This is a genomic window from Nostoc sp. FACHB-280 (genome assembly GCF_014697615.1).
Taxonomy (GTDB): domain Bacteria; phylum Cyanobacteriota; class Cyanobacteriia; order Cyanobacteriales; family Nostocaceae; genus Nostoc_B.
Map to the genome: position 1 here is coordinate 1 of NZ_JACJSD010000028.1, position 86992 is coordinate 86992.

Sequence of the window (86992 nt, forward strand, 5' to 3'; positions counted from 1 at the left end):
GGCTGTGCTTATAAAACGCCCGTCAAAACTGCTAAAACCCAATCATGAACTTTTTTTTCTCAAACCCAGATTCCACAATACTTTCAGCCTATCTTGCCCCTAGTGACAGCTTCGCTATATCTACGCCTGGTAGTTAAAATTTATGACTATACGGACAGCGTTCCGTGTGACTTTAAAACTATGTATTTGTATTTTCTTGACTTACTTGACTTAATTGTTGCCCAAACTCAGATATTGAACCTGTAGTTACGGCTTTTTCTAACAATTGATTCAATAACTCAATGTCATATAATTCATTTAGTTTTTCTACTAATTCAGTAGGAACATCTTTAAATCGAATTGTTAGGATTTGAGCAATATATTTCTGGGTAGCTTTTGCTATACCTATGCGTTCTATGCTTGTCATGTATGTCATTTGCTGTTCAGCCTCAAAACGCTCTAATTCGGCTTGAAAATTTAAGTCTAACTCCGGTGGTAGAGTCATTAATCTATCTAGCAACCGGAAGATTTGCTGGATTTTATCTCTACTATAGCCTAACTCATACATTCGTTTAATTAAGCTCAACTTCCATTGCAATCGGCCTGCTAAATCTTGAGTTGTGGCTTGTGTCCGCAGGTGCGCCATCACCAGTACAGCAAAAGGACTATCACTTTGTTCTAATTCTGACCAACGAGATTCATAGTCCAGTAGCTTGACAATGGGAAACTGAAGACTTAAACGACATCCCCAACGACCATAACTATATTCTTGTGGTCGCCAGTTGGCTTGATTATCCCCCAGAATTGCCAAGCTAACCACTTCTTGGTTATAACGGTCAAAGATTCTGTAGTGATACGAAAACATCCTTTTAGGAAAGTTTGTATCTACTTGACTTTGGATTTCCAGGTGAATAAGCAACCAAGTTTCCTTTCCATCTTTTAGCCAAACTTTGATTAGCTTATCGACGAATTGTTTACCAATTTCAGATTCTTTTATCAATTGTTGCAATTCTTGATCGAGAAAATCATAGCCTCGTTCCCAATCAATTTCCGCTTGAATCTCTGGAAAGAAAAATGCAAGAAACGCTTCAAAATATTTTTCTACACCTTCTTTCCAAGCACCATCATAATCAGCTCGTACTTCACTCATAGATTATTTCCAATCAAAATATTATGATCCCCTTTTTGAAAGTCAAGTAACTTTAAACGACATAAAATTTATGACTAATTTACATAACAACAAATGTTGGTTTAATGTGGAGTTTTGTTGCTTGGCTTTTTGAGCTAGAGGTTGCATACTCAAAGTAGTTTATTCAAAATAAATTAGGAAAATTTTATTGAGTCATATATTTGATAATTTTTTATTTCATTAATTTAATTTCTTTTTTTATTTATGAAATTAAAAATTTACATTAATCTAATACGACAAAGTTTAGTGACTTTGTAAATAATATTATGACCAGAAAGAATAAAGAACAACCAGCCATGTCAAACAATACTTCCTCCAATACTAATGGTAAGCCTCAAAAGCGACTGATAATTATAACAGGTGATAAAGGTGGCGTGGGTAAAAGTACCTTTGCACGAGCAATATTTCAACTTTATATTAATAAACATTTACCCTGTGTTGCTTATGAAGCTGACTTAAGGAATCCTCAGATAGAAAGATATTTTCAAAAAGATTACCGCCCTATAATACGTTATATTGATATTTTTCATAGAGGTGGTGCTGACGATTTATTAATTAATTTAGATGAGAGCGATTGTCCTATTACATTATTAGACTTACCTGCACAATCTGGAGGTTTCTTTGAAAGTTATGTCAAAGAGCTTGCATTTTTTGAAGTTCTGAAAACTGAAATTAATTGTCGAGTGACAATGGTTTCAGTCATTAGTAGAGTTCTTGACTCTATAAATGTTTTAGAAAAACTTCGTGAACTTTGTAAAGACCAAGTAGATTATATTGTAGTCAAAAATCTATTTCATGGTGAAGAAGAAAAGTTTGAGCGATATAATGACTCTTCCCTACGTCAGAATATGCTTGCGAAAGGTCTAATAGAACTTGTAATGCCAGATTTATTCTACAAATCTTATGACTTTCTTGACCGTCATGCTTTAACCTTTAATGAAGGTCAGACTCATAAAGAAACAAATATTGTAATTAAGTCAAGAATTAAATCTTGGCTTGCTGAGTTTGAAGCGCAAATTAAGCCAGCATTTAATTTATTGGGTTTTGATATACAACCAGATGACTGTTACTACCCAGCAGTTGTAGAAAAGTCTAAAGAGATTAGAGAAAACGAAGAAAAAGAAAAAGCTAAAAACCAAGATGCAAATTTACCATCTCAAGATATAGCTGCTTAATTGAATAGTTTGCTTGGTTGATTATGTTTAAAAAGCGTTTTGTAATTACATCGGGTGATGCTCGTGTGGGTAAGTCCACAGTTTCTAGGCTCTTGCTGGAATTGTACTTTAAAAGTAAATGCAATGCGCGTGTTTTCTACCACGGTTATCGTAACAAGCTATCGATGTATAAAACAAAAGGTTTTGAAATAAACCATTTGGGATTGTCTAGGGGTGATTCGGATAGATTATTACTGGACTTAGAAATGTTTCCAAATATTGATGTAGTTTTGACAGATATGCCAGGTCAAAACCATCAGGAGTTCAAGTTTTTTGATAAAGATGTTTCACTGATAGGAAATCTTAACCATCTCGGATATCGTGTTACTTTCTTGCACCCGATATCACATCGTAAAGACTGTGTTGAAGATTATCTTCAGGATTTATACAACCATTTTGGTAGTCAAGTTGACTATGTTGTTATCAAAAATTATTACTTTGGCAAGCAATTTCGATACTATGAAGGTAGTAGATTCCAAGCTGATATTAAAAAATTAAATGGCTTGGAGCTAGTTTTGGGCGGGTTGCATAACGACTTTTACCAGTTGCTTGAGGATACTGGTTTAGCTTATGCTCAACTTATTGAAACTGACTCCCCTCTTAATACTATTCAGCGTTCGATAGTATTCAACTGGATGGAGAATTTCAAGAATTCTATTGTTTCTAGTGAGATTACTTCTAATTATTTAGGGCTAAGTAAGAACTGTACAGAGCTAGCTTCTGTAGGTACAAATCAACAACATCCTTCCAATTTTGAGGTAAATGAAGATATTGAATCTGAAGAATGGTAAGTATGAGCTTTACCAAATTGACAGTGAGGTTTTAAATTAACTGTTTAAACAACCTATGACCAATATTGCAAAAGTTGTTGAAAAAGTAATTGCAGAATATTCTGAAGAAAAGAAAGCAGAGGTCACTGATTGGATACTTAAATTGGGTGTTCGACCTGATGACCCCTTGTTTAATCTATATGCGGAACTAGGTACAACCCAATTTGCGTTGCAGCAGCTACCTGGTAGGCTTGACTCGCTTGTGGTGGGTTGGACTGACATGGTGGACGATAAGTTAAATAGTGCTTCTAAGGTGGCAATACAGCAACAAAAAAGTGCGATCGCCCAAGCCGCTAATGATTTAATTAAGATGACTAAGCAAGCTGGTGGGGCATTGCCTCTGTTGGGTGTAAGTAATTGGCGATTGGCACAAGTAGCGGGAGTGTTGGGTTTTGTACTGGCTTTGGGAGCTACAATTGGTGTTTTTACATACAAAACTATTGCTGAAAGTGTAACTTTTCAGCAGGCGGTTTCTGGAACTGCTATTTTACAACCCGAAGATAAAAAGCTTCTGGATTGGGCAAAATCTAATGAAGGTAAGGTAGCACGTAGTATTTATGTTAGAAACGCTGCCATCATTAAAACTTGCCGTCAGCAGAAGAAGTATTCAGGTGGCTGCATAATTGCAGTTGATTAATTTTCTAGGCAACCCAGCCTTTGTATCCCTTATTACTCGTTTTAGCTGTATCCTTTTGACTATTTTGGTTGGTTTTGACTCTTGTGTGGGTTTCTTGAGTAACTTCTTCTTCGATTTTCATGTCTGCAAAGCTGAGGATTCCCAGGCGGATAGCTTCGCGGATAGCGTTTAATCTATCTTTGACTCCTAGCTTGATAAATGAATTATGTAAATATGACCTGACTGTACCTTCGGAAACATACATGACATTAGCAATTTCATTATTTTTCATGCCTCCAGCCGCTAATTTGAGAACTGTAATTTCTTTATTAGAGAAATCGCTTAAAAAGTCTATTGCATTTCTCTTGGCTGTGTCATTTGACCTAAGATTATCAATCAGAATGCGATTAATAGTTGGATCAATCCATGATTCGTTATTGTATGCAGCCATTACTGCTTCAATGAATCTTTCTCCTACTTCTTCTCTGGCGTTATTTTTACAGTAGTAGCAGTCTGCGCCATTACTAATTGCTGCGTTAATGGTATCTCGACTGCTATTTGCAGTCATAACCACTATTTTAATTGACGTGTGTTTGCATTTAATCAAACTTATGACATCAGTGCCATTAATATCAGGTAAATCAATATTTATAACTACGATATCTGGCTTTTGTTGGTCAACAATTTCTATTCCTTCTTTTCCGGATTTTGCAAGGCCACATACCTGGATTTTACCAGTTTCAGATAATATCGCCGCCGCGCCAACCCTAGAGATGTTCTCATTTTCAATGATGACAACATTAATAGGTTTCATATTACATACTGTTTGGTTTAGTATTGTCCCTGATAATAATACTTATAGCACTTACTTTTTACTGTTTCTTAATCTTTACAGTTACTATAAATTAATCAGCTTATTTAAAAACTTTATTTTTAATTTTAAAAAATTTACAAAGTGATTGGATGGTTTGTGTAGTTTTCATTAAGCAATCTATTTACTAGGCAATTTTATTGATCGGTTTTAGTTTTAATAGTATTTATCAAGTTTAGGGAGTAATAAACGAGTTTTTATGAATTTAAATCAACTTTTAGGATGGATAGAAAATATTGTTGTTTGGTCTTTAATAGGAATGCTATGTTTGGTCGGGTTAGGTAGATTACCTGTTAACCCGACAAGTTTGTTTGACTTTACTGCGTCTTTTTACTATTTTTCTGTTGCGGTTGTTATTTGCCCCAAAACTCCCTTGAGCTTTAATAACAAGCTAATTTTGGGGTTTATAGCTTTTTCGTATGGTGTGTGCTTTGGGTTAATTTAATTAATCTATCTCTTTAACAGCATCCTGGCTTTTGAATTCTTGTTGGTTCTGTTCGCAGCGTGCTTGTTGCTCATCGAACAGAGCCTTAAAACGTTCAAATTCATTATGGGTAAGGTTATTGATGATGATAGAGTAATTCTCTGAGCTATTATTACGAGATGCTAGAAGTGCTTCTTGACTTGCTTCTGAATCAGGCGAATTTCTATCAAGGCTAAGAATTTGTGAATCTTCTTCTGATTTTAGACTTGCAGTATATGCCTCACTTTTATAAATGATACTTTCTGTCTCTTTGTCTGGTTTTCCAAATATATTTAAGCGGTCTAGAATTACAGGAATAACAAATTGTTGAATTTGTAAATTAGCGATAATAGATTGTACTTTATCGTGTTGACCATCTTCTATTAGATTGTCATTATTGTCGTCATTTTTATTTGTAAAGTTTTTTAGAACGTCTGGTTCAATTGTATTGTCTTTAGACTGGCTTACTTCGGGTTGTAAAGATGACTCTGGACTAACTGGATTAACAAAATTGATAGGTTCAATTTCTGTGGAGCTTAACTTTACTTCCTCTTGTGCTATTTCACTGATTCTATTCATTTCTGAATTTAACTTTAACACAGCCTCTTGTCGTTCCTCAGCAGTTGGAGGATTTTTTGCATATTCTTCAAATTTCTCATCAGGTATATTAAGCTGTGCGATTAATTCTCTGAGGAGACAAGCTTGCATTGCTGGAGTTAAAGCTTCTACTGGAAACTCGATTAGTTCTTTCATAGTAAGATTACCTTTCTACTAAATCTTTTTTGATATCTTTGAGTGCATTATTGATACGATCGCTCATAACTTGAAAATCTTGTAATGTTTCATCACTAATGTTACTGACTTGAGTTTTTCCTTGTTTGACATATAACAAGATATTATCCTTTTTATCTTTAACTAGATAAGTTTGGTTTTGAGTTTGAGTAGCAATCTGATATTTTTCTGTTTGAACTGTCATAATGCCATTAATATCTTCTTGCCCAATTGTCTTAACTACACGTTGAGCAAGACTGGTCATCTCATTAACTTTTTCTAATTCTTTAATGTCTTGTTCCATTGCCTTAAAAGCATTCTCAAGACTAATATTTTCTTGAATGTATAAATTAGTTACCTCCTGAATTCTATTGAGATATGTATCTGATTTACCGAGTTTTTCAGCTGCTATATACCAGTCTTGGAGATTTTGCACTGTATTAGCTTTCATCCGCTCGATAATACTATCCATCGCTCCAACCTGCTGCATTTTGGGTTGAGTAGGTGATGCGAGTGCTTGGTCAATATTTGGTTGTTGGCTTTGTTGTGATGAAAAAATGCTCTTGTCTTTAGCAATCAACGAATTATGTGATACTTGTGTATTGGTAGAAATAATATCGCTACTAACTTTGGTGTTTTCTACAGGATTAAATACTGCGTATCCTTGGGAAGTTTGTTCTACTTTGTACCCTTTTTCTTGAAGATAATTTTGAACTAATTGGTCAGTTCCTTGTGCATTTCCGACTAGAAAAGAGCTTTTCACTGCTATTGCCTTATCAAGTAAGGGTTTATAGTGATTTTCAAATGTTTGGGCAATTTGCTCGCTTGTTACTCCGCGCCACGGGCCAGATCCGGACACCATTATGGTGTCTTCTTTTGAGTAATTTCCTGTGTTGGCGCGTTCTTCCCATGCTTGCTCGTAATTTCGTGTGCTTGAAGGTGTACCGGGGGGTGCAGCTGATTTACCAATAAACTGGGTAGCTAATTGGGCCATCGCAATGTCTTTTTTCATGTGTTCAGCGACGGCGGCGTTTATAGGTTCGAGTTGGGAGAGTGGATTTGTGGGCCGCAGAGCAGTCTGTTGGGACTTGTCGTGCTGGGTTTGTACTGTAGTTTGTTGTGTTTTTGCAACTACATATATGTACGCTTCGCTAAGGGCTTGAATAAATGCAGATTCTTTACCCTTACCCTGCCACTGTTTATCCTGAGCATTAGTAATGCTTGTACAGTTCTCTAACCAATCGGCTCCCCCGCGTTTGGCGATCGCCTCAGTCAGCCGGGGGTGTTGTTCGAGTTTAGCCTGAAGCACTTCTACCATTAGCTGGTATTCATCAACTGATGGATGCAACTGCTTTTGGTGATTAAATGCGTGTTCGGCGGATGCGTATGCTACCCCTTGAGGTTTTTGGACATGGGTTTCTACTCCATACTGCCCGGCGGGGGCTTCTGGATTATTTTTGACTGAAACTTGGTAATCGTTTTGCAGCTTGCCTTGTTCTCTGGCGAGTGCAGTGGCAAGGCTGAGTGCTACTCCCAGCCCATCTTTAGAGTCTGGGCTGATATTTACTGGTGTTGCAGGTTGTTTTTGGATGGTTGGGAACGGAACAATTTTGCCATTGACATAATCTCCTAGTGGCTCCATGAATAAGCCATATACCTGACTCTTACTCGCTTGAGTTTGGGTAAGTTCTTTTGGTGAATGCTTCTCCCATCTCGCCCAGGCTTGCTGGTAACTTGGGTCTTGAATCATTTGGGTGGTAATTTTGTACTGCTTACCTACCCGAAAAGCAACTTGCTCGCCGTTTTTACCTTGGGCGATCGCAATATCTCCCTCATTGATACCATAAGTTTTTTGGTAGTCTACACCTCTGGTAGTGTGTATCCTACCGTGTCCGCGCATAGCATCGATGGTTGTGTTAACTGGTACTGTGGCAGCTTTGCCGTGCAGATGCAGCGAATAAACCATTGGAACTGGTTTTCCAGATATAGTCGCGTTGTCTGGAATCTGAGGATTAGCAGCGCGTGCCGCAGTGGAATTGCCGATGGCGATAATTTCTTCGACAGTTGGTTGGTTTGAAGGGTGTGAGGGTATGTTTTGGGCGACTTCTCTGAGGCTGGTATAACTGCGCTCTACTTTAATTTCTCCCCCTGGTGTCCACTCGTTAGCTTTAATGGTGAGGTCGTTGTTGCTTTGGACTACTGCACGAGGAGGTTGGTTTGAAGCGAGGAAGTTCTCAAATTTTTGGCGAACGCTGTTTTCTCTGCCCAGGTCATTTTTAATTGACCAGATGTTGATAGACCATCTGCCAGCCTCAGTATTCAGTGCAGCGTGTTCGTTCTTGCAGTTAAAGCGAGTTACTGTACCTGACTCAAGTTTAAACTCTTGGTATGGTGCGTCCTGATTCTCCTCCCTAGTCCATGCCATTCGTTCCTTAGCAGCACGATAGCCCCAGTCAGAATTTCCGATATTAATGCTGCGGGCTTCCGTCGCGGCGTAGGAGTCATCGCAGTGGTAGTTGATGCCAGCGCCGGGGTTCTCGGAATAAGTTACCAGCACAATATCAGCGTCAGGATATACTTGTTTGACAAGTTTCATCAAAGAGTCGTCCTGTATCCCTGGCTTGAAGTCTTTATCCTTCAAATCCCATTTTGCACCGACCCAGGCAACTTGTCTCAGTGGTGCATAGTTGGATTTGTCATTTTCCAGTATAGGTTTGAGGTGGGTTTCAAGATGCGATCGCAGCTGTTCTACTTTTTCCTCGCTTACCTTACCCAATATTTCGATAGCTTTAGTTGGATCGGCTTGACGCGAGTTGGGTAGTAATATTGGTTGATTCTTAGCTCCTGATTGTGTATTTTTTACTAGTTGTATCTCAACCGTGTTTTGATAGACTTGTGAAATTCCTGCAACTGTGGCGTTAGTATTCAATTGAATATTAGTTGTATTCTTTTCTGATAAAGCTTTAGCAGGAACAATTGGTACTGGAGAATCTTCTTGATTGAGTTCTTTTGGACGGTTAGTAAGTGCTTGTAAAGCTTTTTGGTACTCACTAGTTTCTGGAATTTGGTTTAATTGTAAACCGCTACCTTCAGTTGCAACTTTTTGATTTAACTCTGCACTAAGCTGTTCGTAGCGGTCAAAACCATCAACTTCACCAATATTAATAGCTTCTCCAAGTAAACTATTAAATTCTTTCTTTATTTCCTCACTAATCTCATTTTTATTAAAAATAAATGTAGCAGTGTTACTCTCAATAAAATAATCGTTTTCAGTAGACTTTGATTCTAACCAAGTGGCTACAGCGATCGCGTCTTGTGCGGGAACTACTAATCCCAAAGCTTCTTTAGTTTCTAAGAGCGATCCATCGGGGGAAGTATATTGTTGATTTGGATTATAAAAATATACAGTTTGTTGGGGAATGATTGGAGTGGGTTGTGACGGTGTATCTGCACTTTTGATATGACCACCAGCACGGTTAATAAAGGTTTGTCTTAATTCGTTGCTGATAGTAGTTTCATCAAGTACGAATACAGTCATTCCTTTTTTGGCTTCTAATCGAGCTTGTGATATAGGAAGCTGTTCGTATGATACTCCTACTTTTTCGAGATACTTTTTGGTTTTTTCGGCTATATTTTTATCAACTGCTAATCCTAAAAGCCCTACTAATTTTTGCTCTTTATCTTGGAACATGATTGTAGGGCGTTCGTTAATTTTACCGAGTATTTGGTTGCGTTTTTCCTGCTGCTCGTCTTTGACAGGCTTTTCATTACTTATAAGCTGACTGCGTTTAACCCATTTGTCGGGATATTGTACTGTTTCTGGATTAATAATTATTTTACAGGTACTTTCATTACTGGTAATCTGTACAGGGATAGTGGTTCGTTGTTGGTTTGGGCGAATAATACCCGTATCAATTAATTTTTGTACAGTGCTACTTTCTTTCCTTCGCCACTGTTTTTGTATATTTCCTTTATTTAAATCAGCTTCGAGACGTTCATTATGCTGACCAATAATACCGAGTGATTGGTCACCAATTTTAGCAATATAAACGTGCTTTTTATCAAATGCCCTAACTAAAGTTTCTTGAAATGCTTGGTTATTAATCTCCTGTTTCTTGTATATTGGATTCGTAATATTAATTCGTAACAGATTTTTCTGAGATGTTTCTGCTATAGCATAGGCATTTTGTCCAGTGATAATGGTTTGAATTTTAAGATGTAACTTTTGCCCATTGCCAGGCTTTTCTGCTAGCCAGCCTTGAGCAATACCTTCTTTGATTGATTCTTTATCAAGATTGCCTAGTTTTTCAGGTTTATTACCATTTTGAAGATAAATAGTATAGTCTTCCCGAATCAGGTCAACCTTTTCGATTGTTAACATTACAGGTTCATTATTAAACCTTTGGGAATTTCCAAACTTATTAACTTCGCCTACCTTGAAAGTGAGTTCTGGTAATCCGGGTACTTTGGTTGTAACAGAGGTGGTGTATACTTCACCTTTTTCAACACTGCCAATAGCAATAGTACCAATTGGTAGCCGAGCGTTACTTTGTTCAATATTTCCGAATGATTCGTAATTACCCTCTTGATTCTGGATTTCAATTACACTTTTTCCATCTTCAGCTAGATTAAATCGAATACTCTGAGGTTGATTTTCATTAAAAAACTCACTATTCCGGTCAAACCCAGTGATACTAAACTGGGTAAACTTGAGTGTATCTAACTGACTGATAATCTCTTGAGGAAAGGCAGCAAAGGGGAAATTAGAAACTTTATTTTGGCGATCGCTACTTTTATCATTACCAGTCTCACGAGTAGTTGATACTGCCCAGGTGGCAGATGCCATTGCTAGCTTTTGGTCTTCTGGAATCGAATTATAAAATTCCTCTGCTATCTGGTAAGCTTTTTGGTAAAGAAGTTTAATTTGACCTTCGCTTAGTTCAGGTTGGAATGATATTTTGTTAGATTTTACTTCTTGTCCAAGTGTAATTCCTATTTCTTCGAGTTTATTTTCTTGCTCCCTCGCTAGTGTTCCTAATTTTCTAAACTTGGGTTTACCATTCTCAGTTTCATCGTTAATTTGAGCATAAACTAAATATTTATGCAGACGGTTATTGTTGCGTTTATCTTCGGAGATTTCTGATACTTTTATTGTAATTGTGTTAGCTTTCCAGATAAATTCATTATCATACTGTAGAAGATTAGTTATACTTACTTGATTACCATTAGCAAGGGTAATATTTGCAGATGGCCCTTTTTCAGTTTCTTTTTGTTTAGATAGCTCACTCGCTCGGTTGAATGATTTGTCGAATTCTTTTTTGATGATGGTAGCTCTTAATCGCTGTTCATGAGAAAATTCAACCCCTTTAAATAAAGCGTGAAATTGCACAATTTCACGCGATTCTAGGCGAGCTTTTTCAAAATACTGATTGGTTTGAGCAATTAGTAACTCAACAGGTGAATATCCCGTCGGTTGAATTATATTGTCAATATAGACATCTTTTTTCTTATCCTTAATATAGTTGACTTCACGGTGAAGAATCCGACTGTTGTTGCGAATAATTTCAATTTCAGGTTTTTTGGCACTCTTAAAAAGGTCAACTGCAATTTGATTTTGAAATGCTGCCTCAGCAATCATTTCACGGTACATTTGGGTATTAATGTTCATAGCCACTACTGCATTAGCCTGGTTTAAGGGTTCTTGTCGAACAGTTTTGATGAACTCTTCCATGTAACTGCGATACTTGCTTGGAATCTCCTTCCCTTCAATACCCTTGGATTTTGCCCAGGCTTCTGTTTTGAATAAATCTTCGTAGTGTTTGGCTACCTGCTGTACGTACTCAATTTGGTCTTTTTCGCTACCAAAGTTTTTCAGAATCGTAATTTCTGACTCTAACGCCTCAATTGCGGTAAGGTGATTGTTGATAACACCCACACTAATGCCATCGCTCATGTGGATGGCGATTTCCTCAAATTCTTGCTGACTACCATCTTCTTGGTAAAAAGATTGTTTTTTAAGTTTGACAGTTGGAGCGTACGCGTTTTCAGGAAGGTTACGCTCCTTTGCCTCGGCGGTGAGGTTGGTATACTTGCTTGCCCGCTCGAAGCCGATACAATCACCATCGTAATCGCGTGCTTGACGCTCTTGTTCAGACTCTTGAGGAAGAATTTCTAATTCATAACCAGCTGATTTTAGTTCTAAAATATACTGATTAAATTCGTTAGTAAACTCGACTTTATCTTTAGTTTCGAGCTTACTGATACTTTGGTCTAAGTAATTTTCAATACCTTCTAACTGGATATTTTTTCCTTGAGCTTCTGGCAGGATAGATTTAATTTGCTCATTGAGGCGGTTGTAAATGCGATCGCTTGTTTCGTCCGAGACAGCGATCGCACCAGCGAGAGGTTGACCATCAGGCCCAAGGATATCTTCTACAATTTTGTTAGTTGAGACGCACAGACCATTTGAGTTGAGGAAAGGGGAGCGGAAGTTGAGAACTTCTTCACCGTCTTGATAATGCGGTATGGAAATTTCCCCATTTTGCAGGTCTTTGGAGGGAATGACCATTGCTCGCTCAAATGTTAACGTCTTGCCGATGGCGATTTCTTTCCACTCGTTTTGGACGAACCGGGCGAGTTCGCGCTGTACTTTCTCAGTTTCGAGAAGTTGCCCCTCTCCTTGCAGGTCAGCTTTGATGAGTTTGTAAATAAACGAGTCAGTAGCAATGCGCGAGCGCAAAGTTTCTAATTCTTCTGCTACGGTTGGATCTTCTGTTGCTTGTTCTTCTAGTGTGGTTGCTTGTTCTTCTAAAAAAGCTTTCCGTTTCTCGTACTTTTCGCAGTAAAGTTGTGCAAGCTGCCGAGGATCATCCTGTGCTTCTTTAAGCTTTTTGGCTTCAAGTTCTAGCTGTTCTGTAAAGTCTTTCAGTCCGTTAGGGAATGAAGCGAGTAACTGCGATATAGCTGTCTTGCCGAGTTCAGATTGTGATTTTTCACCTAGCCAGATACTTTGTCGGTATAATCCAGGTTGAATTTGAGGCTTAGTCGGGCCGTTAGGATTATCTTTATCAGTTCCTTTGAACGCAGATAAGGGAAGAATTAGGTCAATTTTAGTTGAGTTATTCGAGTTTTGATAATTGAGGATTTGCTCAAGGTTAGCAGGGCGTAGTGTACCTTTACCAAAGCGGTATTTCTGATCATCTCCGTCTCGATCAGTCCAACCGAAGCGGTGTTGAATTACTCGATATTTATCACCTTTTTGATGCTGGGTTAATTCGTGATACAGGTCTTTTGATATTTGTCCGTAACAGTCTCCTGTTAGCCGATATGCTTGGTCATTACTGATAATGCCACCATTTTCACCATTATTATCATCAACTATTAGGATGTTTAACTCTTTATTGACAGCATTTCTACATGAACCAAGAAAGATAGACCCGTAAGCACCTCTATCTTTGTTATCAGGGCATAATTGTCTAATTGTATCTAGACATTCTTCGGGGCCATATAACAACCGAGTTTTTGACGATAATAATAATTTATGACCTTCAGGATGATTAATTAATTGTTCCACAGTAGACTTTTCGTCCATATGCCCGAACGAAAAGTTTACCCCAGGAAAGAAATATTCTAATAGGGTATTATTAAGTTCTTCCTTTAACAGGGAATCTGGATTATTTGTATTACCATCCGTATGAATCCATTGATTTAATCTAGTGTCAAAATGTTTAGCTTGAATTGTCATATATGAACAATTAAACTTATAAAATTAAAGATAAATTTTCACTTTTTGGCACTAAAATACCCGTAGAGTTTAATTTTACTTTCTTTTGATCAGTAATTTATTCAACATATTTCTAATTTCTGTTGGCAATTTATAGGTAATTAAAAATACTGGATTGTCAAAGGTTTACTGAGCTTTTTCTTGCTCAAGACTGATTCAGTGTGATGTTCGAGCTTAAGTATGATAAAAAATATACAAAGCATTTGATGGTTGGCTGCTTAGTGATAAATCAGTAGTAACTTTTGTTATGTTTACGAAAGGATATTTTCAGCATCTAAACCCGATCGATTCAGAGGGCAATTAGTTGGTTTGAGGTTAACCACACAAGTACATCGCTTTTACAGCTGGAATTTCGTAATCACAGGCATCCGGTAAGACTAAACTTTGCCAATGGGAAACTGCGATCGCAAATGCAACCTGTACTAACAACATCAGAAAATGCAACCGTCGCTGCTGTACCCAAACCATCCAGCTATAGGGAAATAACACAAAAGCACTATGAGCATAGATTCCCAGCATTGGATTCCAGATTAATCGCGCCATCCCGACAATCCGCCCATGATTGTCCATTGGTAGCCCTGATGAAGCGTAAGGTTGCCCCAATGCTATGCCAAACAGCGATAGCAGTAAAATATTTACCCAAATAAGTGCCTTTGATTCCCACGGATGTAAAACATATGCAGAACGCGATCGATATAGTAAAAAGCAGTACCAAGGCAATAGTAAGCCAAAGAACCAAATGGAAATTTTCATAGAAATACATCAATTCAAGGTTGATAGACCAATAGTTGGAATTTATGACCAAATAAAAGCCCTCAGCAGCTATTCCAGACGGGTAGTTCACCGTATTTCTTTACCATTTCCGCTTCTTTTTCTTTCCGTATATGTATGAGTTGATATTCTGGGCTGCCTTCGCTCAGGTATTCTTCCATCAGAACTTTCCCATCCAGTCCCCATTGCAGATGCTCCGTACAAAGTCCGAACGACCACACTTTGCGCTCCTGGATCTGGCCATCCTCATACCACCAAGTTTCAACACCGTGCTTGAAGGCTTGGTAAGTCGCTGGAGATTCATAATCATAAATGAGCCTTCCTTCGTCAGTCCATAACTTTCGATAACCAGGTAAACAGGTCGTGCTGGGGTATGTCTCCTCAGAGATCATCTGCCCATTCTCCGCCCATTGCCGAATGATCGATTGACGTGCAACATGGTCGTAATCCCCGTGACGGCTCATGATCTGGCCATTTTCATAGAATATTTCCAACAAGCCAGTATGGTAGCCCCTTTCATAATGTATTCGAGTATAAAGTTGACCGTCTTCATAGTTTTCAAAGGCCCACCCGGTAAATGGCAAACCGTCCTGAAGCAGGCAGTCACCCGCCTCATCATAACTGGCGCGATCGCTGTCCAGGTCGAGCATTTCCAATCCATCTTCGTCGTAGCGCATTCAGTCAAGTGATGTTAATGGAGTTCTCCCAAAAAACACATCTTAGAAATTAATGTGACTTTCTCAAAACTTATTTATAGCTTTATAGTTCAACAAACAGCAAAGGATTATACAAATGAAAAAGCATAAACTTGTTAGTGATATTTCTCCCTCAACTTGCTTAAGGTTTCCGCAGCAGTACGGTGAATCATTTCATCCGCATAGTAGCTGTTGGGAATCGTCGTCGCCCTTTCCAGGGCATCTAGAACGGTTGAAGTCGGGTTATTTAATTGATTTAGGGCATCAATGACATTTAACGGGACACAGTATTCGGTACTGCAAATATGAGTTGCGATCGCATTTACCATTTCATCATCCCCAAAGCCCAACGCACCACTCGCCGTTAGTACCTCATTCAGCACCCGAAAATCTAATGGTGTTTCAATATAGCGCAAAAAAGCATTGCGGGTGTCACAGATGCGATCGCCCCAAGAACTGAGAATTTGAGGACACAAAGAACAAATCGAAGGTTCTGGATCGTGAAAGAGTGTATATCGAATAACTTCTGCATTCTCTGCTGTCCAAGGTTCATCCCACAAATCCGTGAGAAAAATATATCGATCGCTCGGATCGATGGGTAAAGCGTTTATGTTCATATACAAGCCAAAAAATGCGAGGCGATCTTCTATAATTTAGGACAAAAGCCTTACTCCTTCTGGAAAGTTTAACTCCCCTGCTTTAATCTGTTGAGTAACTTGAATCATTTTGTCAATGCTACTTTTCGGGATATAGTGACCGCACCCATTCCAACCCGCAAAGTTTAGAGTTACATACCAGAAAGGTTCAGTTGGTCGATGTCCTGTCCGTTGCTGATATCGATGGATTTCTTGGTGAAATTCTGAACCTGCGATCGCGAAGCGATTCCTTTGGAGTATCGCCACATCAGATGGCGGAATTGGCTGAAGGCAGAAATAAATATTTCCATAATCAACAAATTCCTGCCCACTTACAAACGCCTGATGTAATTGATTATGGATGCTCTCAATTTGCACCGAACCGGATTCGATGACAAAATCCTCACCTGGTTCTGCCAAGGGTAATAAAAATTCGATGATGTTTTGATAATATCCTTCAGAGATAAAGCGCAGCTCATTATCTTTTGCCAAGACGACGAGGGGGTAATCATCAATTAACAATCGCAGATAGATTTTCCAGCCTGGGTATTCCATCAGTTCGCTCTTTCTATCACGAGTTACCGCTGGTTTCTTTGTCGTTTTCTAAAGGGGTAATTGCTTGTTGACCCTGCCACTTTCTCTGCCACATTTTCTCCACTTCTCCTCCTGGGAATCTATCCCTTCCCCGCTCACCATCAAACATGGCTGTTACGTCAATGCTCACAAACTCAATTCGCCTTGCTGGCGAGTAATCCCGCAGGTATATTTCGTTACTAATGCGGTAAAGCAAATCATCTAACCAGGCTTCATCTTGAAAGACAGAGCGATTTACCATACCAGAAACGACCCACGCGCGATCGCCAACCTCTCGAAACCAAAGAAATCCCAAGTCCGGAAATGGCGCAAATGCATCGGATACAGATCCCTTTGGCTGAGTGAGGGGATCGGTTAATCGACAAACCCAGTCAGAATCTGCACCATAGCAGGCTATTTCAATTTCAGAATCACCCAAAAATTCTACCGTAATTTTTCTCATCATCCATTTAACCGTCTCAATTGAGCGAATAATATGTTTTTAGGCAATATTTGAGATATTCAGCAGTGGGCAATGAAGGATCGGTGCTGAGGGCTTCCAGTTCCTCTAGCAACCCCAGCGCACCCCAGTCTATTACTAGATCGCAATTCATCGGCAAACTGTCGCAAGATGCCATGGTCACTAACTCCAAGTAGGTTGGTGCATATTCATTTTTAGCCGTTCTTTCACGCATAAATGGATTGCGATCGACATTTAGTGGAACTGCTGTCATCAGCTTAATTTGCTCATTATCCCAATCGGTAATTAGACGGTATTGTTGTCCCTGTACTGTTGCAAGTAATGTCCGAGGTTGGTTTAGTTTTGCGGCTCTGACTATTTCTAGACAGCGTTCGCGAATTTCATCATCAATTAGCCCAAACAAACTAAACATCATCCAATCCAAACTCACATCGCTTTCCTGGATTGAAATCTCCGGATTGGTATACCACAAGCATTCAGCAGCATGAACACATTGACTCAGATGAGGATAGTTTTGGGAAATTTCTTCAAAAACAAGGCGATCGATCTCACAATTGAGTAAATGAAGGGCATCTAATCCTTTTAGCAATTCATCACGCGACCAAATCACCACCATTGGTTGATAGTATCTTGCTTGATATGTAAAGTAATGAATGTAATCCTTAGCGATATTTTCCAGTTTCTGTAACACGCATCGCCGCTCGATTGTCCAGTCAGGATATTCTATTTCTTCCATTATTCTGTTACTACTCCCCTATGAACCAGGTCAAATAATACGCCTCATATTTAACAATGCAAGTTAGCTACAAGTTGACTTCTAATATTTACGAGAATATACTGAGTTCAATTCAGAATCAACAAAGTCACTATATTTTTTATACTGGATTGCATATTACTTATGGAGTGAACCGTTCACAGGGCTGGCTATGAAAAAACGCTCAGTTTGGCAGTCAGGGATTGTCCGCTACATCATTGGCGTTAGCTTAGGACTGTGGTTAATACGATTATTGCACTTTGTTTGGTTAGATTGGCTGACATGGTTTTTCTTACCATTGCTCTGGATTGGAAGTGCGATCGCAGTATTGATTGGATTAATTTGGGCGATTTCCTTTTGGGTGCGTGCCATCCAGAAAGGCTCATTTCTAAATCAACGGTGGCGACGCTTTTTTCCGCTGTTACTACAGTTATTAGGATTGGTAATTGAGATTATCGTCCCGTTTGAACAGTTTTGGCTAACGGCGAATTTTTATCAAAATTTGGCAAGTCGGCAACAAGTAATTGCGTTGGTACAGTCAAATCAAATTCGTGGAGGTATGAACAATATTGCTGCTTTACCGCCAGCTTACCATCACACTTCAATCAGCAAAGAAATTCAAACACAACGGGGAGAGAATGGATTATACATTTTGTTCTTTACAGCTAGGGTCTTTGGGGGGGCACAGGGATTTGTGTATAGTGAACAGGCTAAAATTCCCGATCAAAATTTATTTTTAGGATATCGATTAAGGGTAGAACATACAATTGATTCCTATTGGTATTATGTCACGATTGGAGATTAAGCTCATACAATTTAAATGCCAGGGATAGTGGTTGAAGGCTACTGAGGATTGTTAATTATGGAAAATGATGAAATTTAAGATTGGGATATTTGCGAGCGCCATTTTATTTGCAACTCAGCTTGGTATGGAACCAAGCCAAGCTATCCCTGCGTCAGAAGCCAAGCCACAGACTCCTCTACCTTATCCAACCGTGATATTAGGATTTGCTGGGGTTTTGCAACCGGACTGTGTTCGACAGGTTGAAGCGGGTGAATATCGCTGTGCAAAGCGTTGGGCAGAAGTAACCCATTTGCTCAAATCATTGGTTTATCAAGATGTGGAGTCCCAACTTATTCCACCCCTTCAACATCAACTGGCGATCGCAGATCAATCCTGGCATCAGTTTCAAACACAACACTGTCAACAGTTAACTCAACGCTTACGCAATACGCCAGATTTTCCAATTGCAACATCTGTCTGTTTAGCGCGATTAAATAACGATCGCATTCTAGAATTACAGAGAGGTGGTCAGATTATTACCCTCCAATCCCGCGATCCTCGATTTGAATCCTTACTCGATCGACTCAAATTGAGAAATTCATCGGTGCAACGTCACTGGGAGCAATATCAAACTCAGTATTGCCAGATCGAAAAAGCTCTATTCGTTTTTAACCCCCTGAGATTGGCGGAATGTCATCAGCTTCTCAGAGAGGCTCGACTTCACCAACTAGAAGACCTTTTGGCAGCACCTACTCGTGGCTTGGATCTCTTCAATAGTTTTGTGCTACCTGGAATTCCAGAGCTAAATTGTGTGGATAAGACACAGTTTGGGTTAAATCAATGCGTGGTCTATTGGTCGAAAACAACTCAGCTTTTGCAATCAAGCATTTATGGCGATTGGGCAACAAGACTATCGAAGCAGTATCAGCAAACATTTATGATCGCACAGAAATACTGGCAAGACTATCGTGAAGCACATTGTACTGAGTTGGTTGAACCTTTTAAAGAAAATTCTATGGCACCGATGCTCTATCATCGCTGTTTAGCTCGGCTAAATAACGATCGCATTGCGGATCTAAAGGGGATAGCTGTATATGATTCAGAAGACGAGCAGCAGCAAGCCCCAGTTACATCTGGACAAGATAAAACTCAAGCTCTTTGGGAGCGTTATCAAACTCAGTATTGCAAGTTTGAGTCACGGTTTTTTGGTAGTCAAACCAGAAGTAAGCAATGCCTAAATCGTTTAAATCTGGGACGTTTACGCCATATCAAAGCAATGATGAATACTCGATAAAGAGGAAAATAATACTAGTTTATGACTTCCTAGAAAATTTTCGATGTCAAATAGCATTGCTCCCTCTTGCAATTCCAGTCAATCTATTAATAAACTTTCTTCAGATTGAGGATAATGATTATTTTCTTTCAATCTAATTGCAGTTTCATCAGAATTCCAAATTACTTGGAAATCATCCTCTGTTTTGCATCTTCTCGTGGAATTATTGGAAATTGAGCCGATTTTTTTTTCCAGTATCCAATAATGTCTAAAAACAGCATGATGACAGTCCATATAACATGTCTCGTCAATTGCGATAGATTTTTTCCCACTAGGAGAAACAAAGTCAGTTCTACATCCTGCTCCAAAAATAAAAATTACTACAAACAATTGAAAAATAAATAAAGTTAAGGGCATTATCCCCAAGAATTGAGGTATAGACAATACGAATTTTAACCACCGAGACAAATTTGATTTAAAAATTAGGATAACTGCTGTAATAGAAATAATTAGGACTAAAATCGTCAAGAAAAAACTACTAAATGCTCCTCCTCTGAGTGAATATTTAGTATTTCCCGATAACCAAATCAAGGATATCAAGGATATAAAACCGAATATAGATAGTATGTATATGTAGAAAGTGGGACGATTTATAGGAAAAATATTGATATTCTTTTGAGTATTCATATAGAAAATTTTCGTGAAAATATATAAAAAATCCAGAAAACCAAGTTGAAGATATTAGCTATCATCAAATATAATTCTGATAATAGTCACAGTTTTTTGGTAGTCAAACCAGAAGGAAGCAATGCCTAAATCGTTGAAATCTGGGGCGTTTACGCCATATTAAAGCAATGATGAATACTCGATAAAGAGGAAAATAGTAGTAGTTTATGACTTCAAACGATTCGCAGTGAGGAAAACGATCGCAATCCCCAGCGTATAAGCAACCAAATCTCGCCAGTCGAAAGTAGATCCAATTGTTAAATGAGCTAGATGAGAGTTTCGCCAGCCTAAAATATCAATGAGATTAAGAAACTGAAGAAACTCAATCAAGTAGGCAAAGATGAGAGTTCCAATAGCAACTTTCTGTAGTGGAACTGCAATAAAAGCATGAACAAAGTAAGCAATCACCATGACAATTAAAACGTCGCCCAGTAACGGTCTAATCCAATCATCTCGGAAGAAGAGTGCAATTATCACAACTATTGCAAATAGAATCGCAAACAGGGTGAAAGAGGTAGGATTAAATCTCAACCACTTGAGATTAGAAAATTGTTTAGGCACGATTGATTTCCTGGGTTTGATTCGCCAGGATTGTAACATTGTTCTTTAAAATTGGACTAAATTGATGAATCCAATTAGTAAGCGATTTGATTTGTAGTCTATTGCGATCGCAATTAGTGACAGTTGCGATTCCCTTTGATAAAAGCAGTTTTAGGGATTGCACTGCATTTAACCCCTGGAGAACCAAATCCACTATATTGATCGAAACTTCCTTGAACCTGCAAATCTGGGGGAAGCTTGGCAATGCTAGTTTTGTACAAGAAAAGGTTTCCGTCAACTACCATTGCATTGGGCAGTTCTTCAATGTACGTACCGCTAATAGTTAGGTTGCCTTTGACGGTTAGTTGATTGGGCAGTCGTTTGAGATTGCCTTCCAGGGTAACGTTACGATTTATGATGCAGCGTCCTTCTTGTTCGAGCGCGCCAAATTTTTTCAGGCTTCCACAAGGCGCAGGGGGAGCCGGTTGCAGCAGATAAATTCCAACCACCACCAAGGGAAATATGAAAAGCAGCAATCGCCATCTTAGTTTTGAGAACATTTGAGCTAATAAATCCTAATTTAGGTTAACTTAATATCTTGCACATTTACGTATATGTACAGCAAAATCGAAAATCTGGGCGGTATAGCTACAGTATTTTTGTTTGCTTTTAACGATAAATTAATACTTTTAGCTTTATGCTGAGTATTTAATCTCACCATTTTTTGGGTGGAAGATGTGAGGAGTATGTCACTGGAAAATCCAAGTCCTTTAGCGATCGCGCTTACCCTTTGGAATATTGGCATTGTTTCCGAGCAGAACCTAATCGCTTGGGCTGATGCTCAGATTCTGGCGATTGAAAAACCTGCTGATGATTTACTGGAAATTGCTACTAAAGGTGCTAAAGTGTGCCTCAAACAAGGGCTGATTAAAACGCTTCCAATTGCTCTTGGCTACTCAGAGGAATTTTTTATTCGAGCTTATTTGTTGGATATCAAATGCGATGGCTCAATAAAATCCTTCATCGCTTGGGTTTCTCACAACTGCTGTGGGAGTACGGAAATCCCCGAAGCTTCATTAGGATATCATCTAGAACATCTATACTGCGATTGTGAGGATGTTGAGGCGGCGATCGCACTGCTACGGGTTGAACTTCCAAAAATCATGCCTCGTTGTGAATCCTTTGCTACTATGTTTTTGGAGCAAGTCTCTGGGTTAGAGCTATGCATTTAACCGCCCATCAAACTGCAATGATTGAAGTTGCTAGGGAGATTCGTTTCGCATTGGATCGCTTGAAATACCTCGATCCAGATGGAATGTGTTTGGCAATAGACTTAAATCCACCGCTTGGTTCAATGGCGATTCTAAAAGCATTGGAAATTCAGCTACCATTCGCCTATGCTGCTTTTTTGCTAGAGGTGGGAAATGGAGGGTGTTGGGATTGTGCCGAGCGCGACTGCTGGATGACAATTGATGAAATCATGCAGCATAATTGTGCTGAGTTATGGCATCAGTCACCGCCTGATTTCGTTCGTCAATTTATGGCAACAGGAAAACAATCTGATGCAGTCGAGTTACCCTATCTCTTAAATCTTAACGCCCTCCCTGGACTATTGCGGATTGGGTTATATCCCCCAGAGGAAGAGACTTACGGGTTATTTCTGACGCAAGAAGGACATGAAGTGAAAATTCAAATCTGCTTACAACCGTTGTTGACCTATGTTGTGATGGAACGCTATACGCCGAAGCAATGGTTACAAATGCACCTAAATTATGTCATTAATAGTATTTCCGAGATTGAAAAATCGCTCTCAATTTTGAATTCTCAACAAAGTCCGTATCTTCTTTTCCAAGGATTTTTAATGGGTTTGGCAAATGATAGGTTGAAGCTGTTTATTGAAAATTGTCCCGCAATTCCTTTAGAAAGAAAACGAAATTTGCTAGATGATATATGGTGGACATAGTAAAACCATTTTTGATGCAAGAAAAATGAATTGTTAACTAATATTATAGATTGCTTGATAAGTGCATTTACCTATATTTAGGTTATAAAATAGTATTTTCTGTATAATATATCTAACAATTATTATTAGAAACAATTTGATTATATGAACCGCAAACAATTATACTGGGCAAAAGACTATACTTATGAAGCTAGACAAAAAAAGATTGGTTGGCTAAATGAAATAATTGAGTCACTACATGAGCAACCAGAATTAGGAAAATATAAAGACGATGAAGACTCACAAGAGCTATTTACCCAGGAAACTATCACAGTTGCTCAACGTTTAATGAAATTAGTTATCCAAGAGGAGCCGAATAAACAGGATATTCGTGAGTTATATATATTGCTGAAAATTTATAAACATATTCGTAACTCCGCTTGGGACGATATTTGTAAATATGTGGAAAATTTGCATTGGGTAGTAAATATTTGGGAAACATTTCAGAATGTAATTGAATTAGATATCTGGCATGGTTGTGAGTATCAACGTTATTCAATTAAAGAACCATTAATTACTGAGGGTAAATATATCAGAGGTAGCTCTTCTATTGACACGCACGGTCATATTGTATTCAAATTAGAACAGAATTTAGAAGACAATAAGATTAAAATTATTTGGCAAATCCCAAATGAGACCGTTATTCCTGACGAATATATTCCACCATCAATCGAAGGAATTATCGAGGGGCTGATTCAATATTCTCATCTAGAAAATAAAGCTTTTTCATCCCTTAAAATTACTGTCTTTAATGGCAGTTATCACGAATATCACTCTAGGGAGTCTGATTATCGTATAGCTGCTGTCATCGCTTGGATGAATGCTTTAAAAACTGCTGAATTCATACCTCTTTAATGGTTAAGGTTGGAGAAATTCAAGCATTTAATCATTATTACAGCATTTTTCACCTATTTGAACCAGTTGCTGGATGAGAGATAAGCATGGAAAAACGTTTGTTCTAATTGATGGATATACACTAGCGATCGCACAAAGCGATTCAGGTGTATTATTCTCTGGTTGCCACAGTCGCAAAGCCATAACCAGATATGACGATTCGCTCCTAATTCAGTTTTTGGCACGTCATGCCCATCATGATACTTTTTGGCAATGCTTTCAGGCGCGTGAAATGTACGAGAATGAGGATAATCGCTTCTTTGTCAGGAATTGCCAGCAGCTTATTGGCGATACTCCAAAGGAGTCGCTACGCGAACGCAGTTGGAAACTACCGCAAGGTTATCAAAATTGGGCAGTTTGGGAACTGATCAATCACCTGTTTCAAAAGCATGGCGAGTCTTTCAATGAACCGATTTGTTTATGGCATCCGGGGAGTTACTATCCGATGTACGGTATTCCCTATGGCACAGCATTGAAGGTGATACAGGTTGCGCGTAATTGGAGGAATCTGCAAGAAATCGAGGGAATTGAACTGCTCAATGAAACCCAGTGGAATTTACGCTTTGCGTCTGCTGCGAGTCCTACTCACTCTTTACTAATTCCCCAGATTTTATCTGAGATTGAGGAAGCTGCTAGTATATATCTACTATTTTTTGAAGAAAAAGCACGCTTATATACACCCAATCAGGTTGCTGCAATTAGATATGAACTGCTGCATCAGATGGCTATCGCCAACCTACTCAACCGTGAAATCTCAGCAGAAATTCTTGCTCGTCTAGTTGCTTATCCAAATCTGCAACGCTGCGTCATTCAAGCTGAAAAGCTATGGCGCTATTTAAATGCTGCTTCTGTGAGCCAAGAAAAAAATAGTTTGTGTTTAGATTGGATGTTTTTTGATGCACCACTACCTCAACCTGACTTTCATCAGCTTTGCTTACAGCATTTTCAAAAAGCAAAATTGCAGTACCCGTATACGATTCCCTTTGAAGGCGATGGGAAGCAGTATCGACTCGTGACAGGAAATGTGTATCCCAATGCGATCGCCTTGTTAACGGTTTTAGAAATTACAATGACGATAAATGCAAATGCCTTATTTACCAACGTGAATGAGCCGACGTACCTAGAGTTAGTTGTCTGGGCTTCGCTGGAATCCTGCTTACCTCCCGTCGAAGATTGGGAAATGTCTGTTGATTGGAGAGGAAGAGAAGATGAGTTGCTCACTTTAGGAACAGATCCTTCCTTGCCTAAAGCTGAGTTTTTCTTGAACTGTTTAGCATCTCACCTGGCAAGACTCTGGCAAAATGGGGAGCGAACGGCGTTGAAACAAGGATTGCTCCCTTTGCAAAGTTATTTCCCTAAAGAAACCTACTTTCTCTACTGTCGAGGTCAGATGCTACTATCCGGGGAACTCCGATTTCACTATGGGGAATGGTTTGATGGGGGATTCCTCCGGCTTTTTCGGGCAGAACAAGGGGAGTCTTAACAATTCAAAATTCAAAATTAATGGCGATGGCTAGGAGGGCAAGGTGTATGGATTGCAAAGCACTAATTTACGACGCGGTAAGGAAACAGGCGATCGCACCAATATACCCCCATTCTTTGGTGAAGTGGGATATTTCCCAACAACCCCGGATAATTGAACAAATCGAGTTACCCTATGATTTTGAATCAGTACCAAGTATTGTTTTGTTACCGGATGGGGAAAGGTTTGCTGTGGCTCCTTCTGAGGTTACGCCAGAATTTGGGATTGAGATTCTTCGCTGGGATGATTTGTCCGTTTTGCAACGAGTTGACTTACCCCATGCACCCTATGAGGAGAATTCCCAGGAGGATGAGTATTATGGACATGGTAAATGTACTCATATTTCCTGGTTAGGATTAACACCTTGCCAGGGCTATTTATTGGTTGGTGAGGGTTGGGGAGATATTTATCTAGTTAATTTAGAAAGCGGTGAGCAGATTCGTTGGTTGCGTCGTTGGCGAGATTATAATGCTGCTTTTGCCATCGATCCACAAATGCAGTTTCTCATTGTTAATTCTGTAGACATGGATGAGTCCCATCAGTTTTACAGAATTGACAGTATGCTTGAGGATAAATTAACCTATTTGGGGGAATATTCAGGTGGTGTGCGTTGTCATCGTGGCAACTTGAGTTTTAGCCCAGATGGTCAGCGTCTGGCTTATACTGCATATCGATATCAAGGTGTTGATTTATTAAGTTTTCAGCTTGAACGCTCGATATTAAGCACTTTATCCCCGCAAACGCAGGAACCACTCAATGAAATATGGAAAAAATGGGAAAAATCGTCACAATATCGGGAGAAAATGTGGGGTCAATTCTTTCGGTTGTACCATGACCATGATGGATTAAATCCTTGGCAAAGTAATATCGTTTGGCTGGGTAACAACAGGTTATTGTGTGGTGTAGGGCAAATTCTGGCAGTGCTGTCAGCTCAGACAGGGGAAATAATCAAAACCTATGACGTAGATGCAGTAGTTAATACTTTGGTGTTTGATTACACATCTTTCCAAGCTATTGTTGCCACCAAGCAAGGGATAAAGGTGGTTGCGATCGCCTAATCAATGTAGCGGGAAAACCCATGATAACAAGTGAAGACATAACTGGCGGTGATTGAGATGGGTGTTTTCGAGGTGAGTAAATGTGGGAAGTTCAATATCTGAATGCAGAGTTACTCGATCTCAAACTTTGGGGCGAAGGCTGTCGCCTGTATCAGATTCGCCAAATGGGTGATGATGAGATTTGCTTGATTCAAAGGGATGATAACTGGCAAGTCGTTTACACCGAGCGTGGTGCGGTTCAACAACTGCTGTTTGAATTTACCGATGAGGCGGAAGCTTGTGAGTTTATGTATCAGGAGATTAAGAGAATCAAGCATCCCCATCTTGTGGGATTATTTCCCACTGATGATGAGGCAGAGCAATTGTGTCAGGTGTTGACTCAGTTACAAATTCAATTCTCTCACGACCCGCAAGGAAGGGTGAGAGTATACGATCAAGACATTTTTACAGTGGAGCGTCACTTTGGTTGCCAATTACCCCTGCGAAAATGGTTGACTGTTCCCGAACGAATTCACGTTACCCTCGCTCGATTGCGAAAATTCGATCCATACAATCGCTATGCCCAAATCACGACTAATCCGCCAATTGCTTCTGAAGCAAAGTTGAGCGCGTTAGAAGCACAACATGGAATTAAACTGCCTGAAGTTTACAGAACATTTTTGCTAGAAGTCTGCAATGGTGGCAATTGGGAACGGCTAGGAAATTACTGGTCGGCTGAGGAAGTTATGGCAAACAATTCTGCCCAAGTATGGAATCAGCCTTTACCTGAGTTCCTCGCAAAGTTGAAAGCAGCAAAATCGAGGGATTGGCTCAAAAATCCAGGAAATCAGCAATATCCAGGGTTGTTACGAATTGTCGATGGGGATAATCCTGTGCGGGATTTGTTTCTCACCCAGGAAGGATACGAGGTGGAAATTCAGGGGGATTGGATTCGTTTTTGTGAGTTTTCCCCAGAACAATGGCTCAAGGATTTTCTAGATGATATTCAATATGGGTTATCTACAATTGAAGGATTACTAGATTTTCTTCGCTCTGGGGAATTAATTCGAGATTATCCATACTTTCATTCTGTGAATTTTGCCAGACTCCTTGCAGAAATCATCGGAATCGATATCTCTCCTGAACTCACAAATGAGCAAGTGAAGATGAGCAGTGAAATAGATTATAAAATCAACCAATGGCGAATTAAGAATATGGGTAAGATGCGGTACAACTTTGGGTTTAATGCAGAGCAAACTGAGATGCGAATTCAACGAATTTTAAAAAGGTTGGAGTACATATATAATATATTGTATCCCTAAATGACCCATCATCTGGATCTATTTTTCCAGTGTGAGTGTGCTAGACCTGGCGTTTGCTGATTTTTAATTTTTTAATCTGAAAATTTAATTAACCTTTACAGACTTACAACCTAATCTTCATCGGCTAATTTAAAAATGTGAAACTTGCGCGAAAATAATTATTTTTATGCAGTTATAGCCACAGTCATATAATTTACGTACAACTACCCATGTTATATTTATTTTTCTAGAGTAAGAAATAAATATACATAAAAATGTTGATGAAAATAGGTTTATAAAAGCTATGAAAAAAATACTTTTATTAGCGATGTTGTCTGCTATCCCAAGCATTATTTTTTCCAGTCCCTCTTGGGCTTCTGTTTATATCCAATATTCCAATAAGGACTCGGACAAACATGTAATGAAAGTCCAGATGGATGGTTCAACGAAAGAAGTTACATTCAATGGTCGTACGACTGGAGCCGCAACGATACAAGGTAGCGGTAAAGCTGCTGTTATTGAAACATCTTGTGGAAAAGTCGAAGTCAAAGATGGCTCTAAAATCGAAATCAAAGACGGCTGTATCAAAGTATTATAAGTAAATTAAACCCGATCTATGACGAAACCTGGAGCTTTTTTAACGATTGAAATGCGTCATTTCGACATCAGGTAGACGTTATTCTAATCAATCGTTAAAACTCCATTAATTATCCAAAATCATATTTATATGATGTCGTATCTGTTGTCTGAAATACATGGATTATACGTTCTATTCTCTCGCTCATAAAAGCTAAATCTTCTTGTTCTAAAGTATAAGAATGTAAACAAATCAATTCTTCTACAATTTTAGGAACATCTTCTGCTGAGACGACATTTAAATACCCGTCATGAAAATGACTGATTAATTGTAAACCAAGAGACTTACAAGCCGGCAACCAAAATTGATAAAATATTTCCCTAGTTGCAACAGGAATCACCTCATAATTCCCGGTATTAATTTGGAGAATTCCCATCTCTATTGTCATCTCATTATGTCGTAATATTTCAGACTCAAATCTATTGAAAATTATATAATTACTGCGTTGGTTGCCAAATACAGCAGATTTCGTGATTATGAGGTACAAATTATCATCATGAAACTCTTGTGGGGTGGCATATTGCCCGCCCAAAGTGTACATCATTACACCGGAAAGTGCTGTATATTCAAGAATTATGCAGGCTGGATTACATACATCATATTAAGAGCCATAATTACATTTACTATCGCTAAACTGAGCAAATTCACTCTGATATTTTTCAGGACTATATAACGGTGCTGCTTGCTGTGTTGTAATTTTTTTCAAGCAGATTAAGCGATAAATTTTTCAAGGGGCGACAAGCTCCCTAAAGTGCTTGCTGTATAAGCTCCATAGCCCTTAAACCTCGCTGATAATATGCTTGCTTATTGCGAATGGAAGCGACCAGTTCCTCGACCAATACTTGACACCCTTGCCAAGCAACTATCCAATTAAAACCATACAAACCTATCCAAAAATTGCTGTGCCTTTTTTCAGCTTTACTTTGCTCTTGAGAACGACAGACATAAGATTGTTGTCGCTGTAATTTAATTTTTTGACCTTGTAACCAAGCACTCGTCATTGCTAAAGCAATTAAGAATATTAAACGTACAAGTCTATCAGGGTTGGCTTGGGAAGTTTCTAAATTGTAACCGCCTGTTTTACAATCTTTGAACATCGCCTCAATCCCAAAACGTTGAGCATATATTTTGATGGCAGTGTTTAAATCAGGTAAATTAGTTAATAAATACCAAGCTTCCTTATCTTGCTTTCCCCGATACTTCCTTTTCCAATAAACAGCTAAATTGAACCAACCAAAACCTTGTTTTTGAGTAACTTTAACATCGGGATAAAAGGAGCGAATACCAGGATAAATTTCAATGCTACTTAAAGGCTGAAACTTCTGTCTTTTTTTCCGAAAAGTAGTATCTTTTTTTTGACGGAATACAAAACCTATGTTCTGCTTGTGCAGCCATTGTGCCAGTTCTACACTGTGAAATTCTCTATCCCCAATAATTACTAGTTTGTATTTTTTTAATAAGCGAATTACTGGGCGTAATACTTTTTGCTGTTCTTCTAAATTACTGCTACCGTCTTTCTCCAACAAGCACCAATATATTGGCCACGCTCTTTTTTGATAAATCACGCTCACCATCAACACATTATTTTCTTTCCACTGTGTTCTATCCATCGCAATGGTTAATTGTGACCCTATTTTAAAATGTTGGTTAATTATTGCTTCAATGATGGGAAACCATAATAAGACTATACTCAAAGCATTCGATGTTAAAAACCTTTGTATATGCCGTCTACGACTGTTTTGTTGTATTGGTAGAGGTAAGGTTGCTGCCAGTCTTTCTATCTTCACCTGTTTCTGATTTTGTAACAACCACACCAACATCTGTAGGGTGATTAACTGTGCTTTATTTAGGTATTTTTCTAAGAAGTTTTGGTAGAATGATGCCAGCATTTTGATGACGGTCTTGATCAAATTACGAGACCGTTCTTTTTTACCATTAAACTGTACCCTACAGGTAGCCGCTTAATAACTGTACAGTTCATTCTCAATAAGCACCCAATTTTTTCAAGGGTTATGTGCCTCCTAAACCTTTATCTGGCGGGGTTTAGAGGCGATTGTCGCCCCTTGAAGATAAATTTCCAATCTACCATATGTACTAATTGGATTGGCTCCATTTTCTTGAGCTTTACCTTCAATTGCTACTTTTTTGTACCAAAACAAAGCCTTTTCTATATCTATTGGAGTACCCAAACCTTGCTCGTACATCTGACCAATTTTTTGCCAAACAAAGGCATTATCACTATTAATGAGAACCGCTAAGGCTTCTGTGTAACGTTTGGCTTCGTAGAGCGCATCACCATATTTGTGTATTACCCAGTTATTATTAGGAGTTAATATATATATTTGGCGTAGAGATTCAAGATAATTCCCAGCATTTTTTGGGATTGTTCGCAAGTTGATGAATTTTACACTTGGGTCGCTAAAAGCAACAAATTCCATCAGGGTTTCGGACAATAATTTTCCAGAAGATGTTTCCTTGGCTTTATGCAGCCATTTGCTAGCTTCATTTTCATCTTTTTGTAAACCCATCAATCCAGAAAAATAGGCTCTGTAGAGAAAATATGCAGCAGGTGCATAATCAAGCTCGGCTGATTTGTGATACCATTTCAAAGCTGATTGGCGATCGCTCTGTTTTTTAATGCCAAATTCTTCCAAATTGTAGGTTTTTGCCAGCCAGTAACAAGCAACTGCATCATTTCGATCGGCTAAGGGTTGTAGCCGTTTGCGGAGAGCGATCGCTTTTTGGTGGTTAAATTTACCAAATTCAAAAATCTGATTAAATTCGGTAATTTCTGCTGGTGAAATTTGAGTTTTTAAGGGATATTTTTCTGATTGAAGTTCTACTTTATAAGTTGTTTTGGCATCAATATATCCAGATTTACCGTTAATTTTCACCTTCCATAACTGGGGTAATAAATTTTCCTTTGCAGACTTAACTGTGATAGAAGATATTGATTGATGAGTATCACTAGATATAGATGGAGTTGAAAACAATGTTATCCCAGTTATCGCTACTAGCAAAATCAAGGGATGGTGAATATGAGATTTCATATTTGTGACTTCATAAGTAGTAATGTCACTTATCCATAGCTCAAAACTAGCTCAATTGTCATCCCTAAAAATCATCGGATACACGAAACCAATACCAATCACCGTACAAGTAAAATACTTGGTAATTAGCAGTACCAAATGGACTTCCTTCACTATTCGGTTGATGGACAAAACCATAGGATATGGTATCAGGACTTAGACCATCACCACCCCAGAAGACACGAAAATATACACCACCACGAGAATCCATAGCGTATTCATCAACTTCATATAAACCGAGTTTGCGGTTTAATTTGATATTTCCTTTTGCAGAAATAGGAAGTTGTACCCGAACTTGTTCAAACGCCGATTGCGATATCATAAATGCTAAACGACGCGGTATATAGAACTTGAGCAGGACATAACAAACTAAAACTATCCCTGCAATGATAGCAACTTCTCTCCAGGGTACAAAAGTTTGCCTTCTAAGTCTAATACTTTTCAAATCCCGTCTTCCTAAAGTTCTCAATCCCCAGAAGAGAATTGCCAATACTGCAAATGGTACACAAACAATTGACACCAGCATAACTGGAAAAAAGAAACTATTTAATGCACCAGGGTAAATACTGATAATTAGAATTGCGACACCAATCAACAAGGTTATACATATTGCTATTTTGCCAAGTATTTTTATCTGAAGATTATCCATAGTTAATTGAAGATTTTCATCCTAACAAGCATTGCATTATTGCGATAATTTTCCTGAGTTGTGATGCGATTACTTTGGTTTGGGTTCCCAGTTAAAATCATGAGGACAATCGCATTCTTGAGCTTGGTTGCAGTTAATTACCATCATGCTAAAGCAAAAATTTAGGAGAGTCCCGTTATCAAATTTTACTTGTAAATTGCCTGGACTACGAAAACCAGCACCATGATAACCAACAATTTGATACTTAGAGCTTAAGTTTGAGCCATTAAAGAAATATGCTTTAGGGCTGAAGCTATTGTCACCCTTTAAATCATTTAAACAAAAAGCTTTTGTGATATATCTTTGGGCGATAATTTCTGCTTCTTTTGGAGATGGATCACCAATTGCACTGAGAAAGGTATCGGATATTTTGGCAATTTTATGAGCTTTATTACAGTCAACTATATGAGTTTTTAAAAAGTTTACTGGGAAGGCAAAACGTAATAAACAATAAATTAAACCTAGTGTTAGAATTCTAATAATCAAGATTGGAGTAAGTTTTTTCATTGATGCCAAGGGATAGTGCTGTCCTAACTTTGTGTTGCTGATAGATAAAGTTTGTTCACGAAGTGCTACAGATGATGGTAAGCAAGCTGAATTGTGTATATCGTTCCAAAGAAGACTCTAACAACATCTGAGGTGTATCGGCAACATTCCAACGTACCAATTTATAACGCTTTTGATCAACAGTTAAAGTAATCGCCTCTTGCTTACTCGGATCGTAAATTAAAGTTTTGCCGTTCATCTTGAGAGAAACTCGCCAGTTTTTAAGTTAATTTTAATCGCAGATTCTGTTGAATTTCGGTTTGCTTCCAAGGGAATCTTTACCCACTCACCAACGCGATCGGGTGAACCAAAAAGACAATCACAATTAAACTTTGTAATTACAAAAGGAGTAAAACCAAGTCTAAATTTTAATTCCCCGTGGTATGTGTCACATCCTGTAGAAGTATCTGGTGGAGAACATGTATAGTTGTATAAATATACTGTTGTAGGATAGTCTTTAGATGCCACAGTTTCAATGTTTGGCGCATCAAATCCAGACGATATCAAAATGATAAATGAGACAAACAAAAATAGCACACTCGATAATAATAAATATAGAAAAATAAAAGTTCGCTTTTTTCTAAATGGTAAATATTGAGATTTTTTAAATAATAAAAAACCAAAAATAAAACTTAGTAACCATATAATTATAGAGAATAGAAATTTAGCATCTTCCAAAGTTGGAATAGTTGGTAAAAATATAATTCCAATACCCAGAAATGGGGTAGTCAGAAAAACCAGAAGTTTGAAATTTCGATGATACATTTTCTTGCATTTACTAAAATTATTGGCATAACAGCCACCGCCCTCGTGTCCACTTTCAGGTATGGTTAGGTGCTAACTGCCATGTTTTTTCGACTGACTCACCATGAAAACTAAGCCAGAAGCAACAATTTGATAAGGAATGAGCAAAACCGCCCCAATGATAGCTTTAAAAGTCCACCCAATGCCCATAGTCGATCGATAAAGTTTTATTGCTTCGTCTCTGAATTCTGGAGCAATATTTCTGAGTCGGTCTTCGTCTGACCAGCCATTAAAATCAAAACCCAGATAATCAAGCCGCATCTGGGCATATAAATCTGGTAAATATGCCAACAAAGTAACTAGAAGTACGCACGTCATCAAAGATAGAAAACTGCTTAATAGCAAACTAGTTATATAACCTTTCCGCCTTAACAGAAAAGGTATGGCAAATGGCGTTATTACCATCATTACCAGAATAAAAAAATAAATTGCCGAAGAGATATACTGCATTTTTACCTAACTATTTATTCCACAGGCGAAAATCACATCATTAATTGTACTTACTGAACTGAGTATTAATTTTGATAAGCAGGCAGTTGACAGTTGCTAAAAGCCATTATTATTAAGATTTTCAGTATTTTAATGATGGTATGCTTCTTTACGTCAAACTATATTAGTAAACCTCGTCGATCGCAGTTTGCTTGTGTACCCGATCGCTCTCTTCCAGGTCTTACCCAAGCTATATCTCGATCAGAATCCAACGTCATTTGTGTATCTCGCTCTACATCACTTTGAAATCCACCACGGGTTGAAAATCCTGGATTGTTGCGAGGACTGGTAAACATATGATAAACAATTACTGCCTCTGTCCGTCCCCAAAGATATTGTTGCGCTAGGGTGTCCGCGCCCCTCGCATCTCCAACAACAAAACATTCGTTTTGAGCGATCGCGCGATCGCTCAAAGGACGGTAATGGATCTCAAATTCTGCTTGAGTTATATCAAGGTGTCCACTGATAAAATTAACAACCTTTTTACTTCTCATCTGCTGGCTTTCCATATATTCACAACTTTTGCCCATATACTACTTTTGTAGTATATATGCTACAATGAATTTATTCGATTGAACTGGAGTTATGCGAACAATTGTAGTTGGCGATATTCATGGTTGCTATGCAGAATTGCTTCAACTATTAGCCAAAGTAGAAATTACAGAAGAAGATTGTTTAGTCTCCTTGGGGGATATTGTCGATCGCGGGATTGATTCAGTCAAGGTGTATGATTTTCTCAAGAATCGTCCTAATACTATCGTCTTGATGGGTAATCACGAACGCAAACATCTCAGGCAAACTCTTTCCTACTCCCAGGAAATTGTCAAATTACAATTTGGCGACAGCTATGACGAATTTTTAGAATGGATTAGTCATCTACCCTATTATCATGAAACCGAATCGGCAATTTTCGTTCATGCTGCGGTGGAAGATGGTATACCCATCGAGGAACAAAGGGAAGAGGTTTTATGTGGTTGCACTGCGGGTGAAAAACACCTGGGAAAACGCTACGGAGATAGTTCTTGGAGTCAGTTATATACTGGTGTTAAGCCAGTAATTTTTGGTCATCGCGTTGTTGGAGACAATCCCCTCATAATTCCCCAAAAAACCTACGGTATTGATACTGGAGCCTGTCATGGAGGGAGATTGACAGCCATAATTTTACCTACTTTTGAAATTATTCAAGTACAAGCAGCTAAAGACTATTGGCAAGAAGAGATAGTTAAATGGCAGTTGCCAGTGATGAATGCTAAACCCTGGGGTAGTTATAAGTGGGAAAAAATTCAGGCGATTTGTGATGAGTTTAGAAATTCTGCAAATTCAGAATTATCGGCTTTTATTGCCCAGAAGGAACAGTGGATGTACGATTTACTTGCCCTTGCTCCCAAAATAATCTTGAAAGTAGAGGAAAAGCTGGCGGAATTGATTTCTGTTTATGGTAACGATGGGTTCAAAAAACCAGCTCGTTGTTTTAGCTATGCCACCCTACTATATCAAGCTAATGCTAGCAATCTGACAAGCAAATTTCTCCAACAAGCCCTGCCGACACCAGATAAGTGGTTGCAAATCATGAAGGAATTGGAAGTTTAGCCTGGTAACAGGTGTACTTATCCCTAAAGTCCAATTATTAATCCCAATAGAATTGTACCTACTGGACTGATTATTGATTTTGATGATTAAATTTTTACCAAAAGCGATTCTCGTTCCCAGAGGCTGAGTCGCAAGCGACACGCTACGCGTTTACGCAGTATAGCGAAGCTAATGCCAACGCGTAACATCTCCAAAAGGGAAATCGCTTAATACAATCCCACCAATACAAAATAACCATCCCGAAACAAGGCTTAGGATTAACTAATCATATTTTTAACTCAGTACACATCCTCAGTTCCACTGAAGTAATAAAACGGCAAGTTTTTCTGAATCACTAACTCTACTAGCATTACACCCAGTGGTTCATATTCGTAGTAATATCTAACTTGACTGTTGGTTCCAGGAAGTGGTGGTTGAGCGCAGGCTGCACCAGGAGAACCGCAAGTTACCTTCACAGGTATAAGTAAAATTCCTACTCCTAATACAAGTATCAATTGTTTCATTGCAATCGTTTACTCGTATGGCTTTTAATGTGTTCAAAATTACTATACATATTCTGCTCGCATAGTTTTATATGGATAATGTTTAAGTCGCTTGCCTATAAAAATTGGTTATTTTCAGATGGTAGTAGACAGAGCAGTAGTTTCAGTGGTGCAGGGGGGAGAACGGTAGTGTGGAGATACATTTTCTTAGCTCTTAAACATCTCCTGTCTACTGGTTTATCAATCCTTAGTATCTACAATTATGTGCGACTTTGACAAAGGCTTCATTTTATGTACTTGCAAGGACAAAGAAAAACCCATTGTGCATAACAAAAATTCGAGGCGATACAAACAGGAGCAAGCAACGACTCCCAAGGTGTATCGATGGTATTTATCTACATTTAAAAGATATAAAAGCGACGACGAGCCGCTAATGGAAGGGCTATACGAACTTCCTGCGGCGGATATAGGCAAAGGACTAACGGACGATTGGGTTTTGCTCAATCTCAATTACAGAAATTGCTTTGATGTTGACTATACACCCCAAGAGGGCGATAACCTTGTCATCCAAGATGCTCATAAGGAATGGGTTTATCTATCTTTTATTTTCCAAAATGGAGGCTGGGAAAGAGGACATTACGACCCATTTGATACTGTCCAAACTTTAACCATGAACGGAGAAGTAAAACAAGTAGGTTCTCTTTCAATCGGTTTCCCCTGCGAGTAGGACTATAATAGATCCGGAAACTTGTTGCAGATTTTTGCAGTAGCTGTTCGAGGGTAATATTTAGAGTTAAGTTACAAATGGGCAAATGCTTCTCCCAGCAGATAAGGATGTCCACTAACTCCATCGATTAAGGGTTTAATTTGCTGTACGTCCCCATCGAAATTGTATTTTTCTGCTAATAAAAGCACATTTTCAGGGGCAGATTGATGTTGTTATACAGCCTGTTTCCGAATATTGTTCTTGCAAATGTGCCAACACTTGGGAGGTGATCGCGCAAGCAAAGGTGGAACGCTATTCCTTAGCGCTTTATGATCACCCAACTTACTTGTCCCAAAATCGAACTAATCAGTACTTCTTACAATACCTTTGCCAAAATAAGAGCCTACAAAAATTTTGCCAGTTTTTGCCAAAATTACCCATACGTAAACCTTTTGCTGACAAGGTGGCTTGGAGTGTCAGAGCCTATATACTCTGGGCAATATACTAAAAAATACCTTGCGGGAAACCTGAAAGGTATTTTTAGAACTGATTGTTTTTGCCCAGCTTCAGAGGAATCAGAGTTTGTACATCCAATCACCCTCGTAAATTGGCAAAGGTATTGTCTTAGGTGGATTATTTCTACGATCCCTGTGGTGGGCGTTCACCTATTTCCACAAGGAGGTTCGCACTGAACCCGAAGCTACAATGTGGGTAGTTTATTTCTCAATACCTTTTTGCGATAGCGTTCGCGTTCGCGTAGCGTGTCCGCAGGACTCAGCGTCTCGTAGAGAAGCGCTGCTGCTTACTTCTGCGGAGAAGCAAGCTACGCGGAGCGTCTGCTCCAGAAGCGCAGATCGCTGTTTATTCATCAATACTTGTTGCGTAAAGAAACGCAGACTTTCAATCTGCTCGATTTCATTTGTTGTTAATCGAGTTGGTATTTCTTCGTACCAGTTTCCCTGACTGTAGCAGGTTTGCATCACAGGAGTATTATCCCCATGACGGTAAACACTCAGAGTATTGCTATCTAGGCTGGCACTCAACTCCCGTCCTTTGATACGGTAGTTATTGGTAACAAGCATATAGTCAGTAATTATAAAAGGTAGATGTTTGAGAGTAGAAGGCAGAAGGGTAACAGAAGCATGAATAGGGGAAGATTGCTCTTCCAGGATTTGTTGAGCAGTGGATAGACGGTTTTCTTCTGAAATATCCTGTTGTGGGTGCTGTTCCTTCAGATGCGGCTGTACTTTTTTCTTAACCTTATTTGCTTCCGACGTGGGTTTATCTTCTAATTTTGGTTGTATTGTCGAAATTTGATCTGGATAATTACTATTTAGTACTTTTGTACTCTCAAGTATTTTGGAGTTACTATCGGTATCGTCATTACTATCACTTGTACTGCTGTTAGTAGGTTTATCACTATATAAGTAATCATTATTACTTGGTATTTGGCTATTTATGCGGTTAATTGCTCTGGCTTTAGCTTGTTGAATTACTTCTTTATCTTTATCTGGGTCGTACATTATTCCATATTCAGACCGCAGTTTGTTCCAGCTATAAGGTTTGTATACTTGATAACCTGCAATTTTTACATCATTATGAATGTAGGTAAAGCCTAGTAGTTCTTCCCCCTGCATCTTAGGCAATACTCCAATGTTATTTTCCTCCAGGCGTTGAATGAACGTAGAGACGGTGGGACTATCCTTAATAGCTTCTCCTATTGCTTGGCGAATAATTTCCTTACTGCTTGGGGTTTTGTGCTTACTGTTGACTGCTCTAATGCTTTTTGATCGGTTGGGACTGGTGAGTGTAATTATTCCGTACTCTTGCTCTAACCTAGAGGCGACGGCTTCATTTGTTGTCGGTGTTACTTCCAATCCTAGTTCCGCCGCGATGCGTCTAGTTGAGACTTGGGAGTTGAAATAATCATAGGAATCATTAACTAAGCTGCCATCTAACCGAATCCGGGAGGTGATTATATGCAGGTGTTCGTGGTTGCGATCGTGGTGGCGTACTGCAACAAACTGACTCGTAGCTGCTACAGATGATTCTTCTTTGGGCAAGTATCCCATATCCTTGAGATATTCTCTTGCTACATAGCCGTACTGACTGTTGGATAAATGCTCGTGGTAGTTCGGGCGGTGTGCGATTGAGATGATGAGGTGAGCGCACTGCCGTTTAACTGCTTTGTTGGTGTACTTGATGGTGAGAAACTGCTGGTTAAATTCATCTGGCTTTGTTCCCATCATATTAGTATCGACAATCGCAGCATCATCTTTCCCCAAGACATACTTGAGCGTGTCGAGAAAATTGGGTTTTTTGTAGATGACGGGAATCAAATTGAGACAGTTGAAAGTGGGGGCTATATAACCTATAATGCCTTATTTATCTTGGCTTGAGGGTGATTTATCGGGAATGTCTATGTTAAATGCAGCTGCGATGGTCTGATCTACAAGTGCGATCGCCTTATTAACAGTATCCAAAATTTGCTGGTTGTTTGTTTCTTTCGCTAAGTGAGATAACATCATCAGTTCGCTTTTAAGGTTTCCAGCAGTGGCGCGGATAGTTATCAAGTCGGCAGACGGTTTTGCCGTTAGTACCCGCCTTAATCCACAGGAACGTAAATACTCAGATGCAGTTACCCCTGTGGCGATCGCTTTTTCCTCAATGGTAGTTTTCTCTTCCTCCAAGAGGTATACCTTGATAGATTTAGTTCGCTTTACGGGGTCATTTACCATACCTTAGTTATCAAAAAGTAAATATAAAACAGAAGTAGTATTTATTAGAACTACATGATAAACGATTGTATTGAATATATTATCAATTAATCTAATTTATTGCGAATAATTTAAGAATAAAATAACCCCATTGAACATACCTTGTTTTAGTTCTGGATTGTGCGACAACAGCAATAGTTTATTGTAGAACGGGACTGATGTTAATTCATATGCAGAGAGGGTTGTAGAGTTTTGTTCCAAGACGATTGATGTTTGAAGTAATGCTAAAATAATTGGGTCAATTTGCCCTCAGAATACCTCAATCATGGGAATTGTAAGAGTTTATGTATCAGTTAACAACATATTTTTATTTAAAAAACTAGACTTAATTTTCAATTGATTGGGGTAATTAGTGTGTGAATTGGGGTAGTTAGGAGTAAATACGGGGGTAAGTTCCCCTACAGTGTGGTTAAAGTAAGAGTATTGACAAATAACTGACTGAAAAGCTTGGTTTGCAGATTATATAGAAGTAAAGGTATGGCAAGAGCGAGTAAGCCTGCTGATTCTGTTGAGTTGGCGCGAATCATGCGGAATAAGGATACTGAAGATGGGATAGTAATTAGCTATCTCCAGTCGAAGAAGCGAGGGCAAACTGAGTTAGTATGTGAGGCGCTGCGGGCGTATTACCTACCGTTTGCGTTATCGGCTGCGGGAGTATCTGGTATGGAATTGCAATTGGCCCTCCATGATGCGATCGCGCAACTTGAAGCCCAGATAATTAAGATGAAACGGACATTTGGGATGGAGGGATTGCCCCAGGTAGTTCTTGTTAATCCTCATAGTGGAATTTTCCCGCAGGGTGTGATTGGCTTACAACCAACAATTGGAACTAATGGTGTGGGAGTAACTCCTGTTTCAGCTAATTTAGTTCCCCCTTCGGTTTCTTTTTTTGATTCCAATGAGCCAAGTCCTGACTCGCTACCTGTTACGGCAGAATCAGTAGGGTCAAATGTTTTGGAAGAAGATTCTGAAGATGATGGGTTCTTTAATGATGATGAGGATGACCCGATTGCTAAGGCAGAAATAGAAGTTGATGCAGGATTTCGTCTGGAGTGAGGAGATAGTGAAACTTTCAAAATCTAAGCCTATCTTGTTGTCCCAAGCTTTTCCACAGACTTACCTCTTTAGGTTGTATTCATTCAAGCCAACACTATTCCCAAGCCTCGTAAATTAGCGATGCTATGTTGTAATGGAAAATTTGAGTAATGAGGTATAAAAATAAAGGAATATCCAAAGATTATGTCAAAAGGCAGTATATAGGAAACTTAGGAAAGTTAGAGAATAAAATTGCAGTCGTTACAACGTATGGCGTATTTTGTGAAATGAGATTTCCTCAAATACTAGGAAGGGAGAGATATGATTTTTTAATTAGTATTACTATCCTGATTCAACTTCTGCAAAATATCCTCCAACTCTTGCTGATAACGCCCATACTCAGCCCAATTTCCTTGCCGCAGTGCTTCCTGCGCTTTTTGATAAGTGGTCAATGCAGATTTAGCCAGATTTGGAACTTCTCCCGTGACAGGACTAGGTATTTGCTTCTGTTCTGGAACGCCACCGAAAATTGCTGCTAGAGATTGTTCTAAAGTTTCTTCCATCACCACAGCTTTGTCATAAGCAACAATTACCCGCTTTAGTTCAGGTAACTCGCCCTGTTCTGCTCGCAGATATACTGGTTCGACGTAGAGTAAAGATTGGTCAATGGGAATCACTAACAAATCTCCGCGAATTACTTTAGAACCTGCTTGGCTCCATAAAGTAAACTGCTGAGAAATTTGCGGTTCTTGATCAATTCGCGCTTCAATTTGTCGAGGGCCAAAGATGAGTTTTTGTTTGGGGAACTCGTACAACAACAACTTCCCATACTCGTTGCTATTGGAACGCGCCGCCATCCAGGCAATCATGTTGTCTTTGTTAGCGGGGGTGAACGGTAAAATCTGGATAAATTCTTCCTTCACTGCTCCTGGTAAGCGCATAATCATGTAATAAGGCTGCATGATATGCTCACTGCCTTCATAGGTTTCGATGGGTAAGCGCCACAAGTCTTCCCGGTTGTAGAACAATTCTGGGTCGTTCATGTGGTAGACAAGATACATTTGCGCCTGGATTTTGAAAAGGTCTTGGGGATAGCGAAAATGCGCTTTCACCTGGGATGGAATTGCGGAGTTGGGTGTAAATAGGTGAGGAAAAATCTTTTGGTAGGTACGCAGTACGGGGTCAGTTTCATCAACAACAAAAAACTGCATTGTGCCGTCATAAGCATCAACTAATACCTTAACTGAGTTGCGTAGATAGTTGATATCACGGTGTAAAAACTGTTCAATATTTCCGCCTTGAAGAATTTCGGCGGCGTTTTGAGTGTGTGCTACTGGTTCAGAATAGGGATAGCGATCGCTCGTTGTATACGCATCCACAATCCACTGTAATCTACCATTAATTAGCACTAAATAAGGGTCGCTATCCAAATGCAGAAATGGTGCAACATGACTCACCCTTTCCTGAAGCAAGCGGTAGTAATGGATACGAGATTGTTGATGAAAGTAATTAGAAATTAATATCTGAAGGCTACCCAAGTCATAAGCATACGCTAACCTGTGCCACATCGTTGGGATGGGTACACCACCTTTACCGTTGTAATTAGTATAAGCATTACCATCACCTAAAGGATAGTCAAACTCTTGGGTTTTTGTCCCTGTAAAAATATAGTTATCGGTTTCTTCGCCATAATAAATTGCTGGCTGGTTCACCTGAAGATTCACCCCAGAAACAGGGGGAATATCTTTGATATACAGTTGGGGTAAACCATCCGAGGTGACTTGCTTAACTGGACTCATCACTAAACCGTAGCCGTGGGTATACTTCAAACGTTGGTTAACCCAAGTTTTCGCCTCTTGGGGTAACTGAGAATAAGCTAGTTCCCTTCCCGACAGCATCACCTGTTGATAATCACCATTCACGGTATAACGGTCTACATCCACGCTCTGAAATTGGTAATAAAGTCGAATCCCCTGAATTTGGCGGTAGGTACTGAGAAGCGGACGGTAGTCCCATAAGCGAATGTTGCGGATAGTTGGCTGGTTCAACTGCAAAACTTGACGATTTAATTGGGCTGCGGCTGTATAGTTTTGCCGTTGTACATCGTGCAAATGATAGGCATTTTGGGTGAATTGGATGTTGTTGGCGATGTAGGGTTTTTCTTTAGTTAATTCGTTGGGTTCAACGATGAATTGTTGCACAAACCAAGGGTAAACTCCGTCAAGCAGAATTAAAGCCACGAAAAATAGTACAATCCCCAACATGGGTACAGCATAACTTCTGCGCCTTATTGAGAGAAGCAACAGGACGGCGACTACTAACGCAATGATACTTGTCACCCAGTAGGCAAATAACCGCGCATGGACATCAGTGTAACCAGCACCATACACAACACCATTAGTTGAGTAAAGTAGGCTGTAACGTTTCAGCCAGAAATCAACAGATACTAATCCGGCGATAGCTGCAAATAGCCAACTTAAATGACTTTTAGCTTTGCCATTGAGGGTATTTCGTTCGTTACGCCGTTGTGGTGTAAAACTGCCTTTGAGGAAATAAACCAGAATAGTTAATATTAGTCCCCAAACCAAAGCGAATAACAACCAGTTGCGAATAGCTTCGTAAAGCGGTAACTGGAAGACATAAAAGCCGATGTCCTGTTGAAAGATGGGATCGCTATTACCAAAACTAGTAGGATGCAGATATTTAAGAATAGTTTCCCACATTAGGGTACTAGCACTCGCTGCGCCAAACCCAATAAACAAAATCAACGCTAAAGCTAGGAAATTGATGAATTTATCGCTATATTCTGCCAATGCGCTGTCTTCAAACAAGCGAAAGTAACGATGCCGCGTATGGTGCATGGCAATCTGATAGTTTCTCCAGAGAAACATGGTGTAGAACGCAAAGGTGACAATCCAGATCAGGATTTGCCAAGTCAACCTTTTCCAAAATACTTCGGAAAAACCAACAGTATCAAACCACCATGCTTCAGTCAGAATATGCACTAGTATTTTGGATAGAGACAAACCAACAATCACAATCAGGATGATTATTAAAATGCCTCTGTACTTCAGGTTCATAATTTTGTCTTCCTTAGATTTTATCTAGGAACAGGCTGATACCAAACCTGATAAAGTTGCCGCATTTGTATGATTTCAGCAGTTTGATTTTTAATAATGGACTGAGCTAAATTGCGAACTTCAGGGTGTGTACCATTGTTAATAACCATCCGTGCCATCATGACAGCCATTTGGTGATGAGGAATCATTTGGCTGATAAATTCCTTATCAAAATCTTGAGCATTTTTCAAGGTTTCTAAATCTACATCCATGCCCCTCATATTATGATGCATACACATTCCCATCATTCCCATGCCAGACATTGATGCAACAGGCACTTCTTTGCCATACCATGCCTGATACCAAGTTCGCATTTGTTGAATCTCACGGGCTTGGTCTATTGTAATGGCTTGAGCTAGTTTTTTGATTTCAGGATGTTTAGCACGCGCTAAAGCCAGATTAGCCATCTCCACTGCTTGCTGATGGTGAGGAATCATTATTGTGATAAAATGCTGATCTACCTCACCCATCATCCCTTGTTGGCAAGGAGTAACCTGAGCAGATGGGTGATGAATATTATGTTGTGAATTTGGGGACTGAGCAGGAGTTTTATTGATTATTAATAATCCTCCAACTGCACTAATGCTCAATAACCCTATAAAATTATAAATCAAATTTTTATTGTTCATAACTTCACCTCCTTGCTGTCTAAAATTGGGAAATTGACTCTTATTTCTCTTGTCCCAGAGTGATTAAACAGAGCTAAAGTAATTACTACAAACGTACTTACCAATCAATAGCGAAATACCGCAGCTAATGGGGTATCATCTGGCATCTTTGCCGACTCAACTGCATAGACAATACCGCCATTTAAAATAGTTTGAGTTGCAGCGAAATCTAATAATTCCTCGTCGTTGGGTTCTGCGTCGGGATGCACCTGAACTGTTTGGGTATCTGAGTCAAAAGTACCCCACTGCTGCTGACCAAGGGCGACAATTAACTTGTCAACCCGTCCCTGACAAGCAGCCGGAATAGTTTCCGTAATTTGGCTGGAGGCTTTCCCAGTTCCTAGCAGTTCCCTGTATTGATTGATTGCGTCTTGTTGTGCTTGCAAAAATAATGGTTCTACTATTTCCCAAGCTTGGGCGTGTAATTCTTCTGGTGATAGTAGTTCTGGATTACCTGTTATTCCAGTATCCACGAGATAAGGATAAGTATTTGCTTCTCGGTAAATCGGCAAAAGATACTCTACCCCAGCCAACACTAAGGGAGCGTGTTCTGCTTTGAGTAACTCCTGCAACGCTTCATTGACCCGATGGAAGTAGATGCTGAGGTTTTCCTTCTCATCCTCATCACCAGCACCATGACCGTGAAATACCGTGGCTCCACCAGAAGCGGCGCGTCGTCCACCTGTTGCGCCTGGAGTGCCTGTATGGGAAGGGGTTTGCCGTTCTGGTTCTTCAAACCGTAGTACTTCTTCCAGACTTGGCAGTAAACCAGTTAAATCAATCTCTTCAATATGATGGTGAGTGCCTTCTAATAGCCGAATCAAATTATGGCTGAGAGCCAGGATATAAAAATGTCCATCGCTCTGGAATAAGGGGAATAGAGGTTTAAGGTAAAAATGGTTACTTACAGATACTAGCTCTGCAAAATCTATAGGTAAAGTGTAATATTGGAAAAAATCTTGTGAGCGGAAGACTGCTAAACCATTACTTTGATGTTGCCAAAATTCATACTCATCTAGCTGTCTGACTGGTTCGAGTAAGTTTTTAGCATCTTCAGAACGCCAACCATGCTCAATCAAGTGTTCTTCAGCTTCTCGAATTAAGTTCTTAAACCGGATTGGGTTTTGTTGCGTGTCCATCCCAGCATGGCAAGTTGGGAGAAAAATCGATACACAGATTTCTCTGGGTTGTTTTGCTAGTGTTTCGAGTTCTGCAATAGAGAGTAATTTCATTCGTTTACCTCCTGTGTTTACAGAGAAGGAGTAGAACTGATAGTGGCGTTTTTCCCAGCCTCCAAGTTAACTTCTAATCCTTCTGTTGTTTGTATAATATTGGTATTAAAATTTGCACAAAGAAATTGCATACGCTGACAGATAGCAGTAAATTCTCTACCTTTGGCTAGGTCAACTCGCGTATAACTTAAAAATACAGGTATTAAACGCAACTTATATAAACCGCGATCGCTCACTTCTACCAGAAACACAAAAGACCAATCGTTACGCAACACAGGATCAACTGCATAATCATCCAGAAAATCCCCTGTGTCATAAAGAATTAACCCCTGTTTATACTGTTATACACCTTTTCCAAGGTGGGCAGAATGACCGTGAAAGATATCTACACCCCTATCCACAACTGTGCGAGCAAACTGGCAAAAGTGAAGCGGCGGTGAGATGACCATATTCGGCCCCCAGTGAGCAGAGAAGATAACTTTGCCGATTTTCGGGGAATCTCTTCGTTAACACCCCGACCTAGCATGACATCGCCAATAAATGCTAAAGTGACAGAGTTTGCCATAGGCGGAAGTGGTTGATATTCTCTGGACTATTCAAAAAGTGGTTTGAATCAACAGCCTCAACCTTGTAGATGATGCTTACCAATCAATCTAACAGTACTAGCTTGGAGTCCTTTATCACCTTCTTCCTCTGCAAAACGAACTTCGTCTCCCACCTGCAACTGCTCAAAATCACCATTGAATAGACTGTTGCGGTGAAAATAAACTTCGCTACCATCAGGTGTTTCAATAAAACCGTAGTCTTCATCAGAGAACAACGACGTAATTCGTCCATGAGGCTGTTCTTCATGAGTCTTGGTTTCCTGACGCAGCATACTGGTGTGGTCTTGCAGCTTACGCTTGGCTGCATCAAAAGCATCACGAATTGCTACATAAATATCCTCGTGGGATTGATGTTCAGGTGGGTCACGGTTGACAACGATTTCCCCTGTTGGCACAGTGATGTCAATTCGCACCTGATAAAGTTTACCGTTACGTTGATGTCGATGTGGGGCATCAACTGTGACTCGACATCTGGTAATCCGGTTATAAAAATGCTCTAGTTTATCAGCTAAGGAGCGAATTTTTGCTTCTACCGCTTCTGATGGTGGAATGTTGTGAAAGGTGATTTGTAGTGGGATGATCATGTTTTCTCCTATTTCTCAAGTGTCTCTTGCCTGGATTGACCGATTGCTCAAGCAAGGTGCTAATTAAGATGCGTTTTCCCAATCACATAACAACTCATACTCTTGTTTCACTGGGAGTTGACGGAGGGGAACTTGAGGAGTACCAATATCTGTTGAATGTTGAGATAACTGTTTTTTCTTAATTACCTTTTTTACCTGCAATTTTGGTTGAGTGGCTGTAATGGTCATTCTACTCACCTCCCACACTAAATTAGGAAAGAAAAATCGTTATATCTGCGACATATATAGCAGCAATTACAACTCATTAATCAATGTATATGAAAATTTTGAACTTGAATTATTAACTTTGACCTTCAATTTCTATTATTTCTCTAAAAGTCAATGCCAACGAAGAAACGATAATAAAGTATATACAATTTTAAGAACTGACTGCAAATTGCTGTGTCAAAAGTTCATGGATTGCAGCATCAATAATTTGAGCAAAATTCTCATACCAGAGAGAGATTGTATACAAAGTTTCTGGTGTTAGTAAACATATAAGTTTATCTACCTCACGGCTTAATTCTTGACAAGTTTTGGCTAATCCTACCGGAACTGCAACAATAATTTTCTGAGGCTTTTGTTCTCTTACAATAGCAATAGCAGCACGCATGGTTGAGCCAGTGGCGATACCATCATCTACAAGAATGATAGTGCGATTGCTAATTTCTGCTGGCGAAAGATGACCCCGATAAGCTCTGTCGCGTCGCTCTAATTCTCGTTGTTCTCTAGCTGCAACATCATCAATTGTTTTCCCAGAAATCCCCAACCAACTAACAACATCATAATTAAGGCAACGTACACCACCAGAGGCAATGCTACCCATTGCTAATTCTTTATGTCCTGGTACAGTCAGTTTACTCACCAAACAAATATCCCACGATACATTTAAAGCTGTGGCTACTTCAAAAGCAACAGGTACACCACCGCGCACGAGTCCTAACACTAATACATCTGGATTATGGGCATAATCTGTCAGTTTGTTAGCTAATTGTTGCCCTGCTTCAGCGCGATTTCGGAATCTTGTTTTGATTTGACTCATAGTAGCCATAACTGACCGCCGCTTACAAGATATCTTTTAGGTTAGGTAACAAATTTGAGAAAGTTGTGAGGAAAGTAAAACTACCTCACAAGTTCTTCAACTTTTTCTTTTAGCATTAAATTAAAGCCAAAAAATTGAGCCACTTTGCACTTAGAAATTTAAACACTTCTAACTTAGAAAAACTGGTGAATTTACTATGCAAAACTTATCTAATCAACCAGTGAAAAGCGCACATGAACTCAAAAGAAAGTATGCAGCAGGAGAAAGAGATTTTCGTGCAGCTGAGTTATCTAAAGCTGACTTACAAGAAACTTATTTAGAAGGAGTAGACCTGAGTGGAGCTAACTTGGATGCAGCCAAACTTAGTAAAGCAGACTTGAGTGGTGCTAATCTCAGTGGAGTTTATTTAAGAAAGGCAAATTTGAGAGGAGCTAACCTCAGTGGTGCAGATTTGTTTAAAGATAAATTGGTGGGAGCAGATTTGAGTGAAGCTGACCTCCGAGGTGCAGATTTGAGAGGAGCTAACTTGAACGGGGCTAACTTAAATGCAGCCAAATATGATAGCTACACAGTTTTTCCAGAGGATTTTGACCCTGTAAGCACCAAAATGATGCAGTTGGAAGAATAACAAGGAGATATGTTATGGCTCATGTCCTGACATCAGAGAAAGTCTTCCCTCGAATGGTAGAGTTACGCAGACATTTACACCGCCATCCTGAACTGGCATTTGAGGAAAAAAAGACAGCATCCATCGTTATAGATGAACTTAAGCGTTTAGGTATTCCTTTTTGGTATGGCGGGGTGGGTAGTGGCATCATTGCCAAGCTGATCAATGCTAGACAAGGAGCGCCGACAATTGCTTTGCGGGCTGATATGGATGCTCTCCCCGGACAAGAAAATACAGGATTGTCCTTTGCTTCTTTGCACCCAGGTAAGATGCACGCCTGTGGTCACGACGGTCACATGTCAATGGTGTTGGGCGCAGCAGCTTTATTGAAAGAGAATCCGCCACCGGGAAACGTGGTTTTCATCTTTCAACCTGCGGAGGAAAAGGGTGCTGGCGCGAAAGTGATGATCCAATCTGGTGCTTTAGAAGGAGTAAATGCTATCTTTGGCGGTCATGTTACCCGTCACTACCAAGTCGGCGAGATTATGGTTGCCAAGGGAGTAATTACTGCCCAATCTGATGGCTTTACTATTCGCGTCAAAGGAAGAGGCGGACACGGAGCTAGACCCCATGAAGCTGTTGATGCTGTAGTTGTTGCCGGACTGCTAATTATGGCTGTGCAAACCTTAGTTTCACGAGAAATTAACCCCGCCTATCCTTCAGTAGTTACCATCGGTAAAGTAGAAGCAGGTAGTGCGGGTAATGTCATCGCTGAGGAAGCAATTTTAGAAGGTACTATCCGCACCACAAACTTAGATGTGCAGAACTACATAATTGATGGCTTGAAGCGCATAGCCACAGCCGTAGGAGAACTGCACAATGCCAGAGTAGAGGTAGAAATTCGCCACGGATACCCACCTGTGATTAATACAGGAAAAGAAGCAGAAATTGCTCGACGGGCTGTAGTTGAGATTTTGGGTTCCAAGGGATTAGTCACAATGGATCATCCCAGCATGGGAGCAGAAGATTTTTCCTTCTACTTGTTACACGTTCCTGGGTGTTACGTCAGATTTGGTGCTTGTCAACAAGGTTGTGAGAACATTCCTTTGCATAGTCCTTCCTTTGACTTTGACGAAGAAGCATTGAAAGTTGGCGCAGCTTTCTTTGATCGGGTGGTTCGAGAAGCGATCGCAAAATACGCAGATAATTCCCAGTAGAAAACAGCACAAGGCACTTAAGTAATATTTATGAAAAGCGCAGATTTAATCAATTTGGCAGGGTTTCAAGAAGTTGAACATACGGCTGACTGGGCTTATCGCGTTTGGGGTCAGAATTTAACTCAGTTATTCATCCAAGCAGCGATCGCTCTTTATTATTTAGCTGATGTTCAGTTAACCTCAGAGTGTTCAATTACGCGAAAAATTCAACTCCAAGGTGTTGATTATGTCAGCCTACTGGTTGCTTGGTTGAATGAACTTTTGTATTTACATGAAAGTGAGAACTTAGCATTTGACCAATTTAAAATCTTGCATCTCGATCCACACTCTCTAGAGGCGGAAGTCACAGGTAGCCAAGTGCAGAAATGGCAGAAATTTATTAAAGCAGTCACATATCACAATCTCTCGATTCAAGAAACAGAAAAAGGATTGGAAGCTACATTAGTATTAGATGTTTGAATTAGTCAAAAGTTAACAGTTATTCTCCCCTACTTCCCATTTTCAACTTACGAGGGGATATGGTTTCTAAACAAGATTTTCGCCGTATTAATGATTATTTGTGGGAAATTCCTACCTCATTTCATCCAAAAATGCAGGTTCCTGTCTGGATTTTTGCCGATGAAGAAATCCTCGAAGATGCTTTGGGCGATTTATCAATAATTCAAGCAGTGAATGTTGCGCGTTTACCTGGGCTAGTAGGCCATGTAGTTGTTATGCCTGATGTTCACCAAGGCTATGGAATGCCTATTGGTGGCGTGATGGCAGCACGAGTTCCAGGGGGAATAATTTCCCCAGGAGCAGTTGGTTATGATATCAACTGTGGTGTGCGTGTTTTGACTTCTACAATTAAGTATGAGAATGCCAAACCCTATTTAAGCGATCTCGCCAGTGTCCTTTATCGCAATTGTCCTAGCGGTGTGGGAGAAAAAGGCAGTGTCCCTCTGACGAATGAAGAATTAGACCAAGTATGTCAACAGGGTGCTAATTGGACGCTAACTCAAGGTTACGCCGAAGCAGAAGATTTGCAACGCACGGAAGAGTTTGGCTGTTTGGCAGGGGCAGATCCAGATGCGGCTAGTAAGCGAGCAAAAGAGCGCGGCAAAGGTCAACTAGGAACCTTGGGCGCGGGAAATCATTTCCTAGAGGTGGATGTAGTTGAAGAAGTATTTGACCAGGAAGCGGCAGAAGTGATGGGTTTGCACGCAGGTTGTTTAGCGGTGCAAATTCATTGCGGTTCTCGTGGCTTTGGGCATCAAATCTGCACAGATTATGTACAAGACTTGCAATTTGCGGTAATTCGCTATGGAATTGATTTACCAGACCGAGAGTTAGTTTGTGCGCCAATTGAATCACCAGAAGGACAAGGCTATTTAGCAGCGATGAAGTCAGCAGCTAACTATGCTTTTGCTAACCGTCAGGTTTTAGCATGGCATACACGGCGGAGTTTTCAAGAGGTGTTTGGTAAACAAGACTCAACACTACGCCAAGTTTATGATATTGCTCACAATATGGCCAAAATTGAAACCCACGAAGTTGACGGCGAAAACTTGACAGTCTGCGTCCACCGTAAAGGAGCAACACGAGCATTTGGCCCAGGCTTTGCTGGTTTACCTACGGAATATCGTCCTTTGGGACAACCTGTTCTTGTTCCTGGTTCGATGGGTACGCACAGTTGGATTTTACTAGGGACACCAGCAAGCGATCGCCTATCTTTTGGTTCGAGTTGTCACGGTGCAGGAAGGGTGATGAGTCGTCACAAAGCCAAACGAGAAATTAGAGGCGATCGCCTCAAGGACGAACTAGAACACGAAGGGATTAGCATCCGGGCTGGGTCTATGTCCGGTTTAGCTGAGGAAGCACCCCAAGCATACAAAGATGTCAGTCGAGTGGTAAATGTGGTTAGCCAAGCAGGAATTGCTCGTAAAGTAGCGCGTCTGCATCCCATCGCTGTAGTTAAAGGATAAATTGACATGGGTGATATGGAGTTCAAAAGCTCTCCTGAATTCTCTTTGGGGATGGAAATTGAGTTGCAATTGCTCAATCCTGATACTCTGCAATTGGTAGATGGCATTTTACCTCTGTTGGCACAAAATCCTGAAAATTCCTGGATTCAGCCAGAATGTAACCAAGCGATGGTAGAGATTGCCTCTCAGGTTTGCTCAAATATCCCTGAGTTAGAAGCTAATATTGTTGCTATTCTGCGTGACCTCAAAACCAGATGTCAAGCACTGGGGATGACGATTTGTGCAGCCGGAACTCATCCATTTTGCGATCGCTTTGCCTCTATCACCCCAATTCCCAGATATCTGGCCCAGCAAGCTGGATCTGGCTACCTTGCAGATTTAATGATGACTTGTGCGGTTCAGCTTCATGTAGGAATGCCATCGGGTGATGTAGCTATAGATATTATGGGCAGACTTAAACCCTATCTCCCCATTTTGTTGGCTTTGTCTGCTAGTTCACCCTTTTGGTGGGGTCATGATACTAGCTTTGCTTCCTTTCGCCAAAGGTTTTTATCATCTTTGAGAACCTATGGTATTTGTCCCACTTTTAAAAACTGGCAGGATTTTACTAATTTCTTTGCCACTGCTCAAAATGCAGGGATGTTGGAGATTATTCGCGATATCCATTGGGATTTGCGTCCCCAACCTGATTTCGGAACTCTTGAAGTTAGGGTGATGGATGCTCAACCAACAATCAAAGAGTCGATGATGCTGGCTGCCTTTGTCCATTCTTTAATTGTGGATTTGCATCGTTACAGTCAAGGAAAGCAAACAGAATTTTTTTTAACGCCTCTTCCTTGGTTAATTGAGAAGGAAAACTACTTTCGCGCATCTCGCTGGGGTTTAGATGCTCACTACATCGAAGATGAACAAGGTAATAGCAGACCCATCAAAAATATAGTTAAAGATATTTTGAATACACTCATAGAAACTGCCGATACTTTGGGAAATAGCTCATATCTATTCCAATTAGAAAAAAGATTAGACCAAGGAGCAAGTTATATTCGACAACGGCGAGTGTTTGAAAGCACAGGTTCTTTAAAGGCGGTGGTTGCTTCTTTGGTGAGTGAGTTGGAAGCTGAATTAGCTATTAAGAGCAGACAGGAGGCTGTAGCCTACGGCTGGCTGTAAGGCTCACCAGAAAGTAAGCCACGCAAGATCATTAACTGGCACAATTATGCCTGACGGTACTATCCATCAAGACTACTAAAAGATATCGTTGGAAGAAAATCTGAAAATTGACAATCTGCGGATGGTCAGTTTTGGGAAAATATTCTTGAGGGAGGTAGAAGATGCCTCAACTAGCACCGCATATATTTGATATTTTATACGAAAAAGGTGTAGAATATGCCTTTGGTATACCTGGAGATTTTGCCTTAACACTATTCGATGCATTAGCAGACAGCAAGATTGCACCTATTGTCATGACGCACGAACCCTGCGTAGGCTTTGCGGCTGATGCTTACTCCCGAATGCGGGGTTTGGGTTTAGCGGTTGTTACTTATAGCGTTGGCGGCTTAAATATGGTGAATGCTGTAGCTGGTGCTTATGCCGAGAAGTCTCCATTGGTCATTTTAAGCGGCGGGCCAGGTGTGCGGGAACAACGGGAGCATGACTTGTTACATCATAAGGTGAAAACTTTTGACACACAACGGCGTGTTTATGAAGAAGTCACCCTCTACGCCACAAAGCTAACCGATCCAAAAACAGCCGATGCTCAGATTCATCGTGCGCTTGACTATGCAACGACATTCAAACGTCCTGTTTATTTGGAAATTCCCCGTGATCTAGTTTATGCGGAGATTACAGAGTCAGAACACTTGCCACCACCAATCAAGCGCACTGATCCAGATACTTTAATGGAAGCCATTGCAGAAACTCTGGAGATGCTCAAGCGATCGCACTCACCAGTCATTCTTGCTTGTGTTGAAATTCATCGCTTTGGCTTACAGGAACAACTTCTAGCCTTGGCAGAAAAACTTGGTGTACCAGTCTGCTCAACAATGTTAGGAAAATCTGTTTTTCCCGAAAGACATCCGCAATACATCGGTATTTACAATGGTGAGGCTGGGGATTTAAATGTGCAGAAAATCGTTGAAGAATCAGACTGTGTGCTGATGTTGGGAGTGTTTATGACTGATATCAACCTGGGGATGTTTACCGCTCATCTCAACCCAAGTTGTACAGTGTATGCAACTTCAGAACGCATCGCCATTAAGCATCACGAATACCCCAATGTGAGGTTTGAAGATTTCATCACCACCTTGCTTGATAGTCCAGATTTGCCTCATTGGGATTCATCCGGCATCTATACTATGAAACCGCGTGTTACGCCATCTGTGGGTAAAATTTCCATGAGTGGACTACTTTATGAACTCAATCAGTTCATTGACAGTAACACTCTACTAGTGACGGATGTTGGAGATACCCTATTTGCAGCAGATGATATCCAGACACAGCAAGGCACATCATTCTTATGTCCCGCCTTCTACGCAAGTATGGGGTTTGGCGTTCCTGGGGTGATTGGCGCACAATTAGCCGACCCATCCCGACGAGCGATCGCTTTGGTTGGCGATGGGGCATTTCACATGACAGGAATGGAATTGCTCACAGCGCAACGCTTAAGACTAAACCCGATTGTTATAGTCATTAACAATGGCTCATTTGCTAGCCTCCAGGCAATGGGACATCAAGAAGCGGCTTTTGTCCAAATTCCCACAATGGACTATGCCCAGTTAGCCAATGTTCTTGGTGGTCATGGCTTTGTGATCCACACCAGTAAACAACTACAACAAGCCTTACACACAGCGCAAAATAGTAGCAATTTCAGTATTCTTGATGTTCATCTCTCACCTGACGATGTTTCGCCTGCTTTACAAAGATTGAGCGCACTATTTACCAAATCCCTAACAGGATAGTTAATGATTAATCAATAATTACAGCACTTTTTATGTAAGTGAAGTATCTTCCCTCACCCGTCCTATCAGACACCTTCTTCTTGGTCAGCAAAGGGTCAGGGAGGCGTGTATTCCATCAACTTGCAATTTGCTGTATGAAAAACTTTGCCAATCCCTAACCCCCAATAACCAATGGATAATATTTTTCGCTTTGCTGATGAGCTAGGCCCAGTCAAGATTATTCATATCTACGAAAGAGAAGTTGATCTAAAAGCCATTGTTGTGGTTGATAACATTGATTGTGGCCCCGCGATCGGTGGAGTACGTATGGCTACAGATGTGACGACAGAAGAAGTTTTTCGATTGGCACGAGCTATGACTTTAAAAAATGCTGCTGCTGACTTACCCCACGGCGGCGGTAAATCTGCAATTTTAGCCGACCCGAAACAACCTTTAGCAGATAAGGAACGCTTGGTACGTACCTTTGCTAGTGCTATCAGGGATGTGACTGAGTATATCCCTGGCCCCGATATGGGAACAGATGAACAGTGCATGGCTTGGATCAAAAAAGAGATTGGTCGTGCTGTAGGATTACCAAAAGCAATAGGGGGTATCCCCTTAGATGAAATTGGTGCTACTGGTTTTGGTATAAGTATTTGTGCAGAGATAGCTAGCAAGTTTTGTCACCTCAATCTAGAAGGCGCACGTATTGTCATTCAAGGTTTCGGTTCCGTTGGGAAAAACGCTGCTCGCTTTTTAACGGCTAAAGGAGCGTTACTTATAGGAGCCGCAGATTCTCAAGGAACCCTTTTTAATCCTCTGGGAATCGATGTTAAGCAGGTAATCAAACTGAAAAATTCTGGTAAGAGTGTGATTAATTATCCACAGGGAGACAAACTAGATCGGGACGCAGTTATTGACATCGAGTGCGATATTTGGATACCAGCAGCCAGACCGGATGTTATCCATGCTGATAATGTTGACCGCCTGAAAACGCAGCTTGTGATCTCAGGTGCTAATATCCCGTTTACCGAAGCAGCAGAAAAGATATGTCATGAACGAAGTATTATTGTAGTACCTGATTTCATCGCCAATGCAGGTGGTGTAATCTGCGCTGCGGTTGAGTATGATGGCGGAAATCAGACCACAGCCTTTGAAACTATTGCAAAGAAAATTTGCCACAATACTACGCTAGTTTTAGAACAAGTTGCCAAAACAGGTAAGCTACCACGACAGGCTGCTCTGGAACTTGCCCAGAGACGGATATGTCTTGCTAGACAAGATATTTAAAATATAGTTAAACGGTGCTACTTGATGTGCTTTTTTATTAATATTGATCGGATTCTCTATTTTATACCGTGAAATTCCTTATAATTTTTTCTTAGAGAATCAGGTATATAAATATCTGCGTATGGTTGCTCAAGTTTTTTTACTCACATTTCAGAGGGTGCTATTTATCTGGGCGATCGCATTGGGCTTTACGTCTGTATATAAGTTCCAGATTATACAGATTTTCTTTTGGAATCTCTAGGTTACAAGCTAAAACTGGAACCCTATCTATGTTATGAGTATCACAAATATAAGGTGTGATATAGAATTCACGGTGTTCATGATACCAAGGAGTACCTACTAAAGGGTTGGGTACTCCAATTCTAGAAGCTAAATACATTCCTCCAAAGTTAATATTTTTTGACGTATATTTATCTGGATATTGCTTAATTAGCTCTGTGGCAATTTTTATCGTATTTTGACCTATTTGCCTTTCGTTAATATTAGCGACCGCCATACAATATGAGCGACTATTCTTTTCTGATAGACTATCAGCTATCAAAGGCAATATATAGCTAATATATTGTAAATCTTTAAATGTTTCGCATTTATTTTCGCTAATACCTTGTAAAGATATAATATCAGCAAATAGTTTGATATTATGATATAATTGTTTTTTTACAAAATTTATATCAGGTTGTCTATTATTGTGAATACAGTCCATAAAATAGGATTTAAAATCTTCCAAAATAGATACAGGTGTAATGATTTTTACTTGACGTAAATCTGCAAGATTTTCTTCAAGAACTCTACGATATTCAACGACTACTTGAGTATGTCTATTACTTACCTTTGCTATATACTCTAGTAATTGATGATTACTACAAAAACCTTGCAAATAAGCATCTAGAAGCATATAGCTACAGTATTGTATAGCATCAGGCACAGTAATTTTTACACAGCTATAAATATTCTGCGCTTCGATTAACTGAGCAATTACACTAGCCTGCCTTTCAATTGTTTCCTTTTCTGTGAATGCTGGACGTTCATCATAAAAAATATTTTTGATAGGCTGATTAATCTTAATTCTGGGATTAATCAAAGATATTTCTGAACCATCCTCAAGTAAAGCAATAATTCCATAAGCTCCATAAAGACATAAAACGGCATTAACAATGGCATTTTGTATAGGGAGTAAGTTAGCAGATGTAAATTTAGTCTGCATAAAATAAATATAACTTGGTGGCCATGCAGGAGTCTGAACTTGTAAACATCTGACATCAGTTCCAGGAATTTTGATGCAATAAGTTTCTTCAGATATATTCTCTGAAGTCAGAGATTGCCATGAATGTGGTACTAAACCTTGTGAAGCAAAATATTGTAGAACTTTGTTGGGTTGATTTACTCGTTTATCTTTAATAATCTGCTCTGGTAAAAGTATTTGCATGGTTGGATCTTGTCTAAAAGCTTCAGAAGGAAGGACTGAATTTAAAGTCCATAAACCAATTTCGTCGCATCTAAGTTCTTTAAAGATGCTATCTTGATGATTTGCTGTGCTGAGATAGGGCGATACGCTATTTAGAGAACTTAACATATGTTGAATAAGTCCGGTATCTGCTTTTTTTGCTGTTGATTCTTAGATAATTTAACTTTTTATTAGTAGGATAGATTCATACAACGGTTCTGTGGTTCTCGAAGACATTAAACAACAAATTCACTGTATCGTCTTGTGTGCATCTTATCCTTACGCCGTGGTGGGAGTCAGTCAAAGTTTTGGCGTGACTCCAGATTTAATCAGTGGGATAGCTACTAGCACCACTGCGGGTGTAGAACTGGTAGAAAAGCTCACAGGTGTTGTGGCTTTAACTCTACCAGATCACCAGTATCTACCCAAACTGATACAGATATTAAAAGCCAAGTTAGCCTTTAACTAACTGGAATAGGTTGACCGCTAGACAGCACCAATGGGAAATTATGGACATTAGGCGCGTGCATGACACTGAGACCAATATTGGCACGGTTTAAGATATCAGCGTCGCTTCTAATTACATTACCCCGACTATCTAAGATGGAATGATTAAAGTTAAAGCCATTGAGACTAAATGCCATTGAACATACACCCATCGCCGCAAACCAAATACCTATTGTTGGTAATGCTGCTAATAAGAAATGGAAAGCACGATGATTTCTGCTAGCAAAGGTAGGAATCAACAAGCGTCTCAAGAAGCTATGGTGTTCCTGCCAAGTATTTGTATGTCACTTGCTGCTGACCCAACTTATATCCAGCATTGATGGATTCATTTTCATCGGTATTGCGAATTAGTGTTGAAGCCACTAAAGAACCATGCAAAGAACTCAACAGTGCGCCACCAAACACACCTGCTACACCCAACATATGGAACGGGTGCGTCAGGATATTATGATCGCCTTGGAAAGCCAACATAAAGTGGAAAGTTCCAGCGATTCCCAAAGGTAAACCATCAGAAAAACTACCTTGACCAATGGGATAAACTAGCAAAACGGAAGTAGCAGCAATCACGGGTGCAGAATAGGCAACTGCTATCCAAGGACGCATTCCTAAACGATAGCTAAGTTCCCAAAATCGCCCTAGTAAGCACCAAATACCAATCAGAAAATGCAGCACAATCAACTGATATGGCCCACCATTGTAGAGCCATTCATCCATTGATGCCGCTTCCCAGATAGGATAAAAGTGCAAACCAATGGCAGCAGAAGTCGGCACCACTGCGGCTGTAATTAAATTATTCCCCTCCATTAGTGAACCCATAATTGGCTCACGTATGCCATCCATATCTACGCTAGGCGCAGCAATAAAAGCCAAAACAAAACAGGTGGTAGCAGCTAGCAAGGTAGGAATCGACAATACACCAAACCAGCCGATATAAATCCGATTTTCTGTGCTGGTAATCCACGCACAAAAACTATCCCATAAATCAAAAAAATTAAATTCCTTTTGACGTTGAACAATGGTACTCATGGTTTTTAGCTCCTAAGTAATTCCAAGTTCAAAATTTTTCTACGACTTTTAGCAGATGCCTATCGCTTAGGTTTGACCTACCGTTGTATGTTCAGCAATTACGATAGTTTTCAGAGAGTAGAGTTGCCAGTAATCAATTAGTTGAATATCTCTAGTTTGAAGTTAGAAAAAGAATTTGAGGAACTTGTGAGGAAACACAATACTTATGAAAAATTAAATTTTGTCATAATTGAGATTAACAACATAGTCAACGCATCTTAAAAGTAAGTAAACCAAAGATTTCCCAGTCAAAGCGACAATATCTTGATCTAATAGCAAATATTAGCTGATCGGTAGCTACTATTGTCAATCAAATCGAGAATGTGCGATCGCTTCTACGAGTAGAAGTTGCAGAACAGATGCTCTAAGAGATTAGTCCACTAACCCAACATTATTACTTATGAACTAGAAAAACGTTAAAGGAGGAAAGAGGAATCAAAAACCTTTTTTCTTTGTTCGTTTTTCAGCCAAACGCCATCCTGAAGTTAAATATTCAGTTGCTCAATAGTCTGGCGGAGAATTTTACTAGAATGTTGTAACTGTTGTAATTCTGTTTTATTCAACGAGAGATTCAAAACCCTCGTAACGCCCTGACGGTTAACTACCGCAGGTAAACTCAAACACACATCTTGAATACCATGAATATCATTAATGAGGCTGCTGATTGTTAAAACTCGGTTTTGATTACGTAAAATTGACTGTGTAATTTGGGCTACTGCCAAGCCAATCGCATAGGAAGTTGCTCCTTTACGCTGGATAATCTCGTAAGCAGCATTCTTCACTTGTGCAAAGATATTTTGTAATTGCGGATCTATCTGTTTGCCTTCTTCCCACGTTTCATCTAGAAGGTGCATTCCAGATATATTTACCTTGCTCCAAACCGGAACTTCACTATCACCGTGTTCCCCAATAATGTAAGCGTGTAAACTACGTGGGTCAATTTGAAACTTTTGGGATAACAAATAGCGAAAACGTGCAGTATCTAAGACGGTTCCCGTCCCAATTACACTAGAACTAGGCAACCCAGAAATTTTGAGACAGACATAAGTCATGATGTCTACTGGATTGGTAACAATCAGCAAAATCGCTGTTGAACAAAATTTAACAACTTCTGGAATTAAGCTTTGGAAAATTTCCACATTTCTGTTTACTAAATCTAAACGAGTTTCTCCTGGCTTCTGCTTGGCTCCAGCAGTAATAATGACAATATCTGCATTCTCTCCGTCAGCTAAAGTTCCTGCTCTAATTAATGTTGGTTAAACAAAGGGGAGTCCATGTTGTAAATCCATGACTTCCCCTTCTAATTTGTGCTGATTGATATCAACAATTACTATTTCATCTAAGATATTTTGGATCAGCAGCGAATAAGCACAAGCCATCCCTACCTGACCTGCACCAACAATTACTCCTTTACGGGGTTGGCGAATGATAGGAGAAATAGATTTCTCTCCTGATGAGGATGTAAATAAGTTTTCAAAAAACATACAAACAATTAACCTATGTAATGCCCATCTTCCTTTAACCTTGGAGCCTCATTTGACAGACCAAATGATTTAACTCGTTGACCAACGTAGCATTGCAAAAACTGCTGTTTGTTCTGCGGTGTTGGATTGATTTTTCCACTCTTTCAAAAGGGTTTTCGGCAGCGTTCTCACCATTTCTACCATAACTCCTGCTACATCGTTTTCTGAAAACTTTTGCGGGATTTTAGCTTGTAATTCTGGCGATCGCAGACAATCCAAAAACCCGTGAATTAAAATTGGAGCATTGCCCGCAGGAGGCGTAAAAATTAACGCCTCATTCTCGGCGACAGCCCGCGAGCGAAACTGCTCTAAGTTTCCCCAACCGATATATTCACACTGCAACGAGTTGCCAATCATGGTTGAACTCCTTGGCTCCAATCGGGACAGAAAATTAAATTACATCCATCTTGACAACTCAATCACGACTGACTGCTGACTCCTTGAGTTGTTCGCCCAGTCATCTCACTGGGATGAATGCGGTAGATGACAATGACATTTGCTCGTCCCCAAACATCTATCCACGTTCGATTCAATGCAGGAGAAAGTTGTGGATTCTGTGCTTTGATCAATTGCATCGCATGAGTTAACTCTTGCTGCTCAGTTAGGCGTTCAGCCCAACCCCTGACAATTACACTGCGCCAATGGGATAAATTGTGAATCTCTTCGACCTGTAAGCACACTTCCGGATTTGCATCAATGTACTTCGTCTTCATTCCTTCGGTTGTAAAGATGTACAGATTGGGATTCTCGAAATAATAGTGCATCGGCACTACATAGGGATGTCCTTCCGATGTACAGCCTAAGTGTCCATACTCTATCTTCTGTAGAAGATCATGTATTTCCTTTGCTCCCATTTCATCAATATCTAACACAGTCTTTCTTCCTTGCAAATACAATAATTCAACTTCGATTGGTTCTGCTTCTATACAAATCCATTAGGATAGAATCTCAATCCTCAAGAAGAAATACACCCACGGAAAGAGAAGAAAGAGCAAATTAAATTTTTGAACTATCTCCTTTGCGATTGATTAATCCCTATCTAAAGATAGATAAGCCACTATCTTTGTTCGAGAATTTGACTGAAAAATTCCTCACATATTCCTCACATTTTGTTGGTAACCTCAAAGTAGAGTCCACATTTCAAACAGCAAAGTGGCAAAAGATGGGCCACTGTATATATTCATCAAACTCCAAGATAAGTAGAAAGTATTGGAGGAAAAGTATGCTCAATGTTGTGCGTCGTAGTCAGATTATCGGTTGGATAGCAATAGATAGCTCCACAGCTAATAGTTTTGGTGAGTTAGAAGAAGTTTGGTTAGATGATTCTGGGCGTATTGCTTATTTTTCGGGTGGAGAAACATATTTACCAGTAGAAAAAATTGCTGGGGTAGGTATGGGTGCAGTTTCTGTTTATTATCCTCCACTAGAAGACACGCCAGAAAACCTCCGCCGCTTGCATGAAATTACAGTTGAATCTACACTAGGTGAGCCTCTTGGCTGGGTGGAAGATTTTTTATTTGATTGGCAAACGGGAGAAATCGCCGCTTACATTGTGGCGGGAGAAATTGCGGCTCATTTTGGTGGACGCGCAGTGTTGTATCCCGAAGATGTTGAGGAAATTACCATTGATAAACTAATTATCGGTGAAGATGTTAAACATCAACTTGAAGCTGAGTCAGAGGGACTCAAGGGTTTCTTCAGCGAGAAATCACAACAGGTACAACATTTAGTACATATCATAGGCGATCGCCTACATCATCTGATTGCCCCCAGCGATAAACCAGAAGTTGTCCGCGTCAAAATCAAGGAAGTTAGCGACGAAGTAGCAGCTTCTACTAATCATCCACATCATGCTGTGCAAGAAGCTACGGAGTTCTTACAAGAGCAATGGCATAGTTTACAACAAAGTATTACCCGTGCAGGAGAGCGTGCAAAAGCGTCTCTAGATGCCGCCTGGAAGCAAATCCACCAAACAAAGTCTTGATTATGGACAAATTCATCCTCTTTGCTGGCACAGCTAACCCTGATTTAGCTGCCGCAGTTGCCCAGAAACTCGACATTCCTTTGGGGAAATCTCTGGTGGAACGCTTTCCAGATGGTGAGGTAAATGTGCGGCTTCTGGAATCGGTACGCCAAAAGTCTGTATTTATCCTCCAGTCTACAGCACCACCTGTCAATGAACATTTAGTAGAACTTTTAGCTTTTGCAGATGCTTGTCGTCGATCTGCGGCTGGTCGAATTACAGCGATTATTCCTTACTTTGGCTACGCCCGTGCTGATAAACGTCACGGTAGGCGCGAGCCAATTACCGCCAGTATGGTAGCTGAAGTGTTACAGGCTGTCGGGGTAAATCATGTTGTCACCCTGGATTTACACACACTGCAAATTGAAGGTTTCTTTCGTATTCCTGTAGACAGTCTGACGGCTGTACCCATTTTTTGTGAGGCTATACGCCATTACTTACCACCTAATTTCGTAGTTGTATCTCCAGATACGGGGCGCGTCCAAATGGCAACCCAGTATGCCCAAAAGCTCGATAGTTCGGTAGTCGTGCTACACAAACACCGCACCAGTGGCACAGAAACAGAGGTAACTCGTGTTGTGGGTGATGTAAAGGGTTGTGCCTGCTTAATTATCGATGACATGATTTCTACTGGCGGCACTCTTGCTAAAAGTATTGAAGCCTTACTCAAAGCCGAAGCACGTCCAGAAATAATTATTGCTGCTACTCATGGGTTGTTTGTCAAAGAAGCACGGGCTAAGTTAAGCCATCCCAGTGTGAAGGCGATTTTTGTTACCGACAGTGTAACTCCCAAAGAAACCGACTGGCAGCAATTAAAAATTGTCTCGATCGCACCTTTAATTGCTACTACTATTCAACGATTTAAAACAGATGGTTCAATTAGTGATTTATTTTAGAGGTATAAAAATATGTGGCAAAAGTTCCGTAATCGGACGGAGGCTGGGAAACTGTTAGCGGCTGAATTAACAGAGTATGCTAATCGTCCAGATGTTTTAGTATTGGGGCTTCCCCGTGGCGGTGTGCCTGTAGCATTTGAAGTAGCCAAGGCACTTGATGCACCATTAGATGTCTGCTTAGTGCGGAAACTAGGTGTACCAGGACACAAGGAACTGGCGATGGGTGCAATTGCTACCGGAGGAGTCCGTGTATTAAATGAAAATGTTGTAGATTGGTTGCGGATTCCCCAAGCAACTATTGATGAAGTCGCCGCAATCGAAATGGGGGAATTAGAGCGTCGGAACATAGCCTATAGGGGTAATCGTCTGCTACCGAAAGTCAAAAATCATACGATTATTTTAGTTGATGACGGTATTGCTACGGGTGCAACTATTCGTGCAGCAATCGCCACATTAAAACAGCAACAACCCCGTGAACTGGTAGTTGCAGTTCCCGTTGCAGGTGTAGCCACTTGTGAAGAACTGCAAGCAGAGGTAGATCGGGTTGTCTGCGTGATGATGCCAGAAGATTTATATGCGATCGGCCTTTGGTATGAAGATTTTGGGCAAACAACCGACGCTGAGGTATGTGAACTTTTGACAAGACAAAAATTACTGGTAGCTAATGATTTGTAAACAGAGGTTCAGTCAATGGATAGGACATTAACACAGAATCCCCAAGAACATCTGGTGTCGGTGACAGCAGGTGAGGTTAAGCTAGAGGGAAATTTGGTGATTCCTGATGGTGCGACAGGCATAGTGTTATTTGCTCATGGTAGTGGTAGCAGCCGTCACAGTCCGCGTAATCGCTATGTTGCTGAAGTCTTACAACAGGCAGGACTCGCAACTTTATTAATTGATTTACTGACGCTGGAAGAAGAAGAAATTGACCTGCGAACAAGACATTTGCGCTTTGATATTGGTTTGTTAGCCTCGCGGTTAGTTGGGGCTACAGATTGGCTGACACAAAACCCAGATACTCGACATCTGAAAGTAGGTTACTTTGGCGCGAGTACAGGGGGTGGTGCAGCCCTCGTCGCCGCCGCAGAACGTCCAGAGGCGGTGCAGGCGATTGTTTCTCGTGGCGGACGACCTGATTTAGCTGGTTCAGCCTTACCTCATGTCACCGCGCCGACATTGTTGATTGTTGGGGGTTACGATCTGCCAGTGATCACAATGAACGAGGATGCACTAGAACAGTTGCGCTCTCCAAAACGCTTAGAGATTGTCCCCAAAGCCACCCATCTATTTGAAGAACCAGGTGCATTAACCGCAGTCGCACAACTGGCGAGTGAATGGTTTACGCACTATCTCATACCAATTCACGAAATTATTGATACAAATAGCTTCCTCTGCCCCTCTGCTCCCTCTGCCTCCTCTGCTTGCCTATCTGTATCATTTTTTAAGTGAAATGGTATCAGGTAGATGGGATTGGGGTCAAGGTGTAGGAGGTAAGAGTTTATGGATGTAGTCAAGCGTCGTATTGGTCTTGAGCAAGAGTTTTTTCTGGTAGATGAAGTTGGTCATCTGAGCGATCGCGCTGATGAATTTTTGCAGGGCTGTCACATCATGGCGCAAGCACAATGTTTAAACCCAAGTTACTTTGTGCCGGAGTTTGTCAAGAGTATGGTGGAGATTAACACACCACCAGCCTACACTGGCACAGAACTAGCAAGAGTTTATCTCAAAAATCTGAAATTGGCGATCGCTGTGGCGCGACAGATGAATTTACGCCTCTATCCTCTGTCTAGCTACCCCTTACATATTATGCCAGTGATGCGCGATCGCCCCAATTACCATATCCAAGCGCGGACTGTGGGCTATGATAAATTTCTGCACGCCGGGAAATGTACAGGCACACATCTGCATTTAGAAGTTCCGCCAGGAGTAATTGATCCTCGCGTTGCAGTCTCTTACAACTCAACATCAGCCGAGCGAGAAGAACTACTAAATATCTACAATTTAGCTACAGCTTGCGACTCAGCCCTCATTGCTTTAACACGGGCTTGTCCATTTTATGAAGGACAAGCGATCAGACTAGCCGCCCATACAATTCGCTATCGGGGTAGTGAAACCTTTGGCTGGGAAGGAGTTTACACGAATTTACAATCTGTGGGCGGGCTTAAGCCTTATGCCGAGAGTGTGGAGGATTTAGTTGAACAGCAATTTGCTCGTTACTACGCTTGGTTGCAAGCAATGGCCAAGGTAGGAATTGAACCTCACTCTTTCTTAGAAGCGGGAGGAAGCCTACTGAAATCTGCTTGGAATCCAGTCCGACTCAACAAACTCGGCACTGTAGAAATCAGATGTATAGATAGTAACTATCCTTCAGTGATTTTAGCTGTAATTGTGCTGCTTGAGAATGCCGCTAATCGAGTCAGGAGCGAGAAGTTAACAGTTAGACCAGCTAAAGGGATACAGATATTTGAATTAGTAGGTAAATGTCTTTATGTCCCAGATTTCGCCTATCTAAATGGTGAATTACTCTATACCTCAGCTACAGAGGGAATTAAAAACCCCAAAGTTAAGGCTTACGTCGATTCAATTTTGCAGTTTGCAGATGGAGGCGAAGGAGCAAATTTTATGGCAAAACTTAGAAAAGACCTCGATCACTATCAGACGATAGAAGCAGGGATATTACAAGAGTTTACCCCGACAACTACTCAACTGACCTTAGATGCGGGTTTGCGTCTAGTGCGTGAGTGTTGTGACAAACTCGAAGCCCAAGTTGCATGGCTAGATACAGAAAATCCCCTAGCAGCATTGGACATTGACGAAGGATTGTTACTACAGCCGCATTAATAGAAAACTAAAATTTCACAAAACTTAAGACTATGGACGTTAAAGAACTTCTCAATCGATATGCAGCAGGCGAAAGGAACTTCTACGGTATTGCCTTACCAAAAGCTGACCTCAGAGGTGTTCACTTGGGTGGTGTAGACTTTGGTAGAGCAGACCTAAGTGGCGCTAATCTGACAAAAGCATCCATGAGTGGTGCTAATTTGAGTCAAGCAAATCTTCAAGGCGCGAACCTTGAACAAGCAAATTTATCAGAAGTGATTTTAAGTGGTGCAGATTTGCGTGAAGCTACTCTATCGACAGCTAACCTGAATGAATCAGACCTTAGCGGTGCATATCTTTGTGATGCAGACTTATGTAATGCAAGTTTGCATATGGCATTACTCAGTACAGCTAACTTGCAGCGTGTGAACCTCTGTGATGCCAAAATGAGTGGGGTCAGGATGTGGAAAGCTGATTTGAGAGAAGCTGACCTCACTGGTGCTGATTTAAGTGAGGCTAATTTAAGTGACGCAAACCTGACTGGGGCAAATCTAAATGCCACAGATATGAGTGAAGCCTTTTTAACTGGGACAATTATGCCTGACGGTACTATTCATCAATAAGTAGAAGGACTAAATTAAACCTAACTAGAGATCACCGGGTTTCGACTGCGCTCAACCCTCTTGGGATAAGGTCAGCGAGTTCTAAATAATTATGTCCACCTACTTAGTTGTCTAGATTCTCAATTATTAGCACTATTAATGTCGTTTCATCAACCAGTCTGGACATTACCCATTGCCGCCGTTTATGAGTTATTGGGAACTACTGAGAACGGCTTGACTGAATATGAGGCAACACAAAGCCTTGAGCGTTATGGTGCGAATGAACTGCCAGAAACGGCCCAGCGTCCAATGTGGCTTCGCTTCACGGATCAACTCACCCACTTTATGGCTCTATTGTTATGGATAGCAGGAATTTTGGCATTTATTTCCGGCATTCCAGAACTGGGATGGGCAATCTGGGCTGTGATCTGGATTAATGCCGTCTTTAGTTTTTGGCAAGAGTTTCAGGCAGAACAAGCATTATCAGCACTCAAGAATGTGTTACCGATGCAGGTAAAAGTGTATCGAGATGGTGAACTCAAGCAAATACCAGCACGGGAACTGGTGCGTGGGGATGTTATGCAATTAGAAGAAGGCGATCGCGTTTCGGCTGATGCGCGTCTGGTAACATCCCAAAGTCTATACTTCGATGTCTCTGTGCTGACTGGTGAATCTCTGCCTGTGGCTCGTAATGCTTATCCCGTAAGGGTGCGGGAAGTTGCTGCTATTCGGGGTGGTAAGACTCTACCAGCCGGTGAACAACCTTTACAAGAACCAACTAATTTAGCGGAAATTCCCAATTTGGTGTTAGCAGGCTCAACAGTGTCATCAGGACGAGGGGTAGCTGTAGTCTATGCCACAGGCGCACAAACAGAATTTGGTCACGTAGCCCATCTCACAACCGTTGTGCAACGCGAACCTAGCACTTTAGAAGTGCAAGTGGCACAAGTGGTGCGGGTGATCACAGCGATCGCTCTGACGATGGGAGTATTGGTATTTTTGCTGACATCTCTGTTGGTGGGGATGGAAGTGAAAGAGAGCTTTATGTTTGCGATCGGTATCATTGTAGCCTTAGTGCCGGAGGGGTTATTGCCCACCGTCACATTATCATTAGCAATTGGAGTCCGGCGGATGGTACGGTGCAATGCTCTAGTGCGTCGGCTGTCGGCGGTGGAAACCTTAAGTGCTACTACTGTCATCTGTACAGACAAAACTGGCACATTGACGAAAAACGAAATGACGGTGCATTATCTCTGGATTCCCTGGCAGCCCGTTGGTAATGAATTGCCGGAAACACCATTGGCTATCTCACCCACCCTGATTGAAGTCACTGGGGCAGGATACGACCCTACGGTTGGGAAAGTACAGATGTCTAGGGATTTTACTGCTGCCTGGAAGGTCAATTTGTTACTCACAGGCGCAGCACTTTGCTCTAATGCCCGCCTGATTCACCTGACAGCCCCTAGCCGTTGGCAAGAGATTGGTGATCCCACAGAAGCAGCTTTGTTAGTCGCTGCGGCTAAAGCTGGGCTAAATTTGGAAACCTTGCAAACACAACTGCCACGCTTGCGCGAAGTGCCATTTGATTCGCGGCGGCGAATGATGACAGTAATATTAGATTGGCGTGCCTCAACGGTATGGACTGGTGACTTGCCGAACTTAGCTTTTACTAAAGGTGCGCCCTTAGAAGTCTTACGCCACTGCACATCTATTTTACGCAATGGTACCCTGACAGACATCAACCAAGACGACTGGAATCAAGTGGTAGCAGCCAACGATAGTTTAGCCGCCCAAGGTTTTCGGGTGCTAGGAGTGGCGGCGCGACGTGGTGGGAGTGAGATGTTAGATTGGCGATCGCAAGATTTGGAGCAGAATTTAACCTTCATTGGTTTAGTGGCGATGTTTGATCCGCCCCGTCCAGAAGTAAGTGATGCGATCGCTCAATGCCATGCCGCCGGAATTAAGGTAACTATGGTGACAGGTGATTATGGTTTAACTGCGGAAGCGATCGCCCGTCAAATTGGACTGGTCAACAACTCGGTACGGGTAGTCACAGGTGAAGGCATGGGACATTTATCTGATGCACAACTAAAGCAAATTGTCAAATATCGTTCTGGGTTGGTGTTTGCGCGGATGTCTCCAGAACACAAGTTACGGTTGGTGCAAGCCTACAAAGATATTGGTGATGTAGTTGCAGTCACAGGGGATGGAGTTAATGATGCCCCAGCCTTAAGAGCGGCTCATATTGGGGTAGCGATGGGGATGAATGGCACAGATGTAGCACGGGAAGCCGCCGATATTGTGCTGACAGATGATAACTTTGCCACTATTGTCAGCGCGATTAAGCAGGGACGCACCGTGTATCAAAACATCCGCAAATTTATGACTTATATCTTGGCATCGAATGTAGCGGAATTAGTGCCTTTCTTGCTAATGGTAGCCCTAAAAATTCCCCCCGCTTTGATAATTATGCAGATTCTCGCCATTGATTTAGGTACTGACTTAGTACCGGCTCTAGCCTTGGGTGCAGAAAAACCAGAAGTTGGCATAATGCACCAACCACCTCGGAAAAAAACGCGATCGCTTCTTGACCGTTCCCTACTTTTACGCGCCTATTGTTTTCTAGGATTGCTAGAAGCAATTCTAGGAATGACAGCATTCTTCCTCGTCTGGTGGAGTTACGGATATAATTTACAACAATTACAAGCCGTCACGCCCAGTATTTTATCGCACTCAGCCAACGCCGCCACCGTTGCCATATATGCTCAAGCTACAACCATGACCTTAGCTACCATTGTCGCCTGTCAGGATGGTAATGTTTTCGCTTGCCGTTCGGAGCGCACTTCTATTGTGCGGTTGGGATTATTTTCTAATCCTCTAATTTGGTTAGGAATTGCGATCGAATGGATGTTAGTCATACTGATTACCAACAGCACATCCTTAAGTAGAATTTTTTCCACTGCACCCTTAGCACCTTGGCAATGGTTGCTGTTGCTAGTATGTCCGCCAATTATTTTAGGCGCAGAAGAACTAAGAAAAGCTGCTTGGTGCAGAAATCCTAGACATAGATAATAAGGTACATCTACTAAGTGTTTTGCTTCTCTCCACAAGGCACATTTAGAAGAAGTTTTTGCCCAAGCACCTGCATTACTCAAAGTTGCGCTTAAACCATTTCAGCCATACACTTGGTCAAAGCTTGTGATCGAGTGCATTAACAATATTTGACCGAACTGGAGAGGCGATCGCATTCTAACTTCGGAGGTGCAATTGCCTTCATGATATTTCATTTGTAAAAGTTGCAATCAACAATTTTGCAGCAAAGCAAATTTGTAATAAACCCCATTGGACATACCTTGTTATTGTACAAGACTGCCCAATTGTGGTGCTTTTAGTGAGGTAAATGTGGGGATGATTGAGGTAAGACTGGGTGCAATAATCACAATTACATTGTTTATTTCACATGCCAAAGACAAATATTATTTTGTAATTCAACTTTTAGTTGATACAGAATTAGGGTGTGATTGGGGTAATTTGTTCATGATACAGGACGTAATTTAACCAGCGTGTGTTGAAGAAATTTTTAATACATTAATTTACTTAGAATCTACAGTTTTGGTTTGGTATTAGTGTTATAGAAGAAAATGATCGTAATGGTTTTTTCTCTACTTACTTTGTATGTAAAAAAACTGTTAACTCCTGTAAAGAAAATGTTTTGCACTACAGCATCATTCCTATTTCAGGTAAATTAGTAACAATAGGAAAAGTTAATAAAACATCAATATATATGCCTAAAATTAAGGAGAAAACAGACGTAAAAAAGATAGTAATTACGATTGATATGGGTGCAAGTAAAACTAAGGCTATCGTTCAGGAGTATCCAGAAGGAAAGCCTGTTGTTTTACTTTTAGACTCAGAAATAGCAGATGTTGCTAAAGCCTCAATTGAAAGCGTCCAACCTGAAGGTACTCCTGAATCTCGTGCTTGGGTAGGGATAGGCGATGAGTATTTCGCCTTGGGAGAACTTGCTCGTCGTCGGTTTGGGGGTATATCGCAACTGAGGGAGTTAAAGTATGAACTAGCAATCCCCAAAATTTGCGGTGCATTTTGGCTGGCTAAGGAGAAGTTGAATCTGGGTAATGATGTTGCAGCTTACTTGAGTGTCCTGCTGCCGCCGGGTGAAGTGCAAGACAAGGAACAGTTACAAATTCGGTTGAAGGATACGTTTCGGGGGTTTGATACACCAGCAGGTAAGATGCGGGTGAAAATGCTTCGTTATGATGCAGCTTCTGAGGGTAGTGGAATATTTCTCCACCGTAGGCGAACGCTTGGTGATCATGTACCTGTTTCGATGTATGTGATGCTTGGTTATCGCAACGCGAGTATTTTCACCTTTCGCAGTGGTTCGATTGGTGCAGGAATAACCAGCAATTTTGGTATGTCTTGGTTAGTAAATAATTTGATTTCCAAAACATCGGGACTAAGCCCTGATAATTCCAATATTATTGAGGTACTGATAGAAGCTGGAGCCAGTTGTGACCCCCAGGTGATGCAAAAACTCTCACGCAAGCGTAAAGTTGATGAGATTCAACTTGATGGAGAGTTGATGTCCAAAGCTTTATTACTTGCTAGAGACGAATATTGGCGTGCGATCGCCAGGTGGTTGCGCTCAAAGATGGATGAGGATATTGAAGAACTGGTATTTTGCGGAGGAACTGCGGATTACATTCGTCCTGAAATAGATGCTTACTTCCAGAAAGAGGGGATGAAAGTATCTTGGCACGCTAATATTTTTATACCTGATGAAATATCTTCTGGTATGGGCAATCGGATGGCGGATGTTTGGGCTTTCCACCAGCACATGATTATTCAGTTTGATAAGTTAACTGGTTATATACGCTCTGAAGTTGTACTGCTAACTAAATCTGTTGAAGGTAATACAAATAATGCAGGTGAAGAAGTCAAACGTAAGTATAACTTTACACCTTGTGAGCGGCCTAGTACCTTTATTGCTGTAAACGAGAATGTTTGATAGGTTCAGACAAAAATCAATGTAGTAAAAAAAGAATCAGCTAGAATGAAGTGCTGCATAAAATAGTACTTTCTAACTGATTCTTTGAGATTTTAGTATGGCTGTTGCTCTAGCATTTGGTAGCAATCAACATGAGAATTGGTAATTTCTGGAATGTGTTGAATTACAGAGTTAATTTGCTCCATGCCTGCATATTGTTGTTCTCGTCTTTTGCGGAGTTCCCATGATTTACGGTTATAAGCTAACAAGTCTTCCAAACTCATGTTGAATTTGTATTTGGCGAAATTCAATAATTGTTCTGTGGTGTAACGACAATCTTCAGGACGACCAAAACAGATTTCAAACTGAAGCTTAAAAGCTTTCCAATCGAAATTGTCAGACCCCAGTTGCCGTTGTGATTCGCGTCCGTAAAGGTCACGAATTGAATAGAAAATTGTGTTGTATTTACGCACGTCGAATGATTCAATCTTGAATTGTTCCATTGTTGAATCATCGACTGTAGCAGCTTGAGCTTTAGTAGATTTATTAGCAGCCATAGTTGTTTCCTTGATGAGTGTTTCGCTTTTAGCTGCGTCAGCATTAGTCAAAAAAATAAATCCCACTCTGTATGAGCGAGATTTTCTGTAAAATCAGATTATTTGTGATTATTTTGCTAATAAACGTTCGCGTTGTAGCCAAGTACGTTTGTTGACTTCAAGTAGTTCTTTTAAGCCTTTGTTGAAGTGCTTAATGGAATAGTCAACCATTTGTTGTACACTGTATTTGGGGTTGTCAACTGAGCCGAATGTAGCAATAAATCTGGCTTTAAAAGCATCCCATTGTGTTTTATTCCAGTTAGTCTGTGACTGTGCTTGGATAGTTTTACCCCAGGTTTCTTGTAGCCCGTAGTAGACTGCTTTAAACTTGCGCTCGTTGTAGTCAGCAATTTTGTAAATACCCATTGCGTTGTCATCAATTAAACTAACTTTTTTGATTTTAGTAGCCATAATTTTTATCTCCTATGTGAGAGTTACTTCTTAAGGATTTGAGCGTTAGCTATAGTGCTTTCTCTTCTTTATTTGGACGTAAGTCCGCGTAAAAAATGTCCTTTGAATCCATATCTTGAGCTAAAAGTTTATTTTATGATTCAAATCACAAAAAATAACAATCTTAAATTGGAAATGAATGCTAACGCCTCTGCTACTAAGCTAATCAGCAGTTAAGCTGCAATATAGCTAAAATTACCTTTATGTTTGATTTTCCGATGCCACTTAATAACTAACTCACCTTGATGCAATAGCTTATTTAGCAGTGACCTTAACTCATCTACTGATTTAAATAAGCGATGAGCAATATATTCCTTACATGAGTGCTAGACTAACTCGATAATGTTGTAATCAGGGCTGTAAGCAGGCAAAAACTCTAAAACAAAATTCGGAAACTCTTCAGATATTTTAGCTAGAACATCTTTGCTTTTATGAAAACTAGCATTATCTAAAATTAAAATAATTTTCGGACCATACTTAGGAAAATGTCTTTTATTATGTAGATCTGGTTTGAAGACCGTTGGAATATTACGGCTGTATCGATATTTCTAAAGAGCTTGCGGAAATAATTGATATACGATTGGCAGTTTGGCCGCACAGAGGTTGCCAGTGATTTCAAGATATTCCCTCCGCAAGATCACCAGTACGGATGCTTTTTTGGTAGAGACACACTCATCTTCTACCTCCTACGTGTGAAGTTAAGTTAATTTGCGTGCTAACCAATTTTTGGGTCTTGGAAACTTGATGTTGGTGTGTGGACTGGCAACTGGGGTGTGTCATCTCATTTAAGTTTAGAAAAGCAGCAGGAATTAACTCAGTGGAAACAGTGGAAACCTTCATAGGCTAAAATCTTGCTAAAGGAATGAAGACAAATAATCAAGTCGTTGCGCTCTGAATTCAAAATTATAATCAACAATAAGTATAAACTTTTGCTGTTAAATATCATGTTTGATTGAATGTTTTAGTTCTGGATAAAATATACAATTCTTAATAAAATATTCAAAAGTATTAGATAAAAAATTAACTTATTTACCTAGCAAGATAGAAGAAATATTTGCTGTTTTATGTTTTATTGGGAAATCAGGTTATTAATCAGTAATTTGTGCAGACATTGAGAGTTAATCAACAGAAAGTAAGTTGGGACAATAAAATCCAATTATCTGAACGATAAACCAATTAACTGAATATTGAGAAAAATAGTCATGTTAGATATTGATGAAATGAATTCAAAAGAAATACACGAGCTACTACACCAAGTAGGATACGGTCATCTTGGCTGTGTACATGAAGGTAAACCCTATGTGATACCAATGTATTATTATCTCGAAGAAGAGGACATCTACCTGTTTACAACAGTTGGGATGAAAACTCATGACATAGATGCGAATCCAGAAATCTGCCTACAGGTTGAAGAAATTAACGGGCCTCTGCATTGGCGTAGCATAATTGTGAATGGTCGAGCCTCACGCCTCACCGAACAACCAGACATCGATCGCGTAATGAACTTGATCAAAGAGCGCAATACAACGCTGTCACCCGCAATCAATCGAACTTGGATTGATGCTGAGGGACGTTCAGAAGCCATCGCCATCTACCGCATCCATAAGAGTGAAATAAGTGGACGAACCACTAATGGAATTAGCAGTCGCTAAGAACCACAATACTGTTTTTGATGTTTCATAGGAAAAAGCAGAATTATGGTTTCGACGGTAGATATTAATACCGTAGCTGGCTTATCTGAGCAAGAGGCGATCGCTCGGCTCAAAGATGAAGGCTACAATGAACTCCCCTCGGCTCGCTCTCGCACTATTTTATCGTTCGCTTGGGAAACCGTTCAAGATCCGATCTTCCTGTTGCTGGTCGGTGGTGGTATCATCTATTGGATTTTAGGCGACCTACAGGAATCCCTAATTTTACTGGGTTTTGTCTTCTTCATCACAGGAATTAGCCTTTACCAGGAAGGTAAAACCGAACACGCCCTAGAAGCCTTGCGCGATCTTTCCAGTCCTCGCGCCTTGGTGATTCGAGATGGTGAGCGAAAACGGATTGCGGGGCGAGAAGTTGTTAGGGGAGATATCTTAGTTCTAGCAGAAGGCGATCGCGTTTCTGCCGATGCAATGGTGTTATCTTGCACAAATTTTTCCACCGATGAGTCATTATTAACCGGGGAATCCCTACCAGTCCGTAAAATTGCTGCTGCCGGTACCGTGGAAATGGCACGTCCAGGGGGAGATGAGTTGCCCTTTGTATATTCCGGAACCTTGGTAGTTCAAGGACAGGGAATTGCTCAAGTCCAATCTGTGGGCGCTCAAACGGAGATGGGCAAGATTGGTAAGGCTTTGCAAAAAGTCAAGCCAGAACCGACTCCCCTACAACAGGAAATGACTCGGTTGGTGAGTCGCTTATTTGGCATCGCTTTATTGTTGTGTGTGGCGATTGTAGTGATTTATGGAATCACGCGAGGAGATTGGCTCAAAGGATTTCTTGCGGGTATTACCTTAGCGATGGCAATTTTGCCGAATGAATTTCCGGTTGTCGTGACGATTTTCTTAGCATTAGGAGCTTGGCGCATTTCTCAGAAACACGTCTTAGCTCGTCGCGCTTCCGCCGTGGAAACCTTGGGTTCTGCAACAGTTCTGTGTGTGGATAAAACTGGGACACTAACCCTGAATCAGATGGCTGTGCAACAGCTATTCGCATACAACCAGGCAGAAAACCCCCACCCATATAATTTGGAATTGCATTTAAGAGAGTTGCTCCCCGAAGCATTTCATGAATTAGTCGAGTTTTGCATTCTAGCGAGTCAGAGAGATCCCTTTGATCCAATGGAGAAAGCATTTAAGGAATTAGGAGATCGCTATCTGGCACATACTGAACATCTGCACAACGATTGGAAGCTGTTACGAGAATATCCGCTCTCACCGCAGCTATTGGCAATGTCTCACGTTTGGCAGTCAGCTGACGGACAACAGTATGAAATTGCTGCCAAAGGAGCGCCGGAAGCGATCGCGGATCTCTGTCATTTCACCCCCCAACAGCAGAAAATTCTTGCAGCCCAAATCAGTGAAATGGCAGATCAAGGATTGCGTGTATTAGGCGTTGCCAAAGCCTCTCTTGTTGATGCACCGCCCCCATTTTTACCACCTCATCCCTCGCTCAATCCGAATCATTTACCCGACGAGCAACATGACTTTCCTTTTCAATTTCTCGGATTAGTGGGACTGTCTGATCCAGTGCGTCCAAATGTTGCGGCGGCGATTCAAGAATGTTACACCGCAGGTATTCGAGTAGTCATGATTACGGGTGATTATCCAGGAACGGCTCAAACTATTGCCCGTCAGATTGGATTGATGCAAATGGGAGCTATTTTGACGGGAGCAGAATTGGATCTCATGAGTGACCTTGAACTCCAGGAGCGCATTCAAAGTACAAACATCTTTGCACGCGCTGTTCCCGAACAAAAACTGCGGTTAGTTAATGCTTTGAAATCCCAGGGTGAAGTCGTCGCCATGACTGGGGATGGTGTGAATGATGCCCCTGCTCTCAAATCTGCCCAAATCGGGATTGCAATGGGACAGCGAGGTACAGATGTGGCTCGTGAGTCGGCGGCGTTAGTGTTATTAGATGATGATTTTTCGTCAATCGTGCAAGCGGTGAAAATGGGACGGCGAATTTTTGATAATCTCCGCAAAGCAATGGCATATCTGCTAGCGATTCACATTCCCATTGCTGGGATGTCTTTAATTCCAGTCTTGTTTAAGTTGTCGTTAGTATTACTTCCCGTTCACGTTGCCTTTCTACATTTAATTATTGATCCAGCCTGCTCAATTGTTTTAGAAGCCGAACCCGCAGAAGCAACGGTGATGCAGCGTCCTCCCCGCAACCCCAAAGAACCATTATTTGGTAGGAAGACTTTGGCTTTGGCAGTGCTTCAAGGGGTAGGAATTTTAGCGATCGCTCTCGTCATCTTTGTCGTTGCACTATATCGCAGACAAGGCGAACTTGATGCCCGTGCTTTAACTTTTACGACGTTGATTTTGGCAAATTTAGGACTAATTTTGAGCGAAAGTTCTTCATCTCGCCTCAGCCTCAAAATACTGAAATCTCCCAATAATGCCCTTTGGTGGGTGATTGGTGGGGGACTGGTTTTTCTCGCGTTCGTGTTGTATGTTCCCTTCTTGCGTCAATTGTTTAGCTTCTCCTTCTTACACCCAATCGACCTGGCAATTTGTTTGGGCGGTGGGGCGATCGCTCTGCTTTGGTTTGAACAGTTAAAGTTTCTCAATCGACCCCAACGAGCTATTCAATCCAAATCAAGAAAACCTACCCCAGAAAATCTTTGATTCACCTTCCCCAACCCTCCACGTTTTGGAGCTTATCCAGCGATCAGGTGCTTCAGCAGATGCACTCTAAAACCTCTGGGTTAAGCCGTCAAGATGCCAAACAACGCCTAAGCGAGTTCGGCGCAAACAGCCTCAAACAAAAACACAAATCGAGCGCATGGATGCTGTTGCTCAATCAGTTCAAGAGTCCGATTATCTTGATTCTGATTTTTGCGGCGGTGCTATCGATTTTTCTGAAAGATCCGGCAGATGCCATAATCATTTTGACGATTGTCTTCATTAGTGGGTTATTAGGATTTTGGCAAGAGCGAGGAGCCTCGAACGCCGTCGAAAAACTATTGGCATTAGTGCAAGTTAAAGCAACTGTTTTAAGGGATGGTCAATCTCAAGAAATCCCCACTGAGGAAATAGTCAGGGGCGACATTGTGTTGCTGAGTGCAGGTAAAAATATTCCAGGTGACTGTCTAGTTTTAGAGTCGAAAGATTTATCGGTGGATGAGGCAGCACTCACAGGCGAAACCTATCCGGTTGACAAGCTCAGTGGCGTATTGCCTGCTGAAACTGGACTGGCCCAACGCACCAATTCCCTCTATATGGGAACTAATGTTATAAGTGGAACGGCGAAAGCAGTAGTCGTGCATACCGGAAAGGAAACTGAATTCGGCAAAGTATCGGAACGCCTGAAACTCAGACCGAGCGAAACGGAATTTGAAAGGGGACTGGGCAAGTTTGGCTACTTTCTCATGGAAGTAACGCTGATTTTGGTAGTGCTAATTTTTGTCGCCAACGTCTACCTCCATCGCCCAGTACTGGAATCCTTTCTGTTTTCGCTGGCGCTGGCAGTTGGTTTGACTCCCCAACTGCTACCGGCGATCGTCAGTGTTAATCTGGCTCGTGGTGCCAAGAAAATGGCGAAAAAGCAGGTGATTGTAAAGCGCTTACCTGCAATTGAAAACTTTGGCAGCATGAATGTGTTTTGCACCGATAAAACGGGGACGCTGACGGAAGGAGAGGTGAAAATTCACGCTGCGGTTGATGTAGAAGGTAAAGAAAGCGATCGCGTTCTACTTTACGCTTATTTGAATGCTGCATCTGAGTCAGGTTATGTCAATCCCATCGATGCAGCGATTCGCGAACACAAAACATTCGACATTTCTGGCTATCAAAAGCTAGATGAAGTGCCTTATGACTTTAACCGCAAACGTCTAAGTATTCTATTCAAAAAATCGGAAAATGCGGTCTTCTCCCAAGGGGAGACGCTAAAAGCGATAGCGCCAGCGTTAGCGACGGAGGAGCGTCTGGTGTCTCCCCAAGTAGAGCAATTTTCCAAGACAGAAAATACGCATTTAATTATCACGAAAGGCGCACTGAAAAATATTTTGGATGTTTGCTCAAATGTTGAGACTGTTGAGGGGAAAACAATCGACATTGTAAACCAGCAACAAAAACTCCACCAACAGGCTGAAGACTTGGGCAGTAGGGGATTTAGAACCTTGGGTGTGGCCTATCGTGATTTTAATCAAGATTCCTTCAGTAAAGACGATGAAACAAACATGACATTTCTCGGCTACCTTGCTCTGTTCGATCCACCAAAAGCTGGCATCGCTAACACCCTCAAAGAATTGGAACTGCTAGGAATCACCCCGAAGATGATTACTGGAGATAGCAAGGCAGTTGCGATGAGTATCATTCAGCAGGTAGGATTGCCTCAACCAAAGGCGTTGACAGGTTCCGAACTAGAAAAGCTCAGTGATGAAGCCTTGATGCATCGAGTACAGCAAACAAATGTCTTTGCTGAGGTAGAGCCAAACCAAAAAGAGCGCATCATCATCGCCCTCAAAAAAGCGGGGAATGTAGTCGGATATCTGGGAGACGGTATTAATGATGCCTCTGCGCTTCATGCGGCTGATGTTGGCATCTCCGTCGAGAGTGCAGTTGATGTCGCTAAAGAAGCTGCTGATATTGTGTTAATGGAAAAGGATTTGAATGTCCTCGTCGAAGGCGTAAAGGAAGGAAGGGTGACATTTGCCAACACTTTAAAATATGTATTTATGGCAACTAGCGCCAATTTTGGCAATATGTTTAGTATGGCGGGAATTTCTCTGTTTCTGCCCTTTTTGCCGCTCCTACCCAGCCAGATTTTGCTGACGAACTTACTAACTGATTTCCCAGAATTAACGATCGCCACAGATCGGGTAGATAGGGAGTTAGTCAACAAACCTCGCCGCATGGATATCAAGTTTATCCGCAACTTTATGATCGTCTTTGGTTTGTTGAGTTCAATATTTGATTATCTCACCTTTGGGGCGCTGCTGTTGCTGCTGCACGCTCAACCAGAACAGTTTAGAACAGGCTGGTTTTTGGAGTCTGTTATTTCTGCATCGCTGGTTGTGCTAGTCGTTCGTACTCGCCAATCGATTTTCAACAGTAAGCCAGGAAAATACTTGTTGATGGCAACGCTGGCGACTATCGGAGTGACAATCATCATGCCCTGGACACCGTTGGCAAGCCTATTCGGATTTCAACCATTGCCATTGAGTTTTGTGCTAGTTCTGGGGGCGATCGTGGTGTTCTACGTGACTGCGGCGGAGAATGTTAAACGAGTGTTTTACAGCCACGTAAAATTTTAGTCGTCAAGTGTACAGAGCATTCCTATTTCATTTACGCCAAGGGCTTGTAGAAAAAAGCTAAAAAGCTATTCATCTTCGTCTCCTGATGGTCGTTCGCTCTCACTTTGTTGGGTGTTCCACTCCAAAACAATACGTTCTAGCATTTCAGCCTGTGTACAGTTATTTACAGCAGCGTATTGCATAATTAGCTCTTTTACTTTAGGGCTAATCTGGCTTATATCTAGTGAGTTATTTCCTATGGTTTCCATGATGTTTTTAGAGAAGATTTAAGCGGTTCTGCTGTTTATTTTACTAACTGCTTCACCTAAAGCTTTTAGATATACAGACGCAAGAGCATTCAGCAATGCCAGTAAAAGTGAACCCTGGGATTTCTATTTTTTGATGAGACATAAGCGTTCTGATTGTTCGTATTAGTCCATAGCTATTTTTATAGTATATTCACTTCTCTAATAAGTACTAATTTCTCTATCATGACAACTAATTTATCCAGGTCAATTGGTTTGAGCAAATATCCTGCAAACTCTATCTTCAAAGTTTCTTGAATAGTACTTGTGGCAGATGTTGAAGTCAGAATAATTGGGATACAATTCCTATTAGATGCTTCTATAACCGTTAATTTGTTTAGCAAAGTATAAATACTTTCACCTAAGAATCTTATTTCACAGATTACAATGTGGGGGACGAACCAAGTCAGAGTTTCTAAAGCCTCCTTGATGGTGCCAGTTGCGATCACATTTGTGCCAAAATACTTGAGAAATAAGGTGTATAGCACTCCACTATCTAGATCATTGTCTACAACTATTATTTGCACATCTTTGAGTATTTCAACCTTGAAAAGAGAGGCAATAGTTAAATTCATAACAAAACCTGCGATTAAGATTTTAAGTGCAACGCGGGATTGAAAAAACTGGAACTACAAAGGTAAGAATTTAGGAGTCAAAATGGGCTACGCCCCGCTGCGCTAACAGTAGCCTGAATAGTTACAAAATCAGGATAAAATTTGATGAATCAACATACCAATCATCCTAAATTCCTTCTAAATTCTGACTTCTGTGTGGTGAATTATTGCCTTCAAAAGAGTATTAATAACTGGATGTTATGAATCAAAAGTAGGAGAGAATCACTTTAATGGTTCAGATGAAATATTATTGCTCCTATATTATGATTTGGTGTTGTTTGATTTTGTGAATTAGTTGATTAACTACGATACAAAACTTATTCAAAATCTTTTATTAGCAAAAACAAGTAGCTTCAATTTCCTGTCTGATAACGGCTATTACCCATTACATTCTGAAGGTAATTTCATAATTTGTTCAGTTTGGAATTTAATAACTTATAAGAAAAAATCCGCAATATCAAAGCCTTTAAAAATACTAGGTACTGTAGTCAGGAATTATCGCAATGAACCTAACTGATCGCCAAGATAGAGATTTTCTCAAATTTATAGGAAAATTGCCACCCCAAGACAATTACATCTCTGTTGAATCTTTTAATCAGGGCGCATGGTATTGGGTCGATAAAAACACCCCTTGCCTACAAATTGTTTCGCCCGATCCACACCCGTGGGGTCAGGAGTGGGTAATTTCACTTGTAGTAGATAGAGGGATGAAAAATCTCGTTGAATCACCTCCATTAAGTGTGAGCTTGCAACTTTCCCCTCTCCCACCCTTAGACAAGGCTACCTCTGTGGAAATAACTCGGCAGATAGAATATGGTAAGTTTGTCCACACGCAAGAGCAACTATATTACTTTGTGACATTTATTTGTCAAGGCGATGACTCTTTGGCAGAACATGAAAATCCACTGAGTGAATGGGTGACATATTTGTTTTATCCGAAGGCGAAACATTGAGAGGTAAAAAGATGCGATCGCATCTTTTTATTTATTAGAAAATATCGCGTGTTCAGCGATTCTTTAACCAAAAATAAATGAGTAGGATTCAGAATCTATGACTATTTCTCCTTCTAAGCCAAAGTCTTCAGATGTGAAACAAGACAAATCTGCCCCACTTAGTACTGAAGAACTGTATCAAATCAATGCTTACTGGCGTGCCTGTAACTATCTAGCTCTAGGTATGATCTATTTGCAAGATAATCCACTGCTCAAACAACCTCTCAAGCCAGGGCACATCAAAAATCGCCTGTTAGGGCACTGGGGTACAAGTCCCGGTTTAAGCTTTATTTACGTCCATCTCAACCGTTTAATCAAGAAATATGATTTGGATATGATTTACATCGCAGGCCCCGGTCATGGCGCTCCGGGCATCCTTGGGCCGACATACTTAGAAGGGACTTATTCTGAGGTTTATCCTGATAAGAGCGAGGATGAGGAAGGTATGCTGAAGTTTTTCCAGCAGTTCTCCTTTCCTGGTGGAATTGGTAGCCACTGCACACCGGAAACTCCTGGCTCGATTCACGAAGGCGGCGAGTTAGGTTACAGCCTCTCCCACGCTTACGGGGCTGCTTTCGATAATCCAGATTTGATTGTGACGGCAGTTGTTGGTGATGGTGAAGCAGAAACTGGGCCTCTGGCAACGGCTTGGCATTCCAATAAATTCATTAACCCCATTCGGGATGGTGCTGTTTTACCAATCTTGCATTTGAATGGCTACAAGATTGCTAACCCAACCATCCTAGCCCGCATCAGTCATGAGGAACTAGAGGACTTATTTAAGGGGTATGGCTATACACCGTACTTTGTGGAAGGGCATGATCCAGCGCAAGTGCATCAATTGATGGCAGCAACCTTAGAAACAGTGATTCTGGAAATCAAGAAAATTCAAACCGAAACTAGGACTTCGGGTGTTGCAAAACGTCCTCGTTGGCCGATGATTGTCCTTCACACCCCCAAAGGATGGACTGCGCCGGCAGAAATAGACGGTCATAAATTAGAGGGATTTTGGCGATCGCACCAAGTACCAATCACGGATGTAGCTAATAATCCTGACCATCTCAAGATTCTCGAACAATGGATGAAAAGTTACAAGCCAGAAGAATTATTTGATGACCATGGCAGTCTAATTCCCAAACTCAAAGAACTAGCTCCTACTGGTCATCGTCGCATCAGTGCCAATCCCATTGCTAATGGTGGACTTCTGCGGAAAGAATTGCGTCTACCCAACTTCCGCAACAATGCAGTTGAGGTATCTAAACCTGGTGCAGTTGAGGTGGAAAACACTAAGCCTCTAGGGAACTTCCTGCGAGATATCATGCGTAATAACATGACTAATTTCCGCATATTCGGCCCAGATGAAACCACCTCCAATCGACTCAGTGCTGTCTACGAAGTCAGCGAGAAAACCTGGTTGGCAGATATCCTCCCTGAAGATGCAGATTGTAGTGAACTATCTACCGACGGTCGGGTGATGGAAATGCTCAGTGAACACACCTTGTTCGGTTGGCTTGAGGGCTATCTCTTATCTGGGCGGCATGGTTTATTCCACAGCTATGAAGCTTTTGCTCACATTGTTGATTCTATGTTCAACCAGCACGCCAAGTGGCTGGAAATCAGCAAAAATGAAGTTTCTTGGCGATCGCCGATTTCTTCAGAAAATATCTTACTATCCTCTACTGTTTGGCGACAAGACAACAATGGCTTTAGCCACCAAGATCCAGGATTCATAGATTTGGTGACTAATAAGAGTGCCAATGTTACCCGGATTTATCTACCTCCCGATGCTAACACTCTACTTTCTGTAGCCAATCATTGCCTGCGTAGTACCAACTATGTCAACGTCATCGTTGCAGACAAGCAAAAACACCTCCAGTTTCTCAGCATAGAAGAAGCGATCGAGCATTGCATCAAAGGTATCGGCATCTGGGAATGGGCAAGCAACGACCATCATGGGCAAGAACCCGATCTTCCTGATGTCGTTATGGCATCTTGCGGAGATGTTGTGACGATGGAAGCCTTAGCTGCAACGGCCATCTTAAGAGATGAGTTTCCTGATCTCAAAGTGCGGTTTATTAATGTTGTTGATCTGTACAAGTTGCAACCAGATACAGAACATCCACATGGACTATCAGACTGGGATTTCGATAGTCTTTTTACCACAAATAAGCCTGTTATTTTCAACTTCCACGGCTATCCTTGGCTGATTCACAAACTTGCTTACCGTCGCACTAACCATGAAAATATTCATGTGCGTGGCTACAAGGAAAAGGGCAGCATTAACACACCACTTGAGTTAGCCATCAACAACCAAGTTGATCGGTTCAATCTGGTGATTGACGTGATTGATCGGGTTCCGAAGCTGGGTTCTGCTGCTGTCTATGTTAGAGAGCGCATGAAAAAAGAAATTATTGACAACCGCAATTATGCTCACAAGCACGGGATAGATAAGCCAGAAATCGTCAACTGGAAGTGGCCTTACTAAGTCTGTAAGTATTGGGCGCGCGTTACCATTTACCAGCATATCTGCATAATTTACCTGGCACTTAGCTCATATAAAGTGACTAATCAAACTAATGCTAAACAATTTTATGGCTACTAATAGTAGTACAGTAATTGATACTGAAACCGTTTTACGCACAGAAAACCTCAACGTTTATTACGGGAAGTTTCTCGCGTTGCAGAATATTTGCCTAAATATTTCCAAAAATCAGGTTACAGCTTTTATTGGCCCTTCTGGTTGTGGTAAAAGTACATTGCTACGATGCTATAACCGTCTCAACGACCTCATCAAGTCATTTCGAGCCGAAGGTAAAGTTTATTTTTACGATAAAAATTTGTATGCACCAGAAATTGATGCTGTAGAGGTGCGTCGTCGGATTGGGATGGTGTTTCAAAAAGCAAACCCATTTCCTAAATCAATTTATGACAATGTTGCTTTTGGAGCCAGAGTTTGCGGCTACAAAGATAACATGGATGAATTGGTAGAACGGAGTCTACGGCAATCAGCTTTATGGGATGAAGTTAAAGACAGACTGGGACAAAGTGCTTTAGCCTTATCTGGTGGTCAACAACAACGGTTGTGTATTGCGCGAGCGATCGCTGGACAACCAGAAGTTATACTTATGGATGAACCTTGTTCTGCCCTTGACCCCCTATCTACTTTGCGGGTTGAAGAATTGATTAACGAACTCAAAAAGCAATATACCATCGTCATTGTTACTCACAATATGCAACAAGCAGCACGAGTCTCTGACAAAACAGCTTTTTTCAACGTTAGCGTTACCCAAACAAGAGATCTTACTGGCTACTTGGTAGAGTACGACTCAACAAACGTGATTTTTAATCATCCTCAGCAGGAAGCCACAAAAGATTACGTCAGTGGTAGATTTGGTTAAATTTGGGTTTTGAGAGTCCAAGCTACCTTATAAACTCCACACTGATATCTGGAGAATTGTAGCAAAAACTGGCAAAATTTTGTAGGCTCTTAATTTTGACAAATGTATTTATCTATAGACATAGATAATCGATCAATAATTTATTCAAAAGCAATATTTTTTGATAAACTATTACTAATAGCAGATTCATTTATACTGATTTGTTGTAGTTATTTTGCTGAATTATCATGGTTATTTTCTAGTGTCGATGCTATTACATTACTGAAAATATAATTTTAGTTAATCAGTTTCAAATTATCGCCATAACATTTATTTTTTTAGTCTAAATTAGACAACTTATACGCTATTGAACGTTTTCTGAAACATGATTTGAAACAACAGCCTGTCATACTTGATATTGTTAAGAGATGACAAAAAATCTAGGGTAAATCACATGGCTGACATTGTAGATACCGCTGTTAAGGCTGGTTCTTTCGGTACTTTGGTTGCTGCTGTTAAGGCTGCTGGTCTGGTAGATACTCTCAAAGGTATTGGCCCATTCACCGTTTTTGCACCTACTGATGAAGCGTTTGCTAAACTTCCCGCAGGTACAGTAGATGCATTACTTAAGGACATTCCTAAACTGAAAAAAATCTTGACTTATCATGTCGTTTCTGGCAAGGTGCTAGCGGCTGATGTAGTTAAATTGAAATCAGCTAAAACGGTTGAAGGTGAAGATGTGAAAATTGACGCTTCACATGGTGTCAAGATAAATAATGCCACAGTCACAACACCAGATGTTGCGGCTGATAACGGCGTTATCCACATCATCGACACAGTTTTAATGCCTGCATAAGTAATTGCTGAGATAGTAATTACTTTTAGTCGATACATCACAACTACCAAGATGTATCAGACTTCTTATCAAAATCTGAATTAAACCAAAATTGACCTGAGTCGCACACAGATAAAATCTAAATTTATCTGTGTTTTTTGTGAAATCAACAGACAAATTCTATTGCCATTCTCTATCCTCAAGTTCCTTTTGAGGTAACAGTAAAGTTGCTTCAATTTCCTGCCTAATCACAGATGTCACCTCACAATTGCTATTCAAGCAATCGAGAAGTAGCTGATTGGCATCATAGTAGCGTTGCAGCACTTGCTGTTGCTGTTGACTAAATTGCCAATGGTGGTTAATGTTCCGATAATTATTGACCGTCATTTTTAATTGTTCAATCCAAGCTGAAGAGTGTGCGTGCCACCATACCTGAAATTTTTCTTGGTTTTGATTAGGGTTCGGCAATTGCTCCTGAAGTTGTTGCAAGGATTTATGGAGTCCAGCATCCAAAACAATGCTCAGAATGTTCGAGAGAGCATCTCCACAGGCGTGAGCATAGGCAAAATCTTGGCTGCGGTCGATCGCACATTCCAGCAGCAAGTTATCTAACACGGCATCCAGAAGCATTCCCTGGTCGAGGGTGCAGGCTAGGGTAAAGTGAGAAGCTATGTGAGGATTCCGGGCAAGGGCAAGGTAAAATGCACGGTTACTCGCAACTCTTGGTGGCGACGGGGTAGTAAGAGATTTTTGGCTTGCCCAAGTCAAAAATTCTTGGAGGTAAGGGTCTTGGGCAACTAGTGCATCAATGTGTTGCTTCATCAACTGCACCAGCCCGTCTGCACTCCGAAGCATGGCAGCTGTCAACAAGAAGATTTCGCGCCAGTGAGGGTCAGTGATGTGACTGACTAATCCTGCCAGAGCTTGCTCTAATGCCTGGAGGTTATGGCTGGCAACGATTTTTCTCGCCGTGAAGTATTCTTGAAACACCAGATAAGAGAAGGAAAAAATTCCCCGCGCCCGTTCTGTCAGTAGCCCATGTTGGGCTTCTATGGACTTGAGTACCGCTTCACTTTCTAATTGCAGTTCCTCTGGTTCCATTGCCACCTCAGAGAGATTGCGAATATAGTCAC

Annotated in this window: 81 protein-coding genes and 4 pseudogenes; 40 read left to right on the forward strand and 45 right to left on the reverse strand. The window is 40.7% G+C overall.

Annotated features, from left to right (window positions below):
- Positions 1 to 178: 178 nt before the first annotated feature.
- Positions 179 to 1129: an Rpn family recombination-promoting nuclease/putative transposase gene (locus H6G75_RS19620; RefSeq protein ID WP_190981678.1), complete on the reverse strand. Its 951-nt coding sequence runs from the start codon at positions 1127 to 1129 to the stop codon at positions 179 to 181.
- 305 nt (positions 1130 to 1434) lie between these two features.
- Here H6G75_RS19620 and H6G75_RS19625 point away from each other — a divergent pair, with 305 nt between their 5' ends.
- The 3 genes from H6G75_RS19625 to H6G75_RS19635 are packed head-to-tail and all read left to right on the forward strand — an operon-like array spanning position 1435 to position 3849.
- On the forward strand, positions 1435 to 2343 hold the full coding sequence (locus tag H6G75_RS19625) for a chromosome partitioning protein ParA (RefSeq protein ID WP_190981679.1): 909 nt from the start codon (positions 1435 to 1437) through the stop codon (positions 2341 to 2343).
- A gap of 23 nt (positions 2344 to 2366) precedes the next feature.
- Positions 2367 to 3173, forward strand: coding sequence for a hypothetical protein (locus H6G75_RS19630; RefSeq protein WP_190981680.1), 807 nt, complete (start codon positions 2367 to 2369; stop codon positions 3171 to 3173).
- 55 nt (positions 3174 to 3228) lie between these two features.
- Positions 3229 to 3849 carry a DUF6753 family protein gene (locus tag H6G75_RS19635; protein WP_190981681.1) on the forward strand — a complete coding sequence of 207 codons (621 nt, stop codon included), beginning with the start codon at positions 3229 to 3231 and terminating at the stop codon, positions 3847 to 3849.
- Positions 3850 to 3853: 4 nt separating this feature from the next.
- Here the strand turns inward: H6G75_RS19635 and H6G75_RS19640 are convergent, their stop codons facing one another.
- Complete coding sequence (locus H6G75_RS19640) at positions 3854 to 4642, reverse strand: response regulator transcription factor (protein ID WP_190981682.1); 789 nt, start codon at positions 4640 to 4642, stop codon at positions 3854 to 3856.
- A 256-nt stretch (positions 4643 to 4898) separates the two neighbouring features.
- On the opposite strand from H6G75_RS19640, the gene H6G75_RS19645 reads away from it, so the two are divergent.
- Positions 4899 to 5144: a hypothetical protein gene (locus H6G75_RS19645; protein WP_102147408.1), complete on the forward strand. Its 246-nt coding sequence runs from the start codon at positions 4899 to 4901 to the stop codon at positions 5142 to 5144.
- Here the strand turns inward: H6G75_RS19645 and H6G75_RS19650 are convergent, their stop codons facing one another.
- From H6G75_RS19650 to H6G75_RS19685, 8 genes are all read right to left on the reverse strand, one after another.
- Complete coding sequence (locus H6G75_RS19650; protein WP_190981683.1) at positions 5145 to 5915, reverse strand: hypothetical protein; 771 nt, start codon at positions 5913 to 5915, stop codon at positions 5145 to 5147.
- Between the two features lie 7 nt (positions 5916 to 5922).
- Complete coding sequence (locus H6G75_RS19655; protein ID WP_190981684.1) at positions 5923 to 13677, reverse strand: hypothetical protein; 7755 nt, start codon at positions 13675 to 13677, stop codon at positions 5923 to 5925.
- Positions 13678 to 14031: 354 nt separating this feature from the next.
- A complete protein-coding gene (locus H6G75_RS19660; protein WP_190981685.1) occupies positions 14032 to 14469 on the reverse strand; it encodes a hypothetical protein in 438 nt (145 codons plus the stop codon).
- A 62-nt stretch (positions 14470 to 14531) separates the two neighbouring features.
- Positions 14532 to 15164, reverse strand: a complete 633-nt coding sequence (locus H6G75_RS19665) for a toxin-antitoxin system YwqK family antitoxin (RefSeq protein ID WP_190594905.1) — start codon at positions 15162 to 15164, stop codon at positions 14532 to 14534.
- A gap of 134 nt (positions 15165 to 15298) precedes the next feature.
- Positions 15299 to 15799, reverse strand: coding sequence for a hypothetical protein (locus H6G75_RS19670; protein WP_190981686.1), 501 nt, complete (start codon positions 15797 to 15799; stop codon positions 15299 to 15301).
- Positions 15800 to 15835: 36 nt separating this feature from the next.
- On the reverse strand, positions 15836 to 16372 hold the full coding sequence (locus H6G75_RS19675) for a hypothetical protein (protein WP_190981687.1): 537 nt from the start codon (positions 16370 to 16372) through the stop codon (positions 15836 to 15838).
- A 16-nt stretch (positions 16373 to 16388) separates the two neighbouring features.
- Positions 16389 to 16856, reverse strand: coding sequence for a hypothetical protein (locus H6G75_RS19680; RefSeq protein ID WP_190981688.1), 468 nt, complete (start codon positions 16854 to 16856; stop codon positions 16389 to 16391).
- A 13-nt stretch (positions 16857 to 16869) separates the two neighbouring features.
- Complete coding sequence (locus tag H6G75_RS19685) at positions 16870 to 17607, reverse strand: hypothetical protein (protein ID WP_190981689.1); 738 nt, start codon at positions 17605 to 17607, stop codon at positions 16870 to 16872.
- Positions 17608 to 17797: 190 nt separating this feature from the next.
- Between H6G75_RS19685 and H6G75_RS19690 the strand changes: the two genes are divergently transcribed.
- On the forward strand, positions 17798 to 18430 hold the full coding sequence (locus H6G75_RS19690; protein WP_190981690.1) for a hypothetical protein: 633 nt from the start codon (positions 17798 to 17800) through the stop codon (positions 18428 to 18430).
- Positions 18431 to 18494: 64 nt separating this feature from the next.
- Positions 18495 to 19703 (forward strand): lysozyme inhibitor LprI family protein, encoded by a 1209-nt coding sequence (locus tag H6G75_RS19695; RefSeq protein ID WP_242051577.1) that lies wholly within the window; start codon positions 18495 to 18497, stop codon positions 19701 to 19703.
- 78 nt (positions 19704 to 19781) lie between these two features.
- On the opposite strand, the gene H6G75_RS19700 is transcribed toward H6G75_RS19695, so the two are convergent.
- The 3 genes from H6G75_RS19700 to H6G75_RS19710 all read right to left on the reverse strand — a co-directional run bounded on the left by H6G75_RS19700 (position 19782) and on the right by H6G75_RS19710 (position 21508).
- On the reverse strand, positions 19782 to 20369 hold the full coding sequence (locus H6G75_RS19700) for a hypothetical protein (RefSeq protein WP_242051578.1): 588 nt from the start codon (positions 20367 to 20369) through the stop codon (positions 19782 to 19784).
- Positions 20370 to 20573: 204 nt separating this feature from the next.
- Complete coding sequence (locus H6G75_RS19705; RefSeq protein WP_313934875.1) at positions 20574 to 20969, reverse strand: DUF2809 domain-containing protein; 396 nt, start codon at positions 20967 to 20969, stop codon at positions 20574 to 20576.
- 113 nt (positions 20970 to 21082) lie between these two features.
- Positions 21083 to 21508 carry a hypothetical protein gene (locus tag H6G75_RS19710; RefSeq protein WP_190981692.1) on the reverse strand — a complete coding sequence of 142 codons (426 nt, stop codon included), beginning with the start codon at positions 21506 to 21508 and terminating at the stop codon, positions 21083 to 21085.
- Positions 21509 to 21694: 186 nt separating this feature from the next.
- Here H6G75_RS19710 and H6G75_RS19715 point away from each other — a divergent pair, with 186 nt between their 5' ends.
- From H6G75_RS19715 to H6G75_RS19745, 7 genes are all read left to right on the forward strand, one after another.
- On the forward strand, positions 21695 to 22180 hold the full coding sequence (locus H6G75_RS19715; RefSeq protein WP_190981693.1) for a hypothetical protein: 486 nt from the start codon (positions 21695 to 21697) through the stop codon (positions 22178 to 22180).
- Complete coding sequence (locus H6G75_RS19720) at positions 22171 to 22911, forward strand: hypothetical protein (protein ID WP_190981694.1); 741 nt, start codon at positions 22171 to 22173, stop codon at positions 22909 to 22911. The genes H6G75_RS19715 and H6G75_RS19720 overlap by 10 nt, the downstream gene beginning before the upstream one ends.
- A 144-nt stretch (positions 22912 to 23055) precedes the next feature.
- Positions 23056 to 23805: a hypothetical protein gene (locus tag H6G75_RS19725; protein ID WP_190981695.1), complete on the forward strand. Its 750-nt coding sequence runs from the start codon at positions 23056 to 23058 to the stop codon at positions 23803 to 23805.
- 73 nt (positions 23806 to 23878) lie between these two features.
- Positions 23879 to 25327: a hypothetical protein gene (locus H6G75_RS19730; RefSeq protein WP_190981696.1), complete on the forward strand. Its 1449-nt coding sequence runs from the start codon at positions 23879 to 23881 to the stop codon at positions 25325 to 25327.
- Between the two features lie 47 nt (positions 25328 to 25374).
- Positions 25375 to 26424 carry a WD40 repeat domain-containing protein gene (locus H6G75_RS19735; protein ID WP_190677850.1) on the forward strand — a complete coding sequence of 350 codons (1050 nt, stop codon included), beginning with the start codon at positions 25375 to 25377 and terminating at the stop codon, positions 26422 to 26424.
- Between the two features lie 80 nt (positions 26425 to 26504).
- Positions 26505 to 27725 (forward strand): SMI1/KNR4 family protein, encoded by a 1221-nt coding sequence (locus tag H6G75_RS19740; RefSeq protein ID WP_190981697.1) that lies wholly within the window; start codon positions 26505 to 26507, stop codon positions 27723 to 27725.
- A gap of 283 nt (positions 27726 to 28008) precedes the next feature.
- The gene (locus H6G75_RS19745; protein ID WP_190981698.1) at positions 28009 to 28302 is read left to right on the forward strand and encodes a hypothetical protein; all 294 of its coding nucleotides are present in this window, start codon (positions 28009 to 28011) and stop codon (positions 28300 to 28302) included.
- Positions 28303 to 28411: 109 nt separating this feature from the next.
- Here the strand turns inward: H6G75_RS19745 and H6G75_RS19750 are convergent, their stop codons facing one another.
- From H6G75_RS19750 to H6G75_RS19790, 9 genes are all read right to left on the reverse strand, one after another.
- Positions 28412 to 28885 (reverse strand): hypothetical protein, encoded by a 474-nt coding sequence (locus H6G75_RS19750; RefSeq protein WP_242051579.1) that lies wholly within the window; start codon positions 28883 to 28885, stop codon positions 28412 to 28414.
- Between the two features lie 202 nt (positions 28886 to 29087).
- Positions 29088 to 30230, reverse strand: coding sequence for an IS4 family transposase (locus H6G75_RS19755; protein ID WP_190981699.1), 1143 nt, complete (start codon positions 30228 to 30230; stop codon positions 29088 to 29090).
- Between the two features lie 132 nt (positions 30231 to 30362).
- Entirely contained in the window at positions 30363 to 31391 is a 1029-nt protein-coding gene (locus H6G75_RS19760; RefSeq protein WP_190981700.1) for a tetratricopeptide repeat protein, read from the reverse strand.
- Between the two features lie 64 nt (positions 31392 to 31455).
- Entirely contained in the window at positions 31456 to 31956 is a 501-nt protein-coding gene (locus H6G75_RS19765) for a hypothetical protein (protein ID WP_242051580.1), read from the reverse strand.
- Positions 31957 to 32148: 192 nt separating this feature from the next.
- On the reverse strand, positions 32149 to 32625 hold the full coding sequence (locus tag H6G75_RS19770; RefSeq protein WP_190981702.1) for a hypothetical protein: 477 nt from the start codon (positions 32623 to 32625) through the stop codon (positions 32149 to 32151).
- Positions 32626 to 32680: 55 nt separating this feature from the next.
- A complete protein-coding gene (locus tag H6G75_RS19775) occupies positions 32681 to 32863 on the reverse strand; it encodes a hypothetical protein (RefSeq protein WP_190981703.1) in 183 nt (60 codons plus the stop codon).
- Positions 32860 to 33429: a hypothetical protein gene (locus tag H6G75_RS19780; RefSeq protein WP_190981704.1), complete on the reverse strand. Its 570-nt coding sequence runs from the start codon at positions 33427 to 33429 to the stop codon at positions 32860 to 32862. The genes H6G75_RS19775 and H6G75_RS19780 overlap by 4 nt, the downstream gene beginning before the upstream one ends.
- Positions 33430 to 33501: 72 nt before the next feature.
- Positions 33502 to 33786, reverse strand: a complete 285-nt coding sequence (locus H6G75_RS19785; protein ID WP_242051581.1) for a hypothetical protein — start codon at positions 33784 to 33786, stop codon at positions 33502 to 33504.
- Between the two features lie 290 nt (positions 33787 to 34076).
- Positions 34077 to 34451 (reverse strand): hypothetical protein, encoded by a 375-nt coding sequence (locus H6G75_RS19790; RefSeq protein WP_190981706.1) that lies wholly within the window; start codon positions 34449 to 34451, stop codon positions 34077 to 34079.
- 91 nt (positions 34452 to 34542) lie between these two features.
- Between H6G75_RS19790 and H6G75_RS19795 the strand changes: the two genes are divergently transcribed.
- Entirely contained in the window at positions 34543 to 35547 is a 1005-nt protein-coding gene (locus tag H6G75_RS19795) for a metallophosphoesterase family protein (protein ID WP_190981707.1), read from the forward strand.
- A 278-nt stretch (positions 35548 to 35825) separates the two neighbouring features.
- Here the strand turns inward: H6G75_RS19795 and H6G75_RS19800 are convergent, their stop codons facing one another.
- Positions 35826 to 36050: a hypothetical protein gene (locus tag H6G75_RS19800; RefSeq protein WP_190710412.1), complete on the reverse strand. Its 225-nt coding sequence runs from the start codon at positions 36048 to 36050 to the stop codon at positions 35826 to 35828.
- A gap of 412 nt (positions 36051 to 36462) precedes the next feature.
- On the opposite strand from H6G75_RS19800, the gene H6G75_RS33060 reads away from it, so the two are divergent.
- Positions 36463 to 36756, forward strand: a complete 294-nt coding sequence (locus H6G75_RS33060) for a hypothetical protein (protein ID WP_190709141.1) — start codon at positions 36463 to 36465, stop codon at positions 36754 to 36756.
- A gap of 71 nt (positions 36757 to 36827) precedes the next feature.
- Here the strand turns inward: H6G75_RS33060 and H6G75_RS33065 are convergent, their stop codons facing one another.
- The 3 genes from H6G75_RS33065 to H6G75_RS19815 form a co-directional block, all read right to left on the reverse strand.
- Complete coding sequence (locus tag H6G75_RS33065; protein ID WP_242051582.1) at positions 36828 to 36944, reverse strand: AAA-like domain-containing protein; 117 nt, start codon at positions 36942 to 36944, stop codon at positions 36828 to 36830.
- A gap of 507 nt (positions 36945 to 37451) precedes the next feature.
- Positions 37452 to 39074, reverse strand: coding sequence for a relaxase/mobilization nuclease domain-containing protein (locus tag H6G75_RS19810; protein ID WP_242051583.1), 1623 nt, complete (start codon positions 39072 to 39074; stop codon positions 37452 to 37454).
- Positions 39075 to 39116: 42 nt separating this feature from the next.
- Entirely contained in the window at positions 39117 to 39473 is a 357-nt protein-coding gene (locus H6G75_RS19815) for a plasmid mobilization protein (RefSeq protein WP_190981709.1), read from the reverse strand.
- Positions 39474 to 39989: 516 nt separating this feature from the next.
- On the opposite strand from H6G75_RS19815, the gene H6G75_RS19820 reads away from it, so the two are divergent.
- Together H6G75_RS19820 and H6G75_RS33070 are read left to right on the forward strand one after the other, a co-directional pair.
- Positions 39990 to 40568, forward strand: coding sequence for a hypothetical protein (locus H6G75_RS19820; protein WP_190981710.1), 579 nt, complete (start codon positions 39990 to 39992; stop codon positions 40566 to 40568).
- 158 nt (positions 40569 to 40726) lie between these two features.
- Positions 40727 to 40846 (forward strand): annotated as a pseudogene (locus H6G75_RS33070) (IS701 family transposase); the annotation flags it as partial.
- Between the two features lie 30 nt (positions 40847 to 40876).
- On the opposite strand, the gene H6G75_RS19825 reads toward H6G75_RS33070, so the two are convergent.
- The 8 genes from H6G75_RS19825 to H6G75_RS19860 form a co-directional block, all read right to left on the reverse strand.
- Positions 40877 to 43627, reverse strand: a complete 2751-nt coding sequence (locus H6G75_RS19825) for a UPF0182 family protein (RefSeq protein ID WP_190981711.1) — start codon at positions 43625 to 43627, stop codon at positions 40877 to 40879.
- A 20-nt stretch (positions 43628 to 43647) separates the two neighbouring features.
- Positions 43648 to 44295: a DUF305 domain-containing protein gene (locus tag H6G75_RS19830; protein ID WP_190981712.1), complete on the reverse strand. Its 648-nt coding sequence runs from the start codon at positions 44293 to 44295 to the stop codon at positions 43648 to 43650.
- Positions 44296 to 44399: 104 nt separating this feature from the next.
- On the reverse strand, positions 44400 to 45566 hold the full coding sequence (locus tag H6G75_RS19835; protein ID WP_190981713.1) for a hypothetical protein: 1167 nt from the start codon (positions 45564 to 45566) through the stop codon (positions 44400 to 44402).
- A gap of 17 nt (positions 45567 to 45583) precedes the next feature.
- Positions 45584 to 45841, reverse strand: coding sequence for a hypothetical protein (locus H6G75_RS33075; RefSeq protein ID WP_242051584.1), 258 nt, complete (start codon positions 45839 to 45841; stop codon positions 45584 to 45586).
- 66 nt (positions 45842 to 45907) lie between these two features.
- A complete protein-coding gene (locus tag H6G75_RS33080) occupies positions 45908 to 46015 on the reverse strand; it encodes a hypothetical protein (protein ID WP_242051585.1) in 108 nt (35 codons plus the stop codon).
- Between the two features lie 173 nt (positions 46016 to 46188).
- Positions 46189 to 46755 carry an HPF/RaiA family ribosome-associated protein gene (locus H6G75_RS19850; RefSeq protein ID WP_190981714.1) on the reverse strand — a complete coding sequence of 189 codons (567 nt, stop codon included), beginning with the start codon at positions 46753 to 46755 and terminating at the stop codon, positions 46189 to 46191.
- Positions 46756 to 46818: 63 nt separating this feature from the next.
- Positions 46819 to 46983: a hypothetical protein gene (locus H6G75_RS19855; protein ID WP_190981715.1), complete on the reverse strand. Its 165-nt coding sequence runs from the start codon at positions 46981 to 46983 to the stop codon at positions 46819 to 46821.
- A gap of 190 nt (positions 46984 to 47173) precedes the next feature.
- Positions 47174 to 47845 (reverse strand): phosphoribosyltransferase, encoded by a 672-nt coding sequence (locus H6G75_RS19860; RefSeq protein ID WP_242051586.1) that lies wholly within the window; start codon positions 47843 to 47845, stop codon positions 47174 to 47176.
- Positions 47846 to 48032: 187 nt separating this feature from the next.
- On the opposite strand from H6G75_RS19860, the gene H6G75_RS19865 reads away from it, so the two are divergent.
- From H6G75_RS19865 to H6G75_RS19895, 7 genes are all read left to right on the forward strand, one after another.
- Positions 48033 to 48464: a pentapeptide repeat-containing protein gene (locus H6G75_RS19865; RefSeq protein ID WP_190981716.1), complete on the forward strand. Its 432-nt coding sequence runs from the start codon at positions 48033 to 48035 to the stop codon at positions 48462 to 48464.
- A 14-nt stretch (positions 48465 to 48478) separates the two neighbouring features.
- Complete coding sequence (locus H6G75_RS19870) at positions 48479 to 49660, forward strand: M20 family metallopeptidase (RefSeq protein ID WP_190981717.1); 1182 nt, start codon at positions 48479 to 48481, stop codon at positions 49658 to 49660.
- A gap of 30 nt (positions 49661 to 49690) precedes the next feature.
- Entirely contained in the window at positions 49691 to 50119 is a 429-nt protein-coding gene (locus H6G75_RS19875) for an archease (RefSeq protein ID WP_190981718.1), read from the forward strand.
- A 59-nt stretch (positions 50120 to 50178) separates the two neighbouring features.
- A complete protein-coding gene (locus H6G75_RS19880) occupies positions 50179 to 51624 on the forward strand; it encodes an RtcB family protein (RefSeq protein WP_190981719.1) in 1446 nt (481 codons plus the stop codon).
- Between the two features lie 15 nt (positions 51625 to 51639).
- Positions 51640 to 52794 (forward strand): YbdK family carboxylate-amine ligase, encoded by a 1155-nt coding sequence (locus H6G75_RS19885; RefSeq protein WP_242051587.1) that lies wholly within the window; start codon positions 51640 to 51642, stop codon positions 52792 to 52794.
- A gap of 161 nt (positions 52795 to 52955) precedes the next feature.
- Positions 52956 to 54581, forward strand: a complete 1626-nt coding sequence (locus H6G75_RS19890; protein WP_190981721.1) for an alpha-keto acid decarboxylase family protein — start codon at positions 52956 to 52958, stop codon at positions 54579 to 54581.
- A 171-nt stretch (positions 54582 to 54752) separates the two neighbouring features.
- Positions 54753 to 55850, forward strand: a complete 1098-nt coding sequence (locus H6G75_RS19895) for a Glu/Leu/Phe/Val dehydrogenase (RefSeq protein WP_190981722.1) — start codon at positions 54753 to 54755, stop codon at positions 55848 to 55850.
- Positions 55851 to 56010: 160 nt separating this feature from the next.
- Here the strand turns inward: H6G75_RS19895 and H6G75_RS19900 are convergent, their stop codons facing one another.
- Positions 56011 to 57276 (reverse strand): hypothetical protein, encoded by a 1266-nt coding sequence (locus H6G75_RS19900; RefSeq protein WP_190981723.1) that lies wholly within the window; start codon positions 57274 to 57276, stop codon positions 56011 to 56013.
- A gap of 238 nt (positions 57277 to 57514) precedes the next feature.
- Between H6G75_RS19900 and H6G75_RS19905 the strand changes: the two genes are divergently transcribed.
- Positions 57515 to 57763 carry a hypothetical protein gene (locus tag H6G75_RS19905; RefSeq protein ID WP_190981724.1) on the forward strand — a complete coding sequence of 83 codons (249 nt, stop codon included), beginning with the start codon at positions 57515 to 57517 and terminating at the stop codon, positions 57761 to 57763.
- Here the strand turns inward: H6G75_RS19905 and H6G75_RS19910 are convergent.
- The 4 genes and pseudogenes from H6G75_RS19910 to H6G75_RS19925 form a co-directional block, all read right to left on the reverse strand.
- Positions 57756 to 58827: pseudogene (locus H6G75_RS19910) on the reverse strand (Photosystem Q(B) protein 1). The gene H6G75_RS19905 and the pseudogene H6G75_RS19910 overlap by 8 nt on opposite strands.
- A gap of 524 nt (positions 58828 to 59351) precedes the next feature.
- A pseudogene (locus H6G75_RS19915) lies at positions 59352 to 60350 on the reverse strand (L-lactate dehydrogenase).
- Positions 60351 to 60419: 69 nt separating this feature from the next.
- On the reverse strand, positions 60420 to 60746 hold the full coding sequence (locus tag H6G75_RS19920; RefSeq protein WP_190981725.1) for a hypothetical protein: 327 nt from the start codon (positions 60744 to 60746) through the stop codon (positions 60420 to 60422).
- A 62-nt stretch (positions 60747 to 60808) separates the two neighbouring features.
- On the reverse strand, positions 60809 to 61261 hold the full coding sequence (locus H6G75_RS19925) for a pyridoxamine 5'-phosphate oxidase family protein (protein ID WP_190981726.1): 453 nt from the start codon (positions 61259 to 61261) through the stop codon (positions 60809 to 60811).
- 350 nt (positions 61262 to 61611) lie between these two features.
- On the opposite strand from H6G75_RS19925, the gene H6G75_RS19930 reads away from it, so the two are divergent.
- The 8 genes from H6G75_RS19930 to H6G75_RS19965 all read left to right on the forward strand — a co-directional run bounded on the left by H6G75_RS19930 (position 61612) and on the right by H6G75_RS19965 (position 71759).
- Entirely contained in the window at positions 61612 to 62373 is a 762-nt protein-coding gene (locus H6G75_RS19930; RefSeq protein WP_190981727.1) for a photosystem reaction center subunit H, read from the forward strand.
- Between the two features lie 2 nt (positions 62374 to 62375).
- Positions 62376 to 63308, forward strand: a complete 933-nt coding sequence (locus tag H6G75_RS19935; RefSeq protein ID WP_190981728.1) for a ribose-phosphate pyrophosphokinase — start codon at positions 62376 to 62378, stop codon at positions 63306 to 63308.
- A 12-nt stretch (positions 63309 to 63320) separates the two neighbouring features.
- Entirely contained in the window at positions 63321 to 63983 is a 663-nt protein-coding gene (locus tag H6G75_RS19940) for a phosphoribosyltransferase (protein ID WP_190981729.1), read from the forward strand.
- Positions 63984 to 63998: 15 nt separating this feature from the next.
- Positions 63999 to 64757, forward strand: coding sequence for a dienelactone hydrolase family protein (locus H6G75_RS19945; protein ID WP_190981730.1), 759 nt, complete (start codon positions 63999 to 64001; stop codon positions 64755 to 64757).
- A 51-nt stretch (positions 64758 to 64808) separates the two neighbouring features.
- Positions 64809 to 66149, forward strand: coding sequence for a glutamate-cysteine ligase family protein (locus H6G75_RS19950; protein ID WP_190981731.1), 1341 nt, complete (start codon positions 64809 to 64811; stop codon positions 66147 to 66149).
- Between the two features lie 32 nt (positions 66150 to 66181).
- Positions 66182 to 66751 (forward strand): pentapeptide repeat-containing protein, encoded by a 570-nt coding sequence (locus H6G75_RS19955; RefSeq protein ID WP_190981732.1) that lies wholly within the window; start codon positions 66182 to 66184, stop codon positions 66749 to 66751.
- Between the two features lie 138 nt (positions 66752 to 66889).
- Complete coding sequence (locus H6G75_RS19960; protein WP_190981733.1) at positions 66890 to 69802, forward strand: cation-transporting P-type ATPase; 2913 nt, start codon at positions 66890 to 66892, stop codon at positions 69800 to 69802.
- A 712-nt stretch (positions 69803 to 70514) separates the two neighbouring features.
- Complete coding sequence (locus H6G75_RS19965) at positions 70515 to 71759, forward strand: ParM/StbA family protein (RefSeq protein WP_190981734.1); 1245 nt, start codon at positions 70515 to 70517, stop codon at positions 71757 to 71759.
- A gap of 92 nt (positions 71760 to 71851) precedes the next feature.
- On the opposite strand, the gene H6G75_RS19970 is transcribed toward H6G75_RS19965, so the two are convergent.
- The 3 genes and pseudogenes from H6G75_RS19970 to H6G75_RS19980 form a co-directional block, all read right to left on the reverse strand.
- Positions 71852 to 72295, reverse strand: coding sequence for a hypothetical protein (locus H6G75_RS19970; RefSeq protein ID WP_190981735.1), 444 nt, complete (start codon positions 72293 to 72295; stop codon positions 71852 to 71854).
- A 108-nt stretch (positions 72296 to 72403) separates the two neighbouring features.
- Positions 72404 to 72745: a hypothetical protein gene (locus H6G75_RS19975; protein ID WP_190981736.1), complete on the reverse strand. Its 342-nt coding sequence runs from the start codon at positions 72743 to 72745 to the stop codon at positions 72404 to 72406.
- 212 nt (positions 72746 to 72957) lie between these two features.
- Positions 72958 to 73269 (reverse strand): annotated as a pseudogene (locus H6G75_RS19980) (transposase); the annotation flags it as partial.
- Positions 73270 to 74004: 735 nt separating this feature from the next.
- Between H6G75_RS19980 and H6G75_RS19985 the strand changes: the two are divergent.
- The 3 genes from H6G75_RS19985 to H6G75_RS19995 are packed head-to-tail and all read left to right on the forward strand — an operon-like array spanning position 74005 to position 79757.
- On the forward strand, positions 74005 to 74436 hold the full coding sequence (locus H6G75_RS19985; RefSeq protein ID WP_242051588.1) for a pyridoxamine 5'-phosphate oxidase family protein: 432 nt from the start codon (positions 74005 to 74007) through the stop codon (positions 74434 to 74436).
- A 45-nt stretch (positions 74437 to 74481) separates the two neighbouring features.
- Positions 74482 to 77127: a cation-translocating P-type ATPase gene (locus H6G75_RS19990; RefSeq protein WP_190981737.1), complete on the forward strand. Its 2646-nt coding sequence runs from the start codon at positions 74482 to 74484 to the stop codon at positions 77125 to 77127.
- Positions 77124 to 79757, forward strand: a complete 2634-nt coding sequence (locus H6G75_RS19995) for an HAD-IC family P-type ATPase (RefSeq protein ID WP_199337944.1) — start codon at positions 77124 to 77126, stop codon at positions 79755 to 79757. The genes H6G75_RS19990 and H6G75_RS19995 overlap by 4 nt, the downstream gene beginning before the upstream one ends.
- 65 nt (positions 79758 to 79822) lie before the next feature.
- On the opposite strand, the gene H6G75_RS20000 is transcribed toward H6G75_RS19995, so the two are convergent.
- Both H6G75_RS20000 and H6G75_RS20005 read right to left on the reverse strand, forming a co-directional pair.
- Positions 79823 to 80005, reverse strand: a complete 183-nt coding sequence (locus H6G75_RS20000; RefSeq protein ID WP_190981738.1) for a hypothetical protein — start codon at positions 80003 to 80005, stop codon at positions 79823 to 79825.
- Between the two features lie 179 nt (positions 80006 to 80184).
- The gene (locus tag H6G75_RS20005; RefSeq protein ID WP_190981739.1) at positions 80185 to 80616 is read right to left on the reverse strand and encodes a response regulator; all 432 of its coding nucleotides are present in this window, start codon (positions 80614 to 80616) and stop codon (positions 80185 to 80187) included.
- A 542-nt stretch (positions 80617 to 81158) separates the two neighbouring features.
- Between H6G75_RS20005 and H6G75_RS20010 the strand changes: the two genes are divergently transcribed.
- The 4 genes from H6G75_RS20010 to H6G75_RS20025 all read left to right on the forward strand — a co-directional run bounded on the left by H6G75_RS20010 (position 81159) and on the right by H6G75_RS20025 (position 85880).
- Positions 81159 to 81608 (forward strand): hypothetical protein, encoded by a 450-nt coding sequence (locus tag H6G75_RS20010; RefSeq protein WP_190981740.1) that lies wholly within the window; start codon positions 81159 to 81161, stop codon positions 81606 to 81608.
- A gap of 97 nt (positions 81609 to 81705) precedes the next feature.
- Positions 81706 to 84132 carry a phosphoketolase gene (locus tag H6G75_RS20015; RefSeq protein WP_190981741.1) on the forward strand — a complete coding sequence of 809 codons (2427 nt, stop codon included), beginning with the start codon at positions 81706 to 81708 and terminating at the stop codon, positions 84130 to 84132.
- A 106-nt stretch (positions 84133 to 84238) separates the two neighbouring features.
- On the forward strand, positions 84239 to 85045 hold the full coding sequence (gene pstB, locus H6G75_RS20020; protein ID WP_190981742.1) for a phosphate ABC transporter ATP-binding protein PstB: 807 nt from the start codon (positions 84239 to 84241) through the stop codon (positions 85043 to 85045).
- Between the two features lie 433 nt (positions 85046 to 85478).
- Positions 85479 to 85880, forward strand: coding sequence for a fasciclin domain-containing protein (locus tag H6G75_RS20025; RefSeq protein ID WP_190586542.1), 402 nt, complete (start codon positions 85479 to 85481; stop codon positions 85878 to 85880).
- 159 nt (positions 85881 to 86039) lie between these two features.
- Here the strand turns inward: H6G75_RS20025 and H6G75_RS20030 are convergent.
- Positions 86040 to 86992: NACHT domain-containing protein (locus H6G75_RS20030; protein ID WP_397332382.1), on the reverse strand; the 953-nt coding region annotated here is incomplete at its 5' end.

Excerpts from the sequence above, each read along its gene's own strand:
- H6G75_RS19885 (WP_242051587.1), top strand. The coding sequence starts at position 51,640 with ATGGAGTTCAAAAGCTCTCCTGAATTCTCTTTGGGGATGGAAATTGAG.
- H6G75_RS19755 (WP_190981699.1), bottom strand. The coding sequence starts at position 30,230 with ATGCTGGCATCATTCTACCAAAACTTCTTAGAAAAATACCTAAATAAA.
- H6G75_RS19725 (WP_190981695.1), top strand. The coding sequence starts at position 23,056 with ATGAACCGCAAACAATTATACTGGGCAAAAGACTATACTTATGAAGCT.
- H6G75_RS19815 (WP_190981709.1), bottom strand. The coding sequence starts at position 39,473 with ATGGTAAATGACCCCGTAAAGCGAACTAAATCTATCAAGGTATACCTC.
- H6G75_RS19970 (WP_190981735.1), bottom strand. The coding sequence starts at position 72,295 with ATGGCTGCTAATAAATCTACTAAAGCTCAAGCTGCTACAGTCGATGAT.
- H6G75_RS19835 (WP_190981713.1), bottom strand. The coding sequence starts at position 45,566 with ATGAAATTACTCTCTATTGCAGAACTCGAAACACTAGCAAAACAACCC.
- H6G75_RS19775 (WP_190981703.1), bottom strand. The coding sequence starts at position 32,863 with ATGAACGGCAAAACTTTAATTTACGATCCGAGTAAGCAAGAGGCGATT.
- H6G75_RS19860 (WP_242051586.1), bottom strand. The coding sequence starts at position 47,845 with ATGGCTACTATGAGTCAAATCAAAACAAGATTCCGAAATCGCGCTGAA.
- H6G75_RS19760 (WP_190981700.1), bottom strand. The coding sequence starts at position 31,391 with ATGAAATCTCATATTCACCATCCCTTGATTTTGCTAGTAGCGATAACT.
- H6G75_RS20015 (WP_190981741.1), top strand. The coding sequence starts at position 81,706 with ATGACTATTTCTCCTTCTAAGCCAAAGTCTTCAGATGTGAAACAAGAC.
- H6G75_RS19785 (WP_242051581.1), bottom strand. The coding sequence starts at position 33,786 with ATGACGTGCGTACTTCTAGTTACTTTGTTGGCATATTTACCAGATTTA.
- H6G75_RS19770 (WP_190981702.1), bottom strand. The coding sequence starts at position 32,625 with ATGAAAAAACTTACTCCAATCTTGATTATTAGAATTCTAACACTAGGT.
- H6G75_RS19665 (WP_190594905.1), bottom strand. The coding sequence starts at position 15,164 with ATGCGCTACGACGAAGATGGATTGGAAATGCTCGACCTGGACAGCGAT.
- H6G75_RS19680 (WP_190981688.1), bottom strand. The coding sequence starts at position 16,856 with ATGATGAGAAAAATTACGGTAGAATTTTTGGGTGATTCTGAAATTGAA.
- H6G75_RS19745 (WP_190981698.1), top strand. The coding sequence starts at position 28,009 with ATGAAAAAAATACTTTTATTAGCGATGTTGTCTGCTATCCCAAGCATT.
- H6G75_RS19740 (WP_190981697.1), top strand. The coding sequence starts at position 26,505 with ATGTGGGAAGTTCAATATCTGAATGCAGAGTTACTCGATCTCAAACTT.
- pstB (WP_190981742.1), top strand. The coding sequence starts at position 84,239 with ATGGCTACTAATAGTAGTACAGTAATTGATACTGAAACCGTTTTACGC.
- H6G75_RS19630 (WP_190981680.1), top strand. The coding sequence starts at position 2,367 with ATGTTTAAAAAGCGTTTTGTAATTACATCGGGTGATGCTCGTGTGGGT.
- H6G75_RS19640 (WP_190981682.1), bottom strand. The coding sequence starts at position 4,642 with ATGAAACCTATTAATGTTGTCATCATTGAAAATGAGAACATCTCTAGG.
- H6G75_RS19650 (WP_190981683.1), bottom strand. The coding sequence starts at position 5,915 with ATGAAAGAACTAATCGAGTTTCCAGTAGAAGCTTTAACTCCAGCAATG.
- H6G75_RS19625 (WP_190981679.1), top strand. The coding sequence starts at position 1,435 with ATGACCAGAAAGAATAAAGAACAACCAGCCATGTCAAACAATACTTCC.
- H6G75_RS19670 (WP_190981686.1), bottom strand. The coding sequence starts at position 15,799 with ATGAACATAAACGCTTTACCCATCGATCCGAGCGATCGATATATTTTT.
- H6G75_RS19620 (WP_190981678.1), bottom strand. The coding sequence starts at position 1,129 with ATGAGTGAAGTACGAGCTGATTATGATGGTGCTTGGAAAGAAGGTGTA.
- H6G75_RS19685 (WP_190981689.1), bottom strand. The coding sequence starts at position 17,607 with ATGGAAGAAATAGAATATCCTGACTGGACAATCGAGCGGCGATGCGTG.
- H6G75_RS19695 (WP_242051577.1), top strand. The coding sequence starts at position 18,495 with ATGATGAAATTTAAGATTGGGATATTTGCGAGCGCCATTTTATTTGCA.
- H6G75_RS19800 (WP_190710412.1), bottom strand. The coding sequence starts at position 36,050 with ATGAAACAATTGATACTTGTATTAGGAGTAGGAATTTTACTTATACCT.
- H6G75_RS19790 (WP_190981706.1), bottom strand. The coding sequence starts at position 34,451 with ATGAGAAGTAAAAAGGTTGTTAATTTTATCAGTGGACACCTTGATATA.
- H6G75_RS19720 (WP_190981694.1), top strand. The coding sequence starts at position 22,171 with ATGCATTTAACCGCCCATCAAACTGCAATGATTGAAGTTGCTAGGGAG.
- H6G75_RS19645 (WP_102147408.1), top strand. The coding sequence starts at position 4,899 with ATGAATTTAAATCAACTTTTAGGATGGATAGAAAATATTGTTGTTTGG.
- H6G75_RS19855 (WP_190981715.1), bottom strand. The coding sequence starts at position 46,983 with ATGACCATTACAGCCACTCAACCAAAATTGCAGGTAAAAAAGGTAATT.
- H6G75_RS19890 (WP_190981721.1), top strand. The coding sequence starts at position 52,956 with ATGCCTCAACTAGCACCGCATATATTTGATATTTTATACGAAAAAGGT.
- H6G75_RS19655 (WP_190981684.1), bottom strand. The coding sequence starts at position 13,677 with ATGACAATTCAAGCTAAACATTTTGACACTAGATTAAATCAATGGATT.
- H6G75_RS19985 (WP_242051588.1), top strand. The coding sequence starts at position 74,005 with ATGAATTCAAAAGAAATACACGAGCTACTACACCAAGTAGGATACGGT.
- H6G75_RS19900 (WP_190981723.1), bottom strand. The coding sequence starts at position 57,276 with ATGCAAATACTTTTACCAGAGCAGATTATTAAAGATAAACGAGTAAAT.
- H6G75_RS20025 (WP_190586542.1), top strand. The coding sequence starts at position 85,479 with ATGGCTGACATTGTAGATACCGCTGTTAAGGCTGGTTCTTTCGGTACT.
- H6G75_RS19660 (WP_190981685.1), bottom strand. The coding sequence starts at position 14,469 with ATGAAAATTTCCATTTGGTTCTTTGGCTTACTATTGCCTTGGTACTGC.
- H6G75_RS19920 (WP_190981725.1), bottom strand. The coding sequence starts at position 60,746 with ATGATTGGCAACTCGTTGCAGTGTGAATATATCGGTTGGGGAAACTTA.
- H6G75_RS19880 (WP_190981719.1), top strand. The coding sequence starts at position 50,179 with ATGGTTTCTAAACAAGATTTTCGCCGTATTAATGATTATTTGTGGGAA.
- H6G75_RS19795 (WP_190981707.1), top strand. The coding sequence starts at position 34,543 with ATGCGAACAATTGTAGTTGGCGATATTCATGGTTGCTATGCAGAATTG.
- H6G75_RS19950 (WP_190981731.1), top strand. The coding sequence starts at position 64,809 with ATGGATGTAGTCAAGCGTCGTATTGGTCTTGAGCAAGAGTTTTTTCTG.
- H6G75_RS19945 (WP_190981730.1), top strand. The coding sequence starts at position 63,999 with ATGGATAGGACATTAACACAGAATCCCCAAGAACATCTGGTGTCGGTG.
- H6G75_RS19870 (WP_190981717.1), top strand. The coding sequence starts at position 48,479 with ATGGCTCATGTCCTGACATCAGAGAAAGTCTTCCCTCGAATGGTAGAG.
- H6G75_RS19960 (WP_190981733.1), top strand. The coding sequence starts at position 66,890 with ATGTCGTTTCATCAACCAGTCTGGACATTACCCATTGCCGCCGTTTAT.
- H6G75_RS19825 (WP_190981711.1), bottom strand. The coding sequence starts at position 43,627 with ATGAACCTGAAGTACAGAGGCATTTTAATAATCATCCTGATTGTGATT.
- H6G75_RS19975 (WP_190981736.1), bottom strand. The coding sequence starts at position 72,745 with ATGGCTACTAAAATCAAAAAAGTTAGTTTAATTGATGACAACGCAATG.
- H6G75_RS19700 (WP_242051578.1), bottom strand. The coding sequence starts at position 20,369 with ATGAATACTCAAAAGAATATCAATATTTTTCCTATAAATCGTCCCACT.
- H6G75_RS20010 (WP_190981740.1), top strand. The coding sequence starts at position 81,159 with ATGAACCTAACTGATCGCCAAGATAGAGATTTTCTCAAATTTATAGGA.
- H6G75_RS19935 (WP_190981728.1), top strand. The coding sequence starts at position 62,376 with ATGGACAAATTCATCCTCTTTGCTGGCACAGCTAACCCTGATTTAGCT.
- H6G75_RS19730 (WP_190981696.1), top strand. The coding sequence starts at position 23,879 with ATGAGAGATAAGCATGGAAAAACGTTTGTTCTAATTGATGGATATACA.
- H6G75_RS19930 (WP_190981727.1), top strand. The coding sequence starts at position 61,612 with ATGCTCAATGTTGTGCGTCGTAGTCAGATTATCGGTTGGATAGCAATA.
- H6G75_RS33060 (WP_190709141.1), top strand. The coding sequence starts at position 36,463 with ATGGAAGGGCTATACGAACTTCCTGCGGCGGATATAGGCAAAGGACTA.
- H6G75_RS19830 (WP_190981712.1), bottom strand. The coding sequence starts at position 44,295 with ATGAACAATAAAAATTTGATTTATAATTTTATAGGGTTATTGAGCATT.
- H6G75_RS19865 (WP_190981716.1), top strand. The coding sequence starts at position 48,033 with ATGCAAAACTTATCTAATCAACCAGTGAAAAGCGCACATGAACTCAAA.
- H6G75_RS19990 (WP_190981737.1), top strand. The coding sequence starts at position 74,482 with ATGGTTTCGACGGTAGATATTAATACCGTAGCTGGCTTATCTGAGCAA.
- H6G75_RS19940 (WP_190981729.1), top strand. The coding sequence starts at position 63,321 with ATGTGGCAAAAGTTCCGTAATCGGACGGAGGCTGGGAAACTGTTAGCG.
- H6G75_RS19690 (WP_190981690.1), top strand. The coding sequence starts at position 17,798 with ATGAAAAAACGCTCAGTTTGGCAGTCAGGGATTGTCCGCTACATCATT.
- H6G75_RS19875 (WP_190981718.1), top strand. The coding sequence starts at position 49,691 with ATGAAAAGCGCAGATTTAATCAATTTGGCAGGGTTTCAAGAAGTTGAA.
- H6G75_RS19820 (WP_190981710.1), top strand. The coding sequence starts at position 39,990 with ATGGCAAGAGCGAGTAAGCCTGCTGATTCTGTTGAGTTGGCGCGAATC.
- H6G75_RS19965 (WP_190981734.1), top strand. The coding sequence starts at position 70,515 with ATGCCTAAAATTAAGGAGAAAACAGACGTAAAAAAGATAGTAATTACG.
- H6G75_RS19765 (WP_242051580.1), bottom strand. The coding sequence starts at position 31,956 with ATGCTGGTGTCAATTGTTTGTGTACCATTTGCAGTATTGGCAATTCTC.
- H6G75_RS19895 (WP_190981722.1), top strand. The coding sequence starts at position 54,753 with ATGGATAATATTTTTCGCTTTGCTGATGAGCTAGGCCCAGTCAAGATT.
- H6G75_RS19955 (WP_190981732.1), top strand. The coding sequence starts at position 66,182 with ATGGACGTTAAAGAACTTCTCAATCGATATGCAGCAGGCGAAAGGAAC.
- H6G75_RS33080 (WP_242051585.1), bottom strand. The coding sequence starts at position 46,015 with ATGGTCATCTCACCGCCGCTTCACTTTTGCCAGTTTGCTCGCACAGTT.
- H6G75_RS19850 (WP_190981714.1), bottom strand. The coding sequence starts at position 46,755 with ATGATCATCCCACTACAAATCACCTTTCACAACATTCCACCATCAGAA.
- H6G75_RS20000 (WP_190981738.1), bottom strand. The coding sequence starts at position 80,005 with ATGGAAACCATAGGAAATAACTCACTAGATATAAGCCAGATTAGCCCT.
- H6G75_RS20005 (WP_190981739.1), bottom strand. The coding sequence starts at position 80,616 with ATGAATTTAACTATTGCCTCTCTTTTCAAGGTTGAAATACTCAAAGAT.
- H6G75_RS19715 (WP_190981693.1), top strand. The coding sequence starts at position 21,695 with ATGTCACTGGAAAATCCAAGTCCTTTAGCGATCGCGCTTACCCTTTGG.
- H6G75_RS19675 (WP_190981687.1), bottom strand. The coding sequence starts at position 16,372 with ATGGAATACCCAGGCTGGAAAATCTATCTGCGATTGTTAATTGATGAT.
- H6G75_RS19635 (WP_190981681.1), top strand. The coding sequence starts at position 3,229 with ATGACCAATATTGCAAAAGTTGTTGAAAAAGTAATTGCAGAATATTCT.
- H6G75_RS19735 (WP_190677850.1), top strand. The coding sequence starts at position 25,375 with ATGGATTGCAAAGCACTAATTTACGACGCGGTAAGGAAACAGGCGATC.
- H6G75_RS19750 (WP_242051579.1), bottom strand. The coding sequence starts at position 28,885 with ATGATGTACACTTTGGGCGGGCAATATGCCACCCCACAAGAGTTTCAT.
- H6G75_RS19710 (WP_190981692.1), bottom strand. The coding sequence starts at position 21,508 with ATGTTCTCAAAACTAAGATGGCGATTGCTGCTTTTCATATTTCCCTTG.
- H6G75_RS19780 (WP_190981704.1), bottom strand. The coding sequence starts at position 33,429 with ATGTATCATCGAAATTTCAAACTTCTGGTTTTTCTGACTACCCCATTT.